General features: G+C 56.0%; 87 protein-coding genes, 1 pseudogene, 1 riboswitch and 1 other annotated feature. Of the genes and pseudogenes, 49 read left to right on the forward strand and 39 right to left on the reverse strand.

Features of this window, described 5'->3' with window-relative positions:
• Positions 1-128 precede the first annotated feature (128 nt).
• A complete protein-coding gene (yghU, locus tag IBT47_RS18105; protein ID WP_105594822.1) occupies positions 129-980 on the reverse strand; it encodes a glutathione-dependent disulfide-bond oxidoreductase in 852 nt (283 codons plus the stop codon).
• 171 nt (positions 981-1,151) lie between these two features.
• Here yghU and IBT47_RS18110 point away from each other — a divergent pair, with 171 nt between their 5' ends.
• The 10 genes from IBT47_RS18110 (at position 1,152) to deoD (ending at position 12,198) form a co-directional block, all read left to right on the forward strand.
• Positions 1,152-1,799, forward strand: coding sequence for a DNA-3-methyladenine glycosylase I (locus IBT47_RS18110; RefSeq protein WP_200561967.1), 648 nt, complete (start codon positions 1,152-1,154; stop codon positions 1,797-1,799).
• 106 nt (positions 1,800-1,905) lie between these two features.
• Entirely contained in the window at positions 1,906-3,495 is a 1,590-nt protein-coding gene (gene prfC / locus IBT47_RS18115; protein ID WP_105594820.1) for a peptide chain release factor 3, read from the forward strand.
• A 316-nt stretch (positions 3,496-3,811) separates the two neighbouring features.
• Complete coding sequence (gene osmY, locus IBT47_RS18120) at positions 3,812-4,423, forward strand: molecular chaperone OsmY (RefSeq protein WP_105594819.1); 612 nt, start codon at positions 3,812-3,814, stop codon at positions 4,421-4,423.
• Between the two features lie 137 nt (positions 4,424-4,560).
• On the forward strand, positions 4,561-4,722 hold the full coding sequence (locus IBT47_RS18125; RefSeq protein WP_105594818.1) for a DUF1328 domain-containing protein: 162 nt from the start codon (positions 4,561-4,563) through the stop codon (positions 4,720-4,722).
• Positions 4,723-4,828: 106 nt separating this feature from the next.
• Positions 4,829-5,875, forward strand: a complete 1,047-nt coding sequence (locus IBT47_RS18130) for a patatin family protein (RefSeq protein ID WP_200561969.1) — start codon at positions 4,829-4,831, stop codon at positions 5,873-5,875.
• A complete protein-coding gene (locus IBT47_RS18135) occupies positions 5,872-6,648 on the forward strand; it encodes a TatD family hydrolase (RefSeq protein ID WP_200561971.1) in 777 nt (258 codons plus the stop codon). The genes IBT47_RS18130 and IBT47_RS18135 overlap by 4 nt, the downstream gene beginning before the upstream one ends.
• Before the next feature lie 285 nt (positions 6,649-6,933).
• Positions 6,934-7,713 carry a deoxyribose-phosphate aldolase gene (gene deoC, locus IBT47_RS18140; RefSeq protein ID WP_200545106.1) on the forward strand — a complete coding sequence of 260 codons (780 nt, stop codon included), beginning with the start codon at positions 6,934-6,936 and terminating at the stop codon, positions 7,711-7,713.
• Positions 7,714-8,780: 1,067 nt separating this feature from the next.
• Positions 8,781-10,103 (forward strand): thymidine phosphorylase, encoded by a 1,323-nt coding sequence (gene deoA, locus IBT47_RS18145; RefSeq protein WP_200561974.1) that lies wholly within the window; start codon positions 8,781-8,783, stop codon positions 10,101-10,103.
• 63 nt (positions 10,104-10,166) lie between these two features.
• Complete coding sequence (gene deoB, locus IBT47_RS18150) at positions 10,167-11,393, forward strand: phosphopentomutase (RefSeq protein ID WP_105594814.1); 1,227 nt, start codon at positions 10,167-10,169, stop codon at positions 11,391-11,393.
• An 85-nt stretch (positions 11,394-11,478) separates the two neighbouring features.
• On the forward strand, positions 11,479-12,198 hold the full coding sequence (gene deoD / locus IBT47_RS18155) for a purine-nucleoside phosphorylase (RefSeq protein ID WP_105594813.1): 720 nt from the start codon (positions 11,479-11,481) through the stop codon (positions 12,196-12,198).
• Between the two features lie 57 nt (positions 12,199-12,255).
• On the opposite strand, the gene IBT47_RS18160 is transcribed toward deoD, so the two are convergent.
• Positions 12,256-12,648, reverse strand: coding sequence for a DUF4354 family protein (locus IBT47_RS18160; protein ID WP_200561976.1), 393 nt, complete (start codon positions 12,646-12,648; stop codon positions 12,256-12,258).
• Positions 12,649-12,769: 121 nt separating this feature from the next.
• Positions 12,770-13,480, reverse strand: coding sequence for a YtjB family periplasmic protein (locus IBT47_RS18165; protein WP_200561978.1), 711 nt, complete (start codon positions 13,478-13,480; stop codon positions 12,770-12,772).
• Positions 13,481-13,605: 125 nt separating this feature from the next.
• On the opposite strand from IBT47_RS18165, the gene serB reads away from it, so the two are divergent.
• The 3 genes from serB to nadR are packed head-to-tail and all read left to right on the forward strand — an operon-like array spanning position 13,606 to position 17,254.
• The gene (serB, locus tag IBT47_RS18170) at positions 13,606-14,583 is read left to right on the forward strand and encodes a phosphoserine phosphatase (RefSeq protein ID WP_200545110.1); all 978 of its coding nucleotides are present in this window, start codon (positions 13,606-13,608) and stop codon (positions 14,581-14,583) included.
• Between the two features lie 9 nt (positions 14,584-14,592).
• Positions 14,593-15,975, forward strand: a complete 1,383-nt coding sequence (gene radA, locus IBT47_RS18175) for a DNA repair protein RadA (protein WP_105594809.1) — start codon at positions 14,593-14,595, stop codon at positions 15,973-15,975.
• A complete protein-coding gene (gene nadR, locus IBT47_RS18180) occupies positions 15,947-17,254 on the forward strand; it encodes a multifunctional transcriptional regulator/nicotinamide-nucleotide adenylyltransferase/ribosylnicotinamide kinase NadR (RefSeq protein ID WP_255569922.1) in 1,308 nt (435 codons plus the stop codon). The genes radA and nadR overlap by 29 nt, the downstream gene beginning before the upstream one ends.
• 194 nt (positions 17,255-17,448) lie before the next feature.
• Here the strand turns inward: nadR and IBT47_RS18185 are convergent, their stop codons facing one another.
• Positions 17,449-18,450, reverse strand: a complete 1,002-nt coding sequence (locus tag IBT47_RS18185) for a zinc-binding alcohol dehydrogenase family protein (RefSeq protein WP_200561980.1) — start codon at positions 18,448-18,450, stop codon at positions 17,449-17,451.
• Between the two features lie 95 nt (positions 18,451-18,545).
• Here IBT47_RS18185 and IBT47_RS18190 point away from each other — a divergent pair, with 95 nt between their 5' ends.
• Positions 18,546-19,442, forward strand: a complete 897-nt coding sequence (locus tag IBT47_RS18190; protein ID WP_200562066.1) for a LysR family transcriptional regulator — start codon at positions 18,546-18,548, stop codon at positions 19,440-19,442.
• 124 nt (positions 19,443-19,566) lie between these two features.
• On the opposite strand, the gene IBT47_RS18195 is transcribed toward IBT47_RS18190, so the two are convergent.
• The 4 genes from IBT47_RS18195 to ettA all read right to left on the reverse strand — a co-directional run bounded on the left by IBT47_RS18195 (position 19,567) and on the right by ettA (position 28,805).
• Entirely contained in the window at positions 19,567-21,645 is a 2,079-nt protein-coding gene (locus IBT47_RS18195) for a filamentous hemagglutinin N-terminal domain-containing protein (protein ID WP_200561983.1), read from the reverse strand.
• Between the two features lie 140 nt (positions 21,646-21,785).
• Complete coding sequence (locus IBT47_RS18200) at positions 21,786-24,794, reverse strand: filamentous hemagglutinin N-terminal domain-containing protein (RefSeq protein ID WP_200561985.1); 3,009 nt, start codon at positions 24,792-24,794, stop codon at positions 21,786-21,788.
• A gap of 55 nt (positions 24,795-24,849) precedes the next feature.
• A complete protein-coding gene (locus tag IBT47_RS18205) occupies positions 24,850-26,562 on the reverse strand; it encodes a ShlB/FhaC/HecB family hemolysin secretion/activation protein (RefSeq protein ID WP_200561987.1) in 1,713 nt (570 codons plus the stop codon).
• Positions 26,563-27,137: 575 nt separating this feature from the next.
• A complete protein-coding gene (ettA, locus tag IBT47_RS18210; RefSeq protein WP_200561989.1) occupies positions 27,138-28,805 on the reverse strand; it encodes an energy-dependent translational throttle protein EttA in 1,668 nt (555 codons plus the stop codon).
• A 205-nt stretch (positions 28,806-29,010) separates the two neighbouring features.
• Here ettA and IBT47_RS18215 point away from each other — a divergent pair, with 205 nt between their 5' ends.
• Positions 29,011-29,958 (forward strand): 2-hydroxyacid dehydrogenase, encoded by a 948-nt coding sequence (locus IBT47_RS18215; RefSeq protein WP_105594805.1) that lies wholly within the window; start codon positions 29,011-29,013, stop codon positions 29,956-29,958.
• A gap of 125 nt (positions 29,959-30,083) precedes the next feature.
• On the opposite strand, the gene deoR is transcribed toward IBT47_RS18215, so the two are convergent.
• The 9 genes from deoR to atzF all read right to left on the reverse strand — a co-directional run bounded on the left by deoR (position 30,084) and on the right by atzF (position 42,614).
• Complete coding sequence (gene deoR, locus IBT47_RS18220; protein WP_200562068.1) at positions 30,084-30,827, reverse strand: DNA-binding transcriptional repressor DeoR; 744 nt, start codon at positions 30,825-30,827, stop codon at positions 30,084-30,086.
• A 159-nt stretch (positions 30,828-30,986) separates the two neighbouring features.
• Complete coding sequence (gene urtE / locus IBT47_RS18225; RefSeq protein ID WP_200561991.1) at positions 30,987-31,685, reverse strand: urea ABC transporter ATP-binding subunit UrtE; 699 nt, start codon at positions 31,683-31,685, stop codon at positions 30,987-30,989.
• A gap of 1 nt (position 31,686) precedes the next feature.
• On the reverse strand, positions 31,687-32,478 hold the full coding sequence (gene urtD, locus IBT47_RS18230; RefSeq protein ID WP_200561993.1) for an urea ABC transporter ATP-binding protein UrtD: 792 nt from the start codon (positions 32,476-32,478) through the stop codon (positions 31,687-31,689).
• Positions 32,471-33,547, reverse strand: coding sequence for an urea ABC transporter permease subunit UrtC (urtC, locus tag IBT47_RS18235; RefSeq protein ID WP_123336405.1), 1,077 nt, complete (start codon positions 33,545-33,547; stop codon positions 32,471-32,473). The genes urtD and urtC overlap by 8 nt, the downstream gene beginning before the upstream one ends.
• Entirely contained in the window at positions 33,547-35,106 is a 1,560-nt protein-coding gene (gene urtB, locus IBT47_RS18240; RefSeq protein ID WP_200561995.1) for an urea ABC transporter permease subunit UrtB, read from the reverse strand. The genes urtC and urtB overlap by 1 nt, the downstream gene beginning before the upstream one ends.
• Positions 35,107-35,183: 77 nt before the next feature.
• Positions 35,184-36,452 carry an urea ABC transporter substrate-binding protein gene (gene urtA, locus IBT47_RS18245; protein ID WP_105594800.1) on the reverse strand — a complete coding sequence of 423 codons (1,269 nt, stop codon included), beginning with the start codon at positions 36,450-36,452 and terminating at the stop codon, positions 35,184-35,186.
• A gap of 28 nt (positions 36,453-36,480) precedes the next feature.
• Complete coding sequence (locus IBT47_RS18250) at positions 36,481-37,191, reverse strand: GntR family transcriptional regulator (protein WP_200561997.1); 711 nt, start codon at positions 37,189-37,191, stop codon at positions 36,481-36,483.
• Positions 37,192-37,201: 10 nt separating this feature from the next.
• A complete protein-coding gene (uca, locus tag IBT47_RS18255) occupies positions 37,202-40,819 on the reverse strand; it encodes an urea carboxylase (protein WP_200561999.1) in 3,618 nt (1,205 codons plus the stop codon).
• Complete coding sequence (gene atzF, locus IBT47_RS18260) at positions 40,812-42,614, reverse strand: allophanate hydrolase (protein ID WP_200562000.1); 1,803 nt, start codon at positions 42,612-42,614, stop codon at positions 40,812-40,814. The genes uca and atzF overlap by 8 nt, the downstream gene beginning before the upstream one ends.
• Positions 42,615-42,876: 262 nt before the next feature.
• On the opposite strand from atzF, the gene sltY reads away from it, so the two are divergent.
• Both sltY and trpR read left to right on the forward strand, forming a co-directional pair.
• Positions 42,877-44,799: a murein transglycosylase gene (gene sltY / locus IBT47_RS18265; RefSeq protein WP_200562002.1), complete on the forward strand. Its 1,923-nt coding sequence runs from the start codon at positions 42,877-42,879 to the stop codon at positions 44,797-44,799.
• A gap of 102 nt (positions 44,800-44,901) precedes the next feature.
• Positions 44,902-45,234 (forward strand): trp operon repressor, encoded by a 333-nt coding sequence (gene trpR, locus IBT47_RS18270; protein WP_105594795.1) that lies wholly within the window; start codon positions 44,902-44,904, stop codon positions 45,232-45,234.
• Here trpR and yjjX read toward each other — a convergent pair.
• Positions 45,231-45,755, reverse strand: coding sequence for an inosine/xanthosine triphosphatase (yjjX, locus tag IBT47_RS18275; RefSeq protein ID WP_200562004.1), 525 nt, complete (start codon positions 45,753-45,755; stop codon positions 45,231-45,233). The genes trpR and yjjX overlap by 4 nt on opposite strands.
• A 49-nt stretch (positions 45,756-45,804) precedes the next feature.
• On the opposite strand from yjjX, the gene gpmB reads away from it, so the two are divergent.
• Positions 45,805-46,452, forward strand: coding sequence for a 2,3-diphosphoglycerate-dependent phosphoglycerate mutase GpmB (gene gpmB, locus IBT47_RS18280; RefSeq protein WP_200562006.1), 648 nt, complete (start codon positions 45,805-45,807; stop codon positions 46,450-46,452).
• Positions 46,453-46,492: 40 nt separating this feature from the next.
• On the opposite strand, the gene robA is transcribed toward gpmB, so the two are convergent.
• The gene (gene robA, locus IBT47_RS18285) at positions 46,493-47,371 is read right to left on the reverse strand and encodes an MDR efflux pump AcrAB transcriptional activator RobA (RefSeq protein WP_200562008.1); all 879 of its coding nucleotides are present in this window, start codon (positions 47,369-47,371) and stop codon (positions 46,493-46,495) included.
• A 214-nt stretch (positions 47,372-47,585) separates the two neighbouring features.
• Between robA and creA the strand changes: the two genes are divergently transcribed.
• On the forward strand, positions 47,586-48,062 hold the full coding sequence (gene creA / locus IBT47_RS18290) for a protein CreA (RefSeq protein WP_200545128.1): 477 nt from the start codon (positions 47,586-47,588) through the stop codon (positions 48,060-48,062).
• Positions 48,063-48,139: 77 nt separating this feature from the next.
• Here the strand turns inward: creA and arcA are convergent, their stop codons facing one another.
• A complete protein-coding gene (gene arcA, locus IBT47_RS18295) occupies positions 48,140-48,856 on the reverse strand; it encodes a two-component system response regulator ArcA (RefSeq protein WP_105594790.1) in 717 nt (238 codons plus the stop codon).
• Positions 48,857-49,468: 612 nt separating this feature from the next.
• Here arcA and IBT47_RS18300 point away from each other — a divergent pair.
• The 5 genes from IBT47_RS18300 (at position 49,469) to thrC (ending at position 55,198) form a co-directional block, all read left to right on the forward strand.
• Positions 49,469-50,167 carry a tRNA/rRNA methyltransferase gene (locus IBT47_RS18300; protein WP_200562010.1) on the forward strand — a complete coding sequence of 233 codons (699 nt, stop codon included), beginning with the start codon at positions 49,469-49,471 and terminating at the stop codon, positions 50,165-50,167.
• 193 nt (positions 50,168-50,360) lie between these two features.
• Positions 50,361-50,432, forward strand: a complete 72-nt coding sequence (thrL, locus tag IBT47_RS18305) for a thr operon leader peptide (RefSeq protein WP_105594825.1) — start codon at positions 50,361-50,363, stop codon at positions 50,430-50,432.
• Positions 50,368-50,489 (forward strand) — a sequence feature (Thr leader region). (Overlaps the previous gene by 65 nt.)
• 24 nt (positions 50,490-50,513) lie before the next feature.
• Positions 50,514-52,976 carry a bifunctional aspartate kinase/homoserine dehydrogenase I gene (gene thrA / locus IBT47_RS18310; protein WP_200562012.1) on the forward strand — a complete coding sequence of 821 codons (2,463 nt, stop codon included), beginning with the start codon at positions 50,514-50,516 and terminating at the stop codon, positions 52,974-52,976.
• 2 nt (positions 52,977-52,978) lie between these two features.
• Positions 52,979-53,908 (forward strand): homoserine kinase, encoded by a 930-nt coding sequence (thrB, locus tag IBT47_RS18315; RefSeq protein WP_200562015.1) that lies wholly within the window; start codon positions 52,979-52,981, stop codon positions 53,906-53,908.
• Positions 53,909-53,911: 3 nt separating this feature from the next.
• Positions 53,912-55,198: a threonine synthase gene (thrC, locus tag IBT47_RS18320; protein ID WP_200562017.1), complete on the forward strand. Its 1,287-nt coding sequence runs from the start codon at positions 53,912-53,914 to the stop codon at positions 55,196-55,198.
• A gap of 106 nt (positions 55,199-55,304) precedes the next feature.
• On the opposite strand, the gene yaaA is transcribed toward thrC, so the two are convergent.
• Positions 55,305-56,081, reverse strand: a complete 777-nt coding sequence (gene yaaA, locus IBT47_RS18325) for a peroxide stress protein YaaA (protein ID WP_200562019.1) — start codon at positions 56,079-56,081, stop codon at positions 55,305-55,307.
• 266 nt (positions 56,082-56,347) lie between these two features.
• Between yaaA and tal the strand changes: the two genes are divergently transcribed.
• The 7 genes from tal (at position 56,348) to nhaR (ending at position 65,313) form a co-directional block, all read left to right on the forward strand.
• A complete protein-coding gene (tal, locus tag IBT47_RS18330) occupies positions 56,348-57,301 on the forward strand; it encodes a transaldolase (protein WP_200562021.1) in 954 nt (317 codons plus the stop codon).
• 266 nt (positions 57,302-57,567) lie between these two features.
• On the forward strand, positions 57,568-58,155 hold the full coding sequence (mog, locus tag IBT47_RS18335) for a molybdopterin adenylyltransferase (RefSeq protein WP_200562023.1): 588 nt from the start codon (positions 57,568-57,570) through the stop codon (positions 58,153-58,155).
• A 128-nt stretch (positions 58,156-58,283) separates the two neighbouring features.
• Positions 58,284-59,588 carry an MFS transporter gene (locus tag IBT47_RS18340; RefSeq protein WP_200562026.1) on the forward strand — a complete coding sequence of 435 codons (1,305 nt, stop codon included), beginning with the start codon at positions 58,284-58,286 and terminating at the stop codon, positions 59,586-59,588.
• Positions 59,589-59,825: 237 nt separating this feature from the next.
• Positions 59,826-61,733, forward strand: coding sequence for a molecular chaperone DnaK (dnaK, locus tag IBT47_RS18345; RefSeq protein ID WP_200562028.1), 1,908 nt, complete (start codon positions 59,826-59,828; stop codon positions 61,731-61,733).
• 110 nt (positions 61,734-61,843) lie between these two features.
• Positions 61,844-62,983: a molecular chaperone DnaJ gene (gene dnaJ / locus IBT47_RS18350; protein WP_105594776.1), complete on the forward strand. Its 1,140-nt coding sequence runs from the start codon at positions 61,844-61,846 to the stop codon at positions 62,981-62,983.
• 260 nt (positions 62,984-63,243) lie between these two features.
• Positions 63,244-64,404 carry a Na+/H+ antiporter NhaA gene (nhaA, locus tag IBT47_RS18355; protein ID WP_200562030.1) on the forward strand — a complete coding sequence of 387 codons (1,161 nt, stop codon included), beginning with the start codon at positions 63,244-63,246 and terminating at the stop codon, positions 64,402-64,404.
• Between the two features lie 18 nt (positions 64,405-64,422).
• Entirely contained in the window at positions 64,423-65,313 is an 891-nt protein-coding gene (gene nhaR, locus IBT47_RS18360) for a transcriptional activator NhaR (RefSeq protein WP_105594774.1), read from the forward strand.
• A 57-nt stretch (positions 65,314-65,370) separates the two neighbouring features.
• On the opposite strand, the gene rpsT is transcribed toward nhaR, so the two are convergent.
• Positions 65,371-65,634, reverse strand: a complete 264-nt coding sequence (rpsT, locus tag IBT47_RS18365) for a 30S ribosomal protein S20 (protein WP_105594773.1) — start codon at positions 65,632-65,634, stop codon at positions 65,371-65,373.
• 317 nt (positions 65,635-65,951) lie between these two features.
• Here rpsT and ribF point away from each other — a divergent pair, with 317 nt between their 5' ends.
• The 8 genes from ribF to carB all read left to right on the forward strand — a co-directional run bounded on the left by ribF (position 65,952) and on the right by carB (position 78,567).
• Complete coding sequence (gene ribF, locus IBT47_RS18370) at positions 65,952-66,890, forward strand: bifunctional riboflavin kinase/FAD synthetase (protein ID WP_105594772.1); 939 nt, start codon at positions 65,952-65,954, stop codon at positions 66,888-66,890.
• A gap of 35 nt (positions 66,891-66,925) precedes the next feature.
• Positions 66,926-69,745: an isoleucine--tRNA ligase gene (gene ileS / locus IBT47_RS18375; protein WP_200562032.1), complete on the forward strand. Its 2,820-nt coding sequence runs from the start codon at positions 66,926-66,928 to the stop codon at positions 69,743-69,745.
• The gene (lspA, locus tag IBT47_RS18380) at positions 69,745-70,251 is read left to right on the forward strand and encodes a signal peptidase II (protein WP_200545140.1); all 507 of its coding nucleotides are present in this window, start codon (positions 69,745-69,747) and stop codon (positions 70,249-70,251) included. Before ileS ends, lspA begins: the two co-directional genes overlap by 1 nt.
• 3 nt (positions 70,252-70,254) lie before the next feature.
• Entirely contained in the window at positions 70,255-70,725 is a 471-nt protein-coding gene (gene fkpB, locus IBT47_RS18385; protein WP_105594769.1) for an FKBP-type peptidyl-prolyl cis-trans isomerase, read from the forward strand.
• Positions 70,706-71,659 carry a 4-hydroxy-3-methylbut-2-enyl diphosphate reductase gene (ispH, locus tag IBT47_RS18390; RefSeq protein WP_105594768.1) on the forward strand — a complete coding sequence of 318 codons (954 nt, stop codon included), beginning with the start codon at positions 70,706-70,708 and terminating at the stop codon, positions 71,657-71,659. The genes fkpB and ispH overlap by 20 nt, the downstream gene beginning before the upstream one ends.
• A 1,226-nt stretch (positions 71,660-72,885) precedes the next feature.
• Positions 72,886-73,707 carry a 4-hydroxy-tetrahydrodipicolinate reductase gene (dapB, locus tag IBT47_RS18395; protein ID WP_200562034.1) on the forward strand — a complete coding sequence of 274 codons (822 nt, stop codon included), beginning with the start codon at positions 72,886-72,888 and terminating at the stop codon, positions 73,705-73,707.
• 469 nt (positions 73,708-74,176) lie between these two features.
• The gene (gene carA, locus IBT47_RS18400) at positions 74,177-75,325 is read left to right on the forward strand and encodes a glutamine-hydrolyzing carbamoyl-phosphate synthase small subunit (protein WP_234471977.1); all 1,149 of its coding nucleotides are present in this window, start codon (positions 74,177-74,179) and stop codon (positions 75,323-75,325) included.
• A gap of 17 nt (positions 75,326-75,342) precedes the next feature.
• Positions 75,343-78,567 (forward strand): carbamoyl-phosphate synthase large subunit, encoded by a 3,225-nt coding sequence (gene carB / locus IBT47_RS18405; RefSeq protein WP_200562036.1) that lies wholly within the window; start codon positions 75,343-75,345, stop codon positions 78,565-78,567.
• 84 nt (positions 78,568-78,651) lie between these two features.
• Here the strand turns inward: carB and IBT47_RS18410 are convergent, their stop codons facing one another.
• Positions 78,652-78,969 (reverse strand): DNA-binding transcriptional regulator, encoded by a 318-nt coding sequence (locus tag IBT47_RS18410; protein WP_200562038.1) that lies wholly within the window; start codon positions 78,967-78,969, stop codon positions 78,652-78,654.
• A gap of 7 nt (positions 78,970-78,976) precedes the next feature.
• On the reverse strand, positions 78,977-79,309 hold the full coding sequence (locus tag IBT47_RS18415) for a toxin (protein ID WP_200562040.1): 333 nt from the start codon (positions 79,307-79,309) through the stop codon (positions 78,977-78,979).
• A 274-nt stretch (positions 79,310-79,583) separates the two neighbouring features.
• On the opposite strand from IBT47_RS18415, the gene IBT47_RS18420 reads away from it, so the two are divergent.
• Genes IBT47_RS18420 through IBT47_RS18445 form a run of 6 tightly spaced genes read left to right on the forward strand, consistent with a single transcriptional unit; the run spans position 79,584 to position 85,654 of the window.
• On the forward strand, positions 79,584-80,303 hold the full coding sequence (locus tag IBT47_RS18420; protein WP_200562042.1) for a FadR/GntR family transcriptional regulator: 720 nt from the start codon (positions 79,584-79,586) through the stop codon (positions 80,301-80,303).
• Positions 80,284-81,441, forward strand: a complete 1,158-nt coding sequence (locus IBT47_RS18425) for a PLP-dependent transferase (protein ID WP_200545149.1) — start codon at positions 80,284-80,286, stop codon at positions 81,439-81,441. Before IBT47_RS18420 ends, IBT47_RS18425 begins: the two co-directional genes overlap by 20 nt.
• Positions 81,442-81,484: 43 nt before the next feature.
• Complete coding sequence (locus IBT47_RS18430; protein ID WP_234471978.1) at positions 81,485-82,768, forward strand: sugar ABC transporter substrate-binding protein; 1,284 nt, start codon at positions 81,485-81,487, stop codon at positions 82,766-82,768.
• Positions 82,769-82,810: 42 nt separating this feature from the next.
• Positions 82,811-83,734 carry a carbohydrate ABC transporter permease gene (locus IBT47_RS18435; protein ID WP_123337309.1) on the forward strand — a complete coding sequence of 308 codons (924 nt, stop codon included), beginning with the start codon at positions 82,811-82,813 and terminating at the stop codon, positions 83,732-83,734.
• Positions 83,735-83,744: 10 nt separating this feature from the next.
• Complete coding sequence (locus IBT47_RS18440; RefSeq protein WP_200562044.1) at positions 83,745-84,572, forward strand: carbohydrate ABC transporter permease; 828 nt, start codon at positions 83,745-83,747, stop codon at positions 84,570-84,572.
• Positions 84,573-84,577: 5 nt separating this feature from the next.
• The gene (locus IBT47_RS18445; RefSeq protein WP_200562046.1) at positions 84,578-85,654 is read left to right on the forward strand and encodes an ABC transporter ATP-binding protein; all 1,077 of its coding nucleotides are present in this window, start codon (positions 84,578-84,580) and stop codon (positions 85,652-85,654) included.
• Positions 85,655-85,657: 3 nt separating this feature from the next.
• On the opposite strand, the gene IBT47_RS18450 is transcribed toward IBT47_RS18445, so the two are convergent.
• Complete coding sequence (locus tag IBT47_RS18450; protein ID WP_200545151.1) at positions 85,658-86,272, reverse strand: LysE family translocator; 615 nt, start codon at positions 86,270-86,272, stop codon at positions 85,658-85,660.
• Positions 86,273-86,461: 189 nt separating this feature from the next.
• On the opposite strand from IBT47_RS18450, the gene folA reads away from it, so the two are divergent.
• Positions 86,462-86,944 carry a type 3 dihydrofolate reductase gene (gene folA / locus IBT47_RS18455; RefSeq protein WP_200545152.1) on the forward strand — a complete coding sequence of 161 codons (483 nt, stop codon included), beginning with the start codon at positions 86,462-86,464 and terminating at the stop codon, positions 86,942-86,944.
• Between the two features lie 76 nt (positions 86,945-87,020).
• Here folA and apaH read toward each other — a convergent pair whose 3' ends face one another.
• The 6 genes from apaH to lptD all read right to left on the reverse strand — a co-directional run bounded on the left by apaH (position 87,021) and on the right by lptD (position 93,837).
• Entirely contained in the window at positions 87,021-87,848 is an 828-nt protein-coding gene (gene apaH, locus IBT47_RS18460) for a bis(5'-nucleosyl)-tetraphosphatase (symmetrical) ApaH (RefSeq protein WP_200562048.1), read from the reverse strand.
• A gap of 83 nt (positions 87,849-87,931) precedes the next feature.
• Positions 87,932-88,309, reverse strand: coding sequence for a Co2+/Mg2+ efflux protein ApaG (apaG, locus tag IBT47_RS18465; protein ID WP_105594755.1), 378 nt, complete (start codon positions 88,307-88,309; stop codon positions 87,932-87,934).
• A gap of 2 nt (positions 88,310-88,311) precedes the next feature.
• Positions 88,312-89,133 (reverse strand): 16S rRNA (adenine(1518)-N(6)/adenine(1519)-N(6))-dimethyltransferase RsmA, encoded by an 822-nt coding sequence (gene rsmA / locus IBT47_RS18470; protein WP_200545154.1) that lies wholly within the window; start codon positions 89,131-89,133, stop codon positions 88,312-88,314.
• On the reverse strand, positions 89,126-90,118 hold the full coding sequence (gene pdxA, locus IBT47_RS18475) for a 4-hydroxythreonine-4-phosphate dehydrogenase PdxA (RefSeq protein ID WP_200545155.1): 993 nt from the start codon (positions 90,116-90,118) through the stop codon (positions 89,126-89,128). The genes rsmA and pdxA overlap by 8 nt, the downstream gene beginning before the upstream one ends.
• Positions 90,108-91,403, reverse strand: coding sequence for a peptidylprolyl isomerase SurA (gene surA, locus IBT47_RS18480; protein WP_105594752.1), 1,296 nt, complete (start codon positions 91,401-91,403; stop codon positions 90,108-90,110). Before surA ends, pdxA begins: the two co-directional genes overlap by 11 nt.
• A gap of 55 nt (positions 91,404-91,458) precedes the next feature.
• Positions 91,459-93,837, reverse strand: coding sequence for an LPS assembly protein LptD (gene lptD / locus IBT47_RS18485; RefSeq protein ID WP_105594751.1), 2,379 nt, complete (start codon positions 93,835-93,837; stop codon positions 91,459-91,461).
• Between the two features lie 222 nt (positions 93,838-94,059).
• Between lptD and djlA the strand changes: the two genes are divergently transcribed.
• Positions 94,060-94,884: a co-chaperone DjlA gene (gene djlA, locus IBT47_RS18490; protein ID WP_105594750.1), complete on the forward strand. Its 825-nt coding sequence runs from the start codon at positions 94,060-94,062 to the stop codon at positions 94,882-94,884.
• A gap of 19 nt (positions 94,885-94,903) precedes the next feature.
• On the opposite strand, the gene rluA is transcribed toward djlA, so the two are convergent.
• The 3 genes from rluA to polB all read right to left on the reverse strand — a co-directional run bounded on the left by rluA (position 94,904) and on the right by polB (position 101,017).
• Positions 94,904-95,563: a bifunctional tRNA pseudouridine(32) synthase/23S rRNA pseudouridine(746) synthase RluA gene (gene rluA / locus IBT47_RS18495; protein WP_105594749.1), complete on the reverse strand. Its 660-nt coding sequence runs from the start codon at positions 95,561-95,563 to the stop codon at positions 94,904-94,906.
• Between the two features lie 41 nt (positions 95,564-95,604).
• Positions 95,605-98,511 carry an RNA polymerase-associated protein RapA gene (rapA, locus tag IBT47_RS18500; protein ID WP_200562050.1) on the reverse strand — a complete coding sequence of 969 codons (2,907 nt, stop codon included), beginning with the start codon at positions 98,509-98,511 and terminating at the stop codon, positions 95,605-95,607.
• Between the two features lie 139 nt (positions 98,512-98,650).
• Complete coding sequence (polB, locus tag IBT47_RS18505) at positions 98,651-101,017, reverse strand: DNA polymerase II (protein ID WP_200562052.1); 2,367 nt, start codon at positions 101,015-101,017, stop codon at positions 98,651-98,653.
• A 170-nt stretch (positions 101,018-101,187) separates the two neighbouring features.
• Here polB and IBT47_RS18510 point away from each other — a divergent pair, with 170 nt between their 5' ends.
• Positions 101,188-101,949, forward strand: coding sequence for a DedA family protein (locus tag IBT47_RS18510; RefSeq protein ID WP_200562054.1), 762 nt, complete (start codon positions 101,188-101,190; stop codon positions 101,947-101,949).
• Between the two features lie 12 nt (positions 101,950-101,961).
• Here the strand turns inward: IBT47_RS18510 and thiQ are convergent, their stop codons facing one another.
• From thiQ to sgrR, 4 genes are all read right to left on the reverse strand, one after another.
• A complete protein-coding gene (gene thiQ / locus IBT47_RS18515) occupies positions 101,962-102,663 on the reverse strand; it encodes a thiamine ABC transporter ATP-binding protein ThiQ (protein ID WP_200562056.1) in 702 nt (233 codons plus the stop codon).
• Positions 102,647-104,257 (reverse strand): thiamine/thiamine pyrophosphate ABC transporter permease ThiP, encoded by a 1,611-nt coding sequence (gene thiP / locus IBT47_RS18520; protein ID WP_200562058.1) that lies wholly within the window; start codon positions 104,255-104,257, stop codon positions 102,647-102,649. Before thiP ends, thiQ begins: the two co-directional genes overlap by 17 nt.
• A complete protein-coding gene (gene thiB / locus IBT47_RS18525; RefSeq protein ID WP_200545163.1) occupies positions 104,233-105,219 on the reverse strand; it encodes a thiamine ABC transporter substrate binding subunit in 987 nt (328 codons plus the stop codon). The genes thiP and thiB overlap by 25 nt, the downstream gene beginning before the upstream one ends.
• 38 nt (positions 105,220-105,257) lie before the next feature.
• Positions 105,258-105,376, reverse strand: a riboswitch (TPP riboswitch).
• Positions 105,377-105,412: 36 nt separating this feature from the next.
• On the reverse strand, positions 105,413-107,077 hold the full coding sequence (sgrR, locus tag IBT47_RS18530) for an HTH-type transcriptional regulator SgrR (protein ID WP_200562060.1): 1,665 nt from the start codon (positions 107,075-107,077) through the stop codon (positions 105,413-105,415).
• 250 nt (positions 107,078-107,327) lie between these two features.
• On the opposite strand from sgrR, the gene IBT47_RS18535 reads away from it, so the two are divergent.
• Positions 107,328-108,512 carry an MFS transporter gene (locus IBT47_RS18535; protein ID WP_200562062.1) on the forward strand — a complete coding sequence of 395 codons (1,185 nt, stop codon included), beginning with the start codon at positions 107,328-107,330 and terminating at the stop codon, positions 108,510-108,512.
• 736 nt (positions 108,513-109,248) lie between these two features.
• Here IBT47_RS18535 and IBT47_RS18540 read toward each other — a convergent pair.
• Positions 109,249-109,429 (reverse strand): annotated as a pseudogene (locus IBT47_RS18540) (IS110 family transposase); the annotation flags it as partial.

Here is a 109,429-nt window from a genome sequence, read left to right on the forward strand (position 1 = left end):
GCGGCAGCCAAGCCCCCAGGGAGGGGTTTACGGCGACCCGGCGATCTGCCCGTAACGGTAGCCCCATTCGCAGATCCCACCGCGACCTGCCCCGAAACGGTCACCCCGTTCACGGATCTCACCGCAACTTATAGCCCCAATTTCGCAAAATCCGACGCATCATGGCGCTCTGCCAGCTGCTGATCCTCCGGGCCCCAGGTACGATTCACAATCCGACCGCGTTTCACCGCCGGACGCTGCGCAATCTCGTCCGCCCAGCGCACCACATTCTTGTACGACGCCGCATCCAGGAACTCCGCCGCCTCATACATCAGACCCTGCACCAGCGTGCCGTACCACGGCCAGATCGCGATATCAGCAATGCTGTACTCGTCACCCGCGATATAACGATGCTCACCCAACTGTTTATCCAGCAGATCGAGCTGACGCTTGGCTTCCATCGTAAAGCGATCGATGGCGTATTCGATCTTCACCGGCGCATAGTGATAGAAGTGGCCGAAACCACCGCCGACGTAAGGTGCCGCGCCCTGCAGCCAGAACAGCCAGTTCAGCGTCTCGGTGCGTCCGGCCGGATCTTTTGGCAGGAAATGGCCAAACTTCTCCGCCAGATAGACCAGAATGGCGCCGGACTCGAACACCCGGGTTGCCGGTGTGGTAGAGGTATCCAGCAGCGCCGGGATCTTGGAGTTCGGATTCACCGCAACAAAACCGGATGAGAACTGATCGCCTTCGCCAATACGGATCAGGTGCGCATCATACTCAGCACCCTGCTCGTTAAGAGCCAGCAGCTCTTCCAGCAGAATCGTCACTTTCTGGCCGTTAGGCGTACCCAGAGAGTACAATTGCAGAGGATGTTTACCGGTTGGCAGAGTGGCCTCGTGGCGTGCGCCCGCCGTCGGACGGTTGATGCTGCCCCAGGTGCCGCCCAGCGCCTTATTTTCGCTCCAGACTTTTGCTGGCTGATAGTCGTTGGTGCTCATAACGCGATATACCCTTGTTAAGAAGTGAATCGGCGGTGATGCCGCAGGTGAAGTAAAAATAGCGGACGGCCGCGCTAAAAGCCAAATGCCGCATTTTTCGCTGCTTAGATATAGCATTGCTAACCGAGCGGCGTTTATCCGCAACGAGCACCGTAATGGATTGAGGTGAAGATGAAACACGAACAGAACGATGCGCAGCATGAAACGGGCCTGATCGTTGATGCACAAGGCCGTACCTGCTGCTACTGGCAGCCGCAGATGCCCGATTATCACGACGACGAATGGGGCAGGCCGGTCACCGACGATCGGCTGATCTTTGAAAAGGTCTGCCTGGAGGGTTTTCATTCCGGCATGTCGTGGCAGATGATCTACAACAAGCGGGAAAATTTCCGCCGGGCCTTTGCCGGGTTTGATTTCGAGAAAGTGGCGGGTTTTAACGAGGACGATATCGCCAGGCTGATGGCGGATAAAAGCATCGTCCGCAACCGGGCGAAGATCCTCGCGACTATCAACAATGCGCAGCGCGCGATTGAAATGGTAGCCGAAGCGGGGTCGCTCGCCGCCTGGTTCTGGCAGTTTGAACCGAAACCGGAAGCGCGCCCGCAGACGGTCGATATCCATTACTGGCAGGGCAATAACACTTCGCCGGAAGCGGAAGCGATGTCGAGAGCGTTAAAAAAACGCGGCTGGCGCTGGGTTGGACCGGTAACCACTTACGCGCTGATGCAGGCGCTGGGGCTGGTGAATGACCACCTTCAGGGCTGCTGCGTGCGCGATATCTGCGAAGCAGAAAGAGGGCGGCTGAAACGGCCTGGTTGAGCAGCGGCGAGTCTTTCCGGCGATTAAGCGGCGTTCTGCATTGTTTCTGACGGCAGAATCGGCGAAAATGCCGGCCATTAACGATTAATTGGCTCAGAAGAACTTCATGTCTAATGCACCCTTTATGCAAGAGGTGGCCCGTCGCCGCACTTTTGCCATCATTTCCCACCCGGATGCCGGTAAAACCACCATCACTGAAAAAGTGTTGCTGTTCGGACAGGCGATCCAGACTGCCGGTACGGTAAAAGGCCGCGGCTCCAGCCAGCACGCGAAATCGGACTGGATGGAGATGGAAAAACAGCGTGGTATTTCGATCACCACCTCCGTGATGCAGTTCCCGTATCGCGAATGCCTGGTTAACCTGCTGGACACCCCGGGGCATGAAGACTTCTCGGAAGATACCTATCGTACCCTGACGGCGGTGGACTGCTGTCTGATGGTTATCGACGCCGCGAAAGGCGTTGAGGATCGTACCCGTAAGCTGATGGAAGTCACCCGTCTGCGCGATACGCCGATCCTGACCTTTATGAACAAGCTGGACCGTGATATCCGCGACCCGATGGAAGTCATGGACGAGGTGGAAAACGAGCTGAAAATCGCCTGCGCGCCTATCACCTGGCCGATTGGCTGCGGCAAGCTGTTTAAGGGCGTTTACCACCTGTACAAAGATGAAACCTATCTGTATCAGACCGGTAAAGGCCATACGATTCAGGAAGTTCGCATCGTCAAAGGTCTGAACAACCCGGATCTGGATGCCGCCATCGGTGAAGACCTGGCCGCGCAGCTGCGCGATGAGCTGGAGCTGGTGCAGGGCGCATCCCACGAGTTCGATCGTGAGGCCTTCCTTGAAGGCCAGCTGACGCCGGTCTTCTTCGGGACCGCGTTAGGTAACTTCGGCGTCGACCATATGCTGGATGGTCTGGTTGAGTGGGCGCCTTCACCGATGCCTCGTGAAACCGATCAGCGCACCGTCACCGCCGCCGACGAGAAATTCAGCGGTTTCGTGTTTAAGATTCAGGCCAACATGGACCCGAAACACCGTGACCGCGTGGCGTTTATGCGCGTAGTGTCCGGCAAATATGAAAAAGGCATGAAGCTGCGCCAGGTCCGCCTGGGCAAAGATGTGATGATTGCCGACGCGCTGACCTTTATGGCCGGTGACCGCTCTCACGTGGAAGAAGCCTATCCGGGCGATATTATCGGCCTGCATAACCACGGCACGATTCAGATTGGTGACACCTTTACCCAGGGTGAGAACATGAAGTTCACCGGTATTCCGAACTTCGCGCCGGAGCTGTTCCGCCGTATTCGTCTGCGCGATCCGCTGAAGCAAAAGCAGCTGCTGAAAGGGCTGGTTCAGCTGTCGGAAGAGGGTGCCGTGCAGGTCTTCCGCCCGGTACACAACAACGACCTGATCGTGGGTGCAGTGGGTGTGCTGCAGTTTGACGTGGTGGTTGCGCGCCTGAAAAGCGAATACAACGTTGAAGCGATTTACGAATCGGTGAACGTCTCTACCGCCCGCTGGGTAGAGTGCAGCGACGTGAAGAAATTCGATGAATTCCAGCGTAAGAACGAGGTTAACCTTGCGCTCGACGGCGGTGATAATCTGACTTATATCGCGCCGACGATGGTCAACCTGAATATCACCCAGGAGCGCTATCCTGACGTGGTGTTCCGTAAAACCCGCGAGCATTAATCCCGGGATTTGCGCACCTGCTCGTTAGCAGGAAACCATCATAATGGGGGACGATCTGCACAGCAGGTCGTCCCCCTTTTTCGTTACAGACTACTCCTAAAACCCCGCTATTTTGCTGCTTTAGCCATCAATTCTCCCGTCTTATCCGGTGAAATCCTGATTCCTGACTATATTTATTTCTAAAGGACGCAAAACGGACGGCAGCGACTGCTGCAAGATTGACGGTTATGGACAACCGAAACCAAATCTACAGCTACGCCGTTTGTAGCTGAAAAGCTCACCGTTGTGAGTGATGAAGACGAAAAGGAACGAATCGATGATGAAGACTAAGATTGCTAAAACTCTGATGGCTGTACTGGTAGGTTCTGCACTGGTGGGCGGTTCTGCAATGGCGGAAGAGTCCGTGATGAATAAAGTGCAAAGCTCTGCCGACAGTGCGGGTTCAAAAATCGATAGCTCTATGAAAAAAGTCGGTAACTACATGGATGACAGCGGCGTAACGGCGAAAGTTAAAGCGGCGCTGGTAGATGACGAAGCGATTAAAAGCACGGATATCTCCGTTAAAACCCATGACGGCGTGGTGACGCTGAGCGGCTTTGTGTCCTCACAGGATCAGGCTGAAAAAGCGGTCGCGCTTGCGAAGGGAATTGAAGGGGTGAAATCCGTTAGCGATAAACTGCATGTAAAAGACAGCACTAAGCAGAGCGTAAGTGGTTATGCCGGTGATGCGGCAACGACCAGTGAAATTAAAGCTAAACTTTTAGCAGATGACATCGTGCCGTCGCGCAACGTGAAGGTTGAAACCACCAACGGCGTGGTCCAGCTTTCCGGTACGGTGAAAACACAGGCGCAGTCTGAGCGCGCTGAAGGAATTGCCAAAGCCATTGATGGCGTAAAAAGTGTGAAGAACGATCTGAGCGTTAAATAGCAAAGAAGACATTCAGTCAGCCTGCTGTTGCTGAGCTGAAAAACATCCCGGACTGATTCCGGCGGAGGTTAACCCGATGCCGGATGATGAAGAGATGCAAGCCGTTCGATTTCAACTTTGGTGGTAAGGAGAAGCTTATGTTTCGTTGGGGCATTATCTTTCTGGTTATCGCGCTGATTGCAGCCGCGTTAGGTTTTGGTGGTCTGGCTGGTACTGCGGCGTGGGCGGCAAAACTCGTCTTCGTCGTGGGTATTATTATCTTCCTGGTAAGTCTGTTTACCGGACGTAAGAAGCTCTAGCAGCCGAAACAATTAAATCGAATTGCAACAAAAAGCAAAAAGCGCCTTACGGGCGTGACTGAGACCAGGTATCCTCTGAGGTTCTTGTGTTAAGAGGATACCTGACTTGGGCAAACGCATCCCGATAACCCTCGGCAACATCGCGCCGCTGGGTCTCAAACCTTTCCGACCGGGCACGATGGCCCTGGTGTGTGAAGGCGGTGGGCAGCGCGGTATCTTCACCGCTGGCGTACTGGATGAATTCCAGCGTGCTCACTTCAATCCTTTCGACCTCCTGCTTGGCACCTCCGCCGGTGCGCAGAATCTTTCTGCCTATGTTTGCGGTCAGCCCGGCTATGCCCGACGGGTGATCACCCGCTACACCACCAGCAGCCAGTTCTTTAATCCACTGCGCTTTGTGCGCGGCGGCAATCTGATCGATCTCGACTGGCTGGTGGATATCACCCGCAAGGAGTTTCCGCTGGCGCTGGATGCCGGGGAAAAACTGTTCCGCTCCGGCCGTGAGTTTTATATGTGCGCATGCCGCAGCGACGACTACGCGGCGAACTACTTTTCGCCCGATGCCGACAGCTGGCATGACATTATTAAAGCGTCCAGCGCGATCCCGGGCCTGTATCGCAATGGGGTGGATCTGTCCGGCGTAAGCTACCTGGACGGCGGCATCACTGATGCGATCCCGGTGCGCGAAGCCGCGCGCCTGGGGGCGGACACCATTGTGGTGATCCGTACCGTGCCGTCGCAGATGACCTATACGCCACAGTGGGTGAAGCGCATTGAGCGCTGGCTGAGCGACAGTGCGCTCCAGCCGCTGGTGAACATCCTGCAGCTGCACGAGGATAGCTATCATCAGATCCAGAGCTTTATTGATTCCCCACCCGGCGGGCTGCGTGTGATTGAAATTTATCCGCCGCGCGCACTGGCCAGCAACGCGCTGGGCAGTCGGGTGGTGTCACTGAACCAGGACTATCATCTGGGCCGCCGCTGCGGGCGTTATTTCCTCGCCACGCTCGGCCAGTGGCTGGGCGGCAGTCAGCTGCATCCGAAAGCCGTGGTGCCGCCTGCCCCGGTGGCAAACGAACCCGATCGCCAGGGGATCATTGTCGATCCGGCGGCGGGATTTGACAGCGAACTGGATAAAGGATCTCTGGCATGAGTCTGCAATTTGTTGATACCCACTGCCATTTTGACTTTCCTCCGTTTGTTGGAAATGAGCAGGAAAGTCTGCGGCTGGCGGCGGAGGCGGGCGTAGAGAAAATTATCGCCGTCAGCGTGTCAGCCGAGCGCTTCGATCGCGTTATGGCGCTGGCCGCTGAGCATCCCTCGATCTATGCCGCACTGGGGCTGCATCCGATGGCGATTGACGAGCACGACGAGAGCGCACTGGCCGCGCTGGAGGCGATCCTGCGCCAGCGGCCTGGCAAGCTGGTGGCGCTGGGTGAAATGGGGCTGGATCTGTATATTGAGAATCCGCAGTTTGAACGCCAGCAGGCAGTGCTGGATGCTCAGCTTCGTCTGGCGCGTGATTACGATCTGCCGGTGATCCTGCATTCACGCCGAACGCACGACCGGCTGGCGCAGCATCTGCGCCGCATTGAAGTGCCGCGCCGTGGTGTGGTCCACGGTTTTGCCGGTAGCGAGCAGCAGGCGCTGGCGTTTATCCGTGCGGGCTACGCCATCGGCGTGGGCGGCACCATCACCTATCCCCGCGCCAGTAAAACGCGCAATGCTATCGCTCGCCTGCCGCTGAGTTCGCTGCTGCTGGAAACGGATTCGCCGGATATGCCGCTGCAGGGCTTTCAGGGTCAGCCTAACCGGCCTGAACGCGTGAAAAACGTCTGGCAGAGCCTGTGCGAACTGCGTTCTGAACCCCCCGAACTGATCGCTGAAACCATCAGAGAAACGACCCGCGCGCTGTTTGCCCTGTAAACGAACTATCCTGATAGCAGGCGCAGCGCAATTCACTTCCCTCGTCACACCAAATGTTATTATTGTAACATTGCAGTGATATGCTGCCTGTAACAGACCGATGACAAGGATCGCACACGGATAATGTGTGATTTATCTAACATTAAATGCAATAATCCTGAAAGATAAAACGCCTTATTGTGACTTGTGCTGCAAAAATTACTCTATCGTAGTGTTACTATTCTAACATTGCAGGGTGAATGCTGCGTCAGGCCTGACCCTTAATTCCCTTTTCTGGAGAGAACCATGTCCGATGTGAAAACCCAGGCGCTGCGCGCGCTGAAACTGATGGATTTAACCACGCTGAATGATGACGACACCGATGCGAAGGTGATTGCCCTTTGCCATCAGGCGAAATCCCCGGCGGGTAACACGGCGGCGATCTGCATTTACCCACGTTTTATTCCTGTCGCCCGTAAGGCGCTGCGTGAGCAGGGCACTCCTGAAATCCGTATCGCGACGGTGACCAACTTCCCGCACGGCAATGATGATATTGAGATTGCCCTGGCGGAGACCCGCGCTGCGATTGCCTACGGTGCAGATGAAGTCGACGTGGTTTTCCCGTATCGCGCGCTGATTGCCGGTAACGAAACCGTCGGTTTTGAGCTGGTAAAAGCCTGTAAAGAGGCCTGCGCGGCGGCGGGCGTGCTGTTAAAAGTGATTATCGAAACCGGTGAGCTGAAAGACCCGGCGCTGATCCGTAAAGCGTCATCGATTGCGATCGATGCCGGTGCTGATTTTATTAAAACCTCAACCGGTAAAGTGCCGGTGAACGCCACGCCGGAAGTGGCGGAAATTATGATGCGGGTGATTGCCGAGAAGGGCGTGCAGCAGCAGGTTGGCTTTAAGCCAGCGGGCGGCGTGCGCACTGCCGATGATGCGGCGCTGTATCTGAAGCTGGCCGATGACATTCTCGGCAGCGGCTGGGCTGACGCGCGTCACTTCCGCTTTGGTGCATCGAGCCTGCTGGCCAGTCTGCTGAATGCGGCGGGTTTTGCCGGGGCGAGCAGCGATAGCAAATATTAATAGTGTATTCGCTTTGATGGGGCGGGTTTTGCTGGCGTAGCGGATACGGCAGGTCGTGGCTGGAGCGTTAAGGCTTTTGGGACGAAAGGTTGGTTTAGTCGATTTAGTCGCTTTAGTCGCTTTGGTTGTCGTGGGTGTTTCGGGCCTCTGCGGTGGCTTGATGGCGGTCCTCGCGCCGCGCTTTGCGCGGTGCCTTCGGCTCCGGCATCCGGCCTTACGGATCGGCAATGAGCGGACGTCCTGCCCGCGCATTGCCTGACGTCAGCGTCCCTGCTGCCGTCTCCGGGCCAGCTGCCTTCGCCTCTGCGCTGCGGATTGCCATCAAGCCACCGCAGAGGCCCTTTACTCTCAGGCATTCCAATTGCTGTTTTCAACGGCTAAACCAGTGGAACAAAGCGGGCTGGCGGTGTCGGTGGTCGGGTTAATCTGATGTGCATAGCAATTGAGCGCAATAGATGCCGGATGCAGCAGACATAGTATTCAAACAAGCATCAGCTCTGGCGTTTCGCAGACGACACTGACGGAACAAAGCAGGCTGGAGGTGTTGGTGCTCGGGTTAATCCGATGTGCATAGCAATTGAACGCAATAGATGCCGGATGCAGCAGACATAGTATTCAAACAAGCAGCAGGTCTGGTGTTTCACAAAAACGACACTAACGGAACAACGCGGGCTGGCTGTGTCAATCTGGTGGCCACAGCATTGAACGCAATAGACGCTGGATGCAGCAGACACAGCATATAAACAAACATCAGACCCGGTGTTTTCGCAAAGACGACACTAACGAAACTAAGCGGGCTGGCGGTGTCTGTGGGCAATCCGCAGCGCTGAACGGAGAGAGGAAGCCAGGATGCGCCCGCAGGACGCGGGCGCAAGGCTCGGTCGGCACAAGGATGTGCCGTCTGAGCCGGTCCGGCAGGCTGACGAGCGGAGTGAAGGCACCGCAAAGCGGCGCGAGGACCCGCCCTGGACACAGACGCCGCCAGCCAGCGCAGATCGCTATTCCGGCAGGCAACGGCATCGGCATCGATCGTCATACCGGCCACACTAAACTTATTGGGGGTTACCGTGTTTCTGCCACAGGAAATTATTCGAAAAAAACGTGACGGACAGGCGCTGAGTGAAGAAGAAATCCGCTTCTTCATCAACGGCGTACGCGACAATACGGTCTCTGAAGGACAAATTGCCGCGCTGGCAATGACCATCTATTTCCACGACATGTCGCTGCCGGAACGCGTGGCGCTGACCATGGCCATGCGCGACTCCGGATCGGTACTGAACTGGCAGTCGCTGAACCTCAACGGCCCGATCGTCGACAAACACTCCACCGGCGGTGTCGGTGACGTGACCTCACTGATGCTCGGACCGATGGTCGCCGCGTGCGGCGGCTATGTGCCGATGATCTCCGGTCGCGGCCTCGGCCACACCGGCGGCACGCTGGACAAGCTGGAAGCGATCCCCGGATTTGATATCTTCCCGCAGGACGATCGTTTCCGGCAGATCATCAAAGAGGTTGGCGTGGCGATCATCGGCCAGACCAACTCGCTGGCCCCGGCGGATAAGCGCTTCTACGCCACCCGTGATATCACCGCGACGGTGGATTCGATCCCGCTGATCACCGCCTCGATCCTGGCGAAAAAACTGGCCGAAGGGCTGGATGCACTGGTGATGGATGTAAAAGTGGGATCGGGTGCGTTTATGCCAACCTTCGAACAGTCCGAACTACTGGCGCAGTCGATCGTCGGCGTAGCAAACGGTGCGGGCTGTAAAACCACCGCGCTGCTGACCGATATGAATCAGGTACTGGCCTCGACCGCCGGTAACGCCCTGGAAGTCCGTGAAGCGGTGCAGTTCCTCACCGGAGAATACCGCAACCCACGCCTGCTGGAAGTCACCATGGCGCTGTGCGCCGAGATGCTGATTTCCGGTGGCCTTGCCGGGTCGGATGAAGAGGCACAATCCAAACTGCAGACCGTACTGGATAACGGCCGCGCCGCAGAAATCTTTGCCCGCATGGTGGCCGCACAGAAAGGCCCGACCGATTTTATCGAGCGTATGGACAGCTATTTGCCTGCGCCGATGCTGAGCAAAGCGGTTTACGCCGATCGAACCGGTATTGTCAGCGCCATGGATACTCGTGCGCTGGGCATGGCGGTCGTATCGATGGGCGGTGGTCGCCGCCGCGCCAGCGACAGTATTGACTACAGCGTTGGACTGAGCGGCGTCGCGGCCCTTGGCACGGTAGTGGACGGCCAGCAGCCGCTGGCGGTGATCCACGCTTCCAGCGAAGAGAGCTGGCAGGAAGCCGCTGCCGCAGTCAAAGCGGCGGTCACGCTGTCTGAGACGCAGCCCGAGAAAACACCGGTTATCTATCGCAGAATCTCGCAATAAGCGGTATTCTGTTCTGATCGCATTTTTTTAACGCTCATCGCGACAATCGCGCAGGAGATCAGGATGAAACGTGCATTTATTATGGTGCTTGATTCCTTTGGAATAGGCTCCAGTAAAGACGCCGACAAATTCGGTGATAAAGGCTCGGATACCCTCGGACACATTGCCGAGGCGTGCTTCAAGGGTGAAGCCGATAAAGGGCGTAAAGGTCCGCTAAACCTGCCTAATCTGACCAAACTGGGTCTGGGCAAAGCCGCAGAGGCCTCCACGGGTAAATTCCCGCTGGGACTGGATAAAGACGCGGAAATCATCGGCGCTTACGGCTATGCCAGCGAGCTTTCCTCCGGGAAAGATACGCCGTCCGGCCACTGGGAAATCGCCGGCGTGCCGGTGCTGTTTGACTGGGGCTACTTCAGCGATCTGGAAAACAGCTTCCCGCAGGATCTGCTGGATCTGCTGGTGGAAAAAGCCAACCTGCCGGGTTATCTCGGTAACTGCCACTCGTCCGGAACGGTGATCCTCGACAAGCTGGGCGAAGAGCATATGAAAACCGGTAAGCCGATTTTCTACACCTCTGCCGACTCGGTGTTCCAGATTGCCTGCCACGAAGAGACATTTGGCCTCGATCGTCTTTACGAGCTGTGTGAAATCGCCCGCGAAGTGCTGACCGAAGGCGGCTACAACATTGGCCGCGTGATCGCGCGTCCGTTTGTAGGCGATAAGGCCGGGCACTTTGAGCGTACCGGCAACCGTCACGATCTGGCGGTAGAGCCACCTGCACCAACCATCCTGAAGAAACTGGTGGATGAGCAGGGAGGAGAAGTGATTTCGGTGGGTAAAATTGCCGATATCTATGCGCACGTTGGTATCACTAAAAAAGTGAAAGCCACCGGTCTGGACGCGCTGTTTGACGCCACCGTGACGGAAATGACCACTGCGCCGGATAACAGTATCGTGTTCACCAACTTCGTCGACTTTGACTCCACCTGGGGTCACCGTCGCGACGTTCCCGGCTACGCGGGCGGGCTGGAACTGTTTGACCGCCGTCTGCCGGAGCTGATGGCGCTGGTGAAAGAGGGCGATATTTTGATCCTCACCGCTGACCACGGCTGCGATCCGACCTGGGCTGGCACCGAACACACCCGCGAACATATCCCTGTACTGATCTATGGTCCTGGCGTGAAGCCGGGCTATCTGGGCTATAGCGATACTTTTGCCGACATTGGTCAGACGGTTGCCAGCTATTTTGGCTTGTCGCCGATGGAATACGGTAAAAACCTGCTGAAGTAATGCTGTCGCTCCAACGGGCGGCAACACGTAATACTACTCATAACCGGCCAGGCATCAGCCTGGCCTGATAAATAAGGATTAAAACATGGCTACGCCTCATATTAACGCTGAGATGGGTGATTTCGCTGACGTGGTTCTGATGCCGGGCGACCCGCTTCGTGCGAAACATATCGCGGAAACCTTCCTGCAGGACGCGGTAGAGGTGAACAACGTGCGCGGCATGCTGGGCTACACCGGTACTTACAAAGGCCGCAAAATCTCTGTAATGGGCCACGGCATGGGTATTCCGTCCTGCTCAATCTATGCGAAAGAGCTGATCACGGAATTCGGCGTGAAGAAAATCATTCGCGTAGGTTCATGCGGTGCGGTACGCGCCGACGTTAAACTGCGCGATGTGGTGATTGGTATGGGCGCTTCCACCGATTCCAAAGTGAACCGTATGCGCTTCAAAGACCACGATTTTTCAGCAATTGCTGACTTCGATATGGTGCGTAACGCCGTGGATGCAGCGAAGGCGCTGGGCGTAGATGCCCGCGTGGGGAATATCTTCTCCGCCGACCTGTTCTACACACCGGACCCTCAGATGTTTGACGTGATGGAGAAATACGGCATCCTGGGCGTGGAAATGGAAGCGGCCGGTATCTACGGCGTTGCCGCCGAGTTCGGCGCAAAAGCGCTGGCGATTTGTACCGTGTCCGATCATATCCGCACTCACGAGCAGACGACTGCTGCCGAGCGCCAGACGACCTTCAGCGATATGGTTGTGATCGCGCTGGAGTCGGTTCTGCTGGGTGATAAAGAGTAATTCCCCGCTGAGGCTGGCATTCGCCAGCCTCGCTGTTTCCCATTTTCTTGCGCGTTTTTAGCCGCAGTTATGTGCAATCTTCAACTGGTTGACATCGAAAACGCTGTCATCAGCCGCGGAGAATACCGCCAGACCGGTCACTTTTTTCTGCGGTTTAAGTTTACCTTTGGTCAGCGCCTCCTGAACCCGGGCAACCGGAAATTCTTTGCCCTCGTGGGAATAGCCGCGCAGGCAGATACTGTTCAGATCGACCGAATTTGACGTCAGGTTTTCCAACGTAACTTCGAAGGTTTTTCCGTAGTTGTTAAGATCGCCTTCAGACCTTGAGGTCTGTTCTTTCTCGGTCGCGTAGACGGTGAGACCTTTTGGAACGCTGTCAGCAAAGGCTGCGCTGGAAAAATACAAGCCTGCTGTGGCGATCAGAATGGCGATCAGAGAGTTCCGTTGCATATGTTTCTCCTTTAGTTTACTGGGTGCACAAAGGCGGCGCTTATGCGCCTTACCGGTAAACAACATGCTGTGGAACGGAGAATCTGTACAGGACATGAAGAGCTATTCCAAAGGAATAGCTCTATTTGTTGGTAGGGACTTTTGGTGAGTCTTTTACGTCATCGGCGGCGGGAGAATCGCTCTCGGTTTCGCTTTCACTCTCGTCGTCGCTGTCTTCACGGAGGGGATTATTCGCGGTCAGCAGGAACGGCGACTGCTGCCAGCGGGTGCGGCGATCGCGCAGCAGGGTGCGGCTGAGAATAATGCCGATAGCCAGCGCCAGCAGCATCATCAGCCGCAGGATGTTGGTCGTGTTATCCACCTGCTTGGCTTCGGTGACCAGTACGTGGGTATCCAGAGTAACGCGCAGAAAGCCGCGTGGGCCATCTTTACTGGTCAGCGGTTGGACAATCTGATGATTGAAGTAACTACCGGCACGCTGGCCGTCCAGCGCCAGGCGGTCGCGTACATTGATGGTTTCGCCGCTGCGGGCGATCAGGCTGCCGTCATCATCGTAGACCGCCGCGTCGAGAATACGGCTTTCATGGGTCAGCTGGTCGAGCGTGTCGACGATTTTCTGGTGATTATCGTCAGCATTTTCCATCAGCGGCGTCAGGGTCCACGCCACCTGGCGGGTCAGCGTCTGGGCCAGTTCTTCAACCTGCCCCGAGCGGGCCATCTGGCGGCCAAGACTGAACCAGGATGCGCCCTGCATCAGTACCACCAGCAGCGCCAGGCAGATCAGCACAATCACCGTTCGGTGCAGGCGGAATTTAAGTTTGGCTTTTGCCATCGTGACCCTTCAAAAAATAGACAGACAGACCTGCTTTATGTTGCCAGAAGGCGGGCTAACAGGGTAGCCTCTTGCCAGCTTTATCGTCGTTCTGTCGAAGTTATTAAGTCCCTACAGGAGCTGTAATGCCAAATAGTCTGACCTGGTGCGACCTGCCTTCCGATGTCTCTCTCTGGCCGGGGTTACCTCTTTCTCTCAGCGGTGATGAAGTGATGCCGCTGGACTACCGCGCGGGCCAAACCGGCTGGTTGCTGTATGGGCGTCAGCTCGACAAAGCCCGCCTGACGGATTATCAGCACCGTCTGGGGGCGGCGATGGTGATCGTCAGTGCCTGGGGCGTGGAAGATTATCAGGTGCTGCGCCTGGCGGGTTCCCTGACCCCGCGCGCCACCAAGCTTGCCCATGAACTGGGTCTGGACGTTGCGCCGCTGGGGCGCATTCCCCATCTGAAAACGCCAGGCCTGCTGGTGATGGATATGGATTCGACGGCGATTGAAATCGAGTGCATCGATGAGATTGCCAAGCTGGCTGGCAGCGGCGAGCTGGTGGCCGAAGTCACCGAACGCGCGATGCGCGGCGAGCTGGACTTTGCCGCCAGCCTGCGCCAGCGCGTGGCCACGCTGAAAGATGCCGATGCCAATATCCTCAAGCAGGTGCGCGATGTGCTGCCGCTGATGCCGGGTCTGACTTCGCTGGTGCAGAAGCTACAGGCGTTGGGCTGGGAGGTGGCGATCGCTTCCGGCGGCTTTACTTATTATGCCGAGCACCTGCGCGACACCCTGCACCTGTCGGCCGTTGCCGCTAACGTGCTGGAAATCCGCGACGGTAAACTGACCGGTGAAGTGCTGGGCGATATCGTTGATGCGCAGTATAAAGCCGACACGCTGAAGCGTCTGGCCGAGCGGTTTAACATTGCGCCGGAACAAACGGTGGCGGTGGGCGACGGCGCGAACGATCTGCCGATGATTAAGGCCTCCGCGCTGGGTATTGCCTACCACGCGAAGCCAAAAGTTAATGAACAGGCCGCGGTGACCATTCGTCATGCGGATCTGATGGGCGTGTTCTGTATTCTCAGCGGCAGCCTGGTTCACGAAGAGCGTTAAGGGGAAGTTTTGGCTAAAGCGGTAAAACGCGCCTTTGTCTGTAATGAATGTGGCGCAGACTATCCGCGCTGGCAGGGGCAATGCAGCGCCTGCCATGCCTGGAACACCATCACCGAGGTGCGGCTGGCCGCGTCTCCTGCTGCTGCGCGCAACGAGCGCCTGTCAGGCTACGCCGGCAGTGCCGGGACCAGCCGCGTGCAGAAGCTGTCGGAAATCAGCCTTGAGGCGCTGCCGCGCTTTACCACCGGGTTTAAAGAGTTTGACCGCGTGCTGGGCGGCGGCGTGGTGCCGGGCAGTGCGATTCTGATCGGCGGTAATCCGGGGGCGGGCAAGAGTACGCTGCTGCTGCAAACCCTCTGTAAGCTGTCGGAGGGAATGAAAACCCTCTACGTTACCGGGGAAGAGTCATTGCAGCAGGTGGCGATGCGTGCGCATCGCCTGGGGCTGCCGACCGAAAATCTGAATATGCTGTCGGAAACCAGCATCGAGCAGATCTGCCTGATCGCCGAGCAGGAACAGCCGAAGCTGATGGTGATCGACTCCATTCAGGTGATGCATATGGCGGACATCCAGTCGTCGCCGGGCAGCGTAGCGCAGGTGCGCGAAACCGCCGCCTATCTGACGCGCTTCGCCAAAACCCGCGGCGTGGCCATCGTTATGGTCGGCCACGTCACCAAAGATGGATCGCTGGCCGGTCCCAAGGTGCTGGAGCACTGCATCGACTGTTCGGTGCTGCTGGACGGCGATGCCGACTCACGCTTCCGTACGCTACGCAGCCATAAAAACCGCTTCGGTGCGGTGAATGAGCTGGGCGTGTTTGCCATGACCGAGCAGGGCCTGCGTGAAGTCAGCAACCCGTCGGCGATTTTCCTCAGTCGCGGTGATGAAGTCACTTCGGGCAGCTCGGTAATGGTGCTGTGGGAAGGAACGCGGCCGCTGCTGGTAGAGATTCAGGCGCTGGTCGATCACTCGATGATGGGCAATCCACGCCGCGTGGCGGTGGGTCTGGAGCAGAACCGCCTGGCGATCCTGCTGGCGGTGCTGCATCGCCACGGTGGTCTGCAAATGGCCGACCAGGATGTCTTTGTTAACGTGGTGGGCGGCGTGAAGGTCACTGAAACCAGCGCCGACCTGGCGCTGATGTTGTCGATGGTCTCCAGCCTGCGCGATCGTCCACTGCCGCAGGATCTGGTGGTGTTCGGTGAAGTTGGCCTGGCCGGGGAGATCCGTCCGGTGCCGAGCGGCCAGGAGCGAATTTCTGAAGCGGCAAAGCATGGTTTCCGCCGAGCTATCGTTCCCGCTGCCAACGTACCGAAGAAAATGCCGGAAAATATGAAGGTTTACGGAGTGAAGAAGCTGGCGGATGCGCTGGCGATTCTTGACGACCTATAATGAGACAGGACGGGCCGAACTGGCCCGCCGATCGCGCAGGAGGCATGTTGTGTCGTCGTTTGATTATCTGAAAACCGCCATTCGCCAGCAGGGCTGCACGCTGCAGCAGGTTGCTGACGCCAGCGGCATGACCAAGGGCTACCTGAGCCAGCTGCTGAATGCCAAAATTAAAAGCCCCAGCGCGCAAAAGCTGGAGGCGCTGCACCGCTTCCTTGGTCTGGAGTTTCCGCGCCGTGAAAAAACCATCGGCGTGGTGTTCGGCAAGTTTTATCCCCTGCATACCGGCCATATTTATCTGATCCAACGCGCCTGTAGCCAGGTGGACGAGCTGCATATCATCATGGGCTACGACGAACCGCGCGACAAAAAGCTGTTTGAAGACAGTGCGATGTCGCAGCAGCCTACCGTCAGCGACCGCCTGCGCTGGCTGTTGCAGACCTTTAAGTACCAGAAAAATATCCGCATCCACTCGTTTAACGAAGAGGGGATGGAGCCTTATCCCCACGGCTGGGACGTGTGGAGTGAAGGCGTTCGTGCGTTTATGGACGATCGTGGTATCGTGCCCGACCGCATCTATACCAGCGAAGAGGGAGATGCGCCGCAGTTTAAAACGCATCTGGGCGTGGACACGGTGGTTATCGACCCGCAGCGATCGTTTATGAGCATCAGCGGCGGGCAGATCCGCCAGGACCCGTTCCGCTACTGGGAATACATTCCCACCGAAGTGAAGCCGTTCTTCGTGCGCACCGTGGCGATCCTCGGCGGCGAGTCCAGCGGGAAATCGACGCTGGTCAACAAGCTGGCGAACATCTTCAACACGACCAGCGCATGGGAGTTTGGCCGCGATTATGTCTTCTCGCACCTTGGCGGCGATGAGATGGCGCTACAGTATTCCGACTACGATAAAATTGCGCTGGGGCAGGCTCAGTACATTGATTTCGCGGTGAAATACGCCAATAAAGTGGCTTTTATCGACACCGATTTTGTCACTACTCAGGCCTTCTGTAAGAAGTATGAAGGGCGTGAACATCCCTTTGTACAGGCGCTGATCGATGAGTACCGCTTCGATCTGGTGATTCTGGTGGAGAACAATGTACCGTGGGTGGCCGACGGCCTGCGCAGCCTGGGCAGTTCGGTCGATCGCAAAGAGTTCCAGGAACTGCTGGTATCGATGCTGAATGAGAACGGCATCAGCTTTGTTCACGTCGAGCAGGATAATTATGACGAACGCTTCCTGCGCTGTGTGGATCTGGTGAAGGAGATGCTGGGCGCGCAGTAAAGGCGGCAGGGGCTGTAAACGTTTCCTGCTGCAACCGGCGGCGGTGGAAGGGTGTCACTGCTGTCGTGAATTCTCTCCACCGCACTGTAACGGTGGAGAGAGACGGATTGCGCATCATGATGCACTTGTCACTGAGCCCGGCATCAAGCTATCGAGCGGTAATCGCTGCGATCCGATGTTGACCTCGCCGAGACTCAATACACAATCACCACTTTGCCACGCATATGGCCTTCCAGCACCAGCTGATGCGCTTCGGTCAGGGTTTCCACACTCAGGCCATGCAGCGTTTTACTGAGCGAGGTGGCAATTTCACCCTCATCCAGCAGCTTCGCGGTGGCATCCAGAATCTCGCCCTGGCGGGCAATATCGTCGGTGGTGAACATGCTGCGAGTGTACATAAACTCAAAATGCAGCGCTGCGCTTTTCAGCTTCAGCTGATCCATGCTGAGCGGTTTCTCATTTTCCACGATGGTACAAATCTGCCCCTGCGGCGCGACGATCTGGCTCATCGCTGACCAATGGCCGTCGGTGTCGTTCAGGCAGAAGATGTAATCGACATATTTGAGGCCGTGCTTCTCCAGCTCCGCCGCCATATCTTTGTAATCAATCACCAGATCGGCACCGCGATCTTTACACCACTGCGCGGAATCCGGGCGCGAAGCGGTGGCGATCACTTTAACTTTGCTGTGCAGTTTGGCAAACGGGATCGCCAGCGATCCTACACCACCTGCGCCACCGACGATCAGCAGCGTTTTACCTTCTGCTGCCTTGTCGATCTGCAGACGATCGAACAGGCCTTCCCACGCGGTCAGCGCGGTGAGCGGGATCGCCGCCGACTGCGCCCAGTCGAGGTTACGCGGCTTGTGGCCGGTAATACGTGCGTCAATCAGCTGTTGCGTGGCGTTGCTGCCGGGGCGGGTGATATCACCCGCGTAATAAACTTCATCACCGATGTTAAAACCGCTGATCTTGCTGCCAACGGCCAGTACCACGCCGCTGGCGTCCCAGCCGAGAATACGCGGCTGCTGCAGACCGTTCTTCTGCGCGCCTTTGTGAACTTTGGTATCGACCGGGTTAACCGATACGGCCTTCACTTCAACCAGCAGATCGAACTCTCCTGGGGTGGGCTGTGGCTGCTGAATTTCAATAAACTGCTGCGGGTTTTCCGGGTTAATGGCAATTGCTTTGATGGTCATACTGTTCTCCTTAGTGAGTTAACATCAGTGTAGAAGCTCGGCGTGATGGTGATAAGATGGACAATAACGCACTCAGTGTTCTTCTCAGGTGAACAATCATGTTCAGACAGCTTCAGGATATGGCGCTCTTTGCGCTGGTGGCCGAATGCGGCAGTTTTACCGCAGCAGCGAAACGTGCCGGATTGCCGAAATCCAGCGTCAGCCAGCGCATCAGCCAGCTCGAGCAGGCGCTGGGCCTGCGCCTGCTTAATCGCACCACCCGGCAGCTGAGTCTGACCTTCGCTGGCGAACGTTATCTGGTTCACTGTCAGGAGATGATGCAGGCCAGCGAGCGAGCGGGGCAGGCCATCGAACGCCTGCGGGAAAACCCCAGCGGCCGCCTGCGAATCACTTCCCCGGCCGGGATTGGCGCAACGCTGCTGGCGCGATTTAATGCGGCGTTTCAGCTGACCTATCCCGACGTTACGCTGGAGGTGCTGGTTTCCGACCAGATCCGCGATTTGGTTCAGGAAGGATTTGATATTGCGCTGCGTACCGGGCAGCCACAGGATTCATCGCTGATAGGTCGCCGGATTGGCTACTGTGAGCGCCTGCTGGTGGCCTCGCCCGAGTATCTTTCGCATCATGTGCCGCTGTGCGAGCCTGCCCAACTCTCCGAGCACCGCTGTATTGCCCATCATGCCTGGAGTGAATGGGGGCTGAAACGTGGAAATGACTATTATCGCTGGCTACTGCCGCCCACTCATATCACTGATAATCTGGTTTATGCCCGCGAGTGTACGATAAACCATGCCGGCATCACGCTGCTGCCGCGCTTTCTGACGGAAGAGGCAATAAATACAGGGATTCTGAAACAGGTATTACCTGAGTGGGAGGTGGAAGGGAATGAATTATGGCTGGTGTATCCGGGACGTAAACTGAATACGCCTGCGCTGGCTTCATTTATTGAATTCGCCATGCATTCTGAGGTATTCAAATCTTTCTACATCTAGTGAAGGCAGTGAATGTTCTGGATGGGGCATTGGCAACTAATTAAAAACAATTTTGCCAGTATGCGTCTACAGATAACCGCATTTGAAAAAAAGGGCGGCCATTATGGCCCGCCCTCTCGTTAACTTAGTTTTTAATAATTTTTCTGGTGAATCCTCTAACGGTTGGACCCGTAAAGCTAGGGGCTATTGTGCTGTTTTTACTCACGATATAGGTTAAGTTCTTGTTGAAAAAAAGATGTGCAGAAGTATAAGCATTAGACCAAATATTTCCCGGAGTTGTAAGTACAGCATTGCCATATACAACCAATGAAGATGGCAGGATCATACCCAATCTCCCTGCGGTTACGGATAAGTCACCAGTTACAGTGAACGGATCTTTCATGTTAACAGAACCATTTTCGGCACTGATGGTCAGATTATTGTGAGTGCCGCCGACGCCATTAAGACGTCCAAGGTACACGTTGCCATTTTTTGAGGTCAGCGAAGTGTCACGCATACGATTCGTGCTACTATTATAATTGATGTCTTTGTTAGCAGTTATCTGAACATTGGAATAAGCATAAGACTTATCAATGTCGACAGTATCTGCACTGATTTTGGCAACAGGGATAATATCGGAACCATAGTAAGCCCGTGGATCGAATTGTTTTATCGTTACGTTTTTATCAGCAGAAATTGTCAGGTTAGACATGGTATTTAAACGATCCAGGATAACATTTTTTGCGGTGATTGAGGCATTACCATTGTTAATGTCCGTATCAGAATTATTATATTCAAGAGTCGTTACAATTGCACCAATATTAACGTCGTTGTCAACTTTAATGTTGACATTTTTAGCGGTGAGAGTATTCAACTGTTTTGGTGACCACGGATACTCCCCTGCCGAAGAACTTGATAGAAGATTGTTCGCAGTAATGTTGACGTCACGGCCTACCACCATGTCTTTATTGAGAGTCATATCCCCCGATGCTTTTACGGTCAAATTACCCTCAAGATCAGAATCTCCCAGGGTGATATTTCCGGATGGGGAATTTGTTTCGGATGAACCCTTTATAGCAGTCAGGTTAGTATTACCTTCATCATTGACATTATTCAGAGTAATATTTTTAGCATTAACATTTAGATTGTTAGTGTTATTACTTTGTGGCTCGTATGAGTAAGTTTCATCAGTGACGTTGATGTATGGCATAATAATGTCATTTTTTGCATCTAACGTCATGTTTTTACCCGAGGTCAGGGCCCCATGAGGTTCGTCCCCGTTGTCCAGAGATTTAGAGATAATGTTATTACCAGAAACATTGAGGTCACCATCAACTTTAACACTTCCCATGACGTTGACGTCTTTGGTCGAGGTTATACTGCTATTGCCATGAGCGGTTACCTGTCCGCCAAGGTTAATATCACCGTTGGCAGAGAGGGAAACACCACCATCAAGAAGACTCTGGACGCCTTTTGCTTCAAGCACGCCGGTATTATTAATGACGCCGCGTGTTAAGGTATCCGTAGCCCAGGCAGTGAGCGTCACATCGCCCCTGTCAGAAATGATAATACCGCGGTTGTTAATTAATGCATTCAGGCTGCCTTTATTAACTTTAACGGACATCTTACCCATTTCCGGGAATAACAGAGTGATATCGCTTCCTGAGGCGAGGGCAGTACCACTGGTCTTGCTGTAAATCTTACCGTTATTCGTGACTTCACCGCTACCCACCAGGGCTACCTCTTTTGCGGCGGTAATATCCCCTTCGTTAACGATTTTGCCTTTTCCATCGCCTTTCAGGTTAATATTTCCGCTAAGAAAATCTTTGTTGCTGATATCCAGGGACGATGCAATCAGGCTGCCCACGTTGACTGATGAGCCTTTACTGATGAGTACCCCGTTAGGGTTGACAATAAACACCTTACCATTTGCATTCAGGGCACCAGCAATCACCGTTGGATCAATATTGTTGATTTTATTGAGGATGGCAGCGTTTGCGTTAGGCTGGTTGAAATTCAGGCTTTCATTTTTTCCGACGTTCATGTTGTTCCAGTTAACAATCATTTTGTCAGTATTTTGTTGAACCTTTACCTGGTTTCCATTTTTGATAATGGAGCCTAAACCGGAAACCACAATACCCGAACCTACAGCGCTTGCCCCACCAACAAACGATAGCGCGACGGCTAAAGCAAGCGGTCTGATTACTGCATTTCTGTTTTCCATAACATTCCCTTTGTGCTTATACAGAGTAAAGGCATTTTTGTCTAAAATTTTCTTTTAGAAATTAATGCCTATGGTTATCCAACCAGTGGATTTATGCATTTTAAAAAAAGGCGGCCATAATGGCCCGCCCTTTCGTTAACTTATTTTTTAATGATTGTTTGGTTTTTTCCAAAAACCCACGGTTTTGTATATTGATTATAGGCAGTAATTTTACTGTCCTTACTCAGGATATACGTTAAGTTTTCGTTGAAATTATGACTTGTAAAGAAAGTACTAGAGGTAATATCTCCCGGGGTTGTGAAGACAGTATTGCCATATACATTTAAATCATATGGCAGGGAGATGCCGGGTTTTCCTGCGGTTACGGATAAATCACCAGAAACAAGAAGCTGATCTTTAATGTCAACCTTATTCGCAGCATTAATAGTCAGCGTTTTGTGACTGGCTCCATCGCCATAGTTTCCTTTTCCAAGGTACACGCTGCCATTTTTTGATGTCAGCGAAGTGCCTTCCGTATTTGCACTGTTATTATAATGAATATCTTTGTTAGCTGTTATCTCAACCTTAGCAGAGGCAGAGGACGAATCAATGTTGACAGTATTTGCATTGATTTTGGCAACAGCGCCATTATCGCTGCTATTGAAGGAATATCCGAGTGGCCTGAATGTTCCTATCGATACGTTATCCTTAGCGGAAACTGTCAGGTTGGACATGGTACTTAAACTATCCAGAGTAACATTGTTTGCGGTGATCGAGGCATTACCATCTTTAGTGGAATAATAATCATCAGGGTCTGCTGTAATCCCGCCAAGCTTAATATCATTGTCAACCTGAACGTTGACATTTTTACCGGTGAGACTACTCAGTCTTTTTGGTAACCACGGATACGGCCCTTCCGAAAAATCTGATAACAGATTCTTCGCATTGATGTTGATGTCACCCCCCGCTACCAGGTTTTGATTGAGAGTCATATCCCCCAATGCTTTTACGGTCAAATTACCCTTGAGGTCAGAATCTCCCAGGGTGATTGAGCCATCGGTGGCAGTCAGGTTAGTATTTCCTTTAACATTGACACTATCAAGTTTAATGTTTTTCGCAGTGACATTCAAATTGTTAATATCATTACTTTGTGATTCGCCCCAGAATGAGTAATTACCGTCATTGACGCTGATGGTTGGCATAAAAATGTCATTTTTCGCCACTAACGTGATGCTTTTATTCGAATTAAGGGAGCCAAAAGCTTCGTTATCCCATTCGAATGGAGATTCAGAAGTGATGTTATTACCAGAAACAGTGAGGTCACCACCAACCTGAACTCGTCCTTTAACGATGACATCTTTGGCTGCAGTTATATTGCTATTTCCATATAGATTGCTATCACCATTGAGATAAACATTCTTATCCCCTTTGATATTAAGATCTTTATCAACGGATGAGTTTAAATCTAAAGAAATATCTTCTGTGTTTGACAGGTTTAACGAATTCACATTGGTGCGAACTGTATCAATACGGTTTTTCCCTGCGCTAAAATCATAATCCCCACTATTCAGTTCAAGCCTGTTTGCTGAGATTTTTCCCTTCGCGCTTTCTGATGCTTTACTAGCATACACATTCAGCGTGTCGGCTTGCGTATTTCCGGAAAGATCCATCTTAACTGCTTGATAGTTGACATCATTTCCTACAGTATTGGTGCCTTCACTCTGCTGGAAATTATTGCCACTTAAGATAATACTATCAGACACAATATCTGCGTTCTGTCTCAGGTCTGAACCACTGTGCAGTTGGGTAAAATTCTCCATGTTGATTTTTGCACCGGCGGCCTGATTAACCTGTTGTGCAGAAACCAGAAGACTTTCACCCTTCATCTGGCTGTTGATATTGACTGTTTTATCACTATTTAACGTCAGATTGCCGTAATCTTGTTGAGCATTATTGACGTTAATATCACCGTTGGTATTCTGAATTCTTAACGAATTTCCACTTTTAGCAACGGCTTCTATCAAGCCGGCGCTCACCACACCTTTTTCGTTACGGATCTGATTTTCAGTTTTTACCGAGGTATCAGCGATGTCAATATTTTTGCCTGGTGTGCGTGCATACACCTCAACATCACCGGAAAACGCTGACTGGTGGCCTGTTGCCGTAGTCAAGACGTTGTCGGCGGAGATCGCAGTGGTTCCTCTTTTAGAGTCGATACGGCCAACTTTAACATACCCATTTTCGCGGGTGCTGCTCAGTATGGTAGAGTCTGCGCTAAGTTCAGCCCCATCGCTTACGTTAATATTCTTACCGACAGCGTCGATTTTCCTGGCATACTGAGCGGTTACCCGTCCGCCAAGGTTAATATCGCCGTTGGTGGAGAGGGAAACGCCGCCATCAAGAATATACTGGAAACCTCTTGCTTCCAGTACGCCGGTATTATTAATGACGCCGCGCGTTAAGGTATCCGTAGCCCAGGCAGTGAGCGTCACATTGCCCCTGTCAGAAATGATAATGCCGCCGTTGTTAATTAACGCATTCAGGCTGCCTTTGTTAACTCTAACGGACATCTTACCCATTTGCGGGAATAACAGAGTGATATCGCTTCCTGAGGCGAGGGCGGTACCGTTGTACTTGCTGTAAATCTTACCGTTATTCGTGACTTCACCGCCACCCACCAGGGCTACCTCTTTTGCGGCGGTAATATCCCCTTCGTTAACAATTTTTCCTTTTCCATCGCCTTTCAGGTTAATATTTCCGCTAAGAAAATCTTTGTTGCTGATATCCAGGGACGATGCAATCAGGCTGCCCACGTTGACTGATGAGCCTTTACTGATGAGCACCCCGCTAGGGTTGACAATAAACACCTTACCATTTGCATTCAAGGCACCAGCAATCACCGTTGGATCAATATTATTGATTTTATTGAGGACGGCAGCGTTTGCGTTAGGCTGGTTGAAATTCAGACTTTCATTTTTTCCGACGTTCATGTTGTTCCAGTTAACAATCATTTTGTCAGTATTTTGCTGAACCTTTACCTGGTTTCCATTTTTGATAATGGAGCCTGAACCGGAAACCACAATACCCGAACCTACAGCGCTTGCCCCACCAACAAACGATAGCGCGACGGCTAAAGCAAGCGGTCTGATTACTGCATTTTTGTTTTCCATAACATTCCCTTTGTGCATATTTATAGTAAAGGCATTTTTTGTCTAAAATTTTCTTTTAGAAATTAATGCCTGTGGTTATCCAACCAGTGGATTTATTTTGTGGGCCGAGAAGTTCATCTTTCCCCTGCCGCCATGCATAGCTGGCATTAATAAAGAACCGGCTATTCAATTGATAATTCAACCCCACGCCATAACCCTTAAGCACTATTTTTTGCGTTGAGGGTGCGAATTTTTGAATTTTGCCTTTGCCATAATCGTAGAAGAGATTCAGGCTGGCATTCTCGAACCAGGGCAGTGCCAGATTCAGCGCGGGGGAGGCGACCCAGCCGCTGTCCACGCTGGCAGCAGAGTTGCTGTATGCCCGAACGGCGTAGGGCCCGCCCAGCGACATTTGTTCAGCCCCATCCAGGTTTTTACTGGTTTGCTGCCCCGAAAAATTCAGGGTGAAGCTAATGCGGGGGTAAAGCGCCTGCATAAAAGTGGCATTTTCAGTCAGCTTAACGAAACGGCCCCGGGTATGATTGCCGTTCCAGTCATCCAGATTGGTCAATCTCCCAATGGATGGGGATAACTGATACTGCAAAATATTCGGTCTGTTCCAAAGCTCACCCTGATTGTCACCGGAAAGCTGTAACGACAATATCGGTGCGTGGCGAATGTTTTTCATCCCCCAGAACTTATCCTGCATGCGCTTGTAGTCAAACGTAGCGCCAAGATTGATCGTCCTTCTCTCACGGCGTAACAGAGTCCAGCTACTATAGAGTGAGGCGACGTCGGCAAAGCCATCCCCCAGTCCGTGTAAAACCGGCCCGCCTAGCCGATAACTCACGCGGGATACGGCGGCACCTAAACGCCATCCCTTAACGCTAACCGGTGCATCATAGGACAAACGGCCTATCAGCGTATTACCGTGCTTACTGTCGTTGTTTGTCTGCAGAAAGTCCGGTGCGGCATAGGCCAGAGCCTGGAGCCTGTCCCCTATTCCTAACGGACTGTTGACGTTCAGCTGCACTCCCAGACGACTGCGTCCGCTGGAAAGTGATCCCATATTGTCAAACAGCACCGTACCGTTGAAACGCGGCGCGGCAGTGAGGTCAAGGGCCAATATGCTGCCGCCAGCTTCGTTACCCGCACTAAGAAAAGATGAAAGATTATCCACGCCGGGCAGATCGGAAATACGTGACATGGATGTTTCTAATGCTTTAATTTTATCTTTTAACTCATACATCTGTGCAACATAACGGTTAACCGTTTTATCATTAACCAGCGAGCTATTCTGATTAATTTTAATGGCTTCAATATGACCGTTCATGACGTTCATTGTCAGTATTCCATTCTGCATTTTTTGCTCTGGAATATAGGCGTAACTTAACCTTTCACCGTGTTTCTGAAGCAGGTTGGTAATATTAATAGCGAGATTTTTTAATGCGGGAAACGTCATATTTTTATTTTTGTAACGATCGACTAACTGTTGAACATCACTTTTAGCGTTTTCCGATACATCTTTAACGACCACTTCGGATATAAATACGGTTGGCCCCCCTTCATCTTCCTCAACCTGTTTTTCCGTCGGTGAAGAAAGTTTTTCCGTGTTTTTTGTAGGCAAAGGGGGTGGTGTTGTTAATACAGGGTTGTTTTGTAATAACTGACCACTAACAGAACCAACTTCGGCCGAAAATGTTTGAAAAGGATGAGAGAATAATGTTAACGCAAGCAATCCGGCTTTGCGTTTCATAAAAGGGGAAGAGGCAAAAAATCTTTCCTTCATAAAACTTTCCCTGTAAATACGTCAAAGCAAAAGATAGCTAAACATCCATTTTTAAAAAATGCACCTTGGATATGATACGTAGATTTTCGATAAATCAGGTGTGTTATTTAACAATCTTCTAGGATGAGAATGTTAAATCAAGTCAATTAGCAACACAATAGCTGTACTACTAATAATTTTGAAAAAATAAAAAAATAAGAAATATTACCAAAGAAATGTTCGATAAGTGTTTTTTCATTAAATTCAACGAGATGCCTCTCTGTGATGTTGGAAGTTAGAGTGGGGCGGTGTATTATTCTTTCTTTATAGTGAAAATTCGCTGAATTAAAGATGATTACATCGCATAATTAGCAGGACCCCCACCTCCAGCGATATGGGAGATTATTGAGATTATACTTATAATGCTTAAATAGACGTTAACTTTTACAAATAGAAAACGTGTAATAAATATTTTTACAGGATGATGTTCAAAAGAGGGGGAAGGATTTCCGGTACAGATAAAAAAAGCCACGGTCTAAGGCCGTGGCTTGAAGGCGTTGAAATGGCAGAGTCCTGGAGAATCCGCCGGTTTCGTTTTACTTAATCATACGCTTGTACTTGATACGCTTCGGCTCCAGCGCGTCGGCGCCCAGCGTGCGTTTCTTGTACTCTTCGTATTCGGTGAAGTTACCTTCGAAGAACTCGATCTTGCCTTCATCCTGGTAATCCAGAATGTGGGTCGCGATACGGTCCAGGAACCAGCGGTCGTGCGAGATAACCATCGCACAGCCCGGGAACTCCAGCAGGGCGTTTTCCAGCGCGCGCAGGGTTTCGATATCCAGGTCGTTGGTCGGTTCATCGAGCAGCAGCATGTTGCCGCCAACCTGCAGCAGCTTCGCCAGGTGCAGACGACCGCGCTCACCGCCGGACAGTTCGCCCACGCGTTTGCCCTGGTCGACGCCTTTAAAGTTAAAGCGACCCACGTAGGCACGGCTTGGCATCTCGGTGTTGCCGATACGCATAATATCCTGCCCGCCGGACACTTCTTCCCATACGGTCTTGGAGTTGTCCATGCTGTCGCGGAACTGATCGACCGAGGCCAGCTTAACGGTTTCACCCAGCACGATTTCGCCGGAATCAGGCTGTTCCTGACCGGACATCATGCGGAACAGCGTGGATTTACCCGCGCCGTTCGGGCCGATAATCCCGACAATCGCACCCTTCGGTACGGAGAAGCTCAGATCGTCAATCAGCAGGCGGTCGCCGTAGGATTTACGCAGGTTGCTGACTTCCAGCACTTTGTCACCCAGACGGGCTCCAGGTGGAATAAACAGCTCGTTGGTTTCGTTACGTTTCTGGTATTCGGTGTTGTTCAGCTCTTCGAAGCGAGCCAGACGTGCCTTACCTTTCGACTGCTGGCCTTTGGCGCCTTTGCGCACCCACTCCAGCTCTTTCTCAATCGATTTACGGCGTGCGGCTTCGCTTGAGGCTTCCTGCGCCAGACGCGCGTCTTTCTGTTCCAGCCATGAGGAGTAGTTGCCTTCCCATGGGATACCCTCGCCACGGTCCAGCTCCAGAATCCAACCCGCTACGTTATCCAGGAAGTAACGGTCGTGGGTAATCGCCACGACGGTGCCTTCGAAGTCGTGCAGGAAGCGTTCCAGCCAGGCCACGGACTCGGCGTCCAGGTGGTTCGTTGGTTCGTCCAGCAGCAGCATGTCTGGTTTTTCCAGCAGCAGGCGGCACAGCGCCACGCGGCGGCGTTCACCACCGGACAGGTTGGCGATTTTGGCATCCCAGTCCGGCAGGCGCAGCGCATCGGCAGCACGTTCCAGCTGGGTGTTGAGGTTGTGGCCGTCGTGCGCCTGGATAATCTCTTCAAACTTGCCCTGCTGTGCGGCCAGTTTGTCGAAGTCTGCATCCGGCTCTGCGTACTTCGCGTATACCTCGTCCAGACCTTTCAGTGCACCAACCACTTCGGCAACGGCCTCTTCCACCGATTCGCGCACGGTGTGTTCCAGGTTCAGCTGTGGTTCCTGCGGCAGGTAGCCGATCTTAATCCCCGGCTGTGGACGCGCTTCGCCTTCGATGTCTTTATCGATACCGGCCATAATGCGCAGCAGGGTAGATTTACCCGCACCGTTCAGGCCGAGCACGCCGATTTTGGCACCCGGGAAGAAGCTGAGTGAGATGTTCTTTAGAATATGACGCTTCGGCGGCACGACTTTGCCGACGCGATGCATGCTATAGACGAATTGAGCCACGTAGATTGAGCCTCTTATGGTCTGAGTTATTAGCAGGGCGCACTGTTGCCCCTTCAAACCACGGAGTTTAGCTGTTTTCCCCACTTAATCACAGCCACCTTGCAGCGGATTATCCCGATATCACCCCAACAAGCGGATATCTGTTTGATTTCTCACCATGTAACGTTATGCTAATTTTTTTGCCTTATAAATTATGGAGATATCGATGAGAGTCCTGATCGCGGCGCAAGAAAATGCCTGGGGCGGTATGATCCAGCAGCTACGAGAGACGCTGCCCGACGTTGAATTTGTCGCTTCCGCAGAGCAGGCCGGGAAGAGCCTGGCCGGGTTTGATGCGCTGATCCCGACCATGACCCAGGTCAGCGAGCCGCTGCTGCAAACGGCCGATCGGCTGAAGCTGATCCAGCAGTCGGGTGCCGGACTGGAGCGGGTGGATATCGCCGCCGCCCGCGCTCGCGGCATCGCGGTCGCCAACGTGCCGACCGATATCTCCGGCAATGCGGATTCGGTTGCCGAGCTGGCAATCTGGATGATGCTGGGCCTGGCGCGTAAAGCCAGCGAAGTGCCGCAGATGCTGGCGGATCGTCGGCTTGGGCAGCCCATAGGCCTGGGGCTGAAGGGAAAAACCGTGGGCCTGGTGGGCCTCGGCGGCATCGGTAAGGCGCTGGCGCAGAGGCTGGCGGCGTTTGAGATGCGGACGATCGGCGTAAAGCGCAGCGTAGACGCAGAATTTGCCCGCCGCCATCGGCTGGACTGGCTGGGCACTATGGAACAGCTCCCGCAGCTGCTGGCCGAGTCTGATTTTGTGGTGCTGAGCCTGCCGGATAACCCGGAAACCCACCATATTATCGATGAACCTGCGCTGGCGAAGATGAAGCCCGGCAGCTTCCTGATTAACGTGGGGCGCGGTGGATTGATTGAGAAGGGCGCACTGCTGGCGGCGCTGGATAGCGGGCAGCTGGCTGGTGCAGGGCTGGACGTATTCTGGCAGGAGCCGCCCGATCCGCAGGATGTGCTGTTCCGCCACAACGTAATCGCTACGCCGCATATCGGTGGCGTGACCGATATTTCAATCAGCGGGATCGTGGCCGGGGTGTGCGAGAATTTGCGCCGTCTGCGAGACGGCGAGGCGATCCTTAACGATCAATCTTAACGCCTGAGGGGCTGGCGGTCGCCGTGCCGTAAAGCCGGGGCGACCTTCAGTTGCGGATAAGCCTCCCTGGAAATCAGGCTTTTTAGCGTGCAGGGAGTAAATGGCTGCCGGGAGGGATGCCCGCTTTACGGGCAGATCACCGGAATTCCCAGGTCCTGCGGCGGAGCGGCATCGCTAATCAGACCGTCGAAGGCGCTGAGATCGGCGATGCGCGCCGGAAGCACCTTGCCGAATTTGCTGCTGTCAGCCACCAGCAGCCGCTGGCGTGCACGCTGAAGCGCCAGCAGCTTTACCGGCAGCTCGTTCAGGTTATAGCAGCTGGCACCCTGTTTGATATCTACGCCCGCTGCGGAAATAAACGCCTTATCCGGGCAGAGGTTATCCATCACCGACAGCTGACCCAGTGGGGTAAACATGGCGTTGTCCGGGTGGAATTCACCGCCGCAGAGGATAACCCGGCAGGCCGGTTTTTCCTTCAGGGCGAGGAAAGTATTCACCGCACAACAGACGGCGGTAAACGGCATATCGTCGTCAATCGCGTCAATAATCCACGGAATAGTGGTGCCGCAGTCAAAGTAAATTGTCTCATTGGGATTAATCAGCGCCGCCGCGCGCAGACCCAGTAGCCGTTTTTGTTCAACGTGCTGGCTCATCTGGTCGGAGACAAAATAGTGACTCTGATTGCGGATGGGATCGGCAACGATATAGCCGCCGAGCAGCACCACCGCACCGGGACCTTCATTCAGATCGCGGCGGATGGTCATCTCAGAGACGCCCAACAGCCGGGCGGCTTCTTTCAGATGGATTTTATCGGTGCGCTTCAGCGCCTGGGCCAGCTTGTTTATGCGCTCGTCGCGCCGGGTTTCCATGATGGTTCTTCCAATGTGGCGAATGACGGTAAAGGTCAACATTAACCTGGCCATTTCAGACAATTTGGAGTGTACCTTCAATAGGATAGCGCCGCAAATTCCACGCAAACCTGCCGGAAAGCCAATCCTGGCCGCACACAGGCGCGGCCAGGGCGGGCATCAGATCGCTACCAGCCCGCGTACACCGTCCGCTTCCATATCCTCGCCGCGACCGCGCTGAATAATCTCCCCGCGCGACATCACCAGATAGCTGTCGGCCAGTTCAGCGGCGAAGTCGTAGAACTGCTCCACCAGCAGGATCGCCATATCACCGCGTTTCGCCAGCCCGGCTATCACCGCGCCGATCTCTTTGATCACCGAAGGCTGGATCCCTTCGGTGGGTTCATCAAGGATCAGCAGCTGTGGTTTACAGGCCAGCGCTCGCCCGATTGCCAGCTGCTGCTGCTGGCCGCCGGAAAGATCGCCGCCGCGCCGCTGCCGCATTTCCAGCAGCACCGGGAACAGCTGCCAGATCTCCTCCGGCACTTTGGCGGCCTGCGCGCCGGAAAAACGCGCCAGCCCCATCAGCAGGTTCTCTTCCACGGTCAGGCGGGGGAAGATCTCACGGCCCTGCGGCACGTAGGCGATCCCGGCCTGCACCCGCTGGTGTGGCTTACGATTGTTAATCGCTTTATCCTGCCAGCTGATGGTGCCGGATTTGGCGGGGATCAGTCCCATCAGGCATTTCAGCAGGGTGGTTTTCCCCACTCCGTTGCGGCCCAGCAGGCAGGTGACCTCGCCGGGGCGGGCTTCAAACGACAGTCCGCGCAAAATATGGCTGCCGCCGTAGTACTGATTCAGTTCCGATACCTTTAACATGTCAGCGCCCCAGATAGACTTCAATAACCTGCTCGTTGGCCTGCACCTGACGCAGCGATCCTTCCGCCAGTACCTGGCCCTGATGCAGTACCGTCACGTGGTCGGCAATGGTTTCTACAAAGCCCATGTCGTGTTCCACCACCATCAGCGAATGTTTTCCGGCGAGGCTGCGGAACAGCTCGGCGGTGTACTCCGTTTCCGCATCGGTCATTCCCGCCGCGGGTTCGTCCAGCAGCAGCAGATGTGGCTCCTGCACCAGCAGCATGCCGATCTCAAGGAACTGTTTCTGACCGTGGGACAGCAGCCCGGCGGTGCGCTGCCGACTGCCGCCGAGGCGTAGCAGCTTAAGGACGTCATCGATCCGATCCTGCTGCTCGCCGTTCAGCTTTGCCCGCAGGCAGGCCCAGACGGATTTATCGGTTTTCAGCGCGATTTCCAGATTTTCAAACACCGTCAGCGCCTCAAATACCGTCGGCTTCTGAAACTTGCGGCCAATGCCGACGCGGGCGATTTCCGGCGGCGATAGCGTGGTGAGGTCGGTATCCTGGTCATAAACTACCCGGCCATTATCCGGCCGGGTTTTGCCGGTGATCACGTCCATCAGCGTGGTTTTTCCTGCGCCGTTGGGGCCGATGATGCAGCGCAGCTCGCCCACGCCAATCTGCAATGACAGGTCGGTCAGCGCCCGGAAGCCGTCAAAGGAAACGTTGATCTTATCCAACTGGAGGACCGGATCGGTTTGCGCACGGTGGCGATCGGACGGATGGGGCTGGGTAAACAGTTGTTCAGTCATGTTTCCTCCTGCGCAGCAGGCCAATCACGCCACGCGGCAGGAACAGCGTAACGAGGATAAACATCAGGCCGAGGAAAAACAGCCAGAATTCCGGGAAGGCGACGGTAAACCAGCTTTTCGCACCGTTGACGATGGCCGCACCCAGCATCGGGCCAATCAGCGTTCCGCGACCGCCCAGGGCGACCCAGATGGCGGCCTCAATCGAGTTGGTCGGCGACATTTCGCCAGGGTTGATAATGCCGACCTGTGGCACATACAGCGCACCGGCCAGCCCGCACAGCACCGCCGACAGCGTCCAGACGAACAGCTTGAAGCCGCGCGGATCGTAGCCGCAGAACATCAGTCGGTTTTCCGCATCGCGCACTGCGGTCAGCACGCGGCCAAACTTGCTGCGGGCCAGCGCAAAGCCAATGCCGAGGCTGATGACCAGCAGCAGCACTGTGGCGACAAACAGCCCGATGCGCGTGCCAGTGGTGGTAATCGGGAAGCCGAGCAGGGTGGTAAAACCGGTGAAGCCGTTATTACCGCCGAAGCCGGTTTCATTGCGGAAGAACAGCAGCATACCGGCATAGGTCAGCGCCTGGGTCATAATTGAAAAGTAGACCCCTTTGATCTTCGAGCGGAAGGCAAACCAGCCGAACACCAGCGCCAGTACGCCCGGCACCAGCACGATCAGGCACAGCGCCCAGGCGAAGTGCTGCGTTCCGGCCCAGAACCACGGCAGTTCGCTCCACGACAGGAACGACATAAAGGCGGGCAGGCCATCACCGGCGGCCTGGCGCATCAGGTACATACCCATGGCATAGCCGCCCAACGCGAAGAACAGGCCGTGGCCGAGCGAGAGCAGCCCGGCGTAGCCCCACACCAGATCCAGAGCCACGGCGACAATGGCGTAGCAGAGGATTTTGCCGACCAGCGTCAGCGTATAGGTTGACAGCGCCAGCGGGTTATCCTGCGGCAGCAGCGCGAGGAACGGCAGCACCAGCAGAGCCAGCAGCAGCACCGCCCCCAGCCCGAGGGTCAGACGCGGCGCTTTCTGCGCCACGGTTAGCGTCATGGGTTGCGTCATCAGTCAATCACCCTTCCTTTAAAGGCGAACAGCCCCTGCGGCCGCTTCTGGATAAACAGCACGATCAGCACGAGGATCAGGATTTTGCCAAGCACGGCCCCGATCTGCGGTTCCAGTACTTTATTGAGGATACCCAGGCCGAGCGCGGCCACCACGGTGCCGGCCAGCTGGCCAACGCCGCCGGTCACCACCACCAGGAAGGAGTCGATAATATAGCCCTGACCCAGCTCGGGCCCGACGTTGCCCAGCTGTGAAAGCGCCACGCCCCCCAGCCCGGCAATGCCGGAACCCAGGCCGAAGGCCAGCATATCCACGCGTCCGGTGGGCACGCCGCAGCAGTCGGCCATGGCGCGGTTCTGCGTTACCGCCCGTACGTTCATGCCCAGACGCGTTTTATTGAGCAGCAGCCAGGTCAGTATCAGCACGCCAGCCACGAACACCATTACCGCCAGGCGGTTGTACGGCAGAACGAGGTTCGGCAGCACCTGCATTCCACCCGAAAGCCAGGCAGGGTTAGCGACTTCCAGGTTCTGGGTGCCAAAGACGACGCGGACCAGCTGGATCAGCATCAGGCTTATGCCCCAGGTCGCCAGCAGCGTTTCCAGCGGGCGGCCATAAAGATGGCGAATGATGGTACGTTCGAGCACCATGCCGATGGCGGCGGTAATAAAGAAGGCTACCGGCAGCGCCAGCAGCGGATAAAATGCCAGCCACTCCGGGGCAAAACGCTGAAACAGGTTTTGCACCATCCAGGTGGCGTAGGCACCCAGCATCAGCATTTCGCCGTGGGCCATGTTAATCACCCCCAGCAGACCATAGGTGATAGCCAGACCGAGTGCCGCCAGCAGCAGCACGGAGCCCAGCGACAGGCCGGTAAATGCCTGGCCGAGCACATCACCCAGCATCAGGCGATGGTGGATCTGTTTGAGGCTATCGGCGGCGGCGGCGCGTACGGTGGCATCCGTTTCATTTTGTGATGACAGCAGGCGTTCCAGGCTGGCCTGGGTTTGCGGATCGCTGGTTTCGCCCAGCACTCTGACCGCCTGCAGGCGCACCTGCGGATCGCCGTCGGTCAGCTGTAGCCCGGCAACGGCCTGGGCTAATACCGCATGGACGCTGCTGTCCTGCTCTGCCGCCAGCCTCTGGCGCAGCAGCGGCAGCTGATCGGGCTGAGCATCATTTTGCAGCGCGCGTGCCGCCTTCAGCCGCGTCGCGGCCTGCGGGCTGACCAGCTGATGGGCGGCAAGCGTGGTGGCAATCATGGTGCGTAGCCGGTTATTCATAAACAGCTTTTTGGTGGTGCCCACCGGCGTAGCGCTGCCTTCCAGCGGCGTCAGCTGGTCTTTGAGCTGATTGAAGGGCTGTTTGTTCTCGTCGAGAACCACAGTTTCACCGTGCAGGGCCTGCAACAGCGGCAGGCGGGCAGGGTCCGGCGCGGCGGCCCACTGCTGGAGAATCTTCAGCTGATCGCTGCGGCTGGCGGCGGAAAAGTCCGCTGCCGGTCCGGCCACGGCAAGGCATGGCAGGCTGAACAGCAGTATTAGCAGCAATCGCATCATAGTGTGCTCTCTCGCTTTTCTCGGGTGCGATGAATTTCAGCGGGCCAGGCAGCGCCTGGCCCTTCGGAACGCGACTATCAGTTGGTGGTTTTTACCGGGTGATCAGGCTTTTTGTCGTTACCGGCGATGTACGGGCTCCACGGCTGTGCGCGAACCGGCTTATCGGTCTGCCACACCACGTTGAACTGGCCGTTATCTTCGATTTCGCCAATCATCACCGGTTTGTGCAGGTGATGGTTGGTTTTATCCATGGTCAGAGTGAAGCCGTCCGGCGCGGCAAAGGTCTGTCCGGCCATGGCGGCGCGGACTTTATCCACGTCGGTGGTGCCCGCTTTCTCTACCGCCTGCGCCCACATATGGATGCCGACATAGGTGGCTTCCATCGGGTCATTGGTCACGACGGTATCGGCGTTCGGCAGTTTGTGCGCTTTGGCATAGGCTTTGTAATCGGCAACGAACTTGGCGTTAGCCGGATTATCCACCGATTCGAAGTAGTTCCACGCGGCCAGGTTGCCGACCAACGGCTTGGTATCAATCCCGCGCAGCTCTTCTTCGCCTACCGAGAAGGCGACGACCGGTACATCGGTTGCTTTGATGCCCTGGTTAGCCAGCTCTTTGTAGAACGGTACGTTAGAGTCGCCGTTGATGGTGGAAACCACCGCCGTCTTGCCACCGGCAGAGAACTTTTTGATGTTGGATACGATAGTCTGGTAGTCGCTGTAGCCAAACGGCGTGTAGACCTCTTCGATATCGCTGTCCTTCACGCCTTTAGAGTGCAGGAAAGCGCGCAGGATCTTGTTGGTGGTGCGCGGATAAACGTAGTCTGTACCCAGCAGGAAGAAGCGTTTTGCCGAACCGCCATCTTCACTCATCAGATACTCAACCGCCGGAATCGCCTGCTGGTTTGGCGCGGCACCGGTGTAGAACACGTTTGGCGACATCTCTTCGCCTTCATACTGCACCGGATAGAACAGCAGACCGTTCAGCTCTTCAAACACCGGCAGAACGGACTTACGGGATACCGATGTCCAGCAGCCAAACACCACGGCGGCTTTATCCTGGGTCAGCAGCTGGCGGGCTTTTTCCGCAAACAGCGGCCAGTTAGAGGCGGGGTCGACCACCACCGGCTCCAGCTTTTTGCCCAGCACGCCGCCCTTGGCGTTGATCTCATCAATAGTCATCAGCGCCACATCCTTCAGCGGCGTTTCGGAAATCGCCATGGTGCCGGAGAGTGAGTGCATAATGCCGACTTTAATGGTGTCGGCCGCCTGAGCGTTCCAGGATAATCCCATGCCAATAACGGTGGCAGAAAGTGCAAAGGCCTTGAGCAATGAACGTCTTTTCATCAGTAATCCCCTGAAATTTTTTAAAAGATTATGTGGGTGAAACCGTGTGTAGCCTCGCCTGCTGGAGCATATGCAATGTGATTTTTCTGACCTCTGCCCTACTGACGGCAATGTGGTCGGTCAGAATTCGTTGGGCCTCCTCGCTTTGCTGGTGTAGTACTGCGTTTAAGATCTGCGCGTGTTCGTTGTAGGTGGCATCAACGCGATCCTCTCGGGTGAAGTCGAGGCGGCGGATGATGCGGATTTTTTCAGTTAACTCGCTGTGAATACGGGCCATTTCTTCGTTGCCTGCGGCAGAAACCAGCGCCATATGAAACGCTTCGTCATGCAGGGAAACGGCGATAAAGTCGGCCAGACGCGGTTCATCGATCCAGAAGCGCGTCAGCCGGTCGAGCAGCTCGCTGCACTGCCGGGCGGGCAGGCGGCAGAGCCGTTTCACCGCCTCGCACTCCAGCACCGTGCGCAGGTCGTACAGCTCTTCGAAGTACGCAAAATCAAACTGGCGAACCTGCCAGCCGAGGCGGTTCCACACTTCGACATAGCCTTCACGCTCCAGGCGAAACAGCGCCTGGCGCACCGGGGTGCGGCTGACCGCCATGCGCGTGGCGATTTCGCTTTCGCTGAAGCGGTCGCCCGGCATCAGACGAAAGTCGAAAATGTCATTTTTCAGCGCGTGGTAGACGCGATCGGCCAGCACCTCCGGCCGATCTTTGCTGCTTTTTTGCGACGATCCCTGCATGTTTACATCCTTATTCCAGCCACAGCAGCGCATCGCCCGGGCTGACCGGACGGCCTGACTGACAGCCAATGCGTTTTACCCGACCGGCCTGCGGTGCGTTAATCGCCAGTTCCATTTTCATCGCCTCTACCACGATCAGCGGCTGCCCGGCCTCCACGACGTCACCTTCCTGTACCAGGATCTTCCAGATGTTGCCGTTCATATCGGCATTGACCTGCAGGGCGCTGTCGTCCTCTTCCGGCGGCAGCAGATTCTCGCTGCTGCTGAGCGGCGCACCTTCCTCTTCCTGCGCCCACAGTGCGACTTCGGCATCAAAGGCGCTGGCCTGGCGGCTGCGGAAGGCAGCGATGGACCCGGCGTTATCGGCGAGGAACTGCGTGTGTTCCGCAAAGTCGAATTCGCCGTGTTCAATACGCACGCTGGCGCGGCCTTCACGGAAATCATCACGCAGCACGTCCAGCTCGGCTTCGCTGACCGGATAGAAGCGCACCTGGTCGAAGAAGTGCAGCAGCCAGGGTTCGTTGGCGGCAAACTGTTCGTTTTTCAGGAATTTGTTCCAGATTGGCAGTGTGCGGCCCACCAGCTGATAACCGCCGGGGGAGTCCATGCCGTAGATGCACATATACATGCCGCCGATACCAACGGTGCCTTCGGCGGTAAAGGTGCGCGCCGGGTTGTACTTCGAGCTCAGCAGGCGGTGGCGCGGGTCAACCGGCACCGCGCACGGTGCGCCGAGGTAAACGTCGCCCAGGCCGAGGATCAGATAGCTGGCGTCGAAGATGGTATCTTTCACCTCATCGCGGCTGCTGAGGCCGTTAATACGCTGGATAAAATCAACGTTGTTCGGCAGCCACGGCGCGCTGGCTCGGACGGTTTCCTGGTAGCGCTCCACCGCGCCTAACGTGGCGCTGTCTTCAAAGGCCATTGGCAGATGCACGATGCGCGACGGCACCTTCATCCGGCTGACGTCGCCGAGATTTTTCTCAAGATCCTGTAGCAGCGTCATCAGCTGTTTCTGGCTGAGAATGCGGCTGTCATAGCGGATCTGTAGCGAGCGCACGCCGGGAGACAGCTCTTCAACGCCGGGCTGGCCGTACTCGCGCAGCGCGGTCATCAGCAGATGGATACGCAGGCGCAGCGCCAGGTCCAGCACGTTATCGCCGTATTCCAGCAGGATGTAATTGTCACCCGCCTGGCGCCACACCACCGTTGGTGTGGTGGCGGTGGCTTTCAGTGAGCCGAGAATGGTGGCGGAACCGTGCGCGGTTTCTGCCAGCGACGGCACCTCAAAACTCGGCAGATGCAGCGCGCTCAGGTTTTCCACGCTGCGGGCCTGAGCCTGCTCCAGCGCATGGGCTTCTTCCGCACTAATCGGATGGAAGCGCAGGCGATCGCCCGGTTTTACCTGGCCGACTTTCCACAGCTCGGCTTTGGCGATGGTCACCGGGCAGACGAAGCCGCCAAGGCTCGGTCCGTCGCGGGTGAGGATCACCGGGAAGTCGCCGGTAAAGTTGATCGCGCCGATGGCGTATTCGCAGTCGTGAACATTGGAAGGGTGCAGCCCGGCTTCGCCGCCGTTATCACGCGCCCAGCCGGGTTTCGGCCCCACCAGGCGTACGCCAAGGCGGTTTGAGTTGTAGTGGACGTGCCAGTCGCTGGCAAAGAACTCATCAATCGACTGCTGGGTAAAGAAGTCGGGTGCGCCGTGCGGCCCGTAGAGCACGCCGATGCGCCACTCATCGCCGTAGACCGGCTGGGCGGCCACAGGCAGCGCCCGGGGTTCGCTGACCGGTGCCGGGGTCGTGCAGGCTTCCAGTTCGGGCTGCGAAATCGCCAGCATATCGGCAACGCGCAGGGTGCGCCCGGCGTGGCCGCCAAACTGGCCGAGGGCAAAGGTAGAACGGCTGCCGAGGTATTCCGGCACGTCGAAACCGTTTCGCACCGCCAGATAGGTACGGCAGCCCTGCTGCGCGCGACCCAATGTCAGCGTCTGGCCTGCTTTGACCGCCAGCGGCTGCCAGTAAGCGACCTCTTCATCGTCCAGCGTGGCCGGGCAGCGCGCACCGGTCAGGGCGATCAGCGCATCGCTGTGGAAGCGCAAAGTCGGTCCCTGTAGCGTGAACTCCAGCGCGGCGGCTTCTTCCGCGTTGCCGACGATGCGGTTAGCCAGTTGGAAAGCGTAATCATCCATTGGGCCGGAAGGCGGCACGCCGATATCCCAGTAGCCGAGGCGGCCGGGATAGTCCTGAATACTGCTCCAGGTGCCCGGTTGAATCACTTCAATTACCGGCGACGCGGCGCTGAAGCTGTCCAGCATGCGCGTCCACACCTTGCCGCTGTGGAAGGCCTCCGTGGCGACGACCTGGCGCAGATAGTCGAGGTTGGTGGCGATGCCGTGCAGCCGGGTCTGGTTCAGCGCGGTCTGGATTTTTTTCAGCGCCGCTTCGCGGTTTTCGGCGTGAACGATCAGCTTGGCGATCATCGGATCGTAGAAGGCGGAAACTTCGGTACCGGTGGTGATCCAGCTGTCCACGCGCACATCGTCCGGGAAGCTGACTTCGGTCAGTACGCCGGGGCTGGGCTGGAAGTTCTTCAGCGGATCTTCCGCGTAAATGCGTACTTCAATCGAGGCACCCTGCGGTGCCTGAGCCATCCGCGCCCAGTCGGGCTGCTCGCCCGCCGCGACCTGCAGCATGCACTCCACCAGGTCCAGACCGGTGACGCATTCGGTGACCGGATGCTCCACCTGCAGTCGGGTGTTCACTTCGAGGAAGTAGAATTCGTCGCGGGCGGCATCGTAGATATATTCCACGGTTCCGGCGCTGCGGTAGTTCACCAGCTCGCCCAGCTTTACCGCAGATTCCAGCAGCGCGCTGCGCGTGGCGGCAGGCAGGCTGGGTGCCGGGGTTTCTTCCACCACTTTTTGGTTGCGGCGCTGTAAGGAACAGTCGCGTTCGCCGAGGGCAATCACTTTGCCCTGACCGTCGCCGAAGATTTGTACCTCAACGTGGCGGGCGCGATCGATGCAGCGTTCCAGGAACACGCCCGCATCGCTAAAGAACTGCTCGCCCAGGCGGCGGACGCTCTCCCAGGCGCTGCGCAGTGCAGCGTCGTCCTCACAGCGGGTCAGACCGATGCCGCCGCCGCCCGCGGTACTTTTCAGCATAACCGGGTAGCCAATGTGCTCCGCGGCGGCCAGTGCCTCGTCCAGCGAGGCAAGCAGCGGCGTGCCGGGTGTCATTGGTACGCCTGCGGCAGCGGCCAGTTCACGCGCCCGGTGCTTCAGGCCAAATTCGCCGATCTGATGCGCGGTGGGGCCGATAAACACCACGCCGGCCTCTTCGCAGACGGCGGCAAACGGCAGGCTTTCGGACAGAAAACCGTAGCCCGGCCAGATGGCCTGAGCGCCAGTTTCCAGCGCGGCATTGAGGATCTTGTCAATTTTCAGGTAGCTGTCGCTGGCTTTTTCGCCGCCCAGCGCAATTGCAATATCGGCATCTCTCACGTGCTGGGAATTCCGATCCGCATCGGAGAAAACGGCCACGCTGGTAATCCCCAGGCGCTTCAGGGTGCGGATGGCGCGGCAGGCGATTTCGCCACGGTTGGCGATCAGTACGGTATTAAACATGTGACGTCTCCTGACGGGCCAGCCAGTTGCGCCAGCCACCGAATGCGGTGATTTCAGTTGCCTCTGCCAGTGCCGCCGGTTCGCAGATAAAGCCCTTCACCGTGCGGCCATCGGCCAGTTCCAGCGTTCCTATCCCCAGCGGTGCCGGGATTTCTGCAACAAACTCGCCGAAGCGGGCCAGCGGGATATCCCACAGCTCAACGGTAATTGCTGCGCCCGCGCTGTCTTTCGCCAGACCGGGTTTCGCCGGGGTGGTGTTAGCCAGCGCATACAGCCGGTAGCAGGCGGCTGTGGTGGTTTCTTCCACCAGCACGGCATCGCGGCGGGTCAGCTGGTGGTTCAGCGGCATGCCGGTCAGGTGGGCACCCACCACCGCAATGCGCACGTGCAGTGGAGACGCGGGTAATGACGTTCTGGACGCGGGCTGCGGCAGGCCGGTCGCACCGAGGCTGAGCGCCTGCTGTTGCTGCCAGCGGCGACCAAATTCTGCCAGCGCGCGGTCGTACCAGGCTGGCGCGATAACGGTGATCCCGGCAGGCAGTCCGTCGGCGCGGAACGGGCCGGGCAGCGCCAGTGCGGACAGGTCGGCGAGGTTGGTAAAGTTGGTGTAGGTGCCGAACTGCGAGTTGTAACGCACCGGCTCCTGCTTCATCTCTTCCAGGGTATGAATGGTCGGTGAGGTCGGCACCACCAGCGCATCAAACTGGCTCAGGGTCTGCTGGATCTGACGGGTCAGCTCGGCGCGCAGGTACTCGGCTTTAAAGGTATCCACCGCGCTGTAGTTATGGCCGCTGTTAACGATGCCGTACACCACCGGGTCCATCTCCTCCGGGCGGTTGAGCATGTCGCCGACGGCCACGGTACGTTCAGCCACCCACGGGCCGTAATAAAGCTGCTCGGCCAACTGGTGGAACGGGGCGAAATCAATGGGATGTAGCGTTGCGCCCCCGGCAGTGAGTTCTGCCAGTGCGGCTTCCCATGCGGCTGCGGCCTGTGCATCGCCGAAGAACTCCGGGACGGCCGGAATGGCCAGGCGCGGCGCGGCGGAGAGGGCGGCGGGTGCCAGGCCCGGATCGGCGCGTGAATAGGCATCCTGGCTGTCGTAGCCCCCGGCACAGCTGGCGACGAGGAAGGCATCTTCCACCGTCAGGGCGAAAATCGAAATGGTGTCGTTCAGGCGGCAGGCGGGCAGCATGCCGGTCGCCGAGAGCCAGCCTTTGGTCGGCTTCAGGCCAACGATATTGTTGAATCCGGCGGGAACGCGGCCGGACCCGGCGGTATCGGTGCCGAGGGCAAAACCGACCAGCCCGCGGGCGGTTACCGACGCGGAGCCGGAGCTGGAACCGCCGCTGACGTATTCCGGGTTAAAGGTGTTGCTGACCGCGCCAAACGGCGAGCGCGTGCCGACCAGCCCGGTGGCGAACTGATCGAGGTTAGTTTTGCCAATGACCACGGCACCGGCCGCCTTCAGTCTGGCTACCGCAGTGGCATCGGCTGAGGCCTGATAAGTGAAAGTCGGGCAGGCCGCGCTGGTCGGCCAGCCCGCGACGTCAATATTGTCTTTAACCGCAAAGGGAACGCCAAACAGCGGCAGCGACGCCGGATTCTGCTGCCAGGCTGCCAGCAGCGGTTCAACCTGCGCCCGCAGCTGGGCGGGAGAAGCAAGGTACAGCCAGGCATTATCGGCGGTGGAAAGTCCGGAGAGCAGCGACTCCAGCGTGGACAGCACCGAATCAGGATGCTGCTGATAGTGATGCTGCCAGTCCTGTAACGTAAATCCTGTGGTTAAAGCCATATGTTGAATTCCGTCTGGTATACAAGATGGAATTCAATAGAGCAAAGGATGTGCCATGTTTTTAATTGATTGAATTTTATTGTTTTTAATCCATCTCTGCGCTGAGCGTGCACAATCAACGCGCAGCGAATGAGCAAAAATGGGGCGCAGAAAGGATTTCGGTAAATATTTGTTCGTCACGTGGCACAACCGGCTGTACCTGGTTAGCATGAAGGGGGTAGTTTTGGGTGTTCAGGATTAACAAAGTAAGGTGGGGAAGGTCATGGCGGACAAGTGGCAGTTGTGGACAGTGGCATCCTGTTTGGTGCTGGCGGCAGGCAGTGTGCAGGCGGATTCGCTGGATGCACAGCGCACCCGGTATTTGCAGATCAAGCAGGCCTGGGATAGCAAACAGATGGATACCGTGGCACAGCTGATGCCCACTTTGCAGGATTATCCGCTTTATCCCTATCTGGAGTATCGCCAGCTGGCACAGGATCTCGGTCAGGAAACCGGGCTGGCGGTGAACGCCTTTATCCAACGCTATCCGACACTGCCACCCGTGCGCTCGCTGCCCGCCCGTTTTGTTAACGAGCTGGCGCGGCGCGAAGACTGGCGCGGGCTGCTGGTCTTCAGCCCCCAGGCTCCCAAACCCGTTGCCGCGCGCTGTAACTGGTACTACGCCAAATGGGCCACCGGCGAGCAGCAGGTCGCCTGGCAGGGAGCTAAAGAGATCTGGCTGACCGGCTCGTCGCTGCCTGCCACTTGCGACAAACTGTTCAGCGTCTGGCAGCAGGCAGGAGAGCAAAATCCGATCACTACGCTGGAGCGCATCCGCCTGGCGATGAAAGCGGGCAACGGCAGCCTGGTGAACTATCTGGCGAAGCAGCTGCCTGCGGATTATCAGACCATCGCCAGCGCGGTGATGAATCTGCAAAACGATCCGCAGACCATTCAGACTTTCGCGGCCAGCGTGGGTCCAACCGATTTTACCCGCCAGGCGACGGCGATTGCGTTCGCCAGCGTGGCGCGCACCGATGCGGAGCAGGCCCGGCAGATGATCCCTTCACTGGCGGTGCAGCAGAAGCTGGACGAGCAGCAGGTGCAGGAGCTGAAAGAGGCGGTAGCCTGGCGGCTGATGGGTAATGATATTACCAGCGAGCAGGGCCGCTGGCGTGATGACGTGGTGATGCGCAGTGATTCGACCTCGCTGGTTGAGCGCCGGGTGAGGATGTCGCTGGGCAACAACGATCGCCGTGGCTTAAACACTTGGATTGCCCGTCTGCCGGTGGAGGCGAAGGAGAAAGACGAGTGGCAGTACTGGCAGGCCGACCTGCTGCTTGAGCGCGGGCGCAATGAGGAAGCCGAGGGCATTCTGCGCAAGCTGATGCAGGAGCGCGGCTTCTATCCGATGGCGGCTGCACAGCGGCTGGGTGTGGAGTATCCCCTGCAAATCGATAAGGCTCCGGCGATTGACGCCGCACTGACCACCGGTCCGGAAATTGCCCGGGTGCGTGAGCTCATGTACTGGGGGATGGATAATCTGGCGCGCAGCGAGTGGAGCTATTTGATCGGCAGCCGCACCGCCGGTCAGCAGCAGATGCTGGCCAGCTACGCGCTGAAGCAGGGGTGGTGGGATCTTAGCGTGCAGGCGACTATTGCAGGTAAGTTGTGGAACAGCATGCAGGAGCGCTTCCCGCTGGCCTGGCAGAGCCAGTTTGAGCGCTACATCAGTGGAAAAAGCATACCGCAAAGCTATGCAATGGCGATTGCACGGCAGGAGAGTGCCTGGAATCCGAAAGCCCGCTCGCCGGTAGGTGCATCCGGATTGATGCAGGTGATGCCGGCAACCGCTCAGCATACGGTGACCAAATTCGGCATCAGCGGCTACAGCAATAGCAGCCAGCTGCTTGATCCGGAAACCAATATTCAGATTGGGACACAATATCTGGAATCGGTTTATCAGCAGTTCGGGCAGAACCGCATCTTTGCGTCTGCTGCGTACAACGCCGGTCCGGGGCGGGTAAGAACCTGGCAGGGCAACAGCGCCGGGCGTTTAGATCCGGTGGCCTTTATTGAAACCATTCCGTTTTCAGAAACGCGCGGCTATGTGAAAAATGTGCTGGCCTATGATGCCTATTACCGTTATTTCCTGAATAAGCCGGACAAGCTGTTTGCCGACAGCGAGTGGCAGCAGCGTTATTAAGGTGCTTCCCAACAGGCCGCAGCGGCTGATGCAGTTGCGGCTTCAAGTATGGCGGTGATGATGCTACACTTCTGTACTAGTTAAATAGTATGGTTGCCCATCATGACCGATGATTCTCCTGTTCCGGTATCCGTTGAACCCCCAAATGAAGACTGGCTGCGCTTTGTCGTACTGATGCAGCGTGCCTATCAGAGTGAGCTGCACCTGCCGTTGCTCCAGCTGATGCTGACTCCGGATGAGCGTGAAGCGTTAGGAACCCGACTACGGATCGTAGAAGAGCTGATGCGCGGTGAGATGAGCCAGCGCGAGCTTAAAAACCAGCTGGGTGCCGGTATTGCCACGATTACCCGTGGATCGAACAGCCTGAAAAGTGCGCCACCTGCCCTGAAAGCCTGGCTGGAAGCGCAGCTGCTGAACGGCAGCGATCGGGTTTAAACCGGCTGGCTGTAAACGTCGTTATGGAAGGGACAGAGGGCGAGGATCAGCGCCTGATGATAAACGCTGGTGCGGGACAGATGCCCGGCGGTGAAGGCGCCGATAGCGCCGCCTTTCTGTTTGATATTATCAATTCCGGTGAGGCGCGCCATCTCTTCACCCAGCTCGCGACCTTCATGAATCCCTTTCATGACAACCGCCGGTAGCGTAAAGCTGGCAGAGCGGGATTCACCGCGTAGTTTATGGTTTTCAATCACCATCCAGGCGAAAGCGGTGTCCTCTTCGATTCCGGCCTCAATCGCTACCCAGAAGTCGGCTTCAGGTCGGACCTGCCTGGCATTCATCACTCTTTGACGTGCGCCAGTTCGCGTTTCTGTATTTGTCATGGGCTGTGCCGCTACGCCGCTGTCGACCTCTACACCCTCAATGTGGCAGGATCCTTCTCCGAAAATATCGCTGAAGGCCTGAGTAATTGCCCTAATTTTGGCTGGATTGCTGGTAGCAGCGACAACATGGTACATAATTGGTTGAACCCTTTACGTAAATAATCGCAGTATAACGGAAAAACGTATGTTACAGGTCTATCTTGTTCGCCACGGAGAAACGCTGTGGAATGCCGCTCGGCGCATTCAGGGGCAGTCAGACAGTGCGCTGACTGCAAAAGGAGAATTACAGGCGCATCAGGTGGGTGAGCGGGTTAAAAGCCTCGGTATTACCCATGTCATCGCCAGCGATCTGGGCCGTACCCGCCGTACTGCTGAGATTATTGCCGATGCCTGCGGTTGCGATGTGACCGTCGATCCGCGCCTGCGCGAGCTGAATATGGGCGTACTGGAGCAGCGTGCGCTGGATTCCCTCACGCCGGAAGAAGAACGCTGGCGTAAGACGCTGGTGGACGGCACCGTGGGTGGGCGTATTCCTGAAGGGGAATCAATGAGTGAGATGGCCGATCGTATGCATCAGGCCCTCAATGCCTGTCTTGAACTGCCTGCCGGTAGCCGCCCGCTGCTGGTCAGTCACGGTATGGCGCTGGGCGTATTGCTGAGCACTATTTTGGGTCTGCCTGCCAATGCAGAACGTCGGTTGAGGCTTCGCAACTGCTCAATTTCGCGCATCGAACATCAGGAAAGCCCGTGGCTGGCATCCGGCTGGGTGGTGGAAACCGCTGGCGATATTACCCATCTTGATGAACCGGCGCTTGACGAGCTGCAGCGCTGAACAAAAAGGGCCGGTGTGACCGGCCCTGGCTGTTTCCCATTTATTCCGGCGCGCGCCGGATAGGGATCAGATATTCACAGCGAATTTCAGTCGGCGGTTCAGCGCGCTTTTTACCACCGTGAGTGTAAAAGCGCTCAATATCCTGGCCGTGGCGTCGTGTGAGATGCAAAAGTGGCATACAGGTACCGTACAGCAGCAGGACAAACTCCTGCAGTCCGCTGGTTGATCCCTCATAGGTAAACTGTACATAGTCTCCCCCTTCCAGTGTGACCGGCTGCGCCGATTGTAGCAGGCTGGTATTCTGGTCGGGCATGACGGCTGTTGTGTAAAGTATCTCCTGCTCATCATCTTTTTCAGAACTGGGGTGCGACTGGTGTAAGCCATACAGCACCGGTGGAACCGTATCCGTTTCAGTCAAAAACTGGCGCCAAAAATGCACGCGCATATCATCACGAAAACGGGAGATCTGTTCCAACGTGCAGGTATAACTTTGCGTCTGTCCCAGTAATGTTGTTTCCGGCATGCTAACCCACGTTGGCTCCGGAAGTTTAAACTCTCCCAGACGAATGGGCGGGCGAAGCCCGGAAGCATTCCAGTCAGATGAACGGCGATACCAGGCTGGAGTCTGGGTAAATTGCTTTTTGAAGGCCCGGGTAAAGGTTTGTTGAGAATCAAAACGATACTGCAAAGCGATGTCCAGAATCGGACGGCTGGTCAGCCTCAGGGCGACCGCTGCTTTTGACAAACGACGCGCACGAATATATGCACCAATGGCATGCTCCGTGACATCTTTAAACATTCTTTGCAAATGCCATTTTGAATAACCCGCCTTTGCCGCGACGTTATCTAACGACAGCGGTTGATCCAGGTGGCTCTCCAGCCAGACAAGCAAATCTCGAATGATACCGGCTTGGTCCATTAAATCGTCCTCATTCTACTCAGTTCAGTGTTGCAGCAAATAAAGCAAAGTCGGTGGATAGTAGCACTAAATGCAAAATTAAAGTACGCGGTTATAGTTTTAAGAATGTGCTAAATCAATTGCTCATTGAATAGTTCGCGTGAGTAGCGGTGAGCTATGTATGTCATCCAAGATGACTTACAATGTCGGCTATTTTCTTTGAAATGGTAACGTCATGACAATTAAAAAATTGTTAATAGTCGCTTCAGTCGCGCTGGTTTCATTCTCTCTACAGGCTGAAGAGATTGGCTCTGTTGACACGGTTTTTAAACTATTTGGCCCCGATCATAAAATTGTCGTAGAGGCATTTGATGACCCGGATGTGAAGAATGTGACCTGCTATCTGAGCCGCGCAAAAACCGGCGGCATCAAGGGTGGGCTGGGGCTTGCCGAGGATACGTCGGACTCGGCAATTTCCTGTCAGCAGGTTGGCCCTGTCACGCTTTCCGATAAAATCGCTCAGGGAAAATCAAACGGAGAAGTCGTTTTCCGCAAGCGCACTTCGCTGGTATTTAAAAAGCTGCAGGTTGTCCGTTTCTATGACAAAAATCGTAATGCTTTAATCTATCTCAGTTATTCCGATAAGGTTGTTGACGGTTCACCAAAAAATGCACTCAGCGCCGTGCCAATTATTCCGTGGGGAGGAAAGTGATCTGCGGAACCGCATGATTTTTAGATAAAAAAATGGGCCGAATTTATTCGGCCCATGAATACTTAATACGATTTCCGTTAATCTTCCAGATCGCCACAGAAGCGATAGCCTTCGCCATGAATGGTGGCGATAATCTCTGGAGTATCAGGAATTGATTCGAAATGTTTACGAATTCGGCGAATGGTGACATCAACAGTGCGATCATGTGGTTTCAGTTCGCGGCCTGTCATTTTTTTCAGCAGGTCAGCACGGGTTTGGATTTTTCCCGGGTTTTCGCAGAAATGCAGCATCGCGCGGAACTCACTGCGCGGTAGCTTGTACTGCTCGCCCTGCGGGTTGATCAGAGAGCGGCTGTTAATATCCAGCTCCCAACCGTTGAAGCGGTAGCATTCTACCAGTTTACGCTCTTCGCTTACCGCGGCCAGATTCATGGTGCGCGACAGCAGATTACGGGCACGGATGGTCAGTTCACGTGGGTTAAACGGCTTAGTGATGTAATCATCTGCGCCGATTTCAAGACCGAGAATCTTGTCAACTTCGTTGTCGCGTCCGGTCAGGAACATCAGGGCGACATTAGCCTGCTCACGCAGTTCACGAGCCAGCAACAGGCCATTTTTACCGGGCAGATTGATGTCCATAATGACCAGATTGACGTCGTTTTCCGTCAGGATCTGGTGCATTTCGGCACCATCCGTAGCTTCATAAACCATGTAGCCTTCGGCTTCAAAAATACTTTTGAGTGTATTACGAGTGACTAATTCGTCTTCAACGATAAGTATGTGCGGGGTCTGCATGTGTTCGCTACCTAAAATTGCCAACAAAACTGGAACAGGACATACCGCCGTCACAAGGCTGATGTGAAAAATCAGCGATAAAAGAACAGCAGTACAGAATAATTTTCTTGATACACCTTAGTTACTGTCAACAACATGGTCAGCGTAGCCAAACGGGTGGCGTCTGAATGCCCCGGCAGTGCAAATACGGCATACATCCTAACTGCAACAACGGCAACATAACAGCACTGGCAACAACCATTAAGCAATAAAGTAACGCTTAGTTGACTTATATCAAACCAATTGTAGCACGTTAACAGTTTTGTGAAAAACTCTTCCCAGAATGCCAGCTTAGCTCACAAACAGAGCCAAATGCTAACGATTAAGGATGAGAGGTTAATCTAACGTTTGCTATACATTTAACAATTGTTACTTAATTGATAAAACTGATTTTATTTACGTAACATCAGGTTTTTATTGCTTATTCAACAGAATGCTAGTGTAACATCAGATTCTTCTCTTTTAAATTTTTACCACGCTGCTGTTGGCGAGTTGTTAAATATCAGCGTCTGTCATTTGTGCCTTTGGCATGGCAAAGTACCCGCTCTGGTTTTGTTAATAGTAAAGGCGGTTATGCGTTTCCCTCTTATTCTTGTTTCTCCTGCTCGTCCTGAAAACGTCGGTGCCGCTGCGCGTGCGATGAAAACCATGGGATTTAGTGAGTTACGTATTGTCAGTAGCGATGTCCATCTTGATGATGCCGCCAGACGGGTTGCCCACGGAGCCTGCGAGATCCTCGATAATGCCACGCACTGGGAATCGCTGGCCGCCGCGCTTGAGGATATCGATTTCAGCATTGCCACCACGGCACGCAGTCGCGCAAAGTTTCGTTACTACGCAACGCCACAGCAGGTACAAACCGTACTGGAAGAAAAGCAGCAGTGGATTGGCAGCGCCGCACTGGTATTTGGCCGTGAGGATAGCGGCCTGACCAATGAAGAACTGGAACTGGTCGATCTGCTGACAGGAGTTCCGATGGCCGGGGACTATCCGTCGCTGAATCTGGGCCAGGCGGTGATGGTCTACTGTTACCAGCTATCTGCGCTGCGGCAGGTCAGTGCTGCCGCCGAGCCTGCGGCAGAGGTTCCCCAGCTTGCCGCACTGCGCCAGCGTGCGCAGCTGCTGCTGGAGAAGCTGGACGTTGCGGGTGACGTTAAACTGGCGGACTGGCTACAGCAGCGGCTGGGTCTGCTACAGCAGCGGGATACGGCAATGCTGCATCGTTTACTTCACGACGTGGAAAAAAAGCTGGCAGATAAAAACGCTGGCTAATGCCGAATTGATGGCGTGATTTACTGCCATCCATCGCAGGGATAACAGAACAGATCGGCATCAGGCTAAATTTGTCTCAACTGACGTCGCCGGGCCGATAAGGCGCAGGCGATAAAAAAATTGACTTAGTGGGGCAATTGCTTTACTTCTGAAGGCCGACAGATTTTACAGACAGACAGACGATAAATCTAAAATGCGTAAAAACAGCCTGATTACCACAATCATTATTACCACCACCATTACCACAGGTAACGGTGCGGGCTGACGCATAAAGAGTAAAATAGAAAAAAGCCCGCACCTGAACAGTGCGGGCTTTTTTTTGGTGAAAATTCAGGAGAGTTTGAACATGCGAGTGCTGAAATTCGGTGGAACCTCGGTAGCCAATGCGGAAAGATTTCTGCGTGTGGCTGACATTCTGGAAAGCAATGCAAAGCAGGGACAGGTTGCTACCGTATTGTCCGCGCCAGCAAAAATTACCAATCATCTGGTGGCGATGATTGAAAAAACCATCGGTGGTCAGGATGCCGCGCCGAATCTCAGCGATGCCGAACGTATTTTTGCTGAGCTGTTACAGGGGCTGGCCGATGCTCAGCCGGGCTTCGACTTTGACCGCCTGAAGAGCGTGGTCGATCAGGAGTTCACCCAGCTTAAGCAGGTTTTGCACGGGATTAGCCTGCTGGGACAGTGCCCGGACAGCGTTAATGCTGCCATCATCTGCCGCGGTGAAAAACTCTCAATTGCCATTATGGAAGGGCTGCTCCAGGCGCGCGGCTACGGCGTCAGCGTGATCAATCCGGTAGAGAATCTGCTGGCAGTTGGTCACTATCTGGAATCAACCGTGGATATTGCGGAATCGACCCGCCGCATCGCTGCCAGTAAAATCCCTGCCAGCAATATGGTGCTGATGGCCGGTTTTACCGCCGGTAACGAGCGCGGCGAACTGGTCGTGCTGGGCCGTAACGGTTCTGACTATTCTGCTGCGGTGCTGGCCGCCTGTCTGCGTGCCGACTGTTGCGAGATCTGGACTGACGTTGACGGCGTATATACCTGCGACCCGCGTCAGGTCCCGGATGCGAGGCTGCTTAAGTCAATGTCGTATCAGGAGGCCATGGAGCTTTCCTACTTCGGCGCTAAAGTTCTCCATCCTCGCACCATCGCTCCTATCGCCCAGTTCCAGATCCCCTGCCTGATAAAAAATACCGCCAACCCACAGGCTCCAGGTACGTTAATCGGTGACAGTGCCAGCGATGATGACACGCCGGTAAAAGGCATCACCAACCTGAACAATATGGCGATGTTCAACATTTCCGGTCCGGGAATGAAAGGCATGGTTGGCATGGCGGCGCGCGTATTCGCCACCATGTCCCGCAGCGGTATCTCAGTGGTGCTGATCACTCAGTCATCATCGGAATACAGCATCAGCTTCTGCGTGTCGCAGAGCGAGCTGTCGCGGGCCCGTAAAGTGCTGGAAGACGAATTTTATCTGGAGCTGAAGGACGGCCTGCTGGAGCCGCTGGATGTGATGGAGCAGCTGGCGGTCATCTCCGTGGTCGGCGACGGCATGCGCACGCTGCGCGGCATCTCGGCCAAGTTCTTCTCCGCGCTGGCCCGCGCCAACATCAATATCGTTGCTATCGCTCAGGGCTCTTCCGAGCGCTCTATCTCCGCTGTGGTCAGTAATGATGAAGCGACCACCGGCGTGCGCGTAGTGCACCAGATGCTGTTTGCCACCGATCAGGTCATTGAGGTGTTCGTGATCGGCAGCGGCGGTGTCGGCGGTGCGTTAATCGATCAGATTAATCGCCAGCAGGCCTGGCTGAAGAACAAACATATCGATCTGCGCGTTTGCGGTATTGCTAATTCCCGGGCGCTGCTGACTAACGTTCACGGTATTCCGCTGGAAAACTGGCAGGAACAGCTGCAGGCGGCAAAAGAACCATTCGACCTGGACAGGCTGAAGCGCCTGGTGAAGGAATATCACCTGCTGAACCCGGTGATCGTTGACTGTACGTCGAGTCAGCAGGTTGCCGATCAGTATGCCGATTTCCTGGCCGATGGCTTCCATGTGGTGACGCCGAACAAAAAGGCCAATACCTCGTCGTATAGCTATTACCAGCAGATGCGTGCGGCGGCGGCGAAATCACGCCGTAAGTTCCTGTACGATACCAACGTCGGTGCCGGTCTGCCGGTGATCGAGAACCTGCAAAATCTGCTGAACGCCGGTGACGAACTGATTCGTTTCTCCGGTATTCTCTCCGGCTCGCTGTCGTTTATTTTTGGTAAGCTGGACGAAGGCGTATCGCTCTCTGCGGCCACGCATATGGCACGTGAGATGGGCTTTACCGAGCCGGACCCGCGCGACGATCTTTCCGGGATGGACGTGGCGCGTAAGCTGTTGATCCTTGCGCGTGAAGCGGGCTATCAGCTGGAGCTGGATGATATTGAGATCGAAGCAGTGCTGCCGGAAGAGTTTACCGCGATTGCCGATGTCGATACCTTTATGGCGCGTCTGCCGGAACTGGATGATGCGTTTGCCGCCAGGGTTGCCAGTGCGCGTGACGCGGGTAAAGTCCTGCGCTTCGTCGGTGCGATTGAAGAGGGCGGTGTCTGCAAAGTGAAGATTGATGCCGTGGACGGTAACGATCCTCTGTTTAAAGTGAAAAACGGCGAAAACGCGCTGGCCTTCTACAGCCGTTACTATCAGCCAATTCCGCTGGTGCTGCGTGGTTACGGTGCCGGTAATGATGTGACCGCGGCGGGCGTGTTTGCCGATCTGTTACGCACTCTGTCGTGGAAGTTGGGAGTTTAAACATGGTTAAGATTCATGCCCCTGCCTCAATTGGCAACGTCAGCGTCGGCTTCGACGTGCTTGGGGCGGCGGTATCGCCGATTGACGGTACGCTGCTGGGCGACTGTGTCAGCGTGGAAGCGGCTGACGAGTTCAGCCTGCTCAATGAAGGCAGCTTTGTCAGCAAACTGCCCGCCGATCCGAAAGAAAACATTGTCTATCAGTGCTGGGATCGCTTCTGTGAAGCCATCGGCAAGCGCGTGCCGGTGGCGATGACGCTGGAAAAAAATATGCCGATCGGTTCCGGCCTCGGTTCCAGCGCCTGCTCGGTAGTGGCCGGTTTAATGGCGATGAACGAGTTCTGCGGCAAACCGCTGAATGATACCGAGCTGCTGGCCCTGATGGGCGAGCTGGAAGGGCGTATTTCCGGCAGTGTACACTACGATAACGTTGCGCCGTGCTTCCTTGGCGGCATGCAGCTGATGCTGGAAGAAAACGGCATTATCAGTCAGTCCGTGCCAGGATTTGATGACTGGCTGTGGGTGATGGCGTATCCGGGGATCAAAGTCTCTACCGCCGAGGCGCGCGCGATTTTACCCGCGCAGTATCGCAAAGAGGATATTATTCGCCACGGCCGCTACCTCGGCGGCTTTATTCATGCCTGCCATACGCAGCAGCCGGAACTGGCCGCGAAGCTGATGCAGGATGTGATTGCTGAACCTTACCGTACCCGACTGCTGCCCGGTTTTGCCGACGCGCGCGAGGCCGCTGCCGATATCGGCGCGCTGGCCTGCGGTATTTCGGGTTCAGGGCCGACGCTGTTTGCTGTATGCAATCAGCTGGATACGGCACAGCGGATGGCGGACTGGCTTCGCCAGAACTATCTGCAAAATGATGAAGGCTTCGTTCATATTTGTCGTTTAGATACGGCAGGCGCACGTAAACTGGGATAACGCATGAAACTGTACAATCTTAAGGATCACAACGAGCAGGTTAGCTTCGCCCAGGCGGTGAAGCAGGGGCTGGGTTCACAGCAGGGCCTGTTCTTTCCGCTGGAATTACCCGAATTCGAACTGACCGATATTGATGCACTGCTGGAGGAGGATTTCGTCACTCGCAGCAGCAAGATCCTGTCGGCGTTTATCGGCGATGAAATTCCAAAAGAACAGCTGCTGGCGCGTCTGAAGACCGCCTTTACCTTCCCGGCGCCGGTCGCCAGCGTGACTGATGACATCGCGTCTCTCGAACTGTTCCACGGCCCGACTCTGGCTTTTAAGGACTTCGGCGGCCGCTTTATGGCGCAGATGCTTTCCCACGTCAGCGATGCAGATGAGAAGATCACCATTCTGACCGCGACCTCGGGTGATACCGGTGCCGCAGTGGCTCACGCCTTCTACGGCATGGAAAACGTGCGCGTGGTGATCCTGTATCCGCAGGGTAAAATCAGCCCGCTGCAGGAAAAACTGTTCTGTACGCTGGGTGGCAACATCCAGACTATCGCTATCGACGGTGACTTTGATGCCTGTCAGGCGCTGGTTAAGCAGGCCTTTGACGATGAAGAGCTGAAAAAGGCGATTGGCCTGAACTCGGCAAACTCGATCAATATCAGCCGCCTTCTGGCGCAGATCTGCTACTACTTCGAAGCCGTCGCTCAGCTGCCGCAGGAAAAACGTAATCAGCTGGTGATCTCGGTACCAAGCGGTAACTTTGGCGACCTGACTGCGGGTCTGCTGGCCAAATCACTGGGCCTGCCGGTGAAGCGTTTTATCGCCGCTACTAATGCCAACGATACCGTGCCGCGCTTCCTGGCCGACGGCCAGTGGACGCCAAACGCCACCGTTGCCACGCTGTCTAACGCGATGGATGTGTCGCAGCCAAACAACTGGCCGCGCGTGGAAGAGATCTTCCGCCGTAAAACCTGGCGTTTGCAGGATCTGGGCTTTGGTGCGGTGAGTGATGAAACCACCAAAGAGACCATGCGCGAGCTGGCCGATCTTGGTTATATCTCAGAACCTCACGCGGCGATTGCCTACCGTCTGCTGCGCGATCAGCTGCAGGAAGGGGAGTTTGGTCTGTTCCTCGGCACCGCGCATCCGGCGAAGTTCATCGAGAGCGTGGAAGCGATCCTTGACCGCAAGCTGCCTCTGCCGGAAGCCCTGGCCGAGCGTGCGGACCTGCCGCTGCTGTCGCACAACATGAAGGCCGAATTTGCCGATCTGCGTGAATTCTTGCTGAAGAAGTAATTTGTGCCGGGGCGGAAAGCTTCGCCCCTGGCTATCACGCTGATTAGCCGCTCACAGTCGGTTAATCAGCGACAAAACGGAGAGGGTATCGCCCACTCCGTTTTTTTTACGCCATTTCACGCCGCTTAAACACCAGCTCATTTCCCTTGCTGCCGTCGGCATCGTAAACGTATCCGTCCACATCAAACTTTTTCAGCTGCTCGGGCTTTGTCAGGCGGTTCTGAATAATGTAGCGGCTCATCAGGCCGCGCGCTTTTTTAGCGTAAAAGCTGATGACTTTGAACTTGCCGTTCTTCTCATCGAGGAACACCGGCTTGATAATCTCGCCGTTCAGCTGCTTAGGTTTTACAGACTTGAAGTACTCGTCGGAAGCGAGGTTCACCAGCACATTATCGCCCTGCGCAGCCAGTACATCGTTCAGCGCCAGGGTCAGCCGGTCGCCCCAGAAGCTGTAGAGGTCTTTACCCGCCGGGTTTTCCAGCTTGATACCCATCTCCAGCCGATAAGGCATCATCAGGTCCAGCGGGCGCAGCAGGCCGTACAGGCCGGACAGCATGCGCAGGTGCTGCTGGGCATAGTCAAAATCATCTTCGCTAAAGCTTTCCGCCTGCAGGCCGGTGTACACATCGCCTTTAAACGCCAGAATGGCCTGGCGCGCGTTTTCAGGGGAAAACTCAGGCTGCCAGTCATTGAAGCGCTCCGCGTTCAGCACCGCCAGCTTGTCGCTGATGTGCATCAGGGAACCAATCTGCGCCGGGGAAAGCTGACGCGCAACGGCGATCAGTTTCTGTGACTCCTCCAGCAGCGCGGGCTGGGTAAAACGTTTGGTCGCCAGCGGGCTTTCATAGTCCAGCGTTTTTGCGGGGGAAATTACCATCAACATGATCGGGGGTCCTTGTGCATCGCGAAAAATTGCCAGTGCATACTGTAGCAAAAAAGCGTTTAAAGAGGACAAATCGCTGTCATTGGTGGATCTGCTGATTCATCGTAAAGGAACGAAAAAAGCCCGTTTGTGTTGAGGTTTTATCCCCCTGTGGCACAGGGTTTTATGGTTGTTGCATGGCAGGGTACGCGTGCTATCATCCGGGGCAGACATTTTCAACACCCTGACAAATCAACCTTGTTTCAACCTTGATGAGAATGACAACTATGACGGACAAATTATCCTCCCTGCGTCAGATCACTACCGTTGTTGCCGATACTGGTGACATCGCAGCGATGAAACTCTACAAACCGCAGGATGCAACCACCAACCCTTCTCTGATCCTCAGCGCCGCCCAGATCCCTGAATACCGTAAACTGATTGATGAAGCAGTTGCCTGGGCACGTGAGCAGAGCAGCGACAAAGAAGCACAGGTTTCTTTCGCCGCGGACAAACTGGCCGTCAACATTGGTCTGGAAATCCTTAAGCTGGTTCCGGGCCGTATCTCTACCGAAGTCGATGCACGTCTGTCTTATGACACCGAAGGCAGCATCGCGAAAGCGCGTAGCCTGATCAAACTGTACAACGATGCAGGCATCAGCAACGACCGCATCCTGATCAAACTGGCTTCTACCTGGCAGGGTATCCGTGCCGCAGAGCAGCTGGAAAAAGAAGGCATCAACTGTAACCTGACCCTGCTGTTCTCCTTCGCTCAGGCGCGCGCCTGCGCCGAAGCTGGCGTGTACCTGATCTCGCCATTCGTTGGCCGTATCCTCGACTGGTACAAAGCTAACACCGATAAGAAAGAGTACGCACCGGCTGAAGATCCAGGCGTGATCTCTGTGACTGAAATCTACGAATACTACAAGCAGCACGGTTACGAGACCGTGGTGATGGGCGCAAGCTTCCGTAACGTAGGCGAAATCATTGAGCTGGCTGGCTGCGACCGTCTGACCATCTCTCCAGGCCTGCTGAAAGAGCTGGCTGAGACCGAAGGCAGCATCGAGCGTAAACTGTCTTACACCGGTGAAGTGAAAGCACGTCCGGCGAAAATGACCGAGTCTGAGTTCCTGTGGCAGCACAACCAGGACCCAATGGCGGTTCAGAAACTGGCTGAAGGCATCCGTAACTTTGCCGTTGACCAGGGCAAGCTCGACAAGATGATCGCTGACCTGCTGTAACAGCCTTCATACCTGAAGCTGTAGCGGCGTTAGCTGCGCGGACGTACCCCGGTCACTTACTGACGTAAGCTCCCGGGGATTAACCCGCCAGCCACCTTGCTACAGCTCCAGTTAATTTGGCGCTCCAGCCTTCACACCTGAAGCCGAAGCGGCGTTGGCTTCTACCGTTTCTGTCTCTGAATTTCCAATCGCCCACCCTCGCTATACATCCTGCTTTGCTATGGTTTATCCTTGCGTTAACTTTCTCTATTTGACGGCAAATACCTATGAATACACTTCGCATTGGCCTGATCTCCGTATCCGACCGCGCGGCAAACGGCATCTATCAGGATCTGGGGCTTCCCGCGCTGGAAGCCTGGCTTTCTGAAGCGCTATCCACGCCGTTCAAAATTGAGAAGCGGCTGGTCCCCGATGAGAAGCCGATGATCGAGCAGGCAATCTGCGAACTGGTTGATGAGCTTTTCTGCCATCTGGTATTGACCACCGGTGGCACGGGGCCTGCTCGCCGCGACGTGACACCCGATGCCACTCTGGCAATCGCCGATCGTGAGATGCCCGGCTTTGGCGAACAGATGCGGCAGATCAGCCTGAATTTTGTTCCTACCGCCATCCTTTCCCGTCAGGTTGGTGTGATTCGCAAACAGTCGCTGGTGATTAATCTGCCGGGCCAGCCGAAATCGATCAAAGAGACGCTGGAAGGGCTGAGGGATGAGCAGGGCAAGACGGTTGTCCACGGTATTTTTGCCAGCGTGCCCTACTGCATTCAGCTGCTTGACGGGCCTTACATTGAAACTAACCCGCAGGTAGTAGCAGCATTTAGGCCTAAAAGCGCTCGCCGCGAGACAAACAGCTAAAAAACAGGATTCTCAGGTATAAGATCCAGTGCCGTCTGGTGTAGATGATAATTGCCGTTATAGTAAGCATAGCTTTACAAGGTGTAATTATTTTTCTGCTCTCAGACTATGGATTTATCAGAAGAATCATGGAACAAGAACACGCACGACCTCTGAACCGACAGGATTACAAAACCCTGGTGCTCGCCGCGCTCGGTGGCGCGCTGGAATTCTACGACTTTATTATCTTCGTTTTTTTTGCAGCGGTGATTGGCGAACTGTTTTTCCCCGCCGATATTCCGGAATGGCTACGCCAGCTGCAAACCTTTGCTATTTTTGCTGCCGGCTATCTTGCCCGTCCGCTTGGCGGTCTGATCATGGCCCACTTTGGTGACAGCAAAGGGCGCAAGAAAATGTTCAGCCTGAGTATTCTGCTGATGGCTTTGCCAACGCTGGCGATGGGCCTGCTGCCCACCTACGCCACGTTGGGTATTGCTGCCCCCATTCTGCTGCTCCTGTTGCGCGTCTTGCAGGGTGCGGCTATTGGTGGTGAGGTTCCCGGTGCCTGGGTGTTTGTGGCCGAACACGTGCCGCAAAAGCGCGTAGGTTTTGCCTGCGGTACGCTGACCGCCGGACTGACCTTTGGCATTCTGCTGGGATCGCTGGTCGCCACGCTGATTAATACCAGCATGACACCGCAGACTATCGCCGAGACCGGCTGGCGTATTCCCTTCCTGCTGGGCGGTGCCTTTGGCCTGTTGGCCATGTACCTGCGCCGCTGGCTGCATGAAACGCCGGTGTTTACCCAGATGCAGCAGCGTAAAGCCTTATCGGATGAGCTGCCGCTGAAGACGGTAGTTGCCCATCATCGCCAGAGCGTGGTGGTGTCGATGCTGCTGACCTGGCTGCTCTCCGCCTGTATTGTGGTGGTGCTGCTGATGGCACCCGCGCTGCTGCAAAAACTCCACGGCCTGCCCGCGGCGCTGACCCTGAAAGCGAACAGCCTGGCCACGGTGATGCTGATCTTCGGCTGCATTATCTCCGGTGCGCTGGTCGATCGCATCGGTGCGGCAACCACGCTGATCGTCGGCAGCCTGCTGCTGGCAGTGACCAGCTGGACCTTCTTTACCGTTGCCGCCGAGTATCCGGCCTGGCTATTCAGCGCCTATGCGCTGGCCGGTCTGTGCGTTGGCGTCGTTGGCGTGGTGCCTTTCGTCATGGTGTCGGCATTTCCACCTGCGGTCCGCTTTACCGGGATCTCCTTCTCTTACAATCTCTCGTATGCCATTTTCGGTGGGCTGACGCCGATCATGGTCACGTTGATGATGAAGCTGACGCCGATGGCACCGGCTTATTACGTTCTGGGCCTGGCCGGGGTCGGTGTACTGGTCGGTCTGTGGCTTAAGCGGGCATCCGCGCAGCGCGTTTTACTGCAGCAGGTCAGCGCGCAGTAACCCCTGATTTGCCGTGGTTAAACCGGACTGGCCTCTGCCGGTCCGTTTTTTTTCAAAAAAAACGAATTTTTTTTGCTGTTGCCCCTTGATGCGGCGCCTGGCGGCCCCATCTTAATTGGCATCCGAGGCTACGGACCTGGAAAAAAAAGAGCGGGATGAGCAGTTGAAACTGTGAATAATGCCCGCATTTAAGGTTCATAACCTGATTTGAAATGAATTTAAGTGGGAGACGTTTAGATGGGTAAGATTATTGGTATTGACCTGGGTACGACTAACTCTTGTGTAGCTATCATGGATGGCGGCAAGGCACGCGTACTGGAGAATGCGGAAGGCGATCGCACCACGCCATCCATCATTGCTTACACTCAGGATGGTGAAACGCTGGTGGGTCAGCCTGCTAAACGTCAGGCCGTGACCAACCCGCAGAATACCCTGTTTGCGATTAAGCGCCTGATTGGCCGTCGCTTCCAGGATGAAGAAGTACAGCGTGATATTAAAATCATGCCGTTCAAAATCGTTGGCGCTGACAACGGTGACGCATGGCTGGACGTGAAAGGCCAGCGCGTAGCACCTCCGCAGATCTCTGCAGAAGTGCTGAAAAAAATGAAGAAAACAGCCGAAGATTATCTGGGTGAGCCGGTGACTGAAGCGGTTATTACCGTACCGGCTTACTTCAACGATGCACAGCGTCAGGCAACCAAAGATGCCGGCCGCATCGCTGGTCTGGAAGTCAAACGTATCATCAACGAACCAACCGCAGCCGCACTGGCCTACGGTCTGGATAAAGGTCAGGGCAACCGCACTATCGCGGTATACGACCTGGGTGGTGGTACCTTCGATATCTCTATCATCGAAATCGATGAAGTTGACGGCGAAAAAACCTTCGAAGTTCTGGCAACCAACGGTGATACCCACCTGGGTGGTGAAGACTTCGATAGCCGCATGATCAACTACCTGGTGGCTGAGTTTAAGAAAGATTCAGGTATCGATCTGCACAACGATCCGCTGGCTATGCAGCGCCTGAAAGAAGCCGCTGAAAAAGCGAAAATCGAACTGTCTTCTGCACAGCAGACCGACGTCAACCTGCCGTACATCACGGCGGATGCGACCGGTCCTAAGCACCTGAACATCAAGGTGACTCGTGCGAAACTGGAATCACTGGTAGAAGACCTGGTTACTCGTTCTATTGAGCCGCTGAAAGTTGCGCTGCAGGATGCGGGCCTGTCCGTGTCTGATATCAACGACGTTATCCTCGTTGGTGGCCAGACGCGTATGCCAATGGTGCAGTCAAAAGTGGCTGAGTTCTTTGGTAAAGAGCCGCGTAAAGATGTTAACCCGGACGAAGCCGTTGCCGTGGGCGCAGCCGTACAGGGTGGCGTACTGGCCGGTGAAGTAAAAGACGTTCTGCTGCTGGACGTTACCCCACTGTCGCTGGGTATCGAAACCATGGGCGGCGTGATGACTTCACTGATCGCCAAGAACACCACCATCCCAACCAAGCACAGCCAGGTGTTCTCTACCGCTGAAGACAACCAGTCTGCGGTAACCATCCACGTTGTGCAGGGTGAGCGTAAACGCGCTGCGGATAACAAGTCACTGGGCCAGTTCAACCTTGACGGTATCCAGGCTGCGCCGCGCGGTATGCCGCAGATCGAAGTGACCTTCGACATCGACGCCGACGGTATTCTGCACGTATCCGCTAAAGACAAAAACAGCGGTAAAGAGCAGAAGATCACCATTAAGGCCTCTTCCGGTCTGAACGACGAAGAGATCGAAAAAATGGTGCGTGATGCAGAAGCTAACGCCGAGTCTGACCGCAAGTTTGAAGAGCTGGTGCAGACCCGTAACCAGGGTGACCAGGTTGCGCACAGCACCCGCAAGCAGCTGACCGATGCCGGTGACCAACTGCCAGCAGACGTGAAAGCGCCAATCGAAGCGGCTCTGACCGAGCTGGATACTGCGCTGAAAGGCGAAGACAAAGCTGAGATTGAAGCGAAAATCCAGGCGCTGATGGAAGTGTCCGGTAAGCTGATGGAATTTGCTCAGCAGCAGCAGGCCGCTGGCGGCGCAGCCGAAGCAGCCGAAGGTAAGAAAGATGACGACGTCGTTGACGCCGAATTCGAAGAAGTTAAAGACAAGAAATAATCGCCCTTGAGCGGGCATGATGCTCCCCTGATGGAGCATCGTATTAACCAGCACGGGCGTGGAGATTTCTCCCCGCCCGTGCACGCATGTTAAGGGCAGGATCAATAACAATGGCGAAGAAAGACTATTACGAGGTTTTAGGCGTTTCCAAATCTGCGGAAGAGCGTGAAATCAAAAAGGCTTATAAACGTCTTGCGATGAAGTTCCACCCTGACCGCAACCAGGGCGATAAAGAAGCCGAAGAGAAATTCAAAGAGATCAAAGAAGCGTACGAAATTCTGACCGATGCGCAGAAACGTGCGGCTTACGATCAGTACGGCCATGCTGCCTTTGAACAGGGCGGAATGGGCGGCGGCGGCGGTGGTTTCGGCGGTGGCGGTGCAGATTTTAGCGATATCTTTGGCGACGTATTCGGCGATATCTTCGGCGGAGGCCGCCGTCAGCAGCGCGCCGCACGCGGTGCTGATTTGCGCTACAACATGGAACTGACGCTGGAAGAAGCGGTACGCGGCGTGACCAAAGAGATCCGCATTCCAACGCTGGAAGAGTGTGAGGTTTGCCACGGTAGCGGAGCGAAAGCGGGAACCAAGCCGCAGACCTGTTCAACCTGTCACGGTGCAGGTCAGGTGCAGATGCGCCAGGGCTTCTTCACCGTTCAGCAGGCGTGTCCAACCTGTCACGGTCGCGGTTCGGTGATTAAAGATCCGTGCAACGCCTGTCACGGCCACGGTCGTGTAGAGAAATCAAAAACGCTGTCGGTGAAAATTCCGGCGGGCGTGGATACCGGCGATCGCATTCGTCTGAGCGGCGAAGGTGAAGCCGGTGAGCACGGCGCACCGTCTGGCGATCTGTACGTTCAGGTTCAGGTGAAAAAACACCGTATCTTCGAACGTGAAGAGAACAACCTGTACTGTGAAGTGCCGATCAACTTCGCAATGGCAGCCCTGGGTGGTGAGATTGAAGTGCCGACCCTCGATGGCCGCGTGAAGCTGAAGGTGCCTGCAGAAACGCAGACCGGCAAGCTGTTCCGTATGCGTGGTAAAGGCGTGAAATCCGTACGCGGTGGTGCTCAGGGCGACCTACTGTGCCGCGTGGTGGTGGAAACCCCGGTCAGCCTGAATGAGAAGCAGAAAACGCTGCTGCGCGAGCTGGAAGAGAGCTTCGGTGGCCCGAGCGGCGATCAGAACAGCCCGCGTTCAAAGAGTTTCTTTGACGGCGTGAAAAAGTTCTTTGACGATCTGACGCGTTAATCTGCTTTAGCTCTGAGCGTGGTATTTGATGGGCGATCTCGGCAGAGATCGCCCATTTGCTTTATGCGGCTTCCGTTTTCACCGGCATGTTTGTGGCGGCTCACGGGAATTTTCCCGGCTTCGTATCGGCATACGGCAGCGGAGAGCAATTCTTCGGAAATTCCGATCGGTTAACCATTTATAATCTGTTTTTTACGAAGAGTTAAAACGAGTATGCTGTGGTCTTCTTCACGCACACACTCGAATTAATGGAATCTTCGATGAAAACAGCTCTTAAGCGTCTGCTTAACAATGACGCCACCGGCGGTGTGGTCCTGATCGTGGCCGCTGCCATTGCGATGCTTCTGGCAAACAATAGCGCGACGCAGCAGGGATATCAGGCGCTGCTGGCGATGCCGGTGCAGTTCCGTTTTGGTGAACTCGACATCAACAAAGATCTGCTGCTGTGGATCAATGATGCGCTGATGGCGCTGTTCTTCCTTCTGATTGGTCTTGAGGTGAAGCGCGAACTGGTCACCGGCTCGCTAAACAGTCGCGAGCGGGCGATGTTCCCGCTGATCGCCGCGCTGGGCGGAATGCTGGCTCCGGCCCTGATCTTCACCGCCTTTAACCATAACGATCCACTGGCGATCCACGGCTGGGCGATCCCCACCGCCACGGACATTGCCTTTGCGCTGGGTATTCTCGCGCTGCTGGGGAGTCGGGTGCCGGTACAGTTAAAAATGTTCCTTATGGCGCTGGCGGTCATTGACGATCTTGGGGCGATCGTGATTATCGCTTTCTTCTACACCAGCGACCTTTCGCTGCTCTCATTGGGTATTGCTGCTGCTGCGATTGTCGCGCTGGCACTGCTTAATCTGTGTGGCGTTCGTAAAACGTCACTGTATCTGCTGGTCGGGATGGTGCTGTGGATTGCGGTGCTGAAATCCGGCGTTCACGCCACGCTGGCGGGGGTCATTGTCGGCTTCTTTATCCCGCTGAAGGAAAAGGAGGGTGTTTCACCGTCGGTCGATTTGGCGCACGGATTACAGCCGTGGGTCAGCTGGGTTATTCTGCCGCTGTTTGCCTTTGCCAATGCCGGGGTATCGCTGCGCGGCGTGTCGCTTAACGGTCTGTTCTCCGCCGTACCGCTGGGGATTATCCTTGGCCTGTTTATCGGCAAACCGTTAGGGATTACGCTGATCTGCTGGCTGTCCGTGAAGCTGAAAATTGCTGCGCTGCCTGAGCGAACTAAAATGGTCGATATTGCCGCCGTTGGCGTGCTGTGTGGGATTGGTTTTACCATGTCGATCTTTATCGCTTCACTGGCCTTTGATGCACAGCATGAAGAGATGGTTACCCTGGCGAAGCTGGGCATCCTGACCGGCTCGGTGGTTTCCGCCGTGGTGGGCTATCTGCTGCTGCGGGTTAAGCTGAAGTAAGGCAACGCGAGGGATGACATGTCGCAGATGAACTTTAACCACCTCTATTACTTCTGGCAGGTCTGTAAAACCGGCTCGGTGGTTAAAGCTGCTGAGGTACTCAACCTTACGCCACAGACCATTACCGGCCAGCTGAAGGCGCTGGAAGAGCGTCTGCAGGGGCGCTTGTTTAAGCGGCAGGGGCGGGGGCTGGTGCCCTCAGAGCTGGGACAGCTGGTTTTCCGCTACGCCGACCGCATGTTTACCCTCAGCCAGGAGATGCTGGATATCGTTAACTATCGCAAGGAAGCGAGCCTGCTATTTGACGTTGGCGTGGCCGATGCGTTATCCAAAAAGCTGGTCAGCCAGATTCTGGCGACCGCCGTACAGGAAGCGGAGCCTATCCATCTGCGCTGCTTTGAGTCTACCCATGAACTGCTTCTGGAGCAGCTCAGCGAACACAAACTGGATATGATCCTCTCCGACTGCCCGGTGGACTCCTCGCAGCAGGCGGGGCTGTTTTCCATCAAGCTGGGCGAATGTGGCATTAGCTTCTGGTGCCATGATGCGCTGCCCGATAGCGCGTTTCCTGCCTGTCTGACCGCGCATAACTTGCTGGTTCCCGGCAGGCGTTCAATGTTGGGGCGCAGGCTGCTGAACTGGTTTCAGTCACAGAATCTGGACGTTACCATTCTGGGTGAATTCGATGATGCGGCGCTGATGAAGGCCTTTGGAGCCGCAAATCGGGCCATTTTTGTGGCACCCACGCTGTATGGCAAAGAGAGTTATTACGCTGAGGGGATTGTTGAACTGGGCCAGGCGGAGGCGGTGGTTGAAGAGTACCACGTGATTTTTGCTGAACGAATGATTCAGCATCCGGCGGTACAGCGGATCTGCAATAAGGATTTCAGCGCGCTGTTTGCCGTTTAACGGACATAAAAAAACCGCCGTAAGGCGGTCTTTTTAACGCGGATTAACAAGCTGGCATTACGCCAGGTTGCTGATCTGTGCAGCCAGGTTTGCTTTATGACGAGCAGCCTTGTTTTTGTGGATCAGGCCTTTAGCTGCCTGGCGGTCCACGATAGGTTGCATTTCATTGAATGCAGCCTGTGCAGCTGCTTTATCGCCAGTAGCGATAGCTGCGTATACTTTCTTAACAAAGGTACGCATCATTGAACGACGGCTAGCGTTGTGCTTACGACGCTTCTCAGACGTTACGGCGCGTTTCTTAGCTGATTTGATATTAGCCAAGGTCCAACTCCCAAATAGTTCTATGAGGACAATTCAAAGGCCGAGGAATATGCCCTTTTCGCCTTCGGTTGTCAATGGATTTGTGCAAATAAGCGCCGATGAAACATTGGCACTTGGTTACGTTTCGATGGCGCAAGATTCTACCAGCATAAGCCTGGCGAATACAGCTTATTCACAAGAAAAAATATAATCCCATGGCCAGCGAGTACCATACAGAATGAAATGGCAGTAAGAAAGCGCGAAAGCCCGCAATCGCGGGTTAACCTTCATCGCTGTACAAGGTATAATCCGCCGATTTCCACAAATTTGAGCCAGCCATGAAGTTTATCCGCGGTATACATAACCTGAGAGAGCAGCATCGCGGCTGCGTACTGGCTATCGGTAATTTCGATGGCGTACACCGCGGTCACCAGGCGCTGCTGGCGCGCCTGTGCGAAGAAGGGCGACAGCGCAATCTACCGGTGATGGTGATGCTGTTCGAACCCCAGCCGCTGGAGCTGTTCGCGGCTGACGGTGCCCCGGCGCGGCTGACCCGCCTGCGTGAAAAAGTTCGTTACCTTGAACAAGCCGGTATTGATAACGTGCTGTGCGTGCGCTTCGACAGGCGTTTTGCTGCCCACACGGCGCAAAGTTTTATTGCCGATCTGCTGGTCGATAAGCTGGGCGTGCAGTTCCTTGTCGTCGGTGATGATTTCCGCTTTGGCGCTGGTCGCCAGGGCGATTTCCTGTTATTACAGAAGGCTGGCGTCGAATACGGTTTCGATGTCATCAGCACCCAGACATTTTGTGATAATGGCAAACGCATCAGCAGCACGGCGGTACGCCAGGCGCTGGCAGACGACGATCTGGCGCAGGCCGCCGTTTTGCTGGGGCATCCCTTCAGCATTTCTGGTCGCGTGGTCCACGGCGATGCGCTGGGCCGGACGATTGGTTTCCCCACCGCTAACCTGCCGCTGCGTCGTACCGTTTCCCCGGTAAAAGGGGTGTATGCCGTTGAAGTCCTGGGCCTTGGGGAGCGTCCGCTGCCGGGCGTCGCCAATATTGGCACCCGACCCACCGTTGCCGGGCTGCGTCAGCAGCTGGAAGTGCATCTGCTGGATGTCGCTATCGACCTATACGGGCGCCATATTGATGTGGTGCTGCGTAAAAAAATTCGCAACGAGCAGCGCTTTGCCTCGCTCGATGCACTGAAAGAGCAAATTGCTAAAGATGTGGTGACTGCCCGCGACTTTTTCGGGCTGAAGACACCGGTTTAAACAGAACTGAAGCGAAATACGGAATCGAGAATCTGATGAGTGACTATAAATCAACCCTGAATTTGCCGGAAACGGGGTTCCCGATGCGTGGCGATCTGGCCAAACGCGAACCGGGAATGCTGCAACGTTGGTATGATGACAAACTGTACGGCATCATCCGCGAAGCCAAAAAAGGGAAAAAAACCTTTATCCTTCATGATGGCCCTCCTTATGCGAACGGCAGCATTCATATTGGTCACTCAGTAAACAAGATTCTGAAAGATATTATCGTTAAGTCGAAAGGCATGGCGGGCTACGATTCGCCTTACGTACCGGGCTGGGACTGCCACGGTTTGCCTATCGAGCACAAAGTTGAGCAGATGATCGGCAAGCCGGGCGAGAAAGTGACCCCGGCCGAGTTCCGTGCTGCCTGCCGCAAATACGCTGCCGAGCAGGTTGAAGGACAGAAAGCCGACTTCATCCGCCTGGGCGTGTTGGGTGACTGGGATCGCCCGTACCTGACGATGAACTTCAAAACCGAAGCCAACATCATCCGCGCGCTGGGTAAAATCATCGGTAACGGTCACCTGCACAAAGGCGCTAAGCCGGTGCACTGGTGCCTGGACTGCCGCTCTGCGCTGGCGGAAGCCGAAGTGGAGTATTACGACAAAACTTCTCCATCCATTGACGTGATGTTTAACGCGCTGGATGCCGATGCCGTGCGCGCGAAGTTTGGCGTTGCCGCTTCAGAAGGCCCGGTATCGCTGGTTATCTGGACCACCACCCCGTGGACCATGCCGGCCAACCGCGGTATCTCACTGCATCCGGAATTTGAGTATCAGCTCCTGCAGATCGAAGGCCGCAGCCTGATCCTGGCGAAAGAGCTGGTAGAAAGCGTGATGAAACGCGCGGGCGTGGCCGAGTGGACCGTGCTGGGCGAATGCAAGGGTGAGGCGCTGGAGCTTCAGCTGTTCCAGCATCCGTTCCTGGAGCAGATTCAGTCGAAAGTCGTGCTGGGTGAGCACGTTACGCTGGAAGCCGGTACTGGTGCTGTGCATACCGCGCCGGGCCACGGTCCGGATGACTATGTTATCGGTCAGAAATACGGTCTGGAAACCGCTAACCCGGTTGGTCCGGACGGCAGCTATCTGCCGGGTACTTATCCAACGCTGGACGGTGTTAACGTCTTTAAAGCCAACGATATGATTGTTGAGCTGCTGAAAGAGAAGGGCGCACTGCTGCATGTTGAAAAACTGCACCACAGCTATCCGCACTGCTGGCGTCACAAAACGCCGATTATCTTCCGTGCTACCCCGCAGTGGTTTATCAGCATGGATCAGAAAGGCCTGCGTGCGCAGTCGCTGAAAGAGATCAAAGGCGTGCAGTGGATCCCGGACTGGGGCCAGGCGCGTATCGAAGCGATGGTGGCGAACCGTCCTGACTGGTGCATTTCACGCCAGCGTACCTGGGGCGTGCCGATGGCGCTGTTCGTGCATAAAGACACCGAGCAGCTGCATCCGGACAGCCTGGCGCTGATGGAAAAAGTCGCGCTGCGCGTAGAGGAAGAAGGTATCCAGGCATGGTGGGATCTTGACCCGCGTGACCTGATGGGTGATGACGCCGACAACTATGTGAAAGTACCGGATACGCTGGACGTATGGTTTGACTCCGGCTCCACCAGCTACTCCGTTGTGGATGCGCGTCCTGAGTTCGGCGGCCATGCACCGGATATGTATCTGGAAGGTTCTGACCAGCATCGCGGCTGGTTTATGTCTTCACTGATGATTTCAACGGCGATGAAGGGCAAAGCGCCTTATCGTCAGGTACTGACCCACGGTTTCACCGTTGACGGTCAGGGCCGCAAGATGTCCAAATCGCTGGGCAACACCGTTTCGCCGCAGGACGTGATGAACAAACTGGGCGCGGATATTCTGCGTCTGTGGGTCGCTTCTACCGACTACTCCGGTGAAATCGCCGTATCCGACGAAATCCTTAAGCGCTCAGCCGACAGCTATCGCCGCATTCGTAACACCGCGCGCTTCCTGCTGGCTAACCTGGCGGGCTTTAATCCGGAAACCGATTTGGTGAAACCGGAAGATATGGTCGTTGTCGATCGCTGGGCAGTGGGCCGTGCGCTGGCAGCACAGAACGATATCGTTGCCTCTTACGAAGCCTACGACTTCCACGAAGTGGTTCAGCGTCTGATGCAGTTCTGCTCGGTGGAAATGGGTTCCTTCTACCTCGACATCATCAAAGACCGTCAGTACACCGCGAAGGCCGATGGCCTGGCGCGCCGCAGCTGCCAGACCGCGCTGTGGTACATCGCCGAGGCGCTGGTGCGCTGGATGGCACCGATCATGTCGTTTACCGCTGATGAAATCTGGGGCTACCTGCCGGGCAAACGCAGCCAGTACGTGTTTACCGAAGAGTGGTTCGATGGCCTGTTCGGCCTGGCGGCGGATGAGTCCATGAACGACGCCTACTGGGCGGATCTGCTGAAAGTGCGTAGCGAAGTGAACAAGGTGCTTGAGCAGGCGCGTGCAGACAAACTGATCGGTGGCTCTCTGGAAGCCAGCGTGACGCTGTATGCCGATGCTGAGCTGGCCGCGAAGCTGAACAGCCTGGGCGAAGAGCTGCGCTTTGTGCTGCTGACCTCCGGTGCTCAGGTGGCGGATTACGCTCAGGCTGGCGACGACGCGCAGCAGAGCGAGATCGTCAAAGGCCTGAAGATCGCTCTGCGTAAAGCAGACGGTGAGAAGTGCCCGCGCTGCTGGCATTACACCACCGATATCGGCCAGAACGCTGCGCATGCAGACGTTTGTGGTCGCTGTGCCACCAACGTCGCGGGCAGCGGCGAACTGCGTAAGTTTGCATAATGAGCCGCCCCGTTCTTTCTACCGGATTGCGCTGGCTGTGGCTGGTGCTGGTGGTGATTGGCATCGATTTCGCCAGTAAACAGTGGATTATGAATACGCTGATGCTGCACGAGTCGATGCCGGTGATGCCATTTTTTAACTTCTTTTATGCTCACAACTACGGCGCGGCGTTCAGCTTCCTTGCCGATAAAGGTGGCTGGCAGCGCTGGTTCTTCGCCGGCATTGCCATCGCTATTGTCGTAGTGCTGCTGGTGATGATGTACCGTAGCCCGGCGAGCAATAAACTGAATAACATCGCCTATGCGCTGATCGTGGGTGGCGCATTGGGCAACCTGTTCGACCGGTCATATCATGGCTTCGTGGTGGACTTCATCGATTTTTATGTTGGAGACTGGCACTTTGCCACGTTTAATATCGCCGACTGCGCTATCTGTATAGGTGCCGCGCTGGTCGTACTGGAAGGGTTTATCAGCCCGGCCGGTAAACAGGCTAAGAATAAAGGGTAGGGCATGATCGATTCTGTACAGCGCGACAGCTCACTGCTGGTGCATTTCACCTTAAAACTGGCGGATGGATCGACCGCAGAGTCCACACGCAATAACGGTAAGCCAGCGCTGTTTTGTCTGGGTGACGGCAGCCTGTCCGAAGGGCTGGAAAACCAGCTGATTGGACTGAAGGTTGGTGACAAACATGCCTTTGCGCTGGAGTCTGAAGACGCTTTTGGCGGCATCAGTCCGGACCTGATCCAGTACTTCTCGCGCCGTGATTTTATGCAGGCAGGCGAACCGGAGGTTGGCGCAATTATGCTGTTCTCCGGCATGGACGGTAACGAAATGCCCGGTGTGATTCGTGAGATTTCCGGTGATTCAATCACCGTTGATTTCAACCATCCGCTGGCCGGGCAGACCATTCATTTTGACGTAGAAGTACTGGAGATTAATCCGGTACTGGAGGCGGCGAATGCAGATCCTGTTGGCTAACCCACGCGGTTTTTGTGCGGGCGTTGATCGCGCTATCAGCATTGTCGAGCGTGCGCTGGAGATGTACGGCGCACCGATTTACGTTCGTCATGAAGTGGTGCATAACCGCTACGTGGTTAATAGCCTGCGCGAGCGTGGGGCGATTTTTATTGAGGAAATCAGCGAAGTGCCGGATGGCTGCATTCTGATTTTCTCCGCCCACGGCGTTTCCCAGGCGGTGCGTGCAGAAGCGAAAGCGCGCGATCTCACCATGCTGTTCGACGCCACCTGTCCGCTGGTGACCAAAGTCCATATGGAAGTTGCGCGTGCCAGCCGTAAGGGCACCGAGGCGATCCTGATTGGCCACGCCGGTCACCCGGAGGTCGAGGGCACCATGGGCCAGTACAATAACCCGAAAGGGGGCATGTACCTGGTGGAAGCGCCCGCTGATGTGTGGAAGCTGCAGGTGAAGGATGAAGACAACCTGTGCTTTATGACTCAGACCACGCTGTCGGTGGACGACACTTATGAAGTGATCGATGCCCTGCGCGCGCGTTTCCCAAAAATTGTGGGTCCGCGCAAAGACGATATCTGTTACGCGACGACCAACCGCCAGGAAGCGGTGCGTACGCTGTCGAAGGATGCGGACGTGGTGCTGGTGGTGGGTTCGAAAAACTCCTCTAACTCCAACCGTCTGGCCGAACTGGCGCAGCGCGCCGGTAAGCTGGCACGGCTGATCGATTCTGCCGATGATATTCAGGAAGAGTGGATCAAAGGCGCACGCTGCGTTGGCGTTACTGCCGGTGCATCGGCTCCTGACGTGCTGGTGCAGGAAGTTATCCAGCGGCTGAATCAGCTTGGCGGTGTGGATGCCATTGAGCTGATTGGTCGCGAAGAGAATATCGTGTTTGAAGTGCCGAAAGAGCTGCGCGTTGAGGTTCGGCAGGTCGAATAATCGGTTTGTTTCGCTTGCTGTTGTCTCGGGGCTGTTGCTCAGATTGCAGGTGTATAGATCGCTGTTGTATTGATGGTTGTTGTTCGGGTAGTCGCAAGGACGGGTGGGCTTTGGCCTGGCGGTCCTTGCGCCGGGCTTTGCCCGGTTCCCTCACTTCGTTCGTCAGCCTTTTGGACCGGTGAAGATGGCGCGTCCCTGCGCCAGCTTCACCTCTCGCCAACGTCCTGTTGGCGAGTCCAGTCTTCCTCTCTCCGTTCCGCGCTGCGGATTGCCTTGCCAAAGCCCACCCGTCCTCGCCTCATTTTCCGCGTTGCCTGCTGAAAACGGCCTCTTTCTATTCCAGGCTACGAATTGCCTTGCCAAAGCCCATCCGTCCTCGCCTTCCTTTCTGTGTTGCCTGTTGAATACGACCTTATGCGTATTCGTTTCGTTGGATGAAGTCTTTAAAGCTGCAGAATTGCGCGTTGAGGTTCGGTAGATCGAATAGTTTACTGTGATTTTGGTGGCTATCAGATAGGTTGCAGCGAGGACGGGTGGGCTTTGGCCTGGCGGTCCTCGCGCCGGGCTTTGCCCGGTTCCCTCACTTTGTTCGTCAGCCTTTTGGACCGGTGAAGATGGCGCGTCCCTGCGCCAGCTTCACCTCTCGCCAACGTCCTGTTGGCGAGTCCAGTCTTCCTCTCTGCGTTCAGCGCTGCGGATTGCCCTGCCAAAGCCCATCCGTCCTCGCCTCATTTTCCGCGTTGCCTGTTGAATACGATCATATATCTGACGTTATCTTTAGACCCACCACATCCATTGGTGAAAGGGGACAGGGCATTCCACAGCGTTGAGGTGGAGGCAGCAGGTCAGGAGACGGCAACAGGGATAGCCAAAAGCCAGTAAATCTATGAAGCAATAGCCGCATATCTACTCGCTGTATCTGACGCTGTCTTTGAACCCGCGACACGATTGATGGAAGGGGGACAGCCCGGCAGCCGCAGAGGCTGTTCCCTCAGCTCATGGTTACCAGCGGCATCAATACTCATTGCTCGATAAGTCAGTCTGCCCCTAACCCAAATCCATCAGCGACAGCCTCTCCCCGATCCGCCATAAATCTGTTTTACTGATAATCTGCGCCAGCTGGCGTAAAATTCTAATTATGTGGTTTTAATTGTGGCGCAGAGGTTAACGCGTGGTTAATCTGTATGCGCTTTGCATGCATAGAAATCTGTCAGGAATGAATAATTATGAGTAACGCAGAAATCCGTATCGCCGTTGTGGGAGCCGCAGGGCGTATGGGGCGTCAGCTGATTCAGGCTGCTGTTCAGGCTGAAGGTGCACGTCTGGGTGCCGCCGTAGTGCGTGCCGGATCTTCTCTGGTGGGCAGCGATGCCGGTGAACTGGCGGGTTGTGGCGTACAGGGCGTGAAGATCAGCGACAGCCTGGATGCGGTGGTCAACGACTTCGACGTATTGATCGACTTCACCCGCCCGGAAGCGACGCTGAACTATCTGGAATTTTGCCGCCAGCATAAAAAAGCGATGGTAATTGGTACTACCGGTTTCGATGACGCCGGGAAAGCCGCAATCAAAGCCGCTGCGGAAGATATCGGTATCGTGTTTGCCGCCAATTTCAGCGTCGGGGTGAATCTGGTGCTCAAGCTGCTGGAAAAAGCGGCCAAAGTGATGGGCGAGTACGCGGATATCGAAATTGTAGAAGCGCATCACCGGCATAAAGTCGATGCTCCTTCCGGCACGGCGCTGGCGATGGGTGAGGCGATTGCCGATGCCATGGATTGGGATCTGAATGAGCACGCGGTTTATGCCCGTGAAGGGATCACCGGGGAACGTAAGGCGCATACCATCGGTTTTGCCACCGTCCGTGCAGGCGATATCGTCGGTGAGCACACCGCAATGTTTGCAGATATCGGTGAGCGGGTAGAGATTACCCACAAGGCTTCCAGCCGCATGACCTTTGCTAATGGTGCGGTTAAGGCAGGGTTATGGTTGGGTGCGTATAAACCAGGTCTTTTTGACATGAGAAGCGTGCTTAATCTTGATGATTTATAAGTGTTGTAAACCATCGTGATGTGGTTATTTCAATCATAAGTTTATGATTGGATGGGCAATAATTTTATTGCCCTTTTTTATTTTTTTTGAAAATGACATTTTTTTGTAATTTATGGTCTGTAAGTCTTATAAAGTTGGCTTTACCTATCATTAACTCTCCTTTTTATAAGATTTTTGACCATTTGGTCCACTTTTTCACGTTCCCGCATCCATTTTTATGCATTCACTGGCAGGCAACCGATTTTATTGCCAGGATATGTGGTGTTTTCAGCGTTAATCTTCTTATAAACCAACCAGTGAGTTAAAAAGTGAAGAAAAAGTGCCTCGCAGGGTAGACATTCGCGAGGGCGATCATTAGAATGCGCGCAATTTGCCAAAAACTGAGCAGTCAGGCAGTTTTTGCATTGATTCGGCTCTATTTCTGAATTAATATGCAGATATTGTGACTGTTTATTCCCTGGAGGATGTTTTGATTAAGTCAGCGCTCTTGGTTCTGGAAGACGGAACCCAATTCCACGGTCGGGCCATCGGGGCAACCGGATCGGCAGTGGGAGAAGTTGTTTTCAACACTTCAATGACCGGTTATCAAGAAATCCTCACTGATCCTTCCTATTCCCGCCAAATCGTTACTCTTACTTATCCCCATATCGGCAATGTCGGCACCAACTCAGCTGACGCAGAATCTACTCAGGTACATGCACAGGGTCTGGTGATCCGTGACTTACCGCTGATTGCCAGCAACTATCGCAATGAAGAAGGGCTGACCGACTATCTGGTCCGCAACAACATTGTCGCTATTGCCGATATCGATACGCGTAAGCTGACTCGTCTGCTGCGCGAAAAAGGGGCGCAGAACGGCTGCATTATTGCCGGAGATGCACTGGACGCGGCTGTGGCACTGGAAAAGGCTAAAGCCTTCCCTGGCCTGAAAGGCATGGACCTGGCGAAAGAAGTGACCACCCCGGAAGCCTACAGCTGGCTGCAGGGTAGCTGGACGCTGGAAGGCGACCTGCCTGCGGCGAAAGCGGAAGGTGAACTGCCGTTCCACGTAGTGGCCTACGATTATGGCGTGAAGCGCAATATTCTGCGTATGCTGGTGGATCGCGGCTGCCGCCTGACCGTGGTGCCTGCACAGACTCCGGCTGAAGACGTATTAAAGCTGAACCCGGACGGTATTTTCCTCTCCAACGGCCCTGGTGACCCGGAGCCGTGCGACTACGCCATCAGCGCGATTAAGCGTTTCCTGGAAACCGATATTCCGGTATTCGGCATCTGCCTCGGTCACCAGCTGCTGGCGCTGGCCAGCGGTGCAAAAACCGTGAAGATGAAACTTGGTCACCACGGTGGCAACCACCCGGTGAAAGATCACGATAAGAACACCGTGATGATTACCGCACAGAACCACGGTTTTGCCGTTGATGATAGCAACCTGCCTGCGAATCTGCGCGTGACGCATACCTCACTGTTTGACCACACGGTCCAGGGTATTCACCGCACGGATAAAGCGGCTTTCAGCTTCCAAGGTCACCCTGAAGCCAGCCCGGGCCCGCACGATGCAGCCCCCCTGTTCGATCACTTTATCGAACTGATTGAAGCTTACCGTTCCAGCGCGAAATAAGGTCAGGAGAGAGAGCAATGCCAAAACGTACAGACATAAAAAGTATCCTGATCATTGGCGCAGGTCCTATCGTTATCGGTCAGGCCTGTGAGTTTGACTATTCCGGTGCGCAGGCGTGTAAGGCGCTGCGTGAAGAGGGCTACCGCGTCATTCTGGTGAACTCTAACCCGGCGACCATTATGACCGACCCGGATATGGCCGATGCGACCTACATCGAGCCGATTAACTGGGAAGTGGTGCGTAAAATCATCGAAAAAGAGCGCCCGGATGCCGTGCTGCCAACCATGGGCGGCCAGACTGCGCTGAACTGTGCGCTGGAGCTTGAGCGCCGTGGCGTGCTGGAAGAGTTCGGTGTGACCATGATTGGTGCTACCGCCGATGCGATTGATAAAGCCGAAGATCGTCGCCGCTTCGACGTGGCGATGAAAAGCATCGGTCTGGACACCGCGCGTTCCGGTATCGCCCATAATATGGAAGAAGCGCTGGCGGTTGCCGCCGACGTGGGCTTCCCGTGCATCATTCGTCCTTCCTTCACCATGGGCGGCACCGGCGGCGGTATCGCCTACAACCGCGAAGAGTTCGAAGAGATCTGCGAACGCGGTCTGGATCTGTCGCCAACCAACGAGCTGCTGATTGATGAGTCGCTGATTGGCTGGAAAGAGTACGAGATGGAAGTGGTGCGTGATAAAAACGACAACTGCATCATCGTCTGCTCGATTGAAAACTTCGATGCCATGGGCATCCACACCGGTGACTCGATTACCGTTGCGCCAGCACAGACGCTGACCGACAAAGAGTACCAGATCATGCGTAACGCCTCGCTGGCGGTGCTGCGTGAAATCGGCGTGGAAACCGGTGGCTCCAACGTGCAGTTCTCCGTTAACCCGGAAAACGGCCGCCTGATCGTTATCGAAATGAACCCGCGCGTATCACGCTCTTCCGCGCTGGCATCGAAAGCGACCGGCTTCCCGATTGCTAAAATCGCCGCCAAGCTGGCGGTGGGCTTCACCCTCGATGAACTGACCAACGATATCACCGGCGGCCTGACCCCGGCATCGTTCGAACCGTCCATCGACTACGTGGTGACCAAGATCCCACGCTTCAACTTCGAGAAATTTGCCGGTGCTAACGACCGTCTGACCACCCAGATGAAATCCGTGGGTGAAGTGATGGCGATTGGCCGCACGCTGCAGGAATCCATGCAGAAAGCGCTGCGCGGTCTGGAAGTGGGCGCGAACGGCTTCGACCCGAAAGTTGACCTTAACGATGCTGAAGCGCTGACCATCATTCGCCGCGAGCTGAAAGATGCCGGTTCAGACCGCATCTGGTACATCGCCGACGCCTTCCGTGCCGGAATGACCGTGGAAGATGTCTTCGCGCTGACCAACGTGGATCGCTGGTTCCTGGTGCAGATTGAAGAGCTGGTTCAGCTGGAGCAGCAGGTAGCGAAAGTCGGTCTGAACGGCCTGACCTATGACTTCCTGCGCACCCTGAAGCGTAAAGGCTTTGCCGATGCGCGCCTGGCAGCGGTTGCCGGTGTGACCGAATCAGAAATTCGTAAACTGCGCGAGCAGCACAACCTGCACCCGGTGTACAAACGTGTGGATACCTGTGCGGCCGAATTCTCGACCGACACCGCCTACATGTACTCCACCTATGAAGAAGAGTGCGAAGCGAACCCGAATCAGGATCGCGACAAAATCATGGTGCTGGGCGGCGGTCCAAACCGTATCGGCCAGGGTATCGAATTCGACTACTGCTGCGTTCATGCCTCGCTGGCGCTGCGCGAAGACGGTTTCGAAACCATCATGGTGAACTGTAACCCGGAAACCGTCTCCACCGACTACGACACCTCAGATCGTCTGTACTTCGAGCCGGTCACGCTGGAAGACGTGCTGGAAATCGTGCGCATCGAGAAGCCGAAAGGCGTTATCGTACAGTACGGCGGCCAGACTCCACTGAAACTGGCGCGTGCGCTGGAAGCCGCAGGCGTACCGGTTATTGGCACCAGCCCGGACGCCATTGACCGTGCTGAAGACCGTGAGCGTTTCCAGCAGGCGGTTGACCGCCTGGCGCTGAAACAGCCTGCCAACGCCACTGTTACCACCATCGAAATGGCGGTAGAGAAAGCGGCCACCATCGGCTATCCGCTGGTTGTGCGTCCTTCCTATGTGCTGGGCGGCCGGGCGATGGAAATCGTTTACGACGAAATCGACCTGAAGCGCTACTTCACCACGGCGGTTTCCGTTTCCAACGATGCGCCGGTGCTGCTGGATCGCTTCCTGGATGACGCGGTAGAAGTCGACGTGGATGCGATCTGCGACGGTGAGCAGGTGCTGATTGGCGGCATCATGGAGCACATCGAACAGGCTGGCGTTCATTCCGGTGACTCCGCCTGCTCCCTGCCTGCCTACACGCTGAGCAAGGAAATTCAGGATGTGATGCGTCAGCAGGTTGAGAAACTGGCCTTCGAGCTGGGCGTACGCGGTCTGATGAACGTGCAGTTTGCGGTGAAGGATAACGAAGTTTACCTGATTGAGGTGAACCCACGTGCCGCTCGTACCGTGCCGTTCGTCTCTAAAGCTACAAGCGTGCCGCTGGCGAAAGTGGCCGCGCGCGTGATGGCCGGTAAAACGCTGGCTGAGCAGGGCGTGACCGAAGAAATTATCCCGCCGTACTTCTCGGTGAAAGAAGTGGTGCTGCCGTTCAACAAGTTCCAGGGCGTGGACCCTATCCTTGGCCCGGAAATGCGTTCTACAGGTGAAGTGATGGGCGTAGGCCGCACCTTCGCTGAAGCCTTCAGCAAGGCGATGCTGGGCGCGCAGAGCAACATGAAGAAGAGCGGTCGTGCGCTGCTGTCGGTTCGTGAAGGCGATAAGAAACGTATCGTTGAGCTGGCGCGTCGTCTGCTGGGCTTCGGCTTTGAGCTGGATGCCACCGACGGCACCGCAGCGGTGCTGAAAGCTGCCGGTATCGAAGTGCGTCGCGTCAACAAGGTGCATGAAGGCCGTCCACACATTCAGGACCGCGTGAAGAACGGTGAGTACGTGTACATCGTCAACACCACCGCAGGCCGTCAGGCGATTGAAGACTCCAAGCTGATCCGCCGCAGTGCGCTGCAGTATAAAGTGCACTACGACACCACGCTGAACGGTGCCTTCGCCACCACCAACTCGCTGAACGCCAGCGCGATCGACCAGGTTATCTCAGTGCAGGAAATGCACGCGCAGATTAACGGTTAATCACCCTCTCGTCGGGCCAGGTCAGGCATGCCTGACCGCTACAGAGGCGTTAAGGGGCGACCAGTTTTCTGGTCGCCCCTTTTTTTAACCAATTTTTGCCAGAGTCTCCAGCGTGGTGGACTCATTCTCGATCAGGCGGATCAGTAAAATAGCCTGTTTATTCGGTTTTGCCCGCCCCTGCTCCCAGTTCTGATAGGTGGTCAGTCCGGTCTGCAAATACTGCGCAAATACCGCCTGTGAAAGCTGTAAATTTTCACGAATAGTGCGCAGCTCTTCCGGTGCCAGAGCAATTTCGGCCCTGGCCGTCAGACGGTGGGTTTTCAGGGTTTTCTTGCCCTGCTGCTGTTCAGCCAGAGCGCCAAAACCTTCAACCAGCTCAGCGTAAAGATCGCGTTTTTCCATGTGATCATCATCCTTTAGTCAGGTGTGTTAGCAACGCACGTAAGTGTTCGCGCTGGGGCGGCGAGAGATCGCCTATCTCACCTTTGCTGTAAATGGTAAACAGCAGAAAATGTGCCTGTTCCTGCCACCAGTAATAGATTATCCGCGAGCCACCGCGTTTTCCTTTATGGCGATGGTTGTCGCCCACGCGTATTTTACGCAGCCCACCGGTGTGTTGGATCACGTCACCGCAGGTGGGGCAGAGCATAAGCAAATTCTGCAAACTGCGGAACGCTTCGTCAGTAAGATAGTCGGCACGATGACGTGCAAACGGCGGAAGTTCTACAAAGATAGCATCCACTGCTGTTTCTCCAGGCTCTAAACTATGCCCAAATATGGGTTAGTTCAAGGTTTTTTTGTCGTTTTATTAAACACCCTGATTTTGCTTGCTTGCCTCAGACATGTCTCGCACCTTGCTCAATCCCTGCGCAATGCTTCGCAATTCTGCACCTTTCCCGCTCAGAAGATTTTCTTATCAAATACAAATAACCAGTTAAATCATATGTATAAATTTTGGCATTCTCTTTGCAGTGTCCCTGACAGGTTGAGTTGTTGGACCAATTTCAGGAGGCAGCATGTCATTACTTCCCGCCGCACTGGCACCGATAGCTGTACAGCACAGTGATGTGCTGGTGCTCGATGCGCTGACGCGCTATGTGGCGCAGTCAGGGATGCAGATCGGCGAGCGCCTGCCGCCGGAGCGGGTGCTGGCGGAGCAGCTTGCCGTTAGCCGCAATACGGTGCGCGAAGCGCTGAAACGCTGGGAAACACTGGGCATTATCGTGCGGCGCAAGGGCAGCGGCACCTTTCTGCAGGCCGAAGTCACCAGCAATGACAGTTTTCTGTCGCTGCGCTTCAAAAACGACTCACAAAACATGCTGCACGCGCTGGAGGTCCGCCGAATTATTGAGGCCGAATCCTGCTCGCTGGCGGCGGTGCGCGCCACGGCGGATGACCTGTTGCTGATTGAACAGCGTCTGCTGGAGATGGAGCGCGTGCACCTGGCCGTCGGTTCCGCCGGCGCGGAGGACTGGCTATTTCACTCCAGTATTTACCAGGCGGCGCACAACCCGCTGTTACTGCATATGGTGGTGGGGCTGTACGACACCCTGCACGCCTTTTTTGAATCCCCGCCCGAGCAGGCGCTGTTCAGCGACTCGTTTCCGCTACATCGCACACTGTTTGAGGCCATACAGCAGCGCGATGCCGATGAGGCAAAGCGCGTCAGCCATCTGATTCTTGACATAACCGAACGTGACATGAAGGACGTGATCCATGCAGCCAGAAAAGCGTAGTGACCAGACCCAGTTAACCCACGATGCCCGTCATGACAAAGGGGCCGTATCGCCGCCGATTTACCAGTCTTCGCTGTTCAGCTTCAGCGACTACGACAGCATGATTGCCCGCTTCCGTGGCGACAGCGACCAGCCGCTCTATTCCCGCGTGGATAACCCGACGGTGAAAGAGCTGCAGGAAAAAGTGGCGAAGCTGGAGCAGGGGGAAGCCTGCCTGGCATTCAGTAGCGGCATGGCGGCGATCAGCAACGCCATTCTCAGCGTGGTATCGCCCGGTGACAAAGTGGTGTGTATCAATCACGTTTACCCGGATACCTATCGTTTCCTGCGTGGCTTCTGCCAGCGCTTCCGTATTCGCAGCGAATTCGTCGACGGTGAGTCGCTCGAGTCGGTTAAAGCGGCGCTGTCCGGCGCGAAACTGCTGTATCTGGAAAGCCCGAGCAGCTGGGTGATGGGCGAACAGGACCTGCGTTCGCTGGCCGAACTGGCGCAGTCGATGGGCGTCACCACCATTATCGACAACAGCTGGGCATCGCCGCTGTATCAAAAACCGCTGACGCTGGGCATCGATATCGTGGTGCATTCCGCCTCGAAATACATCAGCGGCCACAGCGATGTGGTGGCCGGGCTGGTGATTGCCAGCCGCGAACGCATTGCCGCTATCACCAGCGGTGTCAGCCCGTTCCTCGGCGGCAAGCTGTCGGCCAACGAAGCCTGGCTGCTGATCCGCGGCCTGCGTACGCTGCCGCTGCGTATGCGTCAGCATCAGGAGAGCGCATTGAGCATTGCCCGGCAGCTGCTGGCGCACCCGCAGGTCACCCGCGTTTATCACCCCGGTCTTGAACCGCTGCCTTCCTCCGCCCTCAGCGGCTACAGCGGGCTGTTTGCCTTCGAACTGGATGAGTCGGTGGATATTCCCCGCTTCTGTAATGCGCTTGGCCTGTTCCATATGGGCGTGAGCTGGGGCGGTTTTGAAAGCCTGGTGATGCCGGCGATTTCGGTGCTCAACCAGGCAGGAGAGTTTAATTCCGCTCGCGATTTTGGCGTGTCGCCCCGCGTGGTGCGCGTCTCTATCGGTCTGGAAGAGACGGAAGAGTTGTGGCTCGACTTGCAGCAGGCGATTGCCGCCGCACGCTAAACCCCGCCCGGCGGGACATTTCATCTAACCAGAGGTCATCATCATGCAACATCCTATGCGCGCTTTGTTATGCCAGTGCGTGGTCGCCGCCCTGGGAATGGGTGCCGCGGTCTTTAGCCAGGCCGCCACCAAACTGACGCTGGTAGAGGTGATCACCAGCCCGGCAAGGACCGCCGTTTTGCAGGAGATGCTGACGGACTACAAGAAACAGCATCCGGGAACGGAAATCGAGGTGATCTCGCTGCCGTGGGGCCAGGCGTTTGAAAAGCTGGGCACTATGCTGCAAAGCGGCCAGGTGCCGGACGTAGTGGAGATGCCGGATACCTGGCAGGGGCTGTACGCCAGCAACAATATGCTGGAAGACCTGGAGCCGCAGCTGAAAAGCTGGTCTGCCACGCCGCAGCTCACCGACAAGGCGCTGGCGATGGCGCGTGCCGCCAACGGTAAAGCGACGATGATCCCTTACGGCTTCTATCTGCGGGCGATGTTCTGGAACAAGAAGCTGTTCCAGCAGGCGGGCCTGAGCGAAGCGCCGAAAACCATGGATGAGTTCGTGGCCGATGCGAAGAAAATCAGCGCGCTGGGCAACGGCATTAGCGGCTACTGCATGCGCGGCGGCGTGGGCGGCACCAACGCCTGGATGATGTTTATGGCGGCGATGAACGGCTCGCCGGACTTCTTCGATAAGCAGGGTAACAGCACGCTGACCCAGCCCGGAGCGCTGAAGGGGGCGCAGCTGCTGGTAGATATGTACCAGAGCGGCGGCGCGCCGAAGGACAGTGTGAACTGGGGCTTTAACGAGATCGTTTCCGGCTTCTACTCCGGTAAATGCGCGATGCTCGATCAGGACCCGGATGCGCTGATCGCCATCAAAAACAGCATGCCTGCCGAGGACTTTGCCGTAGCTCCGATGCCGGTTGGCCCGTCGGGCAAAGCCTTCCCGACCATTGGCTATACCGGCTGGTCGGTGTTCAAACAGGCAAAACAGAAGGATCAATCCTGGCAGCTGATCCAGTTCCTCAGCAGCGAGTCAAACAACCTTACCTGGTCGAAGTTCGTGGGTACGCTGCCGATCTACAAGGGGGCGGAAAACGATCCTTACTACCACTCGCCGCAGTTTGCCGGCTGGTTTGCCGAGCTGAACAGCCCGAACTATGTGCCGCTGACCATGCCGACGCATCTGAAAGGCTGGGGCTACTTTAACTCGGTGATTGTGAAGGAAAGTTCGCAGGAAACCCTGCTGGATCAGAACGATACGGAATCCATGGTCAAGGACTGGGCGAAATACCTGACGAAAGAGCAGAAGGCCTGGCTGGCCACGCAATAACAGTGACTCCCGCTCAGGCGGGAGCCTTTACGGAGACGCCCTATGATGCTTGATACCCCCGCTGGCCGCGTCGCCAGCGCTCCGCGCTTTGCTCGCCTGCGTATGCTGGCCGAGCCGTGGCTTTACCTCAGCCCGACGTTGGTGCTGATCGGGCTGTTTATTTTTGTGCCGATGATGATCGGCATTTCCTACGCCTTCCAGAATATTCAGCTGTTGAATCCGATGGATAGCGGCTGGGTTGGCCTGGATAACTTCCGCCAGATGTTTGACGATCGGCGCTTCTTTAAGGCGCTGGGCCATACCGTGAACTGGACGCTGACTTCGCTGGCGCTGCAGTTCGCGCTGGGCCTGGGGCTGGCGCTGCTGCTGAATCGCGAGTTCCCGCTGCGCCGCTGGGCGCAGGCGCTGGTGTTTCTGCCGTGGGCAGTACCGGCATTTTTATCCGGCCTGACCTGGTCGTGGCTGCTTAACCCGGTAATCGGTATTTTGCCGCACTGGCTGGTGGATCTGCACGTGCTCAGCGAGCCGTACAATATCCTCTCCGATCCGCAGCTGGCGCTGTACGGGCCGGTGATCGCCAACGTCTGGTTTGGCATTCCTTTTTTTGCCATCACCCTGCTTGCTGCCTTGCAGTCGATCCCGAAGGATCTCTATGAAGCCGCGTCGATGGACGGTGCCAGCGGCTGGCAGCAGTTTAAGCGCGTGACGTTGCCGTTCCTGGCTCCGATGATCGCGATTACTGTGATGCTGCGAACCATCTGGATCGCCAACTTTGCCGATCTGATCGTGGTGATGACCGACGGCGGCCCCGCCGGTTCCACCTCGATCCTCTCCAGCTACATCTTTACCACCGCCTACCGCAAGCTGGACTTCGGCTACGCCTCGGCGATGGCGGTATTCCTGCTGGTGCTGATGACCTGCTACGCGCTGGTGCTGCTGCGCATTCGCCAGCGTCTGTTGAAATAAGGAGGCGACGATGAGTGCACTGTTACGTTTGATTGGCCATCGTGCCGGTATCCTGTGTTATCTGTTATTTGCGCTGTTCCCGCTGTACTGGGTGATCAAAATTTCGCTGACCCCCGATCCCCTGTTGTTCAGCGAGGGCGTCCGGCTGTGGCCTGCGGCGCTGACCCTTGACCATTTCCGCCGGGTGCTGGTGGAGAGCGACTTCCCGACCTTCTTCACCAACAGTCTGATCGTCTCGTTCGGCACCGCCGCGCTGTCGACGGTGGTGGCGGCCGCTGCGGGCTACGCGTTTTCCCGCTTTGGCTTTCGCGGCAAAACGGTGATGGCTGCGGCGCTGCTATTTACCCAGATGTTCCCGCTGGTGATGATCCTGGCGCCGATTTATAAGGTGATGGCGCCGCTTGGGCTGACCAACAGTCTGTTCGGTCTGATCCTGGTTTACAGTGCGTTCAACGTACCGTTTGCCACCTTTCTGATGCAGTCGTTTTTCGATGCGATCCCGAAAGATCTGGAAGAGTCCGCGATGCTGGAAGGCTGCACCCGCTTTCAGGCGCTGTATCGGGTGCTGATGCCGCTGACCCTGCCGGGCATGGCCGCCACGCTGGGGTTTGTCTTTACCGCCGCGTGGAGCGAGCTGCTGTTCTCGCTGATGCTGATTAATAAAAACGAAGTGATGACCTTCCCGGTCGGGCTGCTGAGCTTCGTGTCTAAATTCGCCGTTTCCTGGGGAGATATGATGGCCGCCGCCGTGCTGGCGCTGATCCCCGCCTGTCTGTTTTTCGCCTTCATTCAGCGCTACCTGATCCAGGGGCTGACGGCTGGCGCGGTAAAAGGATAATCACGATGGCTCAAATTTCTCTGTCTCAAATCCAGAAGCGCTACGGCAACGTTGAGGTGCTGCGCAATATCGATCTGACTATCGCCGACGGCGAGTTTGTGGTGCTGGTAGGGCCGTCAGGATGCGGTAAATCCACCCTGCTGCGCACTATCGCCGGACTGGAGCTGGCCAGCAGCGGAGATATCCGCATCGGCAGCCGCCTGATGAATCAGGTTGCGCCAAAGGATCGCGATATCTCAATGGTGTTTCAGAGCTATGCGCTCTATCCGCACCTGACCGTGGCGCGCAACATGGGCTTCAGTCTGGAAGTGCAAAAACGTCCGAAGGCGGAAATTGATGCGGCAGTACAGCGCGCGGCAGAGATCCTCAGCCTGACGCACCTGCTGGATCGACGGCCAAAAGAGCTGTCCGGCGGCCAGCGCCAGCGTGTGGCGATGGGGCGGGCGATTGTGCGCCAGCCGCAGGTGTTTCTGTTTGATGAGCCGCTCTCTAACCTTGATGCCCAGCTGCGCGGACAGATGCGGGTAGAGATAAAAAAACTGCATCAGCAGCTGAGTAATACCATTGTTTACGTCACCCACGATCAGGTGGAGGCGATGACGCTGGCCGATCGTATCGTGGTGCTGAATCACGGGGTGATTCAGCAGGTGGGCACGCCGCTGGAGCTGTACGACACGCCAGCGAATAAATTTGTCGCCAGCTTTATTGGTTCCCCGCCGATGAACTTTATTAACGGGCGGGTACAGAGAGGCGATCGCGGCGCGTGCGTGGAAGTTAATAACCGACTGGTGCTGCCGCTGGGCGAACGCGATGGCATCGCGGCAGGTAAAGAGGTGATTTACGGCATTCGTCCGGAAAATATTACGCTGTGCGATCTGGCCGACGAAGGCGCTCTGCCGCTACAGGTGTCGCTGGTGGAGCCGACCGGTCTGTCCGAACTGATTCACGGTACGCTGCACGGCATTCCACTGATGATTTACAGCACGCTGCGCTCTGGTGCACAGGCCGGGGATACCATCGGTATCGCGCTGGATGTGACCAGAGTGCAGCTGTTTGATGCGGACAGCCAGATCCGCCTGTAGCGATCAGGAAAGCGCGACCTTGATGCCCAGCGCGATAAGAACGCCCCCCAGCAGCTTATCAACAATGCGCTGGGCTTTAGCCAGCCCGCGACGCACCGGTGCGCTCTGGATTAACACAACCAGCAGCGGCCACCACAGCGCCGACAGGCCAAGGATGATACCGGCATACAGCAGCTTTTCGCTGATGTCGGAATTCACGCTCAGTACCTGGGTAAAGATCGACAGGAAGAACAGTGTGGCCTTGGGGTTCAGCAGATTGCACAGATAGCCCTGCAGGAAGGCTTTCTTCAGCGAGGTTTGTTCCGGGGCAACCTGGCTGAGATCCATTTTGCTGCCGCCGCGAGAAATCAGCGCCTGAATACCGATGTAAATCAGATAGCCCGCACCGGCATATTTCAGCAGCATAAACAGCCACGGCGTGGTGGTGATCACCACCGCCAGTCCGGCGACGCAGTAGGCCATATGGGTGGCGACGGCGCAGTTAACGCCGAGCGCACTCATCAGCGCCGCGCTGCGGCGATAGCGAGCGGCGTTCTTGATAATCAGGAAAAAATCGGGTCCGGGAGAGAGCATTCCCAGTGCCGCAATGGTCGCGACAAATAAGCTGGTTTCTAACATGATGGTGGTCTGCATCTTAACGAAAGCAGAATTTTAGCACGCCGTCGGGGAATTTCATGGCGAAAATGGTGGGGAAAGTGACGCAACCGATAACCTGATAAACCTTTACTGAATAAGCTACGCTTTGCTATCGACGAAACTTTCGCCTTTCCGTATGATGGCGCCAATTTTACCCCTGTTGAGTTTTATATGATGATTAGCCTGATTGCGGCCCTGGCGGCCGATCGTGTAATTGGGATGGAAAATGCCATGCCGTGGCATCTGCCAGCGGATCTGGCCTGGTTTAAGCGCCACACCCTGAACAAGCCGGTGGTGATGGGGCGTCGTACCTGGGAATCCATTGGTCGCCCGCTGCCGGGACGCCTGAATATCGTGATTAGCAGTAAAAAAGGCGATGCGGAAGGGGTGACCTGGGTGACTTCTATCGAAGACGCGCTGAAAGCCGCTGGTGATGTTGAAGAACTGATGGTGATTGGCGGTGGTCGTATTTACGAGCAGCTGTTGCCGCGTGCCGATCGCCTGTATCTGACCCACATTGATGCGGAAGTGGAAGGGGATACCCATTTCCCTGACTATGAGCCGGACGAGTGGCAGTCAACCTTCAGCGAGTTCCACGATGCTGACGACAAAAACTCCCACAGCTTCTGCTTTGAGATTTTGGACCGTCGTTAACGATCGTCGTTAATCGTGAGAAGTTAAAAAGGGCGGACAATGCTGTCCGCCCTTTTGCTTTAAACAAGGCCCGTGCTTACAGGATTTCACTTTCGCGGCTGGAAACCTGGGTAAATACCCGCTTATCTTCCCAGCGCAGCATGGTCAGCGTGCCGCCCCAGCAGCAGCCCGTGTCCAGGCCAATAATTCCTTCCGGAGTCCCTTTACCTTCCAGCGACGCCCAGTGGCCGAATACGATGGTGTATTCACGCGAGACCGGGCCCGGAATGTTGAACCACGGTTTTAACGGTGGCGGGGCGCTTTCCGGCGATTCTTTACTGATCATATCCAGTTGACCGTTGGGGAAGCAGAAGCGCATCCGCGTCAGGGCGTTGCTGCTGAACCGCAACCGTGCCAGGCCACTCAGCTCCGGCGACCAGTTGTTGGGCATATCGCCGTACATGGCATCAAGGAACAAAGGATAGGTATCGCTGCTCAGTACCGATTCCACCTCTCGTGCGCACATTTTGGCAGTTTCAATATCCCACTGCGGTGTGATGCCGGCATGCGCCATGACCAGCTTTTTCTCTTCATCGACCTGCAGCAGCGGCTGGCGACGCAGCCAGTTGATCAGCTCATCGGCATCGTCCGCCTGGAGCAGGGGCGAAATGCGATCCTTGGGCTTATTGCGGCTGATGCCGGCATACACCGCCAGCAGGTGCAAATCGTGGTTGCCCAGCACCAGTCTGACGCAGTCTCCCAGCGAACGCACAAAACGCAGTACTTCCAGTGAGTCCGGACCGCGCGCGACCAAATCACCGGTCAGCCATAGCTGGTCCTGATGCGGATCGAAGGCAACCTGACCCAGCAACGACCGCAGCTCGTCATAGCAGCCGTGAACATCCCCGATTAGATAAGTACTCATGCATCTGTCCTGAAAATATGAAAGCAGCCCTGGCGATCCCCGGCGATAAGCAGGGTAGTAGAGGCTGAAGGGAAAAGAGCGGATTAATGAATATGGCTGGCGATGGCCAGACGAAATACCGGGATATCCACCAGTAGTTTTTCACCTTCGCTGTCCACCATCTGATAGTGGCCCTGCATGGTGCCCATTGGCGTTTCCAGCACTGCACCGCTGGTGTACTGGTATTCGCCGCCGGGTTCAATATGCGGCTGTTCACCGATAACGCCTTCGCCTTGAACTTCGGTTTCACGACCGTTACCGTTGGTGATCAGCCAGTAGCGGCCGAGAAGCTGAACGGAAACACGCCCCAGATTGCGGATGGTGATGGTGTAGGCAAAAACATAGCGATCTTCATCAGGTGCGGACTGCGACTCGATATAGACACTCTGTACCTGTACACAAACACGGGGCGTATCGTTCATATTCAGCTCTCCTGCGGCTGTGGATTCGCAGATAACCAGTTAGCCAGCTGGCAGTACTGCGCCACCGTAATGTTCTCGGCGCGCAGGGTGGGATCGATATTCATCTCTTCCAGCGCTTCCAGCGTGAATAGATGGCCCAGGCTGTTGCGCAGCGTTTTACGGCGTTTGCCGAAGGCTTCTGTCGTGATGCGGCTCAGCACTCGAACGCTTTCTACCGGGTTAGGCAGCGTGGCATAAGGCACCAGACGCACTACGGCGGAATCAACTTTTGGCGCCGGGGTGAAGGACTCCGGCGGGACTTCCAGCACCGGGATCACCTGGCAGTAGTACTGCGCCATTACTGTCAGACGACCATACGCCTTACTGCCCGGGCCGGCAACCAGACGATTCACCACTTCCTTTTGCAGCATAAAGTGCATGTCGCGAATCGAACCGACGTAGCTGAACAGGTGGAACATCAGCGGCGTGGAAATATTATACGGCAGGTTGCCGAACACGCGCAGCGGCTGGCCTTTTTCTGCGGCGAGCGCCGCAAAATCAAAGGTCATCGCATCCTGCTGGAAGATCGTCAGTTTCGGGCCAAGGAACGGATGGGTTTGCAGGCGTGCAGCCAGATCGCGGTCAAGTTCCACCACGGTCATTTCATCAATACGCTCGCCAACCGGTTCGGTCAGTGCGCCAAGGCCGGGGCCGATTTCGACAATCGCCTCGCCGCGCTGGGGGTGGATAGCGTTGACAATACTGTCGATAATATACTGATCGTTAAGGAAGTTCTGGCCAAAACGTTTGCGGGCAAAATGGCCCTGATGGACGCGACTATTCATTACTGCTCTTAATCATGGTGATGGCGAGGTTAAGCGCCGTTTTAAAGCTGCCCGCATCGGCCTGCCCGCTTCCGGCCAGCTCAAGAGCCGTACCGTGATCGACAGACGTGCGGATAAATGGCAGACCGAGGGTGATGTTCACCGCGCGGCCAAAGCCCTGATATTTTAGCACCGGAAGTCCCTGATCGTGATACATCGCCAGTACAGCGTCTGCATTTTGCAGATACTTGGGCTGGAACAGCGTATCGGCAGGGAGCGGGCCGGTCAGGTTTAACCCGCGCTGGCGCAGTTCGTCCAGCGCCGGGATAATGGTATCAATTTCTTCGCGGCCCATATGGCCGCCTTCCCCGGCGTGGGGATTCAGCCCGCAGACCAGAATATGCGGCTCCCGGCTGCCAAACTTACTTTGCAGATCGGCATGCAGGATCGTAATCACTTCATGCAGGCTTTCACGAGTAATGGCGGCGGAAACATCCTTCAGCGGCAGATGTGTGGTTGCCAGCGCTACGCGCAGCTCTTCCGTTGCCAGCATCATGACTACGCGATCGCAGCCCGCGCGTTCGGCAAAGAATTCGGTATGGCCGCTGAATGGGATACCGGCATCGTTAATGACACCCTTGTGGACCGGACCGGTGATCAGCGCGGCAAACTCGCCGTTCAGACAGCCGTCACAGGCGCGGGCGAGAGAGGCCAGCACGTAATGGCTGTTATCCACGCACAGCTCACCGGCGGTCACCGGCTGCGCCAGCGGCAGCGGCAATACGGTCAGCGTACCCGCGCTCTGTGGCTGAGCGGGCATATCCGGCTGGTATTCACGCAGGGTCAGGGGTAAATGCAAAGCTGCCGCGCGGGTGCGCAGCAGCTCGGAGTCGGCACAGATAACCAGTTCAACCGGCCAGGCCTGCTGGGCCAACTGAACGATTAAATCGGGACCAATCCCGGCGGGTTCGCCGGGAGTGATAACGACGCGAAAGTTATTGCGCATTGGCATCCAGAATCTTCACATAGGCAGTGGCGCGTTCTTCCTGCATCCACGTCTGTGCTTCTTCCGCAAACTTGCGGTTGAACAGCAGGCGGTAAGCACGTTCTTTCTTCGCCGCGTCGGTCTTATCAACCTGGCGCGTGTCCAGCAGCTGAATTAAATGCCAGCCGAACGAAGAGTGAACCGGGGCGCTCATCTGGCCTTTTTGCAGACGCAGCAGCGCATCACGGAAGGCCGGGTCGAAGGTTTCCGGAGAAGCCCAGCCCAGGTCGCCGCCCTGATTCGCAGAGCCAGGGTCCTGTGACAGCTGCTTAGCCGCATTGGCAAAGCTCAGCTTGCCGCTGTTGATCTCATTGGCGACTTCCTGCAGCTTCTGGCGTGCCTGGTCATCGGTCATAATTGGTGACGGCTTCAGCAGGATATGGCGGGCATGCACTTCGGTTACGGAGATGCTCTGGCTGTCGCCACGCATGTCGTTCACTTTCAGGATATGGAAGCCAACACCGGAACGGATTGGACCGATAATGTCGCCTTTTTTGGCAGTAATCAGTGCCTGGCCGAACAGTGACGGCAGCTCCTGAATACGGCCCCAGCCCATGTTACCGCCCTTCAGCGCCTGTGGATCGGCAGAGTAGGTGATGGCCATCTTACCGAAGTCAGCGCCGCCCTTAGCTTCTTCAACCAGTTTACGCGCCAGCGCTTCCTGATCGTCAACCTGCTGCTGTGAAGGGTTTTCCGGCAGCGGCAGCAGAATGTGGCTGAGGTTCAGCTCGGTGCCTGCGTCGTTCTGCGAGGCCATCTGCGTTGCCAGGGAGTCCACTTCCTGCGGCAGAATAGTGACACGGCGGCGAACTTCGTTATTGCGCACTTCTGATGTCAGCATCTCTTTACGGATTTGCTCACGGTAGGTGGCGTAGTTGATGCCGTCGTAAGCCAGGCGGCTACGCAGCTGATCGGTACTCATTTTATTTTGTGCGGCGATATTGCCAATGGCCTGATCCAACTGGGCATCGCTGATCTGAATACCGGCCTGTTTCGCCATTTGCAGGAGAATGTTGTCCATAATCAGACGTTCAATAATCTGATGGCGTAACGTTTTATCATCGGGTAGCTGCTGTCCTGCCTGCTGTGCCTGACCTTTAACGGACTGCATCATGCCGTCCACATCACTTTCTAACACCACGCCGTTGTTAACAATAGCGGCGACTTTATCAACTACCTGCGGTGCTGCGAACGCGGTGCTGGCTGTCAGCGCGGCACCGAGGATCAGCATTCTCCAGTTCTTCATACTTTTTCCATTCTTCCTATCCGCAATGCGGGTTGGCATATCAAACATTACAACATCAGAAAGCGCGTTGATAAGGCAGGATGCCCTGACGCAGCATTTGACCGGTACCTAAGCCATAACTTGGGCTGAGGCCACGCAGCTCAATGTTGAACGAGACTTTATTGTCATACTTACTGCTGTCGTCTTCCCAGCTGGTGATTTTACGTTCATAGCCAAGGCGAATCGCATAACAGCATGAGCTGTACTGGATACCCACCAGCTGATCGGCAGGCTGATTGGCTTTCGTATCGTAATACCACGCACCGACGACGGACCAGGCATCAGCAATAGGCCAGCTTGCTGTGGCACCAACCTGAGAAATACCTTTTTGATACAGCGGGTTAGTATACTGAGTCAGCGTCTGCTGAATATACTCCTCGCTGGTATAACGGTAGTTCAGCTGTACCATGCGGTCAGCATCACGGCGCCATTCCAGCACGGCATTACCCTGTGAAACGTTGTCCAGACGGGTGTCATACTGCAGTCCACCACGTGCTGCCCAACGGTCGCTGATTTTCCAGTAGGTATCGCCCGCCCACACCAGGCTGCCTCGATCGTCATCGTCCGTATAGTTTAATCCGGTGCGTGCCGGGGTAAACGAGTAGATTTGACCAATGGAAGCGTTAAAACGTTCAACCAAATCGTTATCAAATATTCGCGTGGTCACACCGGTAGTCACCTGGTTCGCCGAAGCGATGCGATCCAGGCCGCTGTATGTCTTGTCGCGGAACAGACCGGTATAGTCGGTCTGCAACAGCGTGGAGTCATAGGCGTTGATATTGCTCTGGTTACGATACGGAATGTACAGGTACTGCATCCGCGGTTCCAGAGTCTGGGTATAGCCTGGCGACCAGTTCATATCACGGTCAAAGACCATCTTGCCGTCAATTTTAAACTGCGGCATAACGCGGTTAACCGAGTTCTTTAACTGGTTATCCTGGTTCTGGCTCAGCGAGTTGAAGTATTCAACATCATTTTGCTCATAGTGGGTTGCCAGCAGTTTGGCTTCGGTGTTCAGGCTACCCCAGCTGTTAGAGAGCGGCAGGTCGATGGTGGGTTCCAGATGCAAACGCGTGGCGTCCGGAAGATCGCCGTTCACGTTGGTGAACTTCACTGCCTGAGCATAAAGATGCGTATCGAACGGGCCGATATCATTTTTATAGTAGTTGAAGTCAAACTGCGGCTCTGCGCGATACACATTACGCGTGGAGTTATTGGCGAATATCTGGAACTGTTTGGTCGACAGCGTGGCATCCCAGTTCTTTTCCGCATAGCCCACGCTGAATTTCTGCGTGACATAGCCATCGGTGGTTGAACCGTAGGTGGAGTCAAGGTCGGTAAAGTAATACGGATCGCTGACTTTGGTGTAGTCCGCGTTGAAACGCCAGTTCTGCTCGTAGACGCCGGAGTGACGCCAGTGGAACAGCCAGCGGTTCGAATCTTTATCGTCCGCATGCTCACGATTGTAAACGTCATCGGAGTTCATGTAGTCGAATTCCATCAGGCCGGTGCCTACACCGGTCAGATAGCGGAACTCGTTCTGCCACTGCATGCCACGGCGGCTGATGTAGTGCGGCGTCAGCGTGGCATCGGCCTGTGGCGCGATATTCCAGTAGTACGGCAGCATAAACTCGAAGCCGCTGCTGCTGCCGTATTTGGCATTCGGGATCAGGAAGCCTGAGCGGCGTTTGTCACCCACCGGCAGCTGCAGGTAAGGGCTGTAAAACACCGGCACCGGGCCTATCTTAAAGCGGGCATTCCAGATCTCAGCCAGCTGCTCATCACGATCGTGGATCACTTCTGAACCCACGACGCTCCAGCTATTCTGGCCCGGAAGACAGGAGGTAAAAGTCCCGTTTTCCAGAATGGTGTAGCGGCTGTCACCGCGCAGTTTCATCTGGTCGGCATCACCACGCCCCTGGCGGCCCACCATCTGGTAGTTACCGTTCCAGACGTTAGTGTCTTTGGTATTCAGATTTGACCAGGCTTTCGGGCCTTTCAGGATCACCTGATTATCGTCGTAGCGCACATTGCCGAGTGCATCCACGGTACGGGTAGGTGTGGCCTGACCCTGCACGGTTTTTTGGTGCAGCTGAACTTCGTCGGACTGCAGGCGGCTGTTGCCCTGCTGAATATCAACATTGCCGGTAAATACCGCGTTATCGGGGTAGTTTCCCTGTGCTTTGTCCGCATCAATGGTGACCGGCAGTTCGTTGGTTTTTTTTCCCTGTACCAGAGGACGGTCGTAACTAGGTACACCCAGCATACATTGAGATGCGAGGTCATCGGCCAGTCCTTGCTGGCTGTACAGCGCTGAACCGATTAGGGTTGCCAGCAATGTAGGTAGACTTTTTTTCATACGCGGTATCGAAAATTCCGTGGTCACTGGCATCATGCCGACAAACCGTCAGAGACTAACGTACTCAACTGGATTGCGCCAGTCATACCCACCATCTTTCAGGAGGGGGACTATTCGCTTCCGTCGACTCTTTGTCTGTCCGCATCAACCAAACAGGGATACTTCTGGTTGTTTGACCGTGTTGCCAATAGGCTATGGGATGAATGACAGGTATGATAATGCAATTTTTAGCCTTCAGCATGGCGAATTGAGGAGTATATGCGCTATTGGGGAAAAGTATTGGGTCTTGTGCTCGGTTTGTTATCCGGCGCGGGCTTTTGGGGACTGGTGATCGGTCTGTTGATTGGCCATTTGATTGACCGTGCAAGTGTGACCCGACAGCAGGGCTACTTTGCCAATCAGCAGACCCGCCAGGCGCTGTTTTTCCGTACGACCTTCCAGGTAATGGGGCATTTGACCAAGTCAAAAGGGCGGGTGACCGACGCGGATATTCAGATGGCCTCGTTGCTGATGGATCGCATGCAGCTGCACGGCGAGGCGCGTACCGCCGCACAGCGTGCTTTTCGCGAAGGCAAAGAGGGTGACTATCCGTTAAGGGATAAACTTCGCGAACTGCGCAGTGCCTGTTTTGGTCGTTTTGATTTGATCAGGATGTTTCTGGAAATTCAGATCCAGGCAGCGTTTGCCGACGGGTCTCTGCATCCTAACGAGCGCCAGGTGCTGTACGTGATTGCAGAAGAGCTGGGGATCTCCCGCGTTCAGTTCGATCAGTTCTTACGCATGATGGAGAGCGGCCAGCAGTTCGGCGGCGGCGGTTACCAGAGCGGCGGTTCTTCTCAGGGCGGTTATACCCCCGGCAGCCGTGGCCCGACGCTGGAAGATGCCTGTAGCGTGCTCGGTGTTAAAAGCAGCGATGAAGCCACCACTATCAAGCGTGCCTATCGTAAGCTGATGAGCGAACATCATCCCGACAAACTGGTGGCAAAAGGATTACCACCGCAGATGATGGAAATGGCCAAGCAGAAAGCGCAGGAAATTCAGGCCGCGTACGACCTGATTAAACGCGAGAAAGGATTTAAGTAGTTCCCAGGCAGGCTGCAAATCAAAAATCGGCGGGCTGGCGGAAGGTCATCGGCGTGCCGAACAGCGGATGAGTAATGCTCAGGCTCTCCGCATGCAGCTGCAGGCGCGGTGCCATTGCCCGCGCTTCATCGTGTGCATAGAAGCGATCGCCGAGAATAGGGTGCCCCAGCGCCAGCATGTGTACGCGCAGCTGGTGGGAGCGCCCGGTGATCGGTTTTAACTGCACGCGTGCGCTGTTGTCAGCGGCATAGTCCAGCACCTGATACTCGGTCTGCGCCGATTTCCCGGTTTCAAAACACACCTTCTGCTTAGGCCGGTTCGGCCAGTCACAAATCAGCGGTAAATCGACCAGGCCACTTTCCGGCTGCGGATGCCCCCAGACGCGGGCGACGTAGGTTTTCTGCGGCTCGCGCTCGCGGAACTGGCGTTTCAGCTCACGTTCGGCGGCCTTATTCAGCGCCACGACGATCACGCCGCTGGTGGCCATATCCAGGCGATGCACGGATTCGGCTGTCGGAAAATCACGCTGGACGCGCGTCATCACGCTGTCCTTGTGTTCTTCCTGGCGACCGGGAACCGACAGCAGGCCGCTGGGCTTATTCACCACCATAATATGCTGATCCTGGTAGAGAATATGCAGCCAGGGTTCAAGCGGCGGGTTGTAGGGTTCCATCATCATTTCTCTGCCTGGGGCCAGCCGGGCTGGCCCACTATTATGACTTACTGGTGGGTGACCACGATCAGACGCAGCGCGTCCAGACGCCAGCCGGCCTGATCCAGGTTAGCCAGTACCTGCTCACGATTGCTTTCCAACGCATCAATCTCATCCTGACGGATGTTCGGGTTGACCGCGCTCAGCGCTTCCAGACGCGACAGCTCGGCGCTCAGCTTCTCATTGGCTTCCACGCGGGCGGCGTCGATCAGCTTGCGGGCTTCCACTTCTGCCTGCTCTTCAGACAGCTTGATGATCTCGTGCACGTTCTGCTGCACCGCGTTCACCAGCTTGCTGCCGGTATGGCGGTTCACCGCGTTCAGCTGACGGTTAAAGCTTTCAAACTCCACCTTACTGGCGAGATTGTTGCCTTTGCTGTCCACCAGCATACGCACCGGCGTTGGCGGCAGGAAGCGGGTCAGCTGCAGATGCTTAGGCGCCTGGGCTTCCACCACGTAGATCAGCTCCAGCAGCAGCGTACCCACCGGCAGCGCCTTGTTCTTCAGCAGCGACAGCGCACAGCTGCCGGTATCACCGGAGAGGATAAGGTCCAGACCGTTGCGGATGATCGGATGTTCCCAGCTGACGTACTGTGCATCTTCACGCGACAGTGCCTGGTTACGGTCGAAGGTGATAGTGCAGCCATCTTCCGGCAGACCCGGGAAATCCGGTACCAGCATATGATCGCCTGGGGTCAGCACGATCAGATTGTCGCTGCGATCTTCCTGATTGATGCCGACGATGTCGAACAGGTTCAGCGCGAAGTTGACCAGCTCAACGTCATTATCCTGCTCGGAGATCAGGTCAGCCAGCGCCTGCGCCTGCTCGCCACCGTTGGAGTTCAGCTCCAGCAGGCGGTCACGGCCCAGTTCGAGCTGGGCTTTCAGCGCGTCGTGCTGTTTGCGGCACTCGTGGATAAAGTCATCCATGCCTTCCTGATTTTCCGGCGAGGCCAGATAGGCAATCAACTGCTCATAGGCGCTGTCATAGATTGTACGGCCGGTCGGGCAGGTTTGCTCAAAGGCATCCAGCCCTTCGTGATACCACTGGACCAGCACCGACTGCGCGGTTTTTTCCAGGTACGGGACGTGGATTTCAATGTCGTGCGCCTGACCGATACGGTCGAGACGGCCAATACGCTGCTCCAGCAGATCCGGGTTAAACGGCAGATCGAACATCACCAGCTTGCTGGCGAACTGGAAGTTACGGCCTTCTGAACCGATTTCGGAGCACAGCAGAACCTGTGCGCCGTCCTCTTCGGAGGCAAACCAGGCCGCCGCGCGGTCGCGTTCGATAATCGACAGACCTTCGTGGAATACGGCCGCGCGAATACCTTCGCGCTCGCGCAGCACCTGCTCCAGCTGTAGCGCGGTGGCGGCTTTGGCGCAGATTACCAGCACTTTCTGGTCGCGGTTGCTGGTGAGGTAGCCCATCAGCCATTCAACGCGCGGGTCGAAGTTCCACCAGGTGCCGCTGTCGCCTTCAAATTCCTGATAAATCTGCTCCGGGTAGAGCATATCGCGAGCACGTTCGTCGGCGGATTTGCGTGCGCCCATAATGCCGGACACTTTTATTGCCGTCTGATACTGGGTTGGCAGCGGTAGGCGGATCTGGTGCAGTTCGCGTTTCGGGAAGCCTTTTACGCCGTTACGCGTGTTACGGAACAGTACGCGGCTGGTGCCGTGGCGGTCCATCAGCATGCTGATCAGCTCTTTGCGAGCGGCCTGTTTGCCTTCGCGATCGCTGTTAGCGACCTGCAGCAGCGGTTCGATATCCTGTTCGCCCATCAGGTCGTTGATCAGGTTCATCTCATCGTTGCCGATGCTCTTATCCGCCAGCAGCATCGCAACCGCATCGGCAATAGGGCGGAAGTGCTTCTGCTCTTCGGCAAACTGCGCGAAGTCGTGGAAGCGATTTGGATCGAGCAGACGCAGACGGGCGAAGTGGCTCTCCATGCCCAGCTGTTCCGGGGTAGCGGTCAGCAGCAGCACGCCCGGAATATTCTCGGCCAGCTGCTCAATAACCTGGTATTCACGGCTTGGTGCGTCTTCCGACCATACAAGGTGATGGGCTTCATCGACCACCATCAGGTCCCATTCGGCTTCGGCCAGCTTCTCAAGGCGCTGCTTGTTGCGGCGCACAAAGTCCAGCGAGCAGATAATCATCTGCTCGGTATCAAACGGGTTATCGCTGTCGAGCTGGGCTTCGGCATAGCGGGCATCATCAAACAGCGCGAAACGCAGGTTGAAGCGGCGCAGCATTTCGACCAGCCACTGGTGCTGAAGGGTTTCCGGTACAACGATCAGGATGCGTTCGGCGCGTCCGGCCAGCAGCTGCTGGTGGATGATCATCCCGGCTTCGATGGTTTTACCTAACCCCACCTCATCGGCCAGCAGTACGCGCGGCGCATGGCGGCGGCCGACGTCGTGAGCAATATGCAGCTGGTGCGGGATCAGGCTGGTACGCATGCCGCGCAGGCCGCTGGTGGACAGGCGATACTGCTCGCTCTGATATTTACGCGCGCGGAAGCGCAGCGCAAAGCGGTCCATACGGTCCAGCTGACCGGCGAACAGGCGATCCTGAGGTTTACCGAACACCAGCTTGCTGTCCAGCATCACTTCACGCAGGCGTACACCGGTTTCACCGGTGTCGAGGCGGGTACCAAAATAACTCACCACGCCGTTATCGGTTTGCACTTCGTCAACTTCCAGCTGCCAGCCTTCGTGGCTGGTAATGGTATCGCCCGGATTAAAAACGACGCGAGTGATCGGCGAATCATTTTTAGCATAAAGGCGGTTTTCGCCCGTTGCGGGGAATAACAGCGTCACCATGCGGGTATCAACGGCAACAACAGTTCCTAATCCCAGTTCGCTTTCCGTATCGCTTATCCAGCGTTGACCAAGTGTAAAAGGCATAAATATTCGGCTCGATTTTCGTGTAGTCAGTTTCAGGCAATAGTATAACGCCCCGGCAGAATCTGCCCGGCGTGCATGTCAGAACGAGTTATTTGAGGAAGGGCGCTATGGTACTGGAAGGTGGCCCGTTCGTCACCTGTCAAAAAAGCCCCAACTGTCCGGTAACCAGTGTGTCGAAGTCATCTTCCAGAAACGGCAGAATGCCATCGGCGACCGGCTGCAGCTGGCGGGTAAGGTAGTGATCGTAGTCCAGCGGCGTGGTGCGCGCCTCAAGCGGCTCCGGGCCTGACGTAGCAATCACGTAGCGAATTTTCCCGCCGTTCTGATACTGCAAAGGGTGCCCGAGCTTCTGATTCACGTCGTCGGCAATGCGTGCGGCGCGTACGTGCGGCGGCACGTTTCGCTGATAGTCACCGAGCGGTCGCCGCAGCCGTTTGCTGTAAACCAGCTGTTCATCCAGTTCGCCGTCCAGCAGCTGCCTGACCGTTTCACGGATATAATCCTGATAGGGCTGCTGTTTAAATATTTTCAGATACAGCTCCTGCTGGAATTTTTGCGCCAGCGGCGTCCAGTCGGTGCGTACCGTTTCCAGGCCTTTAAAAATCATCTTTTCGCCGCCGCTGTTTTTCACCAGGCCGGCATAGCGTTTTTTACTGCCCTGTTCCGCACCACGAATGGTGGGCATCAGAAAACGGCTGAAGTGGGTTTCATACTCCAGCTCCAGCGCGCTGGTCACGCCGTATTCTGAACTCAGATGCTGTTGCCACCGCTGATTGACCATTTTCACCAGCCGCTGACCGATAGCGCTGGCCTGTTCTTCATCGTGGGGGGACTTGAGCCAGACGAAGGTCGAGTCGGTATCGCCGTAAATCACGTCATAGCCTTCGGCTTCAATCAGCTCCCGGGTCTGGCGCATGATCTCGTGGCCGCGCAGGGTAATGGAGGAGGCGAGGCGCGGATCGAAGAAGCGACAGGCGCTGGTGCCCAGCACGCCGTAAAACGCATTCATAATGATTTTCAGCGCCTGCGACAGCGGCTTGTTACCCTGCTTTTTTGCCGCCTCTCGCCCGGCCCAAATCTGGCTGACGATGCCCGGCAGACAGTGGTTCGTGCGAGAAAAGCGCGCGCCGCGAAAGCCGGGAACGGAATCGGCCTCATCGGGATGTGCCATGCCCTCAACCAGGCCTACCGGGTCGATCAGAAAGGTACGGATAATTGAGGGGTACAGACTTTTATAGTCCAGAACCAGCACCGAATCGTACAGGCCGGGGCGCGAGTCCATCACGTAGCCGCCCGGGCTGGCCTCCGGAGCTATCTCACCGAGGTTGGGCGCAACGAAGCCCGCGCGGTGCATGCGCGGCAGATAAAGATGGCCGAAGGCGGCCACCGAGCCGCCGTGGCGATCCACCGCCAGGCCGTTAACCGAGGCGCGCTCCAGCAAAAATGGCATCAGCTCGGTATGCTGGAAAATGCGGGTGACTAGCTCGCAGTCCTTCAGGTTGTAGTGTGCCAGCGCCGGTTTATCTTCGGCAAAGCGCTGGTTGATCTCCTCCATGCGCTGCCAGGGATTGTTAATCGCCTTGCCCTCGCCGAGCAGCTCGCGGGAAACGGCCTCCAGACTGAAGGAGTCGAAGTTCCAGAAGGCCGATTTCAGCGCCTCAATACCGTCGATAATCAGCCGACCGCTGGCCTGCGCAAAGAAAATGCCCGGTTTGAAGCCGTGTTCGCGCCACTCCAGCACGTTGCTGCTGCCGCGCCCCAGACGCAGCGGAATGCCGTAGCGATCGGCATGCTTTTGCAGCACCCGCAGGTCAAACTGCACCACGTTCCAGCCGATCAGCACGTCGGGATCGTGGCGGGCAAACCAGTCGTTGAGTTTCTCCAGCAGCTGTGGACGGCTGGAAACGTATTCCAGATTAAAATCGATACTGCTGGCATCGCCGTTCGCCGGGCCGAGCATATACACATCGCGCTGGCCGCAGCCCTCCAGGCCGATGCAGTAAAGCTCGCCGTGCTGGGTGGTTTCGATATCCAGCGAGACCCATTTCAGCGGCGGGCGATAGTCGGGGTGAGGTTTTAAGCGGGTGTTCACCAGCCTGGTTCCGGCGGGCTGGCCGCTGAACCAGACGGCGGCAGTGATAAACCGTTCCATCAAAAAACGTTCCGGCGGGCGGACATCGGCCTCGAACAGGACAATGCCGTTTTCACGCAGCAGTTTTTCCAGCTTCTGCAGCTGGCGATACTGTTTGCAGTACAGACCGACCACCGGACGCTGGCGGAAATCTTTCAGGCTCAGGGGGGCAAAGCGCCAGTCGCGTTCGCCGGTCAGCAGCGCACTGGCGGCAGCCTGCTGTTCAGCGGGGAGAAAGGCCACCGACTCCTGCGGCGGCAGCACCACGCACTGCGGGCCGCTGTCGGTTGCCAGCCACAGGGTAACTTCGCTGCCTGAGGGCGTATCTCGCCAGTGGCGGGTTAACAGAAATCCTGCTGCTTGTGCGTTATTCACCCTGACCTCGTTATGCTGTTCATTAGACAATGATAGCATGTTTATTTATACAGTGTTCATCGGGCTGCTGCCTGAATTCTCGTCACTATGCATTCGTATACAAATCTCGCCTTGACGCTTTTTAACTCTCTCAGGACAATCCGAGGTCCTGAAAATCGTTTTGGAACATTATGGAAGCCTGGCTGCAACACATCATTACTCAATCGCTGGCGTGGTCGCTGCTGGCCGTTGGGCTGGTGACCTTTTTAGAATCTCTGGCGCTGGTGGGGCTGCTGCTTCCCGGCACCGTGCTGATGGCTTCCTTTGGCGCGCTGATTGGCAGCGGACAGGTGGCGCTGTATCCCGCCTGGCTGGCGGGGATTATTGGCTGCCTGCTGGGGGACTGGATCTCGTACTTTATCGGCTGGCAGTTCAAGGGGCCGCTGCATCGCTGGTCGTTTATCAAACGGCACCAGAAACTGATGGATAAAACCGAGCATGCCCTGCACGAGCACAGCATGTTTACCATTATCGTCGGGCGATTTATCGGACCGACGCGACCGCTAATCCCGCTGGTTGCTGGCATGCTTGAGCTGCCGGTGCGCAAGTTTTTACCGCCGAACATCATCGGCTGCCTGCTGTGGCCACCGCTTTATCTGCTGCCGGGTATTCTTGCCGGGGTGGCGATTGACGTGCCGAAAGATGCCAGCAGCGGCCTGTTTAAATGGCTGCTGTTGCTGGTGGCTATCGTTGTGTGGCTGGGCTTCTGGCTGAGCTGGCGCTGGCTGCGGGTGAAGAAGCAACATGACTGGGCAACGCCGTATCTGCCTTCATCCCGCCTGCGCTGGCTGGCTCCGCTGATGCTGGTTCTGGCAATCGGCAGCTTTGTTGCCATTCAGTTCCATCCGCTGATGCCTGTGTTCCGCCATCTGCTGTGGCAGGTTTTCTTCTGAGTGTTACGGGGGTTAACGGCGTTTGATCCCCAAAATCTCCGCTTCATCGACTTCGCCCTGCTGTAACTGTACGGTGCTGCCATCCCAGTAAACTCTGCCGTCCACAATCAGCAGGCTGCGCGGCGCGATGCGCGCCGCATCTTCAATACTGTGTGACACCATCAGCAGCGTGATATTGCGCTCGTTGCATACTTCATCCACCAGTTCCAGCATCTCCTTACGCAGCGCCGGGTCGAGCGCGGAAAAGGGCTCGTCCAGCAGCAGGATCGGCTGTTGCCTGACCAGGCAGCGGGCGAGAGCCGCACGCTGGCGCTGGCCGCCGGAGAGCTGATGCGGCAATCTTTGCAGCTGTTCTTCCAGCCCGACGCGGCGGATAATCTCCTGAAGAGCCTGTTTTTGCTGGTGGCTCAGCTTCAGGCCCGGATGCAGCCCCAGCCCGATGTTTTGCGCTACCGTTAAATGTGGGAAGAGATTGTTCTCCTGAAACAGCATCGATACCGGGCGTCTGGCCGGGGGAGAATCACGATGATCCTGACCATCCAGCAGCAGGCTGCCGCTGCTGGCAGGCAGAAAACCGGCAATCAGGCTCAGCAGCGTGCTTTTACCCGCACCGCTGGGGCCAAGGATCGCCAGTCGCTCACCCGCCTGTGCGCTGAAGGCAAAGCGCATTGGCAGATGGTTATAGAGGTAGGTCAGGTTAGTCAGGCTTAGCATGGCGCCCCGGCAGTTTTTCAATCAGGGTGAATAACAGGAAGCAGAGCAGCAGCAGTAGCAGCGCGGTGACCGCCCCTTCGCTGCTGCGGTATGAGCCAATCTGCTGATGAAGATAAAACGGCAGCGTGCGGAAACTTTCATTACCGAACAGCGCCACCACGCCAAAATCACCAATCGACAGCACGCAGGCAAACGCCAGCGCCTGGGCCAGCGGCCGCTTCAGCGCGCGCAGCTCTATCAGCTTCAGGCGGTTCCAGCCGCGAATATCCAACGAAAGGCACAGGCGGTTATAGCGTTCGGCAATGTCGCGCAGCGGGTTTTCCAGCACCTTCATCGCGTAGGGAATGGCCATCAGTGCGTTAGTAAAAATCACAATGCCGTCCGCCGACTGCGGCAGGCCGACCGTGGCGTTGAGCAACAGGAAAAAACCGGTCGCCAGTACGATACCCGGCATGGCGAGGATCAGCATTCCGCTCAGTTCCAGCGTCTGCCCCCAGCGGGGATGCTGGCGCAGACGCAGCTCGCGGCTGCTCCACAGTAGCATCACCGTCAGTATCACGCTCAGCACCCCTGCACCCAGCGCAATGCGCAGTGAGGTAAAGGTGGCCTGCCAGAGCGCGGGCTGAATCAATACGCCGCTCAGCCCCTGGCGCAGCCCGTCAACAACGACCGCCAGCAGCGGCGGCAGGATCAGCAGCAGCGCCAGCGTAATCGTCAGACCGTCCAGCAGTCGGGCGCAACGGCTGTCTTCCGGGTTTCGCCAGCCGCCAAGGCTGTCGCTTCCCGCGGGCATGGCTTTGTTGAGACGCTGGCTGAGCAGTACCAGGCCCAGACAGCAGCACATTTGCAGCAGCGCCAGGAGCGCCGCTCTGCCGGGATCGTAATCAAAGCTTAGCGCCTGGAAAATGGCCAGTTCGATAGTGGTGGCGCGTGGCCCGCCGCCCAGCGACAGTACGGTGGCAAAGCTGGCGAAGCAGAGCATGAAAATCAGTGCACCGGCGGGCAGAATCTGGCGACGCAGCCACGTCCACTCCACAATACGAAAGTGCGTCCAGCCTCGCAGACCAAGCTGTGCCGCAAGCTGGCGCTGCTCGCCGGGGATTTGCTGTAGCGCCTGTAGCAGCAGTCGACTGGCCAGCGGCAGGTTAAAGAAGATATGGGCCAGCAGAATGCCCTGTAGACCGTAGGGGGTAAAAGTATAGCTGATGCCGATCAGTGAACAAAATTCCGCCAGCCAGCCGCTGCGGCCATACACGCTGAGGATGCCGAAGACGGCAACCAGCACCGGCAGTACCAGCGTCATGGCGCACAGGCGTAACAGGGTGCTGCGGCCGGGAAAGCGACGGCGATAGAGCGCGCGCGCCAGCGGGATGGCGGGCAGCACCGACAGCAGGGCAGAAAGCAGCGCCTGCCAGAACGAAAAGCGCAGCACGTGCCAGAGATAGCTGTCCGAGATGAGGCTGCGCCAGTCGCTCTCCGGCGCGTTAAACCACAGCGACAGGAATGCCAGCAGGGCGATCCCGGCCAGCATTATCGCCGTCAGACCGCCCGGGATCAGCCAGCCGGGGATCAGCGGCTGACGGCGCGTTGCCATTCACCGATCCACTGACTGCGCTGGCTGGCAACGTCCTGCGGGCTGTACTGCAGCGTCGTCGCCGGAACGGTGAGCGTGTCAAAACCGGCAGGCAGGGTAGTTTTGATCGCCGGATACATCCAGTTGCCGGTAGCAATGGTGTTCTGGAAAGCCGGTGTCAGCAGGAATTGCATAAACTCCTGCGCCAGCTTCGGCTGTTTGCTGGCCTTGAGCTGACCGGCTACTTCCACCTGCAGATAGTGGCCTTCGCTGAAGTTGGCGGCGGCGTACTGGTCTTTCTTCTCTTCAATCAGGTGGTAGGCGGGGGAGGTGGTGTAGCTCAGCACCATATCGCTTTCGCCTTTCAGGAACAGGCCGTAGGCTTCGCTCCAGCCCTTGGTGACGGTGACGGTTTTCTGTGCCAGTTTCTGCCAGGCTGCCGGAGCCTGTTCGCCATACACCTTCTGCATCCACAGCAGCAGACCCAGGCCCGGCGTGCTGGTGCGCGGATCTTCATAAATCACTTTGAGCGGACGATCGCTCTCAACCAGCTCCTTCAGACTTTTCGGCGGGTTTTGCAGGCGGGTTTTGTCGTAAACGAAGGCAAACCAGCCGTAGTCAAAGGGCACAAAGGTGCTGTTTTTCCAGCCGCCGGGAACGCTGCTGCTGTCGGTATTGACCTGGCTGGCGGCGAACAGACCGGTTTTTTCGGCCGCATCCAGCAGGTTGTTGTCCAGACCCAGCACCACGTCGGCCTGGCTGTTCTTACCCTCCATCCGCAGACGGTTGAGCAGCGAAACGCCATCCGCCAGCGCGACGAACTTCAGCTCGCAGTTGCACTGTGCCTCAAAGGCTTTTTTGACCGCCGGACCGGGGCCCCAGTCGGCGGAGAACGAATCGTAGGTATAGACGGTCAGTACGTCTTTCGCGGCAGCGGCGGGCAGCGAGAACAGCACCAGCAGAGGTAAGATTTTTTTTAGCACTTTGCGTTCCTTGAAAAGAAGATGCGCAAAGGATCTGAGCAGACAGCACTCTCAAATCCCTACGCCGGTATGAGCCGGATCAGGTTCGACGGGTTTTCTCTCAGCGGTATCACTCTGCTGCCGGGCAACCGGGTTATCCGCACCCCGTTGAGAACGGCTTATTCTAGAGAGTTCACTCCGCTAACGAAAGCACTCATGCCTCATCCGGTGGCGCAAACCAGGCGGATTTGAAATCGAACCAGCCCAGGGTGTTCATTCTTACGCCGCGCATGCTGCGCTGGCCGTGCAGTTGCAGCCAGTGGTGGAACAGCGGGTGCAGATAATGATTGTCGATCAGCTGCTTGCTCCACTCGGCCAGCGGCAGCTTCTGCTCCCGCCACTGCTGCGCATCCTGCTGCCAGTCGATGGGAATGCAGTGATGCATCAGTGGAACTTCATACAGCAGCGAGAACAGCGAGAAATCCAGCGGTAACGTAAAGTTGGCGCTGCCCAGCCAGATATCACTGTCGGCGTTTCCCTGATGCCAGCTCTCGTAGTCCAGTTCCTGGGTTATCAGCTCCACGCCGTGCGCGGCAAGAATGGGGCCCAGAGCGTTGGCGATGCCCTGGTGTTCAATCTGATCGCTGTACCAGGTAATGGTCAGCGAATCCAACCCTTCGGGTTTATCGGTCATCTCCATATCGTGGCGATGGTGCCAGCGCGGCAGCAGGCCCCATGCCGGGAACCAGTAACGCTGATAGGCAATCCCGCTGTGGTTGAGCAGGGTAATCGGGTTGAAGATTGAACTCAGCCAGCGGCGAACGGCCTCGTTACGGCCCAGTTCGGAGCGCTGGTCAAACAGCAGGAAATAGCAGCCTTCTTCGAGACGGCTCTCCTGCGGCTGCTCGTCGGTATCGTCGCTTTGCAGCTTCACGCCCGAGTAAACCAGCTCATCGCTGATTTCCGGTAGCACCCAGATATTGACCTCATCAATCAATGCGCGGTAGCCAAAATAGTCGTCGAAGGCGCTGATACGCAGCTGGCTTTGTTGATTGTGCTCGACGGCATAGGGGCCGGTTCCCGTTGGCTGGCGGGCGAAATTGCGAATAAACGGCCACTCTTTTGGCAGGATCATCGCGCTGACGCTGGCCAGCAGCCACGGAAGCCAGCTGTCGGTATGTTTGAGGTGAATGTCCAGCGTCCACGGCGCATTGGATTCAATACGTTCGAAGTGGCTGAATAACGGTTGCTCCTTTAAGCGCTGCAGGCTGGTGATAACGTCTGCCATATCCAGTTCGCGACCGTGGTGGAAGCGAATGGCCGGGCGCAGAAAGAATCGCCAGTGCAGTGGGCTCAGCTGTTGCCAGTGGTGGGCGATATCCGGTTCAGCTTCCCCGTTTTCCTCATTTATTCGCGCCAGACCGCTGAAAATCTGGCGGGCCAGATGGGTTTCCGATCGCCGCAGCGGCGTGCCTGGCAGCAGGTTAAGCAGTGGGCGATAGTAAAGTACGCGGAGGATATGTTTGCCCTGGCGGAAACTGCGTCCGAGATGGGAAAGCAGCATCTGCCGCACGCGGTTTTTATCCCCCACTAACTGCACCAGCTGGTCGATACGGTCCTGTTCCAGCAGATCCTCAGCACGCTGCTGCTGTAGGGCCAATCCGGTGTAGAGAAAGCTGAGCCGTGAACGCTTGCCGCGCCCGGCTTCCGCCTGCCACTCCAGCCAGCCCGCCTCCTGCATGGCATTCAGCAGATTGCGCATATGGCGCCGCGAGCAGCTGAGCCGTACTGCCAGATCGTTAAGCGTGGTTTCCTGCGGCTGGCCGTCGCAGTATTGCCAGAGCCGGATAAATTGCTGCTGCAAGCGCGGTGAGGACATAAAAGAGGAACTCCGTAGTGAAAGCGGTCAGTTTTTCCTGCCGTATATTACGGCGATAATGGCAGCAGATGGAAGAGCGGGAGGCACTCTACGGAGTGGCGCTTGGCCATCTTTAGTGGCTGAGGTCACTGATTTCTGAGTATGGTGCTGTTCACCAGCCAGCGGGCAAAAATGTCGCTGGCTTTTTTCGTCGTTTCTCTTCTAAGCTTTTGCATTATTTCTCCCTTTTTTATGCCAGTGAGGCATTGCTATGAAATCGCTGTTGGCGCGTCATCGTTTTAATCCGGTCTATCTGGCGTTTATGGCGATTACGTTTATGGTCGGCATTGCCGGTGCGCTACAGGCACCGACGCTCAGCCTGTTCCTCAGCCGTGAAGTCGACGTGCGGCCGTTCTGGGTGGGGCTGTTCTACACGGTGAATGCAGTGGCGGGGATTGTGGTCAGCCTGCTGCTGGCGAAGCGTTCCGATAATCGCGGCGATCGCCGTATGCTGATTTTGTTTTGCTGCGCCATTGCCGTGGCAAACGCCGTGCTGTTTGCGTTTAATCGCCATTATCTGACGCTGATTACGCTGGGCGTGATGCTGTCCGCCATTGCCAGCGTGGCGATGCCGCAGATTTTTGCTCTGGCGCGGGAGTATGCCGACAGTTCGGCACGCGAGGCGGTGATGTTCAGTTCGGTGATGCGTGCGCAGATGTCGCTGGCGTGGGTCATCGGGCCGCCGCTCTCCTTCTCGCTGGTTCTGAATTTCGGTTTCACTCTGATGTTCGGCATCGCCGCGCTGCTGTTTGTAGTCTGCATGGCGATGATCTGGTTTACCCTGCCGTCGGTGCCCCGAGCGCTGCCGACTACGGCGATGCCGGTGGCTGAGGTTAGCGGATTGAAGAACACCGATGTGCGGCTGCTGTTTATCGCTTCGGTGCTGATGTGGTCCTGCAACAGTATGTACATTATTGATATGCCGCTGTATATCAGCAGCACGTTGGGGCTGCCGGACTCGCTGGCGGGGCTACTGATGGGTACTGCCGCCGGGCTGGAAATTCCGGTGATGCTGCTGGCCGGGCGCTACGTCAGGCGTACCGGCAAGCGCAATATGATGCTGCTGGCGGTGGGCTGCGGCGCGCTGTTCTACCTTGGGCTGGTGCTGTTACAGAATCGCGCGGCGCTGATGGTTTTGCAGCTGTTTAACGCGGTGTTTATCGGCATTATCGCCGGGATTGGCATGATCTGGTTCCAGGATTTAATGCCCGGGCGGCCGGGTGCGGCGACCACGCTGTTTACTAACAGTATTTCGACCGGGGTGATTCTGGCCGGGATATTCCAGGGGACGGTGGCGGAAAACTTTGGTCATCATGCGGTTTATATTCTGGCGTTTGCTCTGGTGCTGGTGTCGTTTGCGCTGTCGTGGCGGATTCGGGAGGCGAGGGCGGTATAATAATGTTGGGTGCCTGGGTTTGTTTGGCTTGAGCGTTCGATACACGGGATTGTTTTGCTGTGAATCGGGTGCCCTGGCTGACCGTTACGGGCAGATCGCCGAGACGCCGTAAATACGTCCCCGTAGGCTTGGCTGCCGCATCCCTGCGGCAGACACCCGGCTAACCTGTCCCGTAACGGTCGGCCTTTCATACAGTGGTGTTGCTGTTGGATGACAAGGCTGTGAACTCGGTGCCGCTGCTGACCGTTACGGGCAGATCGCCGGGTCGCCGTGAATACGTCCTTGTAGGCTTGGCTGCCGCGTCCCTGCGGCAGACACCCGGCTAACCTGTCCCGTAACGTTCGGCCTTTCAGGCAATGCTGTTGCTGTTGGATGACAAGGCTGTGAACTCGGTGCTGCGGCTGACCGTTACGAGCAGATCGCCGGGTCGCCGTGAATCCTCCCTGGAGGCTTGGCTGCCGCATATATGGACGCACCCGGTTGAACAAGATGTTTTCAGTAAGACGTAAAATCGGTAATTGCAGGCATATATCCGGTTTCTGATGGGGCTTCGGCGCCCCGAACCATGATGAAATCCGCCAGGTGAGGACCAATCATCCGTTTCGGGCCAGATTGCCCGGCGCAGCCCCGGTTTATCTCACCTGCGGTCTTACCTGTTTTGCCATCTTTCTGATTACACTTGCAATTCCGGAATGCATTTTACTCTTTGTGAGCCCTGCCGGGGAATGAGCTGTGCTCAGACCACCGGCGGGGTTCTGTAGTCTGTTTCATGGACCAGCATTGACCACAGTATTCGCGCCGTTTTACTTGCCTGCGCCACCACGGCAACGTTGTAATGTTTGCGTTTCAATAAGTTGTCGAGCCACACCATCTCTTCTTTGTGTCGTTCAATTACCGAGGCAACCGCCCGGGCACCA

This window comes from Erwinia sp. S43, assembly GCF_016624745.1.
Taxonomy (GTDB): Bacteria; Pseudomonadota; Gammaproteobacteria; order Enterobacterales; family Enterobacteriaceae; genus Erwinia; species Erwinia coffeiphila.

Excerpts from the sequence above, each read along its gene's own strand:
- IBT47_RS18300 (WP_200562010.1), top strand. The coding sequence starts at position 49,469 with ATGCGTTTCCCTCTTATTCTTGTTTCTCCTGCTCGTCCTGAAAACGTC.
- surA (WP_105594752.1), bottom strand. The coding sequence starts at position 91,403 with ATGAAGAACTGGAGAATGCTGATCCTCGGTGCCGCGCTGACAGCCAGC.
- urtB (WP_200561995.1), bottom strand. The coding sequence starts at position 35,106 with ATGATGCGATTGCTGCTAATACTGCTGTTCAGCCTGCCATGCCTTGCC.
- carB (WP_200562036.1), top strand. The coding sequence starts at position 75,343 with ATGCCAAAACGTACAGACATAAAAAGTATCCTGATCATTGGCGCAGGT.
- tal (WP_200562021.1), top strand. The coding sequence starts at position 56,348 with ATGACGGACAAATTATCCTCCCTGCGTCAGATCACTACCGTTGTTGCC.
- urtA (WP_105594800.1), bottom strand. The coding sequence starts at position 36,452 with ATGAAAAGACGTTCATTGCTCAAGGCCTTTGCACTTTCTGCCACCGTT.
- lptD (WP_105594751.1), bottom strand. The coding sequence starts at position 93,837 with ATGATGCCAGTGACCACGGAATTTTCGATACCGCGTATGAAAAAAAGT.
- IBT47_RS18445 (WP_200562046.1), top strand. The coding sequence starts at position 84,578 with ATGGCTCAAATTTCTCTGTCTCAAATCCAGAAGCGCTACGGCAACGTT.
- IBT47_RS18185 (WP_200561980.1), bottom strand. The coding sequence starts at position 18,450 with ATGACCATCAAAGCAATTGCCATTAACCCGGAAAACCCGCAGCAGTTT.
- ribF (WP_105594772.1), top strand. The coding sequence starts at position 65,952 with ATGAAGTTTATCCGCGGTATACATAACCTGAGAGAGCAGCATCGCGGC.
- IBT47_RS18250 (WP_200561997.1), bottom strand. The coding sequence starts at position 37,191 with ATGCAGGGATCGTCGCAAAAAAGCAGCAAAGATCGGCCGGAGGTGCTG.
- urtC (WP_123336405.1), bottom strand. The coding sequence starts at position 33,547 with ATGACGCAACCCATGACGCTAACCGTGGCGCAGAAAGCGCCGCGTCTG.
- sltY (WP_200562002.1), top strand. The coding sequence starts at position 42,877 with ATGGCGGACAAGTGGCAGTTGTGGACAGTGGCATCCTGTTTGGTGCTG.
- thiQ (WP_200562056.1), bottom strand. The coding sequence starts at position 102,663 with ATGCTAAGCCTGACTAACCTGACCTACCTCTATAACCATCTGCCAATG.
- IBT47_RS18200 (WP_200561985.1), bottom strand. The coding sequence starts at position 24,794 with ATGGAAAACAAAAATGCAGTAATCAGACCGCTTGCTTTAGCCGTCGCG.
- IBT47_RS18205 (WP_200561987.1), bottom strand. The coding sequence starts at position 26,562 with ATGAAGGAAAGATTTTTTGCCTCTTCCCCTTTTATGAAACGCAAAGCC.
- thrA (WP_200562012.1), top strand. The coding sequence starts at position 50,514 with ATGCGAGTGCTGAAATTCGGTGGAACCTCGGTAGCCAATGCGGAAAGA.
- IBT47_RS18435 (WP_123337309.1), top strand. The coding sequence starts at position 82,811 with ATGATGCTTGATACCCCCGCTGGCCGCGTCGCCAGCGCTCCGCGCTTT.
- rluA (WP_105594749.1), bottom strand. The coding sequence starts at position 95,563 with ATGATGATGGAACCCTACAACCCGCCGCTTGAACCCTGGCTGCATATT.
- deoR (WP_200562068.1), bottom strand. The coding sequence starts at position 30,827 with ATGGAAACCCGGCGCGACGAGCGCATAAACAAGCTGGCCCAGGCGCTG.
- trpR (WP_105594795.1), top strand. The coding sequence starts at position 44,902 with ATGACCGATGATTCTCCTGTTCCGGTATCCGTTGAACCCCCAAATGAA.
- thrB (WP_200562015.1), top strand. The coding sequence starts at position 52,979 with ATGGTTAAGATTCATGCCCCTGCCTCAATTGGCAACGTCAGCGTCGGC.
- IBT47_RS18440 (WP_200562044.1), top strand. The coding sequence starts at position 83,745 with ATGAGTGCACTGTTACGTTTGATTGGCCATCGTGCCGGTATCCTGTGT.
- dapB (WP_200562034.1), top strand. The coding sequence starts at position 72,886 with ATGAGTAACGCAGAAATCCGTATCGCCGTTGTGGGAGCCGCAGGGCGT.
- yjjX (WP_200562004.1), bottom strand. The coding sequence starts at position 45,755 with ATGTACCATGTTGTCGCTGCTACCAGCAATCCAGCCAAAATTAGGGCA.
- deoD (WP_105594813.1), top strand. The coding sequence starts at position 11,479 with ATGGCTACGCCTCATATTAACGCTGAGATGGGTGATTTCGCTGACGTG.
- djlA (WP_105594750.1), top strand. The coding sequence starts at position 94,060 with ATGCGCTATTGGGGAAAAGTATTGGGTCTTGTGCTCGGTTTGTTATCC.
- arcA (WP_105594790.1), bottom strand. The coding sequence starts at position 48,856 with ATGCAGACCCCGCACATACTTATCGTTGAAGACGAATTAGTCACTCGT.
- serB (WP_200545110.1), top strand. The coding sequence starts at position 13,606 with ATGCCAAATAGTCTGACCTGGTGCGACCTGCCTTCCGATGTCTCTCTC.
- IBT47_RS18420 (WP_200562042.1), top strand. The coding sequence starts at position 79,584 with ATGTCATTACTTCCCGCCGCACTGGCACCGATAGCTGTACAGCACAGT.
- deoC (WP_200545106.1), top strand. The coding sequence starts at position 6,934 with ATGTCCGATGTGAAAACCCAGGCGCTGCGCGCGCTGAAACTGATGGAT.
- urtD (WP_200561993.1), bottom strand. The coding sequence starts at position 32,478 with ATGACTGAACAACTGTTTACCCAGCCCCATCCGTCCGATCGCCACCGT.
- yghU (WP_105594822.1), bottom strand. The coding sequence starts at position 980 with ATGAGCACCAACGACTATCAGCCAGCAAAAGTCTGGAGCGAAAATAAG.
- prfC (WP_105594820.1), top strand. The coding sequence starts at position 1,906 with ATGTCTAATGCACCCTTTATGCAAGAGGTGGCCCGTCGCCGCACTTTT.
- thiP (WP_200562058.1), bottom strand. The coding sequence starts at position 104,257 with ATGGCAACGCGCCGTCAGCCGCTGATCCCCGGCTGGCTGATCCCGGGC.
- IBT47_RS18410 (WP_200562038.1), bottom strand. The coding sequence starts at position 78,969 with ATGGAAAAACGCGATCTTTACGCTGAGCTGGTTGAAGGTTTTGGCGCT.
- nadR (WP_255569922.1), top strand. The coding sequence starts at position 15,947 with ATGCGCTGGCGATTCTTGACGACCTATAATGAGACAGGACGGGCCGAA.
- IBT47_RS18215 (WP_105594805.1), top strand. The coding sequence starts at position 29,011 with ATGAGAGTCCTGATCGCGGCGCAAGAAAATGCCTGGGGCGGTATGATC.
- rsmA (WP_200545154.1), bottom strand. The coding sequence starts at position 89,133 with ATGAATAGTCGCGTCCATCAGGGCCATTTTGCCCGCAAACGTTTTGGC.
- urtE (WP_200561991.1), bottom strand. The coding sequence starts at position 31,685 with ATGTTAAAGGTATCGGAACTGAATCAGTACTACGGCGGCAGCCATATT.
- atzF (WP_200562000.1), bottom strand. The coding sequence starts at position 42,614 with ATGGCTTTAACCACAGGATTTACGTTACAGGACTGGCAGCATCACTAT.
- uca (WP_200561999.1), bottom strand. The coding sequence starts at position 40,819 with ATGTTTAATACCGTACTGATCGCCAACCGTGGCGAAATCGCCTGCCGC.
- IBT47_RS18510 (WP_200562054.1), top strand. The coding sequence starts at position 101,188 with ATGGAAGCCTGGCTGCAACACATCATTACTCAATCGCTGGCGTGGTCG.
- apaH (WP_200562048.1), bottom strand. The coding sequence starts at position 87,848 with ATGAGTACTTATCTAATCGGGGATGTTCACGGCTGCTATGACGAGCTG.
- robA (WP_200562008.1), bottom strand. The coding sequence starts at position 47,371 with ATGGACCAAGCCGGTATCATTCGAGATTTGCTTGTCTGGCTGGAGAGC.
- creA (WP_200545128.1), top strand. The coding sequence starts at position 47,586 with ATGACAATTAAAAAATTGTTAATAGTCGCTTCAGTCGCGCTGGTTTCA.
- IBT47_RS18535 (WP_200562062.1), top strand. The coding sequence starts at position 107,328 with ATGAAATCGCTGTTGGCGCGTCATCGTTTTAATCCGGTCTATCTGGCG.
- mog (WP_200562023.1), top strand. The coding sequence starts at position 57,568 with ATGAATACACTTCGCATTGGCCTGATCTCCGTATCCGACCGCGCGGCA.
- folA (WP_200545152.1), top strand. The coding sequence starts at position 86,462 with ATGATGATTAGCCTGATTGCGGCCCTGGCGGCCGATCGTGTAATTGGG.
- IBT47_RS18430 (WP_234471978.1), top strand. The coding sequence starts at position 81,485 with ATGCAACATCCTATGCGCGCTTTGTTATGCCAGTGCGTGGTCGCCGCC.
- yaaA (WP_200562019.1), bottom strand. The coding sequence starts at position 56,081 with ATGTTGATGGTAATTTCCCCCGCAAAAACGCTGGACTATGAAAGCCCG.
- IBT47_RS18135 (WP_200561971.1), top strand. The coding sequence starts at position 5,872 with ATGAGTCTGCAATTTGTTGATACCCACTGCCATTTTGACTTTCCTCCG.
- apaG (WP_105594755.1), bottom strand. The coding sequence starts at position 88,309 with ATGAACGATACGCCCCGTGTTTGTGTACAGGTACAGAGTGTCTATATC.
- IBT47_RS18340 (WP_200562026.1), top strand. The coding sequence starts at position 58,284 with ATGGAACAAGAACACGCACGACCTCTGAACCGACAGGATTACAAAACC.
- IBT47_RS18125 (WP_105594818.1), top strand. The coding sequence starts at position 4,561 with ATGTTTCGTTGGGGCATTATCTTTCTGGTTATCGCGCTGATTGCAGCC.
- sgrR (WP_200562060.1), bottom strand. The coding sequence starts at position 107,077 with ATGTCCTCACCGCGCTTGCAGCAGCAATTTATCCGGCTCTGGCAATAC.
- nhaA (WP_200562030.1), top strand. The coding sequence starts at position 63,244 with ATGAAAACAGCTCTTAAGCGTCTGCTTAACAATGACGCCACCGGCGGT.
- gpmB (WP_200562006.1), top strand. The coding sequence starts at position 45,805 with ATGTTACAGGTCTATCTTGTTCGCCACGGAGAAACGCTGTGGAATGCC.
- IBT47_RS18425 (WP_200545149.1), top strand. The coding sequence starts at position 80,284 with ATGCAGCCAGAAAAGCGTAGTGACCAGACCCAGTTAACCCACGATGCC.
- rapA (WP_200562050.1), bottom strand. The coding sequence starts at position 98,511 with ATGCCTTTTACACTTGGTCAACGCTGGATAAGCGATACGGAAAGCGAA.
- IBT47_RS18110 (WP_200561967.1), top strand. The coding sequence starts at position 1,152 with ATGAAACACGAACAGAACGATGCGCAGCATGAAACGGGCCTGATCGTT.
- lspA (WP_200545140.1), top strand. The coding sequence starts at position 69,745 with ATGAGCCGCCCCGTTCTTTCTACCGGATTGCGCTGGCTGTGGCTGGTG.
- IBT47_RS18195 (WP_200561983.1), bottom strand. The coding sequence starts at position 21,645 with ATGGAAAACAGAAATGCAGTAATCAGACCGCTTGCTTTAGCCGTCGCG.
- IBT47_RS18160 (WP_200561976.1), bottom strand. The coding sequence starts at position 12,648 with ATGCAACGGAACTCTCTGATCGCCATTCTGATCGCCACAGCAGGCTTG.
- dnaK (WP_200562028.1), top strand. The coding sequence starts at position 59,826 with ATGGGTAAGATTATTGGTATTGACCTGGGTACGACTAACTCTTGTGTA.
- pdxA (WP_200545155.1), bottom strand. The coding sequence starts at position 90,118 with ATGCGCAATAACTTTCGCGTCGTTATCACTCCCGGCGAACCCGCCGGG.
- osmY (WP_105594819.1), top strand. The coding sequence starts at position 3,812 with ATGATGAAGACTAAGATTGCTAAAACTCTGATGGCTGTACTGGTAGGT.
- ispH (WP_105594768.1), top strand. The coding sequence starts at position 70,706 with ATGCAGATCCTGTTGGCTAACCCACGCGGTTTTTGTGCGGGCGTTGAT.
- dnaJ (WP_105594776.1), top strand. The coding sequence starts at position 61,844 with ATGGCGAAGAAAGACTATTACGAGGTTTTAGGCGTTTCCAAATCTGCG.
- IBT47_RS18450 (WP_200545151.1), bottom strand. The coding sequence starts at position 86,272 with ATGTTAGAAACCAGCTTATTTGTCGCGACCATTGCGGCACTGGGAATG.
- thrC (WP_200562017.1), top strand. The coding sequence starts at position 53,912 with ATGAAACTGTACAATCTTAAGGATCACAACGAGCAGGTTAGCTTCGCC.
- ileS (WP_200562032.1), top strand. The coding sequence starts at position 66,926 with ATGAGTGACTATAAATCAACCCTGAATTTGCCGGAAACGGGGTTCCCG.
- deoB (WP_105594814.1), top strand. The coding sequence starts at position 10,167 with ATGAAACGTGCATTTATTATGGTGCTTGATTCCTTTGGAATAGGCTCC.
- fkpB (WP_105594769.1), top strand. The coding sequence starts at position 70,255 with ATGATCGATTCTGTACAGCGCGACAGCTCACTGCTGGTGCATTTCACC.
- nhaR (WP_105594774.1), top strand. The coding sequence starts at position 64,423 with ATGTCGCAGATGAACTTTAACCACCTCTATTACTTCTGGCAGGTCTGT.
- IBT47_RS18165 (WP_200561978.1), bottom strand. The coding sequence starts at position 13,480 with ATGGCAAAAGCCAAACTTAAATTCCGCCTGCACCGAACGGTGATTGTG.